At 66.7% G+C, this 113,269-nt stretch carries 99 protein-coding genes, 1 pseudogene, 2 riboswitches and 1 other annotated feature (1 of these 103 cut by a window edge); of the genes and pseudogenes, 35 read left to right on the plus strand and 65 right to left on the minus strand.

Going from position 1 to position 113,269, the window contains the following annotated elements:
• Nucleotides 1–229, minus strand: a 229-nt coding sequence (locus BLS34_RS17230; protein ID WP_175474266.1) for a helix-turn-helix domain-containing protein, incomplete at its 3' end; no start/stop codon positions are given.
• A gap of 354 nt (nucleotides 230–583) precedes the next feature.
• On the opposite strand from BLS34_RS17230, the gene BLS34_RS17235 reads away from it, so the two are divergent.
• Nucleotides 584–1,414: a TylF/MycF/NovP-related O-methyltransferase gene (locus tag BLS34_RS17235; RefSeq protein WP_093152228.1), complete on the plus strand. Its 831-nt coding sequence runs from the start codon at nucleotides 584–586 to the stop codon at nucleotides 1,412–1,414.
• Nucleotides 1,415–1,867: 453 nt separating this feature from the next.
• Nucleotides 1,868–2,194, plus strand: a complete 327-nt coding sequence (locus BLS34_RS17240) for a YnfA family protein (protein ID WP_093152231.1) — start codon at nucleotides 1,868–1,870, stop codon at nucleotides 2,192–2,194.
• Here the strand turns inward: BLS34_RS17240 and BLS34_RS26685 are convergent.
• Together BLS34_RS26685 and BLS34_RS17250 are read right to left on the minus strand one after the other, a co-directional pair.
• Nucleotides 2,169–2,360, minus strand: a pseudogene (locus tag BLS34_RS26685) (GDCCVxC domain-containing (seleno)protein); the annotation flags it as partial. The gene BLS34_RS17240 and the pseudogene BLS34_RS26685 sit on opposite strands and share 26 nt — an antisense overlap.
• Nucleotides 2,361–2,416: 56 nt before the next feature.
• The gene (locus BLS34_RS17250) at nucleotides 2,417–3,901 is read right to left on the minus strand and encodes a SulP family inorganic anion transporter (RefSeq protein ID WP_093152236.1); all 1,485 of its coding nucleotides are present in this window, start codon (nucleotides 3,899–3,901) and stop codon (nucleotides 2,417–2,419) included.
• Nucleotides 3,902–3,966: 65 nt separating this feature from the next.
• Nucleotides 3,967–4,022: a sequence feature (sul1 is cis-regulatory element that is thought to sense ions involved in sulfur or methionine metabolism; They are found in Alphaproteobacteria), on the minus strand.
• A gap of 778 nt (nucleotides 4,023–4,800) precedes the next feature.
• Between BLS34_RS17250 and BLS34_RS17255 the strand changes: the two genes are divergently transcribed.
• Nucleotides 4,801–5,310: an antirestriction protein ArdA gene (locus BLS34_RS17255; RefSeq protein ID WP_093152238.1), complete on the plus strand. Its 510-nt coding sequence runs from the start codon at nucleotides 4,801–4,803 to the stop codon at nucleotides 5,308–5,310.
• Between the two features lie 59 nt (nucleotides 5,311–5,369).
• Nucleotides 5,370–5,999: a hypothetical protein gene (locus tag BLS34_RS17260; protein ID WP_093152241.1), complete on the plus strand. Its 630-nt coding sequence runs from the start codon at nucleotides 5,370–5,372 to the stop codon at nucleotides 5,997–5,999.
• 12 nt (nucleotides 6,000–6,011) lie between these two features.
• Here BLS34_RS17260 and BLS34_RS17265 read toward each other — a convergent pair whose 3' ends face one another.
• A complete protein-coding gene (locus tag BLS34_RS17265; RefSeq protein WP_093152244.1) occupies nucleotides 6,012–6,275 on the minus strand; it encodes a type II toxin-antitoxin system RelE/ParE family toxin in 264 nt (87 codons plus the stop codon).
• Nucleotide 6,276: 1 nt separating this feature from the next.
• Entirely contained in the window at nucleotides 6,277–6,636 is a 360-nt protein-coding gene (locus tag BLS34_RS25520) for a hypothetical protein (protein WP_139189375.1), read from the minus strand.
• A 125-nt stretch (nucleotides 6,637–6,761) separates the two neighbouring features.
• On the opposite strand from BLS34_RS25520, the gene BLS34_RS17275 reads away from it, so the two are divergent.
• Entirely contained in the window at nucleotides 6,762–7,043 is a 282-nt protein-coding gene (locus BLS34_RS17275; protein ID WP_093152249.1) for a type II toxin-antitoxin system ParD family antitoxin, read from the plus strand.
• Between the two features lie 2 nt (nucleotides 7,044–7,045).
• Nucleotides 7,046–7,477, plus strand: coding sequence for a type II toxin-antitoxin system RelE/ParE family toxin (locus BLS34_RS17280; protein ID WP_093152252.1), 432 nt, complete (start codon nucleotides 7,046–7,048; stop codon nucleotides 7,475–7,477).
• A gap of 1 nt (nucleotide 7,478) precedes the next feature.
• On the opposite strand, the gene BLS34_RS17285 is transcribed toward BLS34_RS17280, so the two are convergent.
• Genes BLS34_RS17285 through BLS34_RS17295 form a run of 3 tightly spaced genes read right to left on the minus strand, consistent with a single transcriptional unit; the run spans nucleotide 7,479 to nucleotide 9,978 of the window.
• On the minus strand, nucleotides 7,479–8,816 hold the full coding sequence (locus BLS34_RS17285; protein ID WP_093152255.1) for a relaxase/mobilization nuclease domain-containing protein: 1,338 nt from the start codon (nucleotides 8,814–8,816) through the stop codon (nucleotides 7,479–7,481).
• Entirely contained in the window at nucleotides 8,813–9,229 is a 417-nt protein-coding gene (locus BLS34_RS17290) for a hypothetical protein (protein WP_093152257.1), read from the minus strand. Before BLS34_RS17290 ends, BLS34_RS17285 begins: the two co-directional genes overlap by 4 nt.
• Entirely contained in the window at nucleotides 9,226–9,978 is a 753-nt protein-coding gene (locus tag BLS34_RS17295) for a glutathione S-transferase family protein (protein ID WP_093152260.1), read from the minus strand. The genes BLS34_RS17290 and BLS34_RS17295 overlap by 4 nt, the downstream gene beginning before the upstream one ends.
• Nucleotides 9,979–10,370: 392 nt before the next feature.
• On the opposite strand from BLS34_RS17295, the gene BLS34_RS17300 reads away from it, so the two are divergent.
• On the plus strand, nucleotides 10,371–11,378 hold the full coding sequence (locus BLS34_RS17300; protein ID WP_093152263.1) for a serine hydrolase domain-containing protein: 1,008 nt from the start codon (nucleotides 10,371–10,373) through the stop codon (nucleotides 11,376–11,378).
• Nucleotides 11,379–11,497: 119 nt separating this feature from the next.
• A complete protein-coding gene (locus BLS34_RS17305; RefSeq protein WP_093152265.1) occupies nucleotides 11,498–14,053 on the plus strand; it encodes an ATP-binding protein in 2,556 nt (851 codons plus the stop codon).
• A 259-nt stretch (nucleotides 14,054–14,312) separates the two neighbouring features.
• Here BLS34_RS17305 and BLS34_RS17310 read toward each other — a convergent pair whose 3' ends face one another.
• Nucleotides 14,313–14,540 carry a hypothetical protein gene (locus BLS34_RS17310; RefSeq protein WP_245702022.1) on the minus strand — a complete coding sequence of 76 codons (228 nt, stop codon included), beginning with the start codon at nucleotides 14,538–14,540 and terminating at the stop codon, nucleotides 14,313–14,315.
• 334 nt (nucleotides 14,541–14,874) lie between these two features.
• On the opposite strand from BLS34_RS17310, the gene BLS34_RS17315 reads away from it, so the two are divergent.
• Together BLS34_RS17315 and BLS34_RS17320 are read left to right on the plus strand one after the other, a co-directional pair.
• Nucleotides 14,875–15,426, plus strand: coding sequence for a biliverdin-producing heme oxygenase (locus BLS34_RS17315; protein WP_093152268.1), 552 nt, complete (start codon nucleotides 14,875–14,877; stop codon nucleotides 15,424–15,426).
• Entirely contained in the window at nucleotides 15,410–17,977 is a 2,568-nt protein-coding gene (locus BLS34_RS17320) for an HWE histidine kinase domain-containing protein (RefSeq protein WP_093152271.1), read from the plus strand. The genes BLS34_RS17315 and BLS34_RS17320 overlap by 17 nt, the downstream gene beginning before the upstream one ends.
• A 44-nt stretch (nucleotides 17,978–18,021) precedes the next feature.
• Here BLS34_RS17320 and BLS34_RS17325 read toward each other — a convergent pair whose 3' ends face one another.
• Together BLS34_RS17325 and BLS34_RS17330 are read right to left on the minus strand one after the other, a co-directional pair.
• Entirely contained in the window at nucleotides 18,022–18,828 is an 807-nt protein-coding gene (locus BLS34_RS17325; RefSeq protein ID WP_175474267.1) for a response regulator, read from the minus strand.
• A gap of 261 nt (nucleotides 18,829–19,089) precedes the next feature.
• Nucleotides 19,090–19,833: an ATP-binding cassette domain-containing protein gene (locus BLS34_RS17330; RefSeq protein WP_093152541.1), complete on the minus strand. Its 744-nt coding sequence runs from the start codon at nucleotides 19,831–19,833 to the stop codon at nucleotides 19,090–19,092.
• 217 nt (nucleotides 19,834–20,050) lie between these two features.
• On the opposite strand from BLS34_RS17330, the gene BLS34_RS17335 reads away from it, so the two are divergent.
• The gene (locus tag BLS34_RS17335; RefSeq protein ID WP_093152276.1) at nucleotides 20,051–21,250 is read left to right on the plus strand and encodes an ROK family protein; all 1,200 of its coding nucleotides are present in this window, start codon (nucleotides 20,051–20,053) and stop codon (nucleotides 21,248–21,250) included.
• A gap of 142 nt (nucleotides 21,251–21,392) precedes the next feature.
• Here BLS34_RS17335 and BLS34_RS17340 read toward each other — a convergent pair whose 3' ends face one another.
• From BLS34_RS17340 to BLS34_RS17355, 5 genes are all read right to left on the minus strand, one after another.
• On the minus strand, nucleotides 21,393–23,024 hold the full coding sequence (locus BLS34_RS17340; protein WP_093152279.1) for an alpha-D-glucose phosphate-specific phosphoglucomutase: 1,632 nt from the start codon (nucleotides 23,022–23,024) through the stop codon (nucleotides 21,393–21,395).
• Between the two features lie 146 nt (nucleotides 23,025–23,170).
• Nucleotides 23,171–23,911 carry a lysophospholipid acyltransferase family protein gene (locus BLS34_RS17345; protein ID WP_139189377.1) on the minus strand — a complete coding sequence of 247 codons (741 nt, stop codon included), beginning with the start codon at nucleotides 23,909–23,911 and terminating at the stop codon, nucleotides 23,171–23,173.
• Between the two features lie 12 nt (nucleotides 23,912–23,923).
• A complete protein-coding gene (locus BLS34_RS25525) occupies nucleotides 23,924–24,109 on the minus strand; it encodes a hypothetical protein (protein ID WP_139189378.1) in 186 nt (61 codons plus the stop codon).
• A 30-nt stretch (nucleotides 24,110–24,139) separates the two neighbouring features.
• Entirely contained in the window at nucleotides 24,140–25,000 is an 861-nt protein-coding gene (locus tag BLS34_RS17350; RefSeq protein ID WP_093152284.1) for a D-Ala-D-Ala carboxypeptidase family metallohydrolase, read from the minus strand.
• Between the two features lie 32 nt (nucleotides 25,001–25,032).
• The gene (locus BLS34_RS17355; protein ID WP_175474268.1) at nucleotides 25,033–26,754 is read right to left on the minus strand and encodes a L,D-transpeptidase family protein; all 1,722 of its coding nucleotides are present in this window, start codon (nucleotides 26,752–26,754) and stop codon (nucleotides 25,033–25,035) included.
• 511 nt (nucleotides 26,755–27,265) lie between these two features.
• On the opposite strand from BLS34_RS17355, the gene BLS34_RS25950 reads away from it, so the two are divergent.
• Together BLS34_RS25950 and BLS34_RS17360 are read left to right on the plus strand one after the other, a co-directional pair.
• Nucleotides 27,266–27,421 (plus strand): hypothetical protein, encoded by a 156-nt coding sequence (locus tag BLS34_RS25950; protein WP_169400806.1) that lies wholly within the window; start codon nucleotides 27,266–27,268, stop codon nucleotides 27,419–27,421.
• A 161-nt stretch (nucleotides 27,422–27,582) separates the two neighbouring features.
• Nucleotides 27,583–27,810, plus strand: coding sequence for a hypothetical protein (locus BLS34_RS17360; RefSeq protein ID WP_093152289.1), 228 nt, complete (start codon nucleotides 27,583–27,585; stop codon nucleotides 27,808–27,810).
• A 107-nt stretch (nucleotides 27,811–27,917) separates the two neighbouring features.
• On the opposite strand, the gene BLS34_RS17365 is transcribed toward BLS34_RS17360, so the two are convergent.
• Nucleotides 27,918–28,679 (minus strand): Crp/Fnr family transcriptional regulator, encoded by a 762-nt coding sequence (locus tag BLS34_RS17365; RefSeq protein ID WP_028792860.1) that lies wholly within the window; start codon nucleotides 28,677–28,679, stop codon nucleotides 27,918–27,920.
• Between the two features lie 514 nt (nucleotides 28,680–29,193).
• A complete protein-coding gene (locus BLS34_RS17370; protein WP_175474269.1) occupies nucleotides 29,194–30,129 on the minus strand; it encodes an OmpA family protein in 936 nt (311 codons plus the stop codon).
• A gap of 490 nt (nucleotides 30,130–30,619) precedes the next feature.
• On the opposite strand from BLS34_RS17370, the gene BLS34_RS17375 reads away from it, so the two are divergent.
• Complete coding sequence (locus BLS34_RS17375; RefSeq protein ID WP_028792861.1) at nucleotides 30,620–30,793, plus strand: DUF1328 domain-containing protein; 174 nt, start codon at nucleotides 30,620–30,622, stop codon at nucleotides 30,791–30,793.
• Between the two features lie 97 nt (nucleotides 30,794–30,890).
• Here the strand turns inward: BLS34_RS17375 and BLS34_RS17380 are convergent, their stop codons facing one another.
• The gene (locus BLS34_RS17380) at nucleotides 30,891–31,133 is read right to left on the minus strand and encodes a hypothetical protein (protein WP_038013070.1); all 243 of its coding nucleotides are present in this window, start codon (nucleotides 31,131–31,133) and stop codon (nucleotides 30,891–30,893) included.
• 451 nt (nucleotides 31,134–31,584) lie between these two features.
• On the opposite strand from BLS34_RS17380, the gene BLS34_RS17385 reads away from it, so the two are divergent.
• The 3 genes from BLS34_RS17385 to BLS34_RS17395 all read left to right on the plus strand — a co-directional run bounded on the left by BLS34_RS17385 (nucleotide 31,585) and on the right by BLS34_RS17395 (nucleotide 34,548).
• The gene (locus BLS34_RS17385; protein ID WP_038013286.1) at nucleotides 31,585–32,151 is read left to right on the plus strand and encodes a sigma-70 family RNA polymerase sigma factor; all 567 of its coding nucleotides are present in this window, start codon (nucleotides 31,585–31,587) and stop codon (nucleotides 32,149–32,151) included.
• A 185-nt stretch (nucleotides 32,152–32,336) separates the two neighbouring features.
• Entirely contained in the window at nucleotides 32,337–32,621 is a 285-nt protein-coding gene (locus BLS34_RS17390; protein WP_028792863.1) for a hypothetical protein, read from the plus strand.
• Between the two features lie 181 nt (nucleotides 32,622–32,802).
• Nucleotides 32,803–34,548, plus strand: a complete 1,746-nt coding sequence (locus tag BLS34_RS17395) for a phospholipase D family protein (protein ID WP_139189379.1) — start codon at nucleotides 32,803–32,805, stop codon at nucleotides 34,546–34,548.
• 124 nt (nucleotides 34,549–34,672) lie between these two features.
• Here the strand turns inward: BLS34_RS17395 and BLS34_RS17400 are convergent, their stop codons facing one another.
• The 3 genes from BLS34_RS17400 to BLS34_RS17410 form a co-directional block, all read right to left on the minus strand.
• Nucleotides 34,673–34,918 carry an anti-sigma factor family protein gene (locus BLS34_RS17400; protein ID WP_093152300.1) on the minus strand — a complete coding sequence of 82 codons (246 nt, stop codon included), beginning with the start codon at nucleotides 34,916–34,918 and terminating at the stop codon, nucleotides 34,673–34,675.
• A gap of 230 nt (nucleotides 34,919–35,148) precedes the next feature.
• The gene (locus tag BLS34_RS17405) at nucleotides 35,149–35,544 is read right to left on the minus strand and encodes a VOC family protein (protein ID WP_093152302.1); all 396 of its coding nucleotides are present in this window, start codon (nucleotides 35,542–35,544) and stop codon (nucleotides 35,149–35,151) included.
• Nucleotides 35,545–35,583: 39 nt separating this feature from the next.
• Nucleotides 35,584–36,510 carry a hydrogen peroxide-inducible genes activator gene (locus tag BLS34_RS17410; RefSeq protein WP_093152305.1) on the minus strand — a complete coding sequence of 309 codons (927 nt, stop codon included), beginning with the start codon at nucleotides 36,508–36,510 and terminating at the stop codon, nucleotides 35,584–35,586.
• A 245-nt stretch (nucleotides 36,511–36,755) separates the two neighbouring features.
• Here BLS34_RS17410 and katG point away from each other — a divergent pair, with 245 nt between their 5' ends.
• From katG to BLS34_RS17425, 3 genes are all read left to right on the plus strand, one after another.
• Complete coding sequence (katG, locus tag BLS34_RS17415) at nucleotides 36,756–38,966, plus strand: catalase/peroxidase HPI (RefSeq protein ID WP_093152308.1); 2,211 nt, start codon at nucleotides 36,756–36,758, stop codon at nucleotides 38,964–38,966.
• Between the two features lie 137 nt (nucleotides 38,967–39,103).
• A complete protein-coding gene (locus BLS34_RS17420) occupies nucleotides 39,104–39,424 on the plus strand; it encodes a hypothetical protein (RefSeq protein ID WP_093152310.1) in 321 nt (106 codons plus the stop codon).
• Between the two features lie 364 nt (nucleotides 39,425–39,788).
• A complete protein-coding gene (locus BLS34_RS17425) occupies nucleotides 39,789–40,352 on the plus strand; it encodes a TetR/AcrR family transcriptional regulator (protein ID WP_245565540.1) in 564 nt (187 codons plus the stop codon).
• Between the two features lie 31 nt (nucleotides 40,353–40,383).
• Here the strand turns inward: BLS34_RS17425 and BLS34_RS17430 are convergent, their stop codons facing one another.
• From BLS34_RS17430 to BLS34_RS17475, 10 genes are all read right to left on the minus strand, one after another.
• Nucleotides 40,384–41,124, minus strand: coding sequence for an ABC transporter ATP-binding protein (locus BLS34_RS17430; protein WP_051243647.1), 741 nt, complete (start codon nucleotides 41,122–41,124; stop codon nucleotides 40,384–40,386).
• Nucleotides 41,121–41,879 carry an ABC transporter ATP-binding protein gene (locus tag BLS34_RS17435; RefSeq protein WP_028792872.1) on the minus strand — a complete coding sequence of 253 codons (759 nt, stop codon included), beginning with the start codon at nucleotides 41,877–41,879 and terminating at the stop codon, nucleotides 41,121–41,123. Before BLS34_RS17435 ends, BLS34_RS17430 begins: the two co-directional genes overlap by 4 nt.
• A complete protein-coding gene (locus BLS34_RS17440) occupies nucleotides 41,879–42,673 on the minus strand; it encodes an SDR family NAD(P)-dependent oxidoreductase (RefSeq protein ID WP_028792873.1) in 795 nt (264 codons plus the stop codon). Before BLS34_RS17440 ends, BLS34_RS17435 begins: the two co-directional genes overlap by 1 nt.
• Nucleotides 42,670–43,686, minus strand: a complete 1,017-nt coding sequence (locus tag BLS34_RS17445) for a branched-chain amino acid ABC transporter permease (RefSeq protein WP_028792874.1) — start codon at nucleotides 43,684–43,686, stop codon at nucleotides 42,670–42,672. The genes BLS34_RS17440 and BLS34_RS17445 overlap by 4 nt, the downstream gene beginning before the upstream one ends.
• Nucleotides 43,683–44,591 carry a branched-chain amino acid ABC transporter permease gene (locus BLS34_RS17450; protein WP_245565541.1) on the minus strand — a complete coding sequence of 303 codons (909 nt, stop codon included), beginning with the start codon at nucleotides 44,589–44,591 and terminating at the stop codon, nucleotides 43,683–43,685. Before BLS34_RS17450 ends, BLS34_RS17445 begins: the two co-directional genes overlap by 4 nt.
• Nucleotides 44,592–44,691: 100 nt before the next feature.
• Complete coding sequence (locus BLS34_RS17455; protein ID WP_215906146.1) at nucleotides 44,692–45,975, minus strand: ABC transporter substrate-binding protein; 1,284 nt, start codon at nucleotides 45,973–45,975, stop codon at nucleotides 44,692–44,694.
• Between the two features lie 226 nt (nucleotides 45,976–46,201).
• Entirely contained in the window at nucleotides 46,202–46,816 is a 615-nt protein-coding gene (locus BLS34_RS17460) for a 2-hydroxychromene-2-carboxylate isomerase (protein WP_093152313.1), read from the minus strand.
• Nucleotides 46,813–48,438: an AMP-binding protein gene (locus tag BLS34_RS17465; protein ID WP_093152546.1), complete on the minus strand. Its 1,626-nt coding sequence runs from the start codon at nucleotides 48,436–48,438 to the stop codon at nucleotides 46,813–46,815. Before BLS34_RS17465 ends, BLS34_RS17460 begins: the two co-directional genes overlap by 4 nt.
• Nucleotides 48,439–48,487: 49 nt before the next feature.
• Complete coding sequence (locus BLS34_RS17470; RefSeq protein ID WP_175474270.1) at nucleotides 48,488–49,129, minus strand: TetR/AcrR family transcriptional regulator; 642 nt, start codon at nucleotides 49,127–49,129, stop codon at nucleotides 48,488–48,490.
• A 142-nt stretch (nucleotides 49,130–49,271) separates the two neighbouring features.
• A complete protein-coding gene (locus tag BLS34_RS17475; protein ID WP_093152318.1) occupies nucleotides 49,272–50,945 on the minus strand; it encodes a flavin-containing monooxygenase in 1,674 nt (557 codons plus the stop codon).
• A gap of 383 nt (nucleotides 50,946–51,328) precedes the next feature.
• Here BLS34_RS17475 and BLS34_RS17480 point away from each other — a divergent pair, with 383 nt between their 5' ends.
• Nucleotides 51,329–52,417: a helix-turn-helix domain-containing protein gene (locus tag BLS34_RS17480; RefSeq protein WP_093152321.1), complete on the plus strand. Its 1,089-nt coding sequence runs from the start codon at nucleotides 51,329–51,331 to the stop codon at nucleotides 52,415–52,417.
• Between the two features lie 6 nt (nucleotides 52,418–52,423).
• Here the strand turns inward: BLS34_RS17480 and BLS34_RS17485 are convergent, their stop codons facing one another.
• Both BLS34_RS17485 and BLS34_RS17490 read right to left on the minus strand, forming a co-directional pair.
• Nucleotides 52,424–53,029: a flavin reductase family protein gene (locus BLS34_RS17485; protein WP_093152324.1), complete on the minus strand. Its 606-nt coding sequence runs from the start codon at nucleotides 53,027–53,029 to the stop codon at nucleotides 52,424–52,426.
• Between the two features lie 13 nt (nucleotides 53,030–53,042).
• A complete protein-coding gene (locus BLS34_RS17490) occupies nucleotides 53,043–53,852 on the minus strand; it encodes an inositol monophosphatase family protein (RefSeq protein ID WP_028792883.1) in 810 nt (269 codons plus the stop codon).
• A gap of 169 nt (nucleotides 53,853–54,021) precedes the next feature.
• Here BLS34_RS17490 and BLS34_RS17495 point away from each other — a divergent pair, with 169 nt between their 5' ends.
• A complete protein-coding gene (locus tag BLS34_RS17495) occupies nucleotides 54,022–56,331 on the plus strand; it encodes a xanthine dehydrogenase family protein molybdopterin-binding subunit (RefSeq protein WP_175474271.1) in 2,310 nt (769 codons plus the stop codon).
• 166 nt (nucleotides 56,332–56,497) lie between these two features.
• On the opposite strand, the gene BLS34_RS17500 is transcribed toward BLS34_RS17495, so the two are convergent.
• Complete coding sequence (locus BLS34_RS17500) at nucleotides 56,498–57,259, minus strand: IclR family transcriptional regulator (RefSeq protein ID WP_215906147.1); 762 nt, start codon at nucleotides 57,257–57,259, stop codon at nucleotides 56,498–56,500.
• A 111-nt stretch (nucleotides 57,260–57,370) separates the two neighbouring features.
• Here BLS34_RS17500 and BLS34_RS17505 point away from each other — a divergent pair, with 111 nt between their 5' ends.
• Nucleotides 57,371–58,084: an SDR family NAD(P)-dependent oxidoreductase gene (locus tag BLS34_RS17505; protein WP_038013296.1), complete on the plus strand. Its 714-nt coding sequence runs from the start codon at nucleotides 57,371–57,373 to the stop codon at nucleotides 58,082–58,084.
• Between the two features lie 44 nt (nucleotides 58,085–58,128).
• The gene (locus BLS34_RS17510; protein WP_093152332.1) at nucleotides 58,129–58,656 is read left to right on the plus strand and encodes a 2,4'-dihydroxyacetophenone dioxygenase family protein; all 528 of its coding nucleotides are present in this window, start codon (nucleotides 58,129–58,131) and stop codon (nucleotides 58,654–58,656) included.
• A gap of 34 nt (nucleotides 58,657–58,690) precedes the next feature.
• Here BLS34_RS17510 and BLS34_RS17515 read toward each other — a convergent pair whose 3' ends face one another.
• Entirely contained in the window at nucleotides 58,691–59,554 is an 864-nt protein-coding gene (locus BLS34_RS17515) for an isocitrate lyase/PEP mutase family protein (protein WP_028792888.1), read from the minus strand.
• A gap of 164 nt (nucleotides 59,555–59,718) precedes the next feature.
• On the opposite strand from BLS34_RS17515, the gene BLS34_RS17520 reads away from it, so the two are divergent.
• The 4 genes from BLS34_RS17520 (at nucleotide 59,719) to BLS34_RS17535 (ending at nucleotide 64,496) form a co-directional block, all read left to right on the plus strand.
• Nucleotides 59,719–61,176, plus strand: a complete 1,458-nt coding sequence (locus BLS34_RS17520) for an amidase (RefSeq protein WP_093152334.1) — start codon at nucleotides 59,719–59,721, stop codon at nucleotides 61,174–61,176.
• A gap of 88 nt (nucleotides 61,177–61,264) precedes the next feature.
• The gene (locus tag BLS34_RS17525; protein WP_093152548.1) at nucleotides 61,265–62,536 is read left to right on the plus strand and encodes a flavin-containing monooxygenase; all 1,272 of its coding nucleotides are present in this window, start codon (nucleotides 61,265–61,267) and stop codon (nucleotides 62,534–62,536) included.
• An 84-nt stretch (nucleotides 62,537–62,620) separates the two neighbouring features.
• Nucleotides 62,621–63,517, plus strand: coding sequence for an NAD(P)-dependent oxidoreductase (locus BLS34_RS17530; protein ID WP_038013074.1), 897 nt, complete (start codon nucleotides 62,621–62,623; stop codon nucleotides 63,515–63,517).
• A gap of 112 nt (nucleotides 63,518–63,629) precedes the next feature.
• Nucleotides 63,630–64,496 carry an NAD(P)-dependent oxidoreductase gene (locus BLS34_RS17535; RefSeq protein ID WP_175474272.1) on the plus strand — a complete coding sequence of 289 codons (867 nt, stop codon included), beginning with the start codon at nucleotides 63,630–63,632 and terminating at the stop codon, nucleotides 64,494–64,496.
• A 131-nt stretch (nucleotides 64,497–64,627) separates the two neighbouring features.
• Here BLS34_RS17535 and BLS34_RS17540 read toward each other — a convergent pair whose 3' ends face one another.
• Nucleotides 64,628–65,725, minus strand: coding sequence for an FAD-binding oxidoreductase (locus BLS34_RS17540; protein WP_093152339.1), 1,098 nt, complete (start codon nucleotides 65,723–65,725; stop codon nucleotides 64,628–64,630).
• 2 nt (nucleotides 65,726–65,727) lie between these two features.
• Nucleotides 65,728–66,972 carry an aromatic ring-hydroxylating oxygenase subunit alpha gene (locus tag BLS34_RS17545; protein ID WP_093152342.1) on the minus strand — a complete coding sequence of 415 codons (1,245 nt, stop codon included), beginning with the start codon at nucleotides 66,970–66,972 and terminating at the stop codon, nucleotides 65,728–65,730.
• Between the two features lie 135 nt (nucleotides 66,973–67,107).
• A riboswitch (cobalamin riboswitch) is annotated at nucleotides 67,108–67,288 on the minus strand.
• Nucleotides 67,289–67,419: 131 nt separating this feature from the next.
• A riboswitch (cobalamin riboswitch) is annotated at nucleotides 67,420–67,621 on the plus strand.
• Between the two features lie 91 nt (nucleotides 67,622–67,712).
• Here BLS34_RS17545 and BLS34_RS17550 point away from each other — a divergent pair.
• Together BLS34_RS17550 and BLS34_RS17555 are read left to right on the plus strand one after the other, a co-directional pair.
• Nucleotides 67,713–69,665 carry a ribonucleoside-diphosphate reductase subunit alpha gene (locus BLS34_RS17550; RefSeq protein WP_093152344.1) on the plus strand — a complete coding sequence of 651 codons (1,953 nt, stop codon included), beginning with the start codon at nucleotides 67,713–67,715 and terminating at the stop codon, nucleotides 69,663–69,665.
• Nucleotides 69,656–70,750, plus strand: coding sequence for a ribonucleotide-diphosphate reductase subunit beta (locus tag BLS34_RS17555; RefSeq protein WP_093152346.1), 1,095 nt, complete (start codon nucleotides 69,656–69,658; stop codon nucleotides 70,748–70,750). The genes BLS34_RS17550 and BLS34_RS17555 overlap by 10 nt, the downstream gene beginning before the upstream one ends.
• A gap of 76 nt (nucleotides 70,751–70,826) precedes the next feature.
• Here BLS34_RS17555 and BLS34_RS17560 read toward each other — a convergent pair whose 3' ends face one another.
• Nucleotides 70,827–72,965: a TonB-dependent siderophore receptor gene (locus BLS34_RS17560; protein WP_093152348.1), complete on the minus strand. Its 2,139-nt coding sequence runs from the start codon at nucleotides 72,963–72,965 to the stop codon at nucleotides 70,827–70,829.
• A 116-nt stretch (nucleotides 72,966–73,081) separates the two neighbouring features.
• Nucleotides 73,082–73,912 (minus strand): helix-turn-helix domain-containing protein, encoded by an 831-nt coding sequence (locus tag BLS34_RS17565; protein WP_139189380.1) that lies wholly within the window; start codon nucleotides 73,910–73,912, stop codon nucleotides 73,082–73,084.
• 261 nt (nucleotides 73,913–74,173) lie between these two features.
• On the opposite strand from BLS34_RS17565, the gene BLS34_RS17570 reads away from it, so the two are divergent.
• Nucleotides 74,174–75,109, plus strand: a complete 936-nt coding sequence (locus BLS34_RS17570; RefSeq protein ID WP_175474273.1) for a sugar phosphate isomerase/epimerase family protein — start codon at nucleotides 74,174–74,176, stop codon at nucleotides 75,107–75,109.
• Nucleotides 75,106–75,840 carry a glycerophosphodiester phosphodiesterase gene (locus tag BLS34_RS17575; protein ID WP_093152356.1) on the plus strand — a complete coding sequence of 245 codons (735 nt, stop codon included), beginning with the start codon at nucleotides 75,106–75,108 and terminating at the stop codon, nucleotides 75,838–75,840. The genes BLS34_RS17570 and BLS34_RS17575 overlap by 4 nt, the downstream gene beginning before the upstream one ends.
• 8 nt (nucleotides 75,841–75,848) lie before the next feature.
• On the opposite strand, the gene BLS34_RS17580 is transcribed toward BLS34_RS17575, so the two are convergent.
• The 6 genes from BLS34_RS17580 to BLS34_RS17605 form a co-directional block, all read right to left on the minus strand.
• A complete protein-coding gene (locus BLS34_RS17580) occupies nucleotides 75,849–76,751 on the minus strand; it encodes an ABC transporter permease (RefSeq protein ID WP_093152357.1) in 903 nt (300 codons plus the stop codon).
• Complete coding sequence (locus BLS34_RS17585; RefSeq protein ID WP_038013078.1) at nucleotides 76,748–77,686, minus strand: ABC transporter permease; 939 nt, start codon at nucleotides 77,684–77,686, stop codon at nucleotides 76,748–76,750. The genes BLS34_RS17580 and BLS34_RS17585 overlap by 4 nt, the downstream gene beginning before the upstream one ends.
• The gene (locus tag BLS34_RS17590) at nucleotides 77,683–78,762 is read right to left on the minus strand and encodes an ABC transporter ATP-binding protein (protein ID WP_093152360.1); all 1,080 of its coding nucleotides are present in this window, start codon (nucleotides 78,760–78,762) and stop codon (nucleotides 77,683–77,685) included. Before BLS34_RS17590 ends, BLS34_RS17585 begins: the two co-directional genes overlap by 4 nt.
• Nucleotides 78,759–79,724 carry an ABC transporter ATP-binding protein gene (locus tag BLS34_RS17595; RefSeq protein WP_093152378.1) on the minus strand — a complete coding sequence of 322 codons (966 nt, stop codon included), beginning with the start codon at nucleotides 79,722–79,724 and terminating at the stop codon, nucleotides 78,759–78,761. Before BLS34_RS17595 ends, BLS34_RS17590 begins: the two co-directional genes overlap by 4 nt.
• A gap of 73 nt (nucleotides 79,725–79,797) precedes the next feature.
• The gene (locus BLS34_RS17600) at nucleotides 79,798–81,366 is read right to left on the minus strand and encodes an ABC transporter substrate-binding protein (protein ID WP_093152380.1); all 1,569 of its coding nucleotides are present in this window, start codon (nucleotides 81,364–81,366) and stop codon (nucleotides 79,798–79,800) included.
• A gap of 222 nt (nucleotides 81,367–81,588) precedes the next feature.
• Nucleotides 81,589–83,049: an alpha/beta hydrolase gene (locus tag BLS34_RS17605; protein ID WP_093152382.1), complete on the minus strand. Its 1,461-nt coding sequence runs from the start codon at nucleotides 83,047–83,049 to the stop codon at nucleotides 81,589–81,591.
• 230 nt (nucleotides 83,050–83,279) lie between these two features.
• Between BLS34_RS17605 and mtgA the strand changes: the two genes are divergently transcribed.
• Nucleotides 83,280–83,948: a monofunctional biosynthetic peptidoglycan transglycosylase gene (gene mtgA / locus BLS34_RS17610; protein WP_093152384.1), complete on the plus strand. Its 669-nt coding sequence runs from the start codon at nucleotides 83,280–83,282 to the stop codon at nucleotides 83,946–83,948.
• Between the two features lie 16 nt (nucleotides 83,949–83,964).
• On the opposite strand, the gene BLS34_RS17615 is transcribed toward mtgA, so the two are convergent.
• The gene (locus BLS34_RS17615) at nucleotides 83,965–84,987 is read right to left on the minus strand and encodes a hypothetical protein (protein WP_139189381.1); all 1,023 of its coding nucleotides are present in this window, start codon (nucleotides 84,985–84,987) and stop codon (nucleotides 83,965–83,967) included.
• 29 nt (nucleotides 84,988–85,016) lie between these two features.
• On the opposite strand from BLS34_RS17615, the gene BLS34_RS17620 reads away from it, so the two are divergent.
• Entirely contained in the window at nucleotides 85,017–88,211 is a 3,195-nt protein-coding gene (locus tag BLS34_RS17620) for a DUF4347 domain-containing protein (RefSeq protein ID WP_093152388.1), read from the plus strand.
• Nucleotides 88,212–88,358: 147 nt separating this feature from the next.
• On the opposite strand, the gene BLS34_RS17625 is transcribed toward BLS34_RS17620, so the two are convergent.
• From BLS34_RS17625 to BLS34_RS17645, 5 genes are all read right to left on the minus strand, one after another.
• Nucleotides 88,359–88,715, minus strand: coding sequence for a hypothetical protein (locus BLS34_RS17625; RefSeq protein ID WP_093152391.1), 357 nt, complete (start codon nucleotides 88,713–88,715; stop codon nucleotides 88,359–88,361).
• Nucleotides 88,716–88,901: 186 nt separating this feature from the next.
• Nucleotides 88,902–89,105: a hypothetical protein gene (locus BLS34_RS17630; protein WP_028792908.1), complete on the minus strand. Its 204-nt coding sequence runs from the start codon at nucleotides 89,103–89,105 to the stop codon at nucleotides 88,902–88,904.
• Nucleotides 89,106–89,262: 157 nt separating this feature from the next.
• Entirely contained in the window at nucleotides 89,263–91,338 is a 2,076-nt protein-coding gene (locus BLS34_RS17635; RefSeq protein ID WP_093152394.1) for a S8 family serine peptidase, read from the minus strand.
• A 42-nt stretch (nucleotides 91,339–91,380) separates the two neighbouring features.
• Complete coding sequence (locus tag BLS34_RS17640; RefSeq protein ID WP_093152397.1) at nucleotides 91,381–92,562, minus strand: phosphatase PAP2 family protein; 1,182 nt, start codon at nucleotides 92,560–92,562, stop codon at nucleotides 91,381–91,383.
• Between the two features lie 34 nt (nucleotides 92,563–92,596).
• Nucleotides 92,597–94,369, minus strand: coding sequence for a winged helix-turn-helix domain-containing tetratricopeptide repeat protein (locus BLS34_RS17645; protein WP_093152399.1), 1,773 nt, complete (start codon nucleotides 94,367–94,369; stop codon nucleotides 92,597–92,599).
• A gap of 224 nt (nucleotides 94,370–94,593) precedes the next feature.
• On the opposite strand from BLS34_RS17645, the gene BLS34_RS17650 reads away from it, so the two are divergent.
• A complete protein-coding gene (locus BLS34_RS17650) occupies nucleotides 94,594–94,980 on the plus strand; it encodes a GFA family protein (protein ID WP_028792910.1) in 387 nt (128 codons plus the stop codon).
• A gap of 21 nt (nucleotides 94,981–95,001) precedes the next feature.
• Here the strand turns inward: BLS34_RS17650 and BLS34_RS17655 are convergent, their stop codons facing one another.
• From BLS34_RS17655 to BLS34_RS17715, 13 genes are all read right to left on the minus strand, one after another.
• Nucleotides 95,002–96,807, minus strand: a complete 1,806-nt coding sequence (locus BLS34_RS17655; protein WP_093152401.1) for an FAD-binding oxidoreductase — start codon at nucleotides 96,805–96,807, stop codon at nucleotides 95,002–95,004.
• A gap of 152 nt (nucleotides 96,808–96,959) precedes the next feature.
• Nucleotides 96,960–97,490, minus strand: coding sequence for a hypothetical protein (locus tag BLS34_RS17660; RefSeq protein ID WP_139189382.1), 531 nt, complete (start codon nucleotides 97,488–97,490; stop codon nucleotides 96,960–96,962).
• A 173-nt stretch (nucleotides 97,491–97,663) separates the two neighbouring features.
• Complete coding sequence (locus tag BLS34_RS17665) at nucleotides 97,664–100,150, minus strand: tetratricopeptide repeat protein (protein WP_175474276.1); 2,487 nt, start codon at nucleotides 100,148–100,150, stop codon at nucleotides 97,664–97,666.
• A gap of 2 nt (nucleotides 100,151–100,152) precedes the next feature.
• Entirely contained in the window at nucleotides 100,153–101,556 is a 1,404-nt protein-coding gene (locus tag BLS34_RS17670; protein ID WP_093152406.1) for an alginate lyase family protein, read from the minus strand.
• On the minus strand, nucleotides 101,553–102,512 hold the full coding sequence (locus BLS34_RS17675) for a polysaccharide lyase (protein WP_093152409.1): 960 nt from the start codon (nucleotides 102,510–102,512) through the stop codon (nucleotides 101,553–101,555). Before BLS34_RS17675 ends, BLS34_RS17670 begins: the two co-directional genes overlap by 4 nt.
• A gap of 4 nt (nucleotides 102,513–102,516) precedes the next feature.
• Nucleotides 102,517–103,878, minus strand: coding sequence for a UDP-glucose dehydrogenase family protein (locus tag BLS34_RS17680; RefSeq protein ID WP_093152411.1), 1,362 nt, complete (start codon nucleotides 103,876–103,878; stop codon nucleotides 102,517–102,519).
• A gap of 56 nt (nucleotides 103,879–103,934) precedes the next feature.
• Nucleotides 103,935–105,593, minus strand: coding sequence for an alginate biosynthesis protein Alg44 (locus BLS34_RS17685; RefSeq protein ID WP_093152414.1), 1,659 nt, complete (start codon nucleotides 105,591–105,593; stop codon nucleotides 103,935–103,937).
• 92 nt (nucleotides 105,594–105,685) lie between these two features.
• Nucleotides 105,686–107,620 (minus strand): glycosyltransferase, encoded by a 1,935-nt coding sequence (locus tag BLS34_RS17690; RefSeq protein WP_093152416.1) that lies wholly within the window; start codon nucleotides 107,618–107,620, stop codon nucleotides 105,686–105,688.
• 384 nt (nucleotides 107,621–108,004) lie between these two features.
• On the minus strand, nucleotides 108,005–108,385 hold the full coding sequence (locus tag BLS34_RS17695; protein ID WP_093152419.1) for a PRC-barrel domain-containing protein: 381 nt from the start codon (nucleotides 108,383–108,385) through the stop codon (nucleotides 108,005–108,007).
• A gap of 390 nt (nucleotides 108,386–108,775) precedes the next feature.
• Entirely contained in the window at nucleotides 108,776–109,537 is a 762-nt protein-coding gene (locus BLS34_RS17700) for a FadR/GntR family transcriptional regulator (protein WP_093152421.1), read from the minus strand.
• A complete protein-coding gene (locus tag BLS34_RS17705; protein WP_093152424.1) occupies nucleotides 109,530–110,516 on the minus strand; it encodes an ABC transporter ATP-binding protein in 987 nt (328 codons plus the stop codon). The genes BLS34_RS17700 and BLS34_RS17705 overlap by 8 nt, the downstream gene beginning before the upstream one ends.
• The gene (locus BLS34_RS26525; protein ID WP_245702026.1) at nucleotides 110,513–112,450 is read right to left on the minus strand and encodes a dipeptide/oligopeptide/nickel ABC transporter permease/ATP-binding protein; all 1,938 of its coding nucleotides are present in this window, start codon (nucleotides 112,448–112,450) and stop codon (nucleotides 110,513–110,515) included. Before BLS34_RS26525 ends, BLS34_RS17705 begins: the two co-directional genes overlap by 4 nt.
• Nucleotides 112,450–113,269, minus strand: partial view of an ABC transporter permease gene (locus BLS34_RS17715; RefSeq protein ID WP_028792918.1) — the 3' portion only. 125 nt of this gene lie beyond the right edge of the window; the window shows 820 of its 945 coding nt (coding positions 126–945); the start codon falls outside the window, past its right edge — the gene reads right to left on this strand; it ends in the stop codon at nucleotides 112,450–112,452. Before BLS34_RS17715 ends, BLS34_RS26525 begins: the two co-directional genes overlap by 1 nt.

A 113,269-nucleotide genomic window follows, 5' to 3' on the forward strand; every position in this document is an offset into this window, starting at 1 on the left:
CAACAAGATCGAGAATCTCGTCGCCAACGGCCTCGATCCGACCAGATCGCCGATCACCGCCCATCGGACGTGCTGACCAGGTCCCCGTCGATCGCCATTTCTGCACCCATTTGATCGCGGTCGACACACCGACGCCAAAGCGCTCTGCCGCCGCACGGCGGGACATCCCGCCCTCGACCGCCTGGATCACACGTTCTCGAAGGTCATCGGAAAAGGCTCGCGTCATCATGGCTGGCCTCCAATCCCCAGCCATGATGGTGAATCAGATTCGTGCCAAAAACGGAATCCCCTACGATTCCCTCAGGTGCGAAAATGCTCTAGGTAGGCGTCGGCGGGTATTCGACACCGGCTTTTTCGAACTCACCGAGAGCAAGAAACCTTCCTGCAGCGGCAACTGCATGGATAGCGGATTAGGGATTGCAAGCTCAGATGTGGTCCGCTGCCTTGTACGGCGGACCGGAGATTAAACACAGAACGAGTCGTGAATAATAACCTCAAAAATGTATCGATGCCTGTTTGGCGAATTATTTCGGCAATTTAGGCAATATTATTCGAAAATTACGGCAAGAACCAAGGAGTCAGAATGATACTCGAAGTGGGCGAAGCATTTATCCACGCGGAAGTTTTTCACGTAGCTGCTGCAACGATCAGTTCAATCCTGAAACCTGTGCGGCGGCTGGCGCGTCACTGTCTCGTATTCGTCTTTATGCCGGTTCTCAACGCCTTGAGCCACCGTGCCTATGCTCAATTCCTGCCTGACCGCTATTCCGGGGCAGACGTAGAGATCAGAAGATTACGAAAGCTTTGGGATACTGGTCGACTGGGCAACAATGGCGGTGATCATGCGCGGCTGTTCTTCCTGACAGCGAGCATTCAATCGCTGGAGAGCGCCCGCCTGCCAGGTGCTTTCGCTGAACTCGGGGTTTTCAAAGGAAATTCCGCCCGAATCATGCATGAAATGGCACCAGAGCGTGATCTCTTTCTGTTCGACACGTTCGAAGGCCTTCCTGAGGAACATGTGACAGCCGATCCGGCGCAGACCCGGGTTGGAGGTTTCGCGTCGAGCCTCAGCGAGGTTCGCCGCTTTGTCGGCGAGGGACCCCGGATTCATTACTGCCAAGGAATATTTCCCGAGACCGCCGAACTCGTGCCGGAAGATGTCCGCTTCGCACTGGTGCATCTGGATTGCGACCTGTACGTCCCGACCAAAGCGGCTCTCGAGTTTTTCTACCCGCGCATGACGCCAGGTGGTCTGCTCATCGTGCATGATTATCATAGCGGATACTGGCCCGGCGTAACGGCTGCCGCCGACGAGTTCCTGGCCGACAAACCGGAGGGTCTCGTTTACATCCCGGACAAATCGGGAAGCGCCGCCCTGGTTAGGCAACACGACATGAATTCCAAACCTACCTGACCGGTATCGCCTGACGTCGGTCGTGGCTGAGCGTCAACCTGCCAAATGTCGTTATGGCCACGTAGCGCTTAATCAGCTTGCAGTCGGATGATCATTCGCCCAGCGATCCTGGTCATGCTCTATCGGAACAGGATGACCGGAATTTGCACACTCGGGTCATCTCCGATGTTGTCGAGCCGAGGACGAAGTTCCTAGTCCGCGAGTGTCCGTAAGTCCCCATCACCGAGCTTTCGTCGTCTTCCGGCTCGGCGCACTCCCGTTCGACGGTCTGCACGATCCACGCCGTATGGCTGCACTTTCTATGGGAATAGATCGAACAATCCACGAGCGCGAGAGGGTGGGTCAAGCGAACGGTATTTCTCCACGCTTCCGGTAACCAACATATCTTGCTTGCTTGCTTGATTAGGCTCGACATGGCCGCTGACCCTACTAACGAAGGGGAAGAGAGTCTGCATGTGGACGATACCGACCTACATTCTAGCCGCGTTCGCGGAGATCGGTGGGTGCTTTGCCTTTTGGGCGTGGCTGCGCCTGGACAAGTCCCCGCTCTGGCTCGTGCCCGGAATGCTCAGCCTCGCCCTGTTCGCCTGGGCGCTCGCCCGGATCGAGGCCGACTATGCCGGGCGCGCCTACGCGGCCTACGGCGGTGTCTACATCCTGGCATCGTTAATTTGGATGTGGGCAATCGAGGGCACTCGTCCCGATCGCTGGGACACTATCGGCGCTGTGATCTGCGTCGTCGGAGCTATTGTCATCATCTTTGGGCCGCGTAACGCCTGATCGGGCCGCACCGTCTCTTTCCGCCGCCCTGACCCTCAATCGGGATGGGCGGGCAAGGCGCCGATCCATAGAAGCAGAACACGCGGCAATTCCATGCCTTTGGACGGAGCAGGGTGGGGCAACCCTTGCACTCGTAGATGAACTGGCAGGCATCGGTCGGCATCCGGGTGGATTGGTGCTCAACTCAAAACCGCTTGCGGGTCCAGCCAGGCCCGATCGGCGTCAATGGCCCATGAGACGCTCGAGCGCTCCGGGCTTGTCGTGAATGGCGAGGCGATCGACAAGGGTCTCGGTCGCTTCGTTCATGCCGTCAATTTCCACTTCTGCGCCCTCGCGCCTGAACTTAAGCACGATCAAGTCGAGAGCGGCGACGCTGGAAATGTCCCAGATATGGGCGCGACTGACGTCGATTGTGACCCTTTCCAGGGCTTCTTTGAAATCAAACGACGCCGTGAAGGCATCGGCCGACGCAAAGAACACCTGCCCCTCGACATGATAGGTGCGCGCCGATCCGTCCTCGCTCAGCACCGAGGTCACACGGAAGATCTGCGCAATCTTCCAAGCGAAGAAAATGCCCGACAGAAGAACGCCTACGAGCACCCCGATTGCTAAATTGTGCGTCGCGACCACGCTGACCACGGTTGCCAGCATGACGACGCTGGAACTTCTTGGGTGGTCCTTCAGGTTCCGGATGGACGACCAACTGAAGGTGCCGATCGAGACCATGATCATGATGGCGACGAGAGCCGCCATCGGGATCTGGCGGACCCAATCCCCCAGGACCACGATCATGAACAGCAGAAACACGCCGGCGCTGAACGTGGAAAGCCGGCCACGGCCTCCCGACTTCACGTTGATGATGGACTGCCCAATCATCGCGCAACCGGCCATTCCGCCAATGAAGCCGGTTGCCGTGTTGGCAATGCCCTGGCCGATGCATTCCCGGTTCTTATCGCTCGGCGTGTCTGTGAGGTCGTCGACGATCGAAGCCGTCATGAGGGATTCCAAGAGTCCGACCGCTGCCACCGCCGCCGAGTACGGTAGAATGATCATCACGGTTTCGAAGTTCAGCGGAATGTCTGGAATCAGGAATATGGGAAGTGTCGATGGCAGCTCACCCATGTCGCCGACAGTCCTCAGGTCAAATCCGAAGCCGATTGCAACGGCGGTCAAGGCGACAATGCAGACAAGCGGTGACGGAATGGACTTCGTCACGAGCGGGAAGAGGTAGATAATGCCAAGACCAGCCGCGACCATCGCATAAGTGAGCCATGGCACCCCGACCAACTCCGGGATCTGTGCCAGGAAAATCAGGATGGCAAGCGCGTTTACGAAGCCCGTCATCACCGAGCGCGACACAAAGCGCATGACATAGCCGAGACGGGCAAATCCCGCGCCAATTTGCAGCAATCCTGCGAGCACGGTGGCAGCCAAGAGATACTGCAAGCCATGCTCGCGTACCAACGTGATCATCAACACGGCGGTGGCGGCCGTTGCCGCCGAAATCATGCCGGGTCTGCCGCCAGTGATGGCGATAATCACCGCAATGGAGAACGAGGCGTACAGTCCAACCTTTGGGTCCACCCCCGCAATGATGGAAAACGCTATGGCCTCCGGTATCAGAGCAAGGGCAACGACCAACCCTGCAAGTACATCACCTCTGATGTTGCCGAACCATTCATTTCGATAAGCAGCCAGATTTATCATTCCGATTCCTTAGCCAACAACCGTCACGCGAATCGGCTGATTTAGCTCAATATAAATTTGGAGTTGATTATCTGGCGGATCGGCGGCCAGAAGAGCCACCCGGATTTTCACCGGGTCCAAGTGCTTGCTGGTTACGTATCCCAAAACCATGCCGCACCGCAACAATTCAGTCAGGTGCCGGGTTGGTCAACGCAAGTGACCTGAACCCCGAGTTCTGTCTGGCTGTTGGCAGAGCCCAAGCATCGATGGTGTGCTCCCGAACGTGTCCCGGCATGGGCTAGAGTTTGCGAGCCATGGTCAGCATTTCGGCTGGCTGCGTGTGCTGATTTCACAAGCTCCGCGGCGATACTTGTTCCCGGGGGTATCGATTTGTGTGACCGTTGGAGCGGCGATGCGGCCAAGGGCATCCGTCAGCAGATCCTTGGCTCGACGCAGCTGAGCTTGGCGCTCTCAGTCAGGGTGTAGGGAATAGCGGAAACGAGTGGGCACCTCGTCGACTCTCTCCTACTTAGGTGATGTTCGCACTCCAGGCGTTTTGCCGCACGCCATAGCATCCATTCTTTGTCTTCTTCACATTGATGCTGGGCGCGTCCATGGGACCGGGTGCGCGTGAACCAAGCCCCGCATGAGCCGGGTCTTGGCCATTCGGCTTCGCCCCCTCGCGTATGATTCTGCCAGCCTGCGGCTGACTTCCTGTCGTTCCTAAGAGGGGCCTGCGGCCCCATCGCGCTCAAGGCCAAGCACTTGCGGGCGTAAACCGGCGGACCGTGGCTCCTCCGGCTGTGCCTCCGTGCGCCCGCACCATCCCCCGCTTTCCGGCCTTGACCGCATCCCCCCGCTCATTGGCGCGGGCCTAGTCGGTTGCATGCGCAACCCCTAAGCCAAAGGAGATAAGGGAAATGACCATCACACTTCACGCACAGCCATACGACATTTCAGCGAGTGGCTTCTATTTCGAGACCGCCGAGCAGTACGAGACCAAGGCGGCCAAGACCGTGAACGCCTTCGGCCAGCGGGTCGAAGAATTCGAAATCCAGTTCATCGACGGCGAGGACATCGATTGCGCTCTTGCCAAGGCGTGGGGGCTCAATCAGGCCAATGTCGCGGCCTATCTGGAGGCTGTCGATGCATGGGACGATGAGGAAAAGCGCCACTACATCATCGCCGTGGGAGAATGCGGCTACGCCCATGACGACGTGGCGGACGATCCCCACAGCCTTGATATCGATATCTACGCCGTGGAGACGCTGCGCGAGCTGGCCGAGCAGTTTGTGGATGACGGCCTGTTCGGCGACATCCCCGCGAGCCTGCAATTCTACATCGATTATGACGCCATCGCCCGAGATCTCGGTATGGATTACGCCGAAACCACCATCGCCGGGGAGCGGCTGATTTACCGGTGCGGCTAAGCCCGCACCGGCGGAAGGGTAGATTTTAGGACAACGATTTGAGCAAAGGAAATTCAGGCATGATCAGCGACACCGAATATCAACGACTATACGCCAGCCCGCCCCGGACCTTGCCGGGCCGGGTGAACCGCGCCGCCCTGCTGCTGCGGGGCGGGATGGGACGCAGCCGCGCCTTTGATGATTGTTTCGAGATGGGCGGCGGGGCCGACATTCTGGCCCGGCTGCTGCACCGGGCGCATACAGAAAGCCCGGAGTTGCTGGAGATGATGAAGGATCAGGGAAACTGGTCGGAGGCTTTCGCCGTCTGCCCGCCGACGCCCGCGCCGCTGGCCTTGAGCCATGAAGACCGGACCTACGCGCTTTCCCGCGCGACCGCCGGACTGCCGCGCGTAATGACAAGGCGCGGCGTATCGCTTGCCGATGGGCTGACCGATGCCCGGCTTGCCGAGGCCCTGTCTTCCGCCATGGGCGAGCATGGTGGCTGCGGCGGCCCGGACGAGCCGTCCCTTGCGTGGTGTGGGGCCGGGCTTCGCATCTGGGCGAGTTGGGAGAGCGTGAACACCGTGCAGGACACGCCCGTCTTTCAGGGCGTGGCGACCGTGAGGGCCGCGCGAGAACACTGGCGCATCCCCGATCCGGACGAAGCGCAGCTTTGCCTGTTCGATCGGGACGCTTCGGCTTCGGGTTGAAGGGTACGGCGCTCAGGCCATCGCAGTGTGCCGGACTTCCGTGATCAACGGGCCGCTTGGGGTCAGCCGGTAGTACACAATGTGCATGCGGTAGACGTAGCGGCGCTTGCCTTCCGACCACTCGCGCCCGAGTTTCGGATTTTCAGCCAGAAGCTCAAAGCTGTAGTAAAGACCGCCAAGGTATTCCTGCGTTTGATCGTCTCCGAAATACCGCTTTGTATAACGTGCAATGTCTTTGATGTTGGTCCGCGCTTGTCGGGAAAGCTTGTATTCCATTCTAGTTTTCGGCGCGAATCTCGCTCAGAATTTCATGCAGGGAGGCGCGTTCAGCAACGCCGCTGTCAAACCCGGCCTGTTCGCTTTGCTCGATCACAGCGCGGCGCTGTTCATCACTCAGACTCGCCCACAACGCCTTATCCTCATCGGTCGGAAAGACCGTTGAGGTAAAGCGAATACCCGAAACGTCAATTGTTTTTACTTCATTCATGTCTTTATTATACCACTTGCGGTTGGATGTTTCAAAGGCAAAGTCTTTCCCTTGACGTAGCCGCATCCAACCCGGCGCAGCCGCTCTCGGGCGAAGCCGAACGGCACACATAGGCATATGATACCGGATTTGCCGTGTGGCAACACCCATACCTACCGCTCCGGCGTCGGAACCGTCGCGCGCCTCATCACGGCGGAGCGGATATCCGGTAGTTGGCAATTTTTGACAATTCGCTCATTTTGATGATAGAATTTAATAAGATAAGGAGGCCGCCGATGCCGACGCGCAACATCAATTTGACGGAATACTACGACAACTATCTGGCAGAAGTGCTTGCCTCCGGGCGGTACAAGAATGCCAGCGAAGCGGTTCGCGCCGGGCTCCGGCTTCTGGAGTTTCAGGAGCGGGAAGAACAGGCGAAGCTTGAGGCTCTGCGCTCCGCGTTCCAAGAGGGCAAAGATGCTTTCGAGCGCGGCGACTACGCGACGCTTCACGGCGATGCGGACATTGATCGGTATTTCGATGAAGTGGCTCAAGAAGCCGACCAACCCGCGTAAGCATGCCGGGTGCCCGCTATACTCTTCGCCCGACAGGCCCAGCGCGGCGCGACCTGATTGATATCCGCCGCTACACGCGCGAGACATACGGCAGCCAGCAGGCGAACGCCTACGACGCGCTGATTAAACAAGCCTTCAAAGACATTGCCGCCGACCCTTTCAGGCCGGGCAGCAAGGAACGCCCCGAGATCGGCGAGGGCGTCCGCAGCTATCACATCTCTCTGAGCCGCGAGCGGGCCGGATCGGACATCAAAACGCCCCGGCATTTCGTTCTGTACTATCTCCCCACGGATGCAGAAATCGCCGTGAGCCGGGTCATTCACGACTCCCGCGACCTCGCCCGGCATGTCCCGCGCGATCACATCGACAAAGCGAGAGACTTCAAGGAAGCGAGACGGCGCGAATCCAAGGAGCGCGGGGATAGAGATCGGTAAATTACCGATCGAGGTTCGGACCATCCCGTGATCGACCGCGACGGCGAGGTCGATCCTCTGTGCGCCTGCGTTCCTTGAAGGCTTCACGGCGGGCGTTGCGCTCGGCTTCCGAATCCGTCTCCATCCGTTGGAAGACCTTCGCATCCTCGCGCAGCTCGCGCGTGATGGCGGTATTGGTTTTACGCTGCTGCGCCCGTTCTTGGAGAGCCGCACGGCGCTGGGCGAGCTGGGCGGCGGTGAGTTGCTGACGCTGCGCCTGATCACGCTCCATTGCTGCCTCCGCTTCCAGCCGGTTGCGTTCCAATGTCCGTTTCCGCTCCCCCCTTATCCGGTCCCACAGTCCAGCAAGCCCTTTGCGCAACCTTGCCTGCTGGGCGCGTTCTTCGTCTTGTGCACGGCGCTGCGCCGCTGCCTCCCGTTCCCGGCGCTCGGCTTCTTGTGTGGCCTTCAGGGCGGCGCGCCGCTCTTCAGCATCGCGCTTTTCGCGCTCCTCGCGCTGGCGCACCTCCCGCTGGAATTCCTCCATCTTGGCCTGCATGGTCCGCGCGATTTCGATCTTGGCATCGGCGAGCGACGGCAGCGCCTCCATGTCTCCCAGCCGTTCGCGCACGGCAGCGGTTTTCACATCCGCCCATTTGGCGACCGCGTAGACCTCGCCCCGATGATCGACCGCGACATAGCCGCGTTTGTCGCCACGCGCGAGCCAATAGCCTCGCTCTTGCAGAGCATGGGCGAAAGCGGCCTTGCTGTCGGAGACCGCCCACGCATCGGCAAACGCCGCCTTGATCTCACGCGGGTCTTCCTTGATCCGCTTGGCTTGCTGCCATTGCTCCAGGGAGAAGTTCCGGGGATCATGCTCGCCACTGACAGCCAGGCCGCGCGGCATGGTCCAGCCGTGTTCGAGATATAGCTCGCGCGCCACGTCTTGGAGCTTACGCTTGGAGTGCGGCAGGGGAATCGCCTTCATTTCCTCGACATCGATCCGGCTCCAGACCGCATGCGCATGGCGGCGCACCTGTCCGTCATCGCCGCGCTTTTCATGGAACACGAGCGCGCGGGGCTGGCCGGAGAGGCCGAGTTTGGCTTCCGCCCGGTCCGCAGCGCGAAAGAATGCTTCGTCTTCCACGGCGGCATCTTTCGGCGGATTAAGACTCAGCGAGAACAGATATTGCTGACAGCGGGTTCCCCGGCTGATCGCGTAGGTTTCACGGAACGCGCCGTCGAGATCACCTGCGATGAAGCCGCGCAGCTGCGCGACCTCGACCCGCTCATTCTCGGTCTTCATGAGGTGCTGCGCGAGATCGCGCCCGCCGCCGCGTGGATTGACGACGAGGATCACGCTTCACCCCGCAGGGCGAGCGCGCCCATGAGAGCGGCGCGCATATCATGGACGCCTGCGCAGGCGTCATGCAGGGCTTCCCGGTCATTCTCCGTCATGGCGATGCGCTCGCCTTCCGCCGCCGTCAGCAGCAGGAATAGGCACGATACCTGATCGGACTTCCCGAGCTTGCCGAGCAGTTGGGCCAGCAGCGCATAGTCGATGGAGGGCTTGGCCGCTGTCCGGCGGGGTTCTTGATCCTCGCCGAGCGCTATCTCTCGAACATACGCGCCGAGAGAGCGCTTGCCCGCCTTGCGCTTCAAAACTTCGCGCTCCGCATTGCTCACCCGGATCGAGATCGACGACGCCCGGCGGCGGTTCGGGCGTGGCTTGGCGGCAGCGTCCTTGAAGATATTGGCAGAGGACCAGCTCATGGCTCCGGTCCCCCGAAATCGATGGGGATATCTTCGCCGAGCGCCTTTAGCTGATCCTCCCAATCCGATAGCGTGGAGAAAATCCGGTTCGAACTGTCCTCAGACAGCTCCACCATTCCCCCTCCGTCATTCGATCGCCGCCCGCAGCCTAACGTATAGGGCTGCGTCGATGCGACCGACTCCCGCTGCTGCTGCCGCTCGCGCCACGCCGACAGCGTCGGCAGATCGGCAAGCCAGTCGCGGTCGGGAAACCGGAAACCGATGTAGTCCACCACCGTGACCGCCGCGTAGCCGGCAATATCGGGACGGTCGGCGAAGTCGCGGGGCGGCATGGCGTCGAGGCGCCTCAAACCCTCCCGCATGGTGCGGTGGCGCTTGATGCCGACGGCGTCGCTGTCGAATGTCGGGCTGGACTTGCGGCCGATGATGATCGAGGTCGCCGCCTCGATGGCACCGAGGGCGACCGCGGCAACGGTCAGGGTGCGCTCCAGATCCCGGGCCGGCCATACCGACGGCTCGGGCGCGATCGCGTCGAGATATCGCAGGATGAGAAGGGCCTCGGCGATCGGCGTGCCGTCATCGGTCACCAGCGTCGGCACCCGCGCCGCCGCGTTGGCGCGCAGGAACGGTTCCGCGTCGCCCCAGGGGTCCACGATCTCCGTCTCGACCCGCCCGGCCAGTCCCTTCTCGGCGATCGCTAGGCGAACCAGCCGCACGAAGGGCGATGTGGTGTTGATGTAGAGCTTCATGAGACCCTCCCGACCCGTTATGGCTCCGACCTTGGTGGCCGGACGCGCGCCCGCGGACGGGGACGCCCGGGGCGGAAGAGTGTCTCATGCGGGCCGCCGGCCCGCCACGGTCAGGCCGTGAAGAGAGCGACGCCCCCCACGGCGACGACGGCGATTGCAACCGAGATTGCCAGAACCACCAGGACTGGGAATCCGCGTCGGGCCTGACGGGCTTCAGTAGGGGTGAGTTTGGTCATTGTGAGCTCCTTTCCCGTCCATTGCGGACGCTATAACTCTCCCCTAGAGGTAGGCTTGTACCGCCGTCTGTCGACCCCGGCGGCCGTGGCAATCCCGGAATCCAGGCACATATTGGAACCAGCCCGACGCGTTCACCGACCCGGATCAGCACGCCGATGAGCCTCACCCGACGCCAGTTCGCGACGGCCAGCGCGGCCGCCCTCGCCGCCCCCTTCGTGATCCCGGCCGCGGCATCCCGGACCGCCGCCGCCCAGACACCGGGGCCGGCCATCGGCGAGGCCGCGCGGTCGTTTCCAAGGCTGCATTCGATCCTGGTCCAGCGCGGCGACGAGATGGTCTTCGCCGAGGCGTTGCGCGGACCGGGGCTCGACCGGACGGCGAACATCAAGTCCTGCTCGAAGAGCCTCGTGGCATTGCTGCTCGGCATCGCCATCGACCGCGGCGAGGTGCCGGGAGTCGACGCCCGGCTGGCCGAGGTGGCGCCGCGGCTCGTGCCCGACGACGCCGAGGCCGAGGTGGCACAGATCACCCTGCAGGACCTGGTGACCATGCGCGCCGGGCTGGGGGCCACCTCGGGACGGGAATACGGCGCCTGGGTCAATTCCCGCGACTGGGTCTCCTATGCCCTGCGCCGCCCCGTGGTGGGGGAGCCGGGTGGGCGGATGATCTATTCCACCGGCTCGAGCCACGTGCTCGGCGCCGCCCTCGCGGTGGCCGCCGGCGAAAGCCTGCTGGACCAGGCCCGGAACCGGCTGGGCGATCCGCTGGGGATAGAGATCCCCGCCTGGACCCGGGACCCGCAGGGCTACTACATGGGCGGCAACCAGATGGCGCTGACCCCGCGGGCGATGCTGCGCGTGGCCATGCTGATGCGCGACGGGGGCGTGTTCGACGGCCGGCAGGTCGTCTCGCGCGCCTGGGTGGACGCCTCGGCCGAGCCACGCACCCAGTCGCCCTGGTCGGGGCTCGGCTACGGCTACGGCTGGTTCGTCTCCGACAGCGGCTACCTGATCGCGCGCGGCTATGGCGGTCAGGTGATCGCCGCCCATCGCGCGCGCAACCTGGCCGTCGCCATCACTTCCGATCCGGCTCAACCGGCCCGCTCGCAGGGCTATTTCGGCGACCTGATGGCGTTCCTCGACGGACCGATCCTGGAGGCCTAGCACCGCGTCCCGGCCGCAGGGTGGGCATAGGATTCCCGGCATGTGCCAGGGGTTATTGACGAAATTTTAAGACTATTTTTTCCATTGTCCTGATCTCTGCTCGATACAGGACGAAAGCGATGTTTGCGTGGCTGCCACAGTTCATCAGTGGCCTTGGCCTCCTGGTCATGCTGTCGGTCTGCGTGGCCTATATCGAATCGCTGGCGGCCGCCGGCGTCCGGCGTGTCCTGCATAACGTCATCATCGGATCCCTGTTCGGGATCGTCATCGTGCTGGTCATGCTGAAGCCGATCGAGTTGCCGGTCGGTTCGACCTTCGACCCGCGCGCCGGCCCCGCCATTCTCGCCGCGGTCTTCGGCGGGCCGATCGGCGCGATCGTCGCCGCCGCCATTGGAGCTGCGGGCCGCTATTATCTGATCGGCGGACCGGTGGCGCTCGGCGGCGCGATCGGCTTCCTGATCTACGGCGCCTTCGGCCTGCTGGTCATGACGGTCCTGCAGCGCCGGGGGCTGCGACTCACGCCCGTCACCCTGGCCGTTATCGGCGCGCTCGGATCGGTCGCCGTGCTGCCCGCCTTCTTCGTCAGCGTCGACGCGGCGACGGCGATTCAGATCATCCGGAAGGCCGGCCTGATCTTCCTTGCGAACAACATCGCGGGAACCGTGATCATCGGGCTCGCCCTGGAGGCCTGCCGCAAATACGTGCAGCTTCGCGCCAACCTGATCAAACGGCAGCAGGAGGACGCGAAACTGTCCCTCGTCGCCCGGGAGACGACGAACTCGGTGATCATCACCGACGGGGACGGGCATATCGAATGGGTCAACGAAGGGTTCACGCGCGCCACCGGATACACGCTGGCGGAAACCGCGGGCCTGAAACCGGGCGACCTGCTCCAGGGACCGGACACAAATCCCGAGACGGTCAGGCTGATGAGCGAAGCCCTTGCCCGCGGGGCCGGCTTCGACGTGGAGATTGTCAACTACCGCAAGGACGGCACCCCGTTCTGGGTGGAGATCAGCTGCCAGGCGATCCAGGAGCCCGGCCAGCCCAAGAAGTTCATCGCGATCGAAAACGACATCACATTGCGGAAGAAGGAGTCCGAGCGGGCCGAGAAGGCGGAACAGATGCTTCTGATGGCCATCGACTCGATCGACGATGGTTTCGTGTTGTTCGACAGGGACGACCGGCTGATCCTCGCCAATCGCAAATACAAGAATTTCTTCCCGCGCGGTCACGACATCATAAAGCCCGGGGTCGATTTCGAGACGATCCTGCGGGCCTCGGCCGAGGACAACAGCTACGTCATCCCAGGCACGTCCGGTCGCACGCAGCCGGCATCGGGCGATGCCGCGTTCGAAGAGCACATCCAGAGCCGACTGGCCGCACACCGGGCCGGGGGCGAGATGAACCAGAAGCTCAGCGACGGGCGCTGGCTGAAGCTGCGGGAGCGGAGGACGCCGGAAGGCGGGGTCGTGGGCCTGCGGATCGACATCACCGAGCTGAAGGCCGCCCAGGAGGCCGCCGAGGCCGCCAACCTGACCAAGTCCGAATTCCTGGCCTCGATGAGCCACGAGATCCGTACGCCGATGACCGGGATCATGGGCATGGCAGACCTCCTCCTGGACGAGGATCTCAAGCCCGAATGGGCGGCCAGGGTCCGGCGGATCAAGGGCGCCTCGGCCGGACTGCTGCGGATCCTGAACGACATCCTGGACCTCTCCAAACTGGACGCCGGAAAGATGCTGGTGGAGGAGATCGCCTTCGAGGTCCGGCCGCTGATCGATGACGTCCTGAGCCTTACGCAGCAGATCAGCCAGACCTCGAAGATCGAGCGGATCGCCATTTCCGCGCAGATCGACAAGGCCGTCCCCCGCACGGTCAGGGGCGACCCGGCGCGCCTGCGCCAGATTCTGATCAACCTGCTCGGCAACGCCATCAAGTTCACCGAGCACGGATCCGTCACCCTGCACTGCGGCGTCGGCCAGTCAGGAGACGGTCTGTCGTTCAAGGTGATCGACACCGGCATCGGCATAAAGCCCGAGGTGCTGCCCAACCTGTTCACCGCCTTCACCCAGGCCGACGCCTCGATCAGCCGGACCTATCAGGGCACAGGGCTGGGCCTCGCCATCTGCCAGCGGCTGGTCAACCTGATGAACGGGAGCATCGGCGTGGAGAGCCGGTTCGGCGAGGGAAGCACCTTCTCCGTCCACCTGCCGTTCCAGGCGCTCGCGGAGAATGGGGCCGAGGGGGAAGGCGCGACCGCCGGACCCGCTGCGCCGGTCAGCCGGCTCAAGGTCCTGGTGGTCGAGGATGTCGAGATCAACCGGATGATCGTCGAGGCGATGCTGGCGAAGAACGGCCATACCGCGGTTCTGGCGACGAACGGGGCCGAAGCCGTAGACGCGGTCGAGGCCGAGGACTTCGACGTCATCCTGATGGATCTCCGGATGCCGGTGATGTCGGGCATCGAAGCGACCCGGCGGATCCGGCAGATGCCCGGGAGCAAGGCGCAGATCCCCATCATCGCCCTGACGGCCGACGTGGTCGAGGGCAGCAGGGAAGCCTGCAAAGCGGTCGGAATCGGCGGTTTCGTCCCGAAGCCCATCGAGGTTGACGCGCTGAACCAGGCGCTGCGGGACGCGGTCGCGGCGCGCAGGACCGATCCGGTGGGCTGACCGGCCGTGACGGCACAGTGGCCATCGTATCGGCGGCGGTGGTGAGCTGGCTCACGCCAAACCGGATGGGCCCACGGGTCGTCCAGAAGACGTGCGAGCTGGCCGGTTTCATGTCGATCCAGATCATCGCCGTCTGCGCCTGTGCCGGCATCATCGTCGGCGTGTTCCTGCTGCCGGCAGGCGTCCAGGGCTGGTCCCTGGGCGGTCGGAATGTCCTTACCAAGAGGGAACGGAGAGGCCGTCCCTCTCCGGTAGCGCCTCAGATCGCGCGGAAGTCGGTGGAGCGGACACGGTCCGTCAGGTCGATCTCGTCTTCCAGCACGGTCTCGCTCATCAGCATGCCGCGGCGGATCAATTCGCGGATGGCGGCCGCGAGGCTGGGCATGCGATGACGATAGCGCCAGTCATCGATCGAATCCAGTTCGTCCCTGTCCAGCATGATCTGCAGACGAACGGTCCGGAGGCCGGATTGGTCCGAGGCAGGCATCGTTGCATTTCTCCGAATACAGCCTCGTACCGACGCTTGGCCGAGCAGCCGTATCAACGCTACAGCGACGCCCGTTAGTCAATAGCGACAACGTGCTACAGCCTACGACGCAGGCGCTTTTCGCTACCGCCTGCTGTGAGTCACGCCTTCCACCGAACCCGATCCGCGACTAGGGTGAAATCCGCGTATTCGGGCGGGTGGCCGCCGCCCGGGTAAGTGGTTGCGAACGGACAGCGAGTCGGCATCGACGGCGATCCGGCAACCGCAGTTACCGGCCTTCGCCGCCCCCGCCCCGCACTCCGATCGATGTCTGCCCCATCAGGAGGTCTGCCCCATGAGACTGAGAGACCACCTCAGACAGCAAACCAGGCCCCTGCACCGGCGGACGGAACAGCTGCTGGACGGGCTGGATATCCGGACCCGGTCGGGCCTCGACCGCTTCCTCCTGGTGCACCATGCGGCCGTCATGCCGATCGAGCGCCGGCTTGCCGCCTCGACCATGGCGGAGCGCTGGCCGTTCCGGCTCACCGACCTGATCGCCCAGGACCTGGCGACGCGAAAACTGACGCCGACACAAGGGGTAATGGCGGAACAGTTCCAGCACGCGCATCCCCTCGGCCTATGCTATGTGCTCGGAGGTTCCAGGCTCGGCGCCCGTTTCCTGCTCAAACGCCTGAGCGGTGCGGAGCCGGCGCCGCGGTATCTGACCCGGGCGCCGGACCACGCGATCTGGCCCTGGACACTGTCCCTTCTGAACTCTCCCGAGGCGGACGCGGCGCCCTGGGATGCCGTTGTGAATGCCGCCGAGACCGCCTTCGCCAGTTTCGCCGACGCCCTGACCCTGGTCGAGACATCCAAGGAGAGCATCGATGAGCTCGCTGTCTGAAACGCCGCCGGCCATCGACCCGTCGGAATGCGAGCGCGAGCCGATCCACCAGCCCGGCCGCGTTCAGTTCTTCGGCTTCCTGATCGCGGTGTCGCCCGACTGGACCATTACCCAGGTCTCGGCCAATACCGGAACCTATATCGGGCTCGAGCCCGAGGACCTTCTCGGCTCGGACCTGAACTCCGTGCTGAACCGTGAGGCGATCCACAACATCCGCACCCGCATGCAGATGCTGCAGGACGAGGACACCGTGGAGCGGCTGTTCCGCATCCGGATCCTCGACAACCTGAACCGGGAATTCGACATCGCGCTGCATGTGACCGGCCAGACCACGATCCTGGAGTTCGAGCCGAATTCGGACGTCCAGCAGGACTACACCGCCTATGTCCAGCCGATGATCAACCGGGTCTCGAAGCCCGAGACCGTCAAGGAGGCCTGCGTATCCGCGGCCAAGGCGGTCCGGGCGCTGACCGGGTTCGACCGGGTGATGGTCTACCGGTTCCACGACGACGATTCGGGCGAGGTGATCGCCGAGGTCTGCAACCCCGACGCCGAGAGCTATCTCGGTCTGCGCTATCCGGCCTCCGACATTCCGTCCCAGGCCCGGCGGATGTACCTGCGCAGCACGCTGCGCATCGTCTCCGACATCCAGGCTCCGACCGCCGAGATCCTGCCGGAAAAGGACCCCTCGACCGGCGAGCCCCTCGACCTGTCGCTGTCCAGCCTGCGGGCGGTATCGCCGGTCCATCTGGAGTATCTGGCCAATATGGGGGTCCAGGCCTCCATGTCCGTCTCCATCGTCATGCGCGGCAAGCTCTGGGGACTGATCGCCTGTCACCACAACAGCCCGCGGGTGCTGAGCTTCCAGGCACGATCGGCCACCCAGATGTTCGGCCAGCTCTTCGCCCTGATCCTGGAGAAGAAGGACAACGAGATCAGCAGCCTCGACCGGGAACGCGCCCAGGCCCTGCACGACGGACTGATGGCGCGCCTGGCCACCGGGTCCTCGATCGCCCGACAGTTCCAGGACCTGGCCGACATGATCTCCCAGGTGATCCCCTGCGACGGGATGATCGGCTGGACCGAGGGGGTGTACAACGCGGTCGGCGAGGTGCCGAGCCAGGAGGAACTGACCGACTTGCTGCCGTTCCTGTCCTCCATGGCGTCGGGCCGGATCTACGCCACCCACGATCTGGCCAGCGTGCTGCCCGAGGGCGTGTCCGCGCCCGCCTCCGTCGCCGGTCTGCTGGCGATCCCGGTGTCGCGCTCCTCCCGCGATTTCATCGTGCTCATGCGCCGGGAGATCGGCAAGACGATCGAGTGGGCGGGCGCGCCCGACAAGGCGGTGACGAAGCGCGACGGCGCGGAGCGGCTGAGCCCGCGCACCAGTTTCGCCGCCTGGCAGGAGGTCGTCCGCGGGCAGTCGGCGCTCTGGACCGACAGCGACATCCGAACGGCCGAATCCCTGCGTGTCACGCTGACCGAGGTGATCCTGAAGATGTCGGAGACGGCGCTGGCGGAGCGCACGGCCGCCAACGAGCGCCAGGAGATCCTGATCGCCGAGCTGAACCACCGGGTCCGCAACATCTTCAACGTGATCCGGGGCATCTGGTCCCAGAGCTCGGCATCCGGCGGCGGGACCGTCACCGGGCTGACCGAAACCGTCGGCGGCCGAATCCAGGCGCTCGCCCGCGCCTATGATCAGGTGACCGAGGTCGACTGGCGTCCGGCGTCCCTGTGGCGCCTGTGCGCCACCGAGCTCGCCGCCTATTCGGGTTCCGGCCGCGACCGGCTGGAGCTGCGGGGCCAGGATGCCCTGCTGCTGCCCAACGCGGTCTCCGCCACCTCGCTGGTGATGCACGAGCTCACCACCAACTCGATCAAGTACGGCTCGCTCAGCGCGCCCTCGGGCTGGATCACGGTGACCTCGACGGGAAACACGGATGGCGGCCTGACCATCGAGTGGCGGGAGCAGGGCGGGCCTCCGGTCTCGCCGCCGGAGCGCATCGGCTTCGGCACGACGATCATCGAGCAGTCGGTGCCTCACGAGCTTGGCGGAACGACGGCCGTGCGCTTCGTCGCCGACGGGTTGGAGGTGGATATCACCATCCCGGCCCGCTTCGTCGCCGGGATGGTCAATACGCCGCCCCCCTCGGTCGGCCAGTTCCGCGAGGCGCCGCCGCCGAAGCAAACGATCAGCGGCTCGGTTCTGCTGCTGGAGGACAACCTGATCATCGCCCTGGCCTCGGAGGACATGCTGCGCAACGTCGGCGCCGACCATGTCTGGATCTGCTCGACCGTGCCCCAGGCCCTGCGGGTTATCGAGACCAGCGATATCGATTTCGGCGTGCTTGACGTCAATCTGGGCGACACGAATGCGGGCGACGTGGCGCGGGAACTCAGCCGGCGCGGCGTCCCCTTCATGTTCGTCACCGGCTACGGCGAGCGGTCGCCGATGAAGCAGGCCTACCCTAACGCACCGGTCCTGCAGAAGCCGTTCGCCGAGGAACGGCTCGCCCTGGCCCTGGCCACCCTCAGCGGCCAGGGTTAGAGCGCGATGCGGCAATCGGAGAGTTCGACGGCGGACGACCCTTGTCAGCCTATGTCGCGCTCGGCCTCGGCATCGATCACGGAGCCGAGCCGGTCGCGGGCGGCGATCGTGTAGCCCAGGGCGGCGCGGATGGCCTCCGGCTTGAAGGGCTTGGCGACGATCACCGCCGGCTCGTCGTCCAGCCCGGTGAGCACCTCGTCGGGATACGCGGTGACGTAGATGGTGGCGAACTCGCCGTCGGCCCGCAGCTTCTCGATGGCCTGCAGCCCGGTATCGCCGCCTTCGAGCATCTGGTCGGAGACGATGATCTCCGGCCAGTTCCGGCGGCAGACCTTTATGGCGTCCGCCTCGTTGGCGACGATGCCGATCACCGACAGCCCGGTCTCGCCGATGATGTCGGAGAGGTCCTGGGCGATCAGGCCGTGGTCCTCGAGTATCAGAACCGGCAGCGGCGGCAGGTTCCGGGTCAGCTTCCGGCCTTCCTCCAGCTCGACCGTACCCTGCTCCGGGGTCAGTTCCAGCAGCTTGGCGCCTTCCTCGACCGTGAAGCCGACGAAGTCGCACAACAGCAGCATCTGCTCGCAGACCGGCGGCAGGTTCGGCACGAAGGTGCGCAGCCGGTCGTCGGTGAACGGCAGCGGGTCGCCCTTCGTCGCGCCGTCGCCCTCGGTGGCGTTCTGGAACGCCCACTCGCGGAAGAAATCCTTGAAGACCTGGAATTTCGCGGAGGCCGTGGCCGTCCCGCTCAGAACCTCGTCGGTTTCGGCGCTGGCATAGGTCAGCCGCAGCCACTCTTCCGCCCAGACCGTATCGACGTTCAAAGCGCGCAGGAACCGGCGAAGCGGGCGCACACTCTGATGATTAAGCCATTTTCGCATAGACACTTTACCTGAGTCGCGCAAAGCCGCGCGGAATCCACATCCCAACAAAGAAGACCAATTTAACGCCGATTCGGCAATGCGGTTCTCCAATTTCTACCGGGTGCGGGTCGAAGTTTCGTTGAGTATGCAAGAGTTGAGCGGCAAGTTACCCAGCAATATCCCGCTATACTAGAGCTCCTTGACGGTCCTGAACCAAATAACGCGGTCTCCGGCGCGGTCCTGCGACGCCCTTCAGGCGGCCTGCTCGATGGCGCCGGTGATCAGACCGGTGACCTCTTCCGGCGAGGACTGGGAGGCCGGCTTGTCGGTCACCAGTGTGCCGCGCCGCAGAACGGCGATGCGGTCCGCCACGGCGAAGACATCGGGCATGCGGTGGCTGATCAGCACCACCGCGATCCCCTGGTCGCGCAGGCGCCGAATGAGGTCGAGTACCTCGGCCACCTGGCGCACACTGATCGCCGCGGTCGGTTCGTCCATCAGCACGATCTTCGGCTCGGACAGCCGGGTGCGGGCGATCGCCACCGCCTGGCGCTGGCCGCCCGACATGCGCCGCACCAGATCGTAAGGCCGGGTCTCGGATTTCAGTTCCTCGAACAGCACCCCGGCCCGGGCATACATCGCCCGGTTGTCGAGCACCCGGAACGGCCCGAAACCGCGCATCATCTCGCGTCCCAGGAACACGTTCGCCGCCGCGGTCAGGTTGTTGCACAGCGCCAGGTCCTGATAGACCACCTCCACCCCGGCATCGCGGGCCTCGCGGGGATTGTGGAACTCCGCCGGCGTCCCGCCCACCAGCACCTGCCCGGCGCTGGGACGGAAATTGCCGGAGATGATCTTCACCAGCGTCGATTTGCCCGCGCCGTTGTCGCCCATCAGGCCGACGATCTGCCCCGGCTCGACCGCAAGGGAAATGTCCGACAGTGCCTGGATGGCGCCGAACCGCTTGGAGACACCGCGCAACTCGAGAACCGACATGAAACCTCCCGCCGCGGCCCCGTTGATCGGGCCCTCGATATTTTTCATATCATCAACTTATTTTAGAGGAACAACGCCGGGCCGGCCACAGAAACTCACCGCATCGGCTTGACCACCCCCGATTTCAGCCGAATAATTTCACTGAAGAAGCAAAAACGATCCGCGCCGCCGGCCGGTGCCGGTGGGTCGATCCGAGGAAGCAGCTGGGCTATTCGTCTTGGAGAAAGATAACAGTCGGACACGCATCCTGCGCCTGCTGCGCCGCCATGGCGCCATGCCGCGCGTGGAGCTGGTGCGCCGTACGGGTCTGAGCGCTGCGGCGGTCTCGACCATCACCTCCGACCTGATCGGCAACGGCGTGCTGGTCGAGGCGGCCGAGGAACCGGCGCCCGGCAGCGCGCGGGGCCGTCCTCCGGTCAATCTGGCCTTCAAGCCCGACTTCGGTCGGGTCGCCGCCGCCTCGATCCGCATGGACGTGATCGACGCGGTGATCGCGGATTTCCAGGGCAATATCCTGGCCCGGGAGCTGGTCCCCTGCACCACCCGCGACCTGAAGGGCGACGAGGCGGCCCATGCCTGCGGCGACGCCATCGAGAGGGTCATGGCCACCCTGCCGGGTCCCGGGCCGAGTACGCTGGGTATCGCGTTCCAGGGCATCGTCGATCCGGTCGCCGGCCGCCAGGTCTGGAGCCCGATCCTGGCGATCCGCGACACCGACGTGGTGACCCCGCTGACCGACCGCTTCCGGGTCCCGGTGGTGATCGAGAACGATGCCGCCGCCACCGCGCTCGCAGTCACCTCGCGCGACGGCCGGCTGCAGGAAGGGCTCGTGGCGGTGCTGATGATCGGCCACGGCGTTGGCATGGGCCTGTTGAGCCATGGCGGCCCCTTCCCCGGCACCCACGGCTTCTCCTCGGAGATCGGCCATGTGCGGCGGCAGCCGTCGGGCGCCCAGTGCCGCTGCGGGCAACGCGGCTGCATCGAGGCCTATCTTGCAGATTACGCCCTGTATCGCGACGCCCGCTCGATCGCCAACCTGCCGATCGCCAACCACCAGCAGCCGAGCGAGGAGCAGATGACGGTCCTGGTCCGCCGCGCCGAGGAGGGCGACGGGGGCTTGCAGCGGCTGTTCGACGAGGCCGGGTCCAGCCTGTCCGACGCGGTGCGCACGGTGGCCTCGGTCCTCGCGCCCCACCGGATCGCCATCGCCGGGTCCGGGATGCGGGGCTATCACCTGATGAGAGCGAGCTTCGAGGCGGGATTGCGGGATTCCCTGAACCCGTCCTACGACCCGCTGTCGCGGATCGTCATCGCCGAGGGCGGCGTGGACCTGATCGTGGAGGGCATGGTGCAGCTCGCCCTCCAGCGCCTCGACGCGGAACTCGCCACCGGCGTGCCTGTGCGGGAGGCGGGATAGGCCGCCTCGCCCGACGTTCTTCGGCCCTGTGTGGAGGCTCACCCGTCCGCGCGGCAGGACGGAAGATCGCGCGAACCCGGGCGTCGCCCCGGCACAAGGCCGGGGAGTCTGGATATATAAGAGGCGGACGCTGTGGAGCCCCTTACGTCCGCACATCGGGTTCGGTGCGGCCCAGGCGGTCTCTGATACCGGCAAGCGTTTCCACCGCGGCAATTACCTGAGACAGCGCCGTCTGCGGGTCCTCGCCCTGCCCGGCCGGATCCGGCTCGAAGCGCTCCAGATAGACCCGCAGCGTCGCGCCGACCGTACCCGTCCCGGACAGGCGCAGAACCGCGCGGGCGGCATCGCCGAAGACGATACGAATGCCCTGCTTCGACGCGGTCGATCCGTCCACCGGATCGGTATAGGCGAAGTCGTCCGCCTCGGTGACGGTCAGACCCTCGACCGTCTGTCCCGGCAGGTCGGCCAGGGCCGAGCGCAGGTCGTCCATCAGCGCCTCAGCCGCAGCCTTGTCCACTTCCTCGTAGTCATGGCGCGAGTAATAGTCGCGGCCGTAGGTCGCCCAGTGCTCCGCCATGACATCGGCGACCGACATCTTCTTCGCCGCCAGCACGTTCAGCCACAGCAGCACGGCCCACAGCCCGTCCTTCTCGCGCACATGGCTGGAGCCGGTGCCGGCACTCTCCTCGCCGCAGATCGTCACCCGGCCGGCATCCAGCAGCGTGCCGAAGAACTTCCAGCCGGTCGGCGTGGCGAAGGCCTCGACGCCCAGCTTCTCGGCGACCCGGTCGGCGGCGCGCGAGGTCGGCATCGACCGGGCGACCCCCGCGATACCGTCGGCGTAGCCCGGCGCCAGATGGGCGTTGGCGGCCAGCACCGCGAGACTGTCGGACGGTGTCACATAGGTGTTGCGCCCGACGATCATGTTGCGGTCGCCGTCGCCGTCCGAGGCGGCGCCGAAATCCGGGGCGTCGGCGGAGAACATCTCCGCCATCAGCGCGGCGGCATAAACCGGGTTCGGGTCCGGATGACCGCCGCCGAAATCCGGCAGGGGCGTGCCGTTGATCACCGTCCCCGACGGCGCGCCGAGTTCGTTCTCCAGAATGGACGTGGCATACGGGCCGGTGACGGCGTGCATGGCGTCGAACCGCATTCGGAAGCGGGAGGCGAACAGCGCGCGGATGGCGTCGAAATCGAACAGCGAACGCATCAGCTCGGCATAGATCGCCACCGGGTCGATGACCTCCACGGCCATGCCGCCGAGGTCGGTCTCGCCGTCCCGGGTCAAGTCGATATCGGCGGCGTCAAGGATGCGGTACTCGGTGATCTCGGCCGTGCGGGCATGGATCGCGCCGGTGATGCTTTCCGGCGCGGGACCGCCGGCGGGAATGTTGTACTTGATGCCGAAATCGCCGGTCTCGCCGCCGGGGTTGTGGCTGGCCGACAGGATCAGGCCGCCATCGGTCTTGCGGTGGCGGATCACCGCCGAGGCCGCCGGGGTCGACAGCAGCCCGTCGCGGCCGACCACCACCCGGGCGGCGCCATTCGCCGCCGCCATCTTCAGGATGGTCTGAATCGCCTGGCTGTTGAAGAAGCGGCCGTCGCCGCCGAGGGTCAGCGTCATGCCCGTCAGCGGGCCGACCGTGTCGAACACCGACTGGACGAAGTTCTCCAGGTAGTTCGGCTGCATGAAGACGGTGGTCTTGGCCCGCAACCCGGATGTGCCCGGCTTCTGTCCGTCAAAGGGCTTGGTTGCGATCGTCTTCACGGTCATCAGGGTCTCCGTCGCTTTCCGGTATCGCCGGTCGGTGCCACACGCGAAGCCACAGAATGTCACAACCCGGCTTCGAAACCGACCGCCGCGGGCGCATTCTTATTCCCCGGCAGGCGGCCGGTCCGCGGCGCCGGCCGGGGACGCGATCAGTGGGATTGCGAGGCCGCGTCGTCCCAGGCGGACAGTCTGCTCTCGATGAATTCGACGACCTGCTCCTGGGCGCCGCGGCTGTCGGCGTCGATGGTGATGGGCGCGCCGACCGCGAAGCGGACGGGACGTTTGGGGACGATCCAGCCGATATCCTGCAGCCAGCGTCCCTCGCTCCAGGCCGATGTCTGCAGGGCGATCGGCACGATGGGCACGCCGGCGGCACGGGCCAGCCGCACCCCGATCGTGTTGAAGCCCTTGCGGTCGAAAGCCACCGTGCGGTGCGCCTGGGGAAAGACGATGACCGACATGCCCGCGGCCAGACGCTTGCCGCCCTCGCTCAGCACCTGGCGCAGATCCGCTCTGGGATCGACCCGGTCGACCACAATTGGATCGAAACCTTTCAAGACCGGACCGAAGACCGGATAGCGTAAGAGGCTGGATTTCACCACGAATGTGCAGGGGGCGACCGAACTCAGGATCGAGGGAAGGATTTGGGTCTCCAGCGCGCTCATGTGGTTCGCTGCGAAGACATAGGGCCCGCCGGTCCAGTCCGCGTCCTCCACGCCGGAGATCTCGAACCGCACGCCCACCGCTTCCAGCGATCGGCGCAGCGCGTGGCTGCCCTGGACCAGCCGGGCATTGGTCAGCCGGCCCCGCCGCGCCTGATAGGCGGCCGATCCGATATGGGCGGCGGCTTGGGCGTAAAATAGCACCGACGGAAAGAACACGCGAAACACGGCATTCCCCTATTAATGGGCAGAGAAACGATAACGTCGCCGAACCGGTAGCGACCAGCGTTTCTCACCTCTGCGCTCAACCGCGCGGGTCTTCAGGTCACGCCCGCCGAGATACAGCAGGAATGAGGCAGGAATCATGGCGACATGGACGGTCTGATACAGGCCGGCGGCGGCGGCGTCGACAGCGAAGGCGATCACCAGGCCGCCGGGCGCGGCCGCGCGTATCGGCTAGCGCCCCCAGCGGGCCTTGCTGCCCCGGCCATCGGGGTGCACGAACGGGCCGTGAACCGCGTTGGCCGAATAGGACCCGAGCCCGCCCGGCGCGACGTCCCGGCGCTTGGCGAACAGGCGTTCGGCGATGTCGTAGAGGAAGTCTGCATCCGCCTTGGTGATCCGCCCGTCGCCGTTCAGATCGTCCATCACCCCGTCGCGCGGATCCACATCGACATAGATGTCCGAAGCATCCCCGTACATATGCCGGGACAACCGCGCCGAGCCGATGGCAGCGTTGTAGTAGGGCGTGCGGAACCCGCTCATCACGAAGAACGCGGGCGCGTCGGTAAGCCCCTTGTCGCGCAAGTGGGCCAGCAGGACCTCCAGGCGATGGATGTTGGCGCCGGTCACCAGCAGGAACTTCGGGAAGTATCCGGGCTGCTGCTTGCAGATGAACTGGCCGATCTTGAAGTTCGGCGAGATCGGTAGGTCCAGATCGTCCGGTCCCAACCGGATGAACCCCGCCGGAGCGTTCCGCGGATAGCGTCCGATCCGGTAGCCTTCCAGATAGCCGCGGGAATCGATGCTGCGGGCCGGTTTCAGCACGAACAGCGTGACCGTCTGGACTAGGTCGCCGGCGCCGTCGACAACCCGCAGCCGGTGATGTCCTGGGGCTTCGGGCGCCACCCAGCGCCCGGTGACCGGCGCGTCGTCGATCGTAGCCTTATGGCCCTTCGGGATGTCCAGCCGGACGGCCTTTCCCGGCATCACCAGACGGTGCCAGACGGGATGCGGCGGCGCGTCGCCGTTCAGGCGTACGCCGCGGCTCTCCGCGAAGGACGACGGGCCGGCGACCAGGATCAGGCCGCACAGCATTGCCGTCAATAGACTACTCCAGGCAAATCGCATCAATCAGCCGGCGTCGTTCCCATGCTGTCGAGCGCGACGCTGGCCGTGGTCTGCACGTCCGGCGGGCCATGACGCTCGACGAAATGAATCTCGTCGTCGCGCTTGTAAATGTCCCTCCAGAAATTCGGAACCCCCTCTTCGTCGACCGTCACGGTGATGTAGGTAAGGTGGACCGGAATCGGGGCCCCGAAGCGGATATGCCGGTTCTCGCCGGACGCGACCGCCTCGCGGATCTGCGCGGCGCTGGCCGAGGTGTCGTGGGAGGCGAGCCAGTCGGCCAACGCCACCGGCTTCTCCAGGCGAATGCAGCCGGAACTGAAGGCGCGGTTGGCCCGCTTGAACAGGGAGACGCTGGGGGTGCCGTGCAGGTAGACCGAGTGGCGGTTGGGGAAGATGATCTTCAACTCGCCCAGGGCATTCATGGCACCCGGGTCCTGAACCAGCCGATAACGGGTCGCCGCGGTCGGATCACCCCAGTCGACCGCCGACGCCCGGACCCGAAGGCCGGTGCTGCGCTCATAGACCGCGAAACCCTTGCGGTCGGCATAGGTGCTGTCCTCGATCAGCTTTGGCAGCTTGTCCCGGCGCGCGATACTGACCGGCACGTACCATTTCGGATTGGCCACCGTGTACTCGATCTCGTCGGAGAAGTTCGGCGTCTCGCGGGACGGCTGGCCGACGATCGTCTTCATCTGGATCTCCCGGCGGCCGGCCTTCCAGCCTTCCACCGTGAAGGACGGAATGTTCGCCCAGACATACCGGTCGCCGAGCGCGCCCTGACGACGCCACTGCTCCATCGCCCGCACGATCCGCTGGATCTTGGAATCCACACTTTCGTTCAGGGCCGCCAGGGTCATCGGGCCGAGCACGCCGTCGGGTTCCAGGCCGTGGCGGGACTGAAATTCCGTCAGGATCGCGACCAGCGGCGCGTCCAGCAGGGTCGGATCGGTGAGCTGGTCGGCGGACTGATCATCGACGGTCGATGGCGGGCCCAAGGAGACTTCGACCAAGGGTTCGGTCCCGGACGTCGGTGTGGAGATCGGCGCGCGCTGCGGACCCTCCGTGCCCCAATCGATAGCATAGCCCTCCGCCCGCAGCCGGGCCCGCAGCGCCGGGATGCGCTCGTCGCGGTCGCCCTCGCGCACCAGGTCGCCCCGCGGAATGGCATACCAGCCGCCCCGGGCGCGGATGTCCCGGTATTCGAGCAGCGCCCGCTTCAGCCCGTCGTACTGGGCGTTATCGATCTCGAACGGCTCCAGAGTGCCGATGGCGTCGCCATCGCCCGCCCGGCGCAGGGCGGTCGTCAGAAGCGAGCGCGCCGGCCGGCTCGACAGGGACGCGACCGCCGCCCCCTCGTCCTCCAGTCCGCCGCTGACCGCCGCGGCGATCCGAAGCCAGGCTGCGGTGAGCTGCAGGTCCGCCTGCGCACGGTCGGCGGCCGCCGCTGCGTCGAAGCGCGTCTCGACCACTTGCTGCACCGTGTGGCCGACGACCTGCTCCACCTGCAGACCGTAGTCGAACAGACGATTGCCGAGGGTGACCAGAGAGGCGGCGCCCTCCCGCGACCAGATCGGCTGGAAAAGGTCCTGGGCATAGGCCATACGGGCGGCCTGGACCGTGCTGGCGCCAAGGTCGTCGCCGAGATCGGCCGCCAGAGCATCCTGCATCACCAGGCGTTCGATATCGTCCGTGAGGTCGCCCCGGACGGGATCTCCCAACATGTCGGCGGCCGGCACAGACGACACCTCCTCCACGGAGGGCACCGCGATCGAGGCCGGAACCGCATGCTGCGCGACCGCCGGAGACAGGCCTATGAGAAGCGAAGACCCGGCGACAAATCCGGCCAAGAGGGATCTGGAATAGAACATTCGTCGATTCTCCGTTGGCGTCGCCGCCCGCTCCGGGCGGTCCATCCGATCCCGACGCGCGACAATCAAATCTGCCTGGGTAACGGAGCCGAACGGGCGCTGGTTCCGGAGACCGTGAGTCTTTCTCTGAGCCTTTCCGGCTTTGCGCCTATCTGGCGGCGGCCGGATGCATCAGCGCTCGGAACGCCACACGCCCCGCTCTCCGGCAAGTCCCTATCGGTATAGAGGTCGGGGCGCGAAAGCCGGCACTTCCGGCCGTCGCTTGGCTGCTTCGAAATTATTTGCGGGAACCGACCCGGGTCCGGCCCGTTATCCCAGCGAACACACGAGGTCTTGCTGAAGACACTGCGAATGGAGGTTAGTCATGAAGAACATCGTTTGGGCCAGTCTGCTTGCTGGTTTTCTCTCCCTCGGTCTCTCGGCCTGCTACGACCAGGACGGCCCGATGGAGCAGGTGGGCGAGGCCGCCGATGAGGCGGTGAACGATACCCAGCGCGCCATCAAGGACGCCGCCGACTAAGCCGCATCCCCATCCCCGATCCGAGTCCCGATCAGCCGCCCTGTCCCCGCAGGGCGGCTGTCGCTTTTTGTGAGGGAGCTCTTTGAGCCAGGGGGATTACGGGAACCTCAGCGCACGATGTGCGTTTCGTACTCAGAATGTAACAGCGAGGAGATTGAGCCATGCGTAAGCTTGCTACCGCTGCCCTGGTGACCGCCGGCCTGACGCTGGGCGCCTGCTCGGGCATGAACAGTACCCAGCAGAGTACCCTGTCCGGTGGCGCCATCGGCGCCGGCGTCGGCGCGGCCGGCGCCGCGGTGACGGGCGGTTGCATGGCCTGCGGCGCTGCGATCGGCGGTGCCGTCGGCGCCGGCACCGGCTACATCATCGACGAGTCCAAGAAGGACTGATCGAAGCGGCACAGGCCGGATCCGCGGCGGGACGCCGCGACCAGGATCCGCGACACCGTAAGCGGTGCCGGAATGGCTCAGGGGGAAGGAACCGCGGTTCCTTCCCCCTATTTCGTTCTCTCATCCGGAAAATGCAGGTAGTCGTCCGAGAACTCGCAGATCTCCCGCAGGCGGTCGAGATCGAGCAGACGCACCGAATTGCGCTCCATGGCAATGAGGCCGCTGCGCACCAGGTCGCGCAGCACACGGTTGGTGTGGATCATGCTGATGCCCAGGGAGTCGGCGAGATCCTCCTGGGTCAGCGGCATCTGGAACTGCTCGCCGCTGCGCACCAGGTCGACCACCTGCAACCGGCGATGAATCTCGCAGAGCAGATGCGCGGCCCGCTGGCGCGCGCTGCGCCGGCCCAGCGACACCAGCCGCTCGGAGACCACCCCCTCCTCCTGCGCCGCCGTCCAGGCCAGGGCGACGGCGAGCTGCGGCTGGTTGTTCAGCAGGTCGGAGAACGGCCGGATCGGGATGGAGAAGGCGTCCAGGGAGGTATGCGCCTGGACATAGACCTCCGCCTTGTCGAACAACGCGGCGTTGAAGCACAGGATATCGCCCGGAACGGCGAAATTGATGATCTGGCGCGCCCCGTTGCTGGTCAGCTTGGAGCGTGTCGCCCACCCGTCGACGATGAGATAGACGGACCGGAAATCGTGGCCCGGCTGAACGATATAGTCGCCTTTGGCGAACCGGACCTTGTCCGTGCAGACCACCGAGAAGGCGGACTTCATCACCTCGGTGACCGCGATCATGCCCGACAATTTGCGGAACAGGTATTCGGTCATGATATTCAATTGCTTGCCCGCCTTGTCGGTGACCATGCCATCGCGTCCTATGGAATAAAGCCCTTCCGGAAAACGCCTATACATTAACCCATGATGAAGATCAGACACGGAAATACAGGTAGTAAGTCTGCATGGAACATCAGAATGGGACTGCGTTGATACGAACTGGCCCCCCGCCGGAAGGATCAGATATTACTATGACGGAAGGGACGCAAACTCGCGGCAAACGAACCGAACGTTTGCAGATCATGCTGAACGATGACGAATTGGGCGAAATCGAAGATTGGCGATTCATACACCGCGTCAATTCGCGGTCAAGCGCCATTCGTATGCTCATCAGGCTTGGCCTGGACGCATCGAAACAGGGTGTGAAGCCATCGGAAGAACTTCCCCTGGGTAGGCCAAAATCCTGACCCCGCGCGGGCGACAGACGAATTGTCGCCACCCGCGGCTGTCAGCGAGACGAAACGACGAAGCCCCCGCCAACCGGCGGGGGCTTCGCTTCATTTCGGCTGCCGCTTGGCTTGCCGGAAATTGATGCTGCCGGGGTTTACTTGCTGACCGCGGCGGTCTGGTCGATCACCTTGGTCACCTGCCCGTGGGCGATGATCTCCACCCGGCGGTTCCGCGGCTCGCGGACCCCGTCGGCGGTCGGCACGGCGAGATCGGTCTCGCCCTCGGCCTCGACCTCCAGATCGCTGTAGTCGCCGACATTCATGCCCTGGCGCTCAAGCTCGGCGCGCACGGACGCGGCCCGGTCCCGGGACAGGTCAACGTTATAGTCGTTCGGCCCGGTGGTGTCGGCGTGGCCGGCGATATACAGGGTGACCACCGGCTGGATCTGCTTCATCTCGGCGACAAAGCTGTCGATCTTGGCCTGCGCCTGGCCGGTGATGGTCGACTTGTCGAACTCGAAATACACCGTCTCGCGGGCGATCTCGTCCTGAACCACGGCCGTGGTCTTGACCGGCTCCGGAGCCACCGCTGCCTTCAGATCGTCCAGCGCCGCCAGATAGGCGTCACGGCAGGCTGCGATATGCGTGGGCTGATGGCCCTCTTCCTGCTGCTCGACCCAGCAATCGTATTTCGCCTGGGCGACGGCCGCCTCGCGCGGTGCGCTCATGCGGGCACCGTCGTCGAGGATGGTCACCAGCTCGGCACGGGCGAGTTCCAACTCGCGCAGCTCAGTCTGGGTCGCGATGTTCCACTCGGCCGGGATGTACGGCAGCGGCGTCTTGCCTTCGGCCGCCATGTTGCCCTTGGTCGCGTGGTTTTCCGCATCGACCCAGTCATACATCTCGTCCGCCTCGAACAGGGCGATCTTCTTGTATTCCTGGACCAGCTGGGCGTTGAACGTGTTGCCGGCCGGCGCGCGGTCACGGATCTCGGCGACGTCGTTGTAGATCAGACCGGCGGCAACTGGCGTGCTTATCAGCCCGGCGAGCACGATCGGGGTCGAACGACGGAGAAGGGTTTTGATAGTCATGCGTGTCTCCTGTTTCTGTATGGGAAACAGGACCCGCTGTAACAGCGGCACCAAGCGGTGCCGGCCGATGTTCCAAATCGGGTCCCGCATGGCACGATCGGTATGGGTTCCAACCGCCCCCATGTCCCGACAACGACGCACCCCCGAGCGGGGTTCCAGATTTTTCTTTAACATTTATCAATGTTTGCCTCTGGGTTTGCCTCCGGCCGGACCGGTGGGACCGAAGCGCCGCCGCCACAAGGCCGAGACGAACGCGAACAACGCCGCGCGCCGATCGGGTCCTCGGCTCCGTCCCGATGAATATACGGCGTACCGCCCAGGTCCCTGCCCGAACATCACAGGCGCTCGGTAGTTGCCGCCGACTTGCTGTCTTATTTTTATCGGCGCTTTTCAGGAACCGTTCTTTTGACCTCGCGTTTAACCGTCACACAACAACACAATGCGTTGGATCCGTTCGGTCGCCAGCGCTGACTGAAAGATGGAGACACAAATGCTTGGTTGGAGTCTGATGTTCCTGGTGCTGGCGATTATCGCCGGCGTGTTTGGTTTTGGCGGCGTCGCGGCGGCTTCCGCCGACATCGCTCAGATTCTCTTCGTGGTCTTCCTGGTGCTGCTCGTCATCAGCGCCGTTGCCGGAGCGATCCGTGGCCGACGGCCCATGTGACGCAGCCCGGCGCGAACCACAACGCCGAAACCAAGATGCCCAGCTCATGAAGCTGGGCATCTAGATTTATTAAAGTAAAATACATACTAGACGGGCGTCATTCCTCGATCGGAATAGCCCTATACTCAGTTGACTTCATATCCCGCTGATCCGGCATGTCGACATCGGAGTCGACCACATCTTCGTAGAGCATCCCGCGTCGGATAAGCTCCCGGATCGCAGCCGCACGGGTGGGGATACGATTGTCGAAGCGCCAATCGTCAATCCGCGTCAGTTCCTCGTCGTCCAGCATGAGCTGCAATCGCTCGGTACGACGACCAGACTTCTGTTCTTCACCCATCGGGTTCTCCAAGGTGCCAGGCTTTGCCACCCCACCCACGTCGTCGTATCTCCGGCACCACGTTGGCGCCCGCGGATCGTATTCATCCGAATTTGAGCACTAACACCATTTGGTTCCGGCAGATAGCGCCTTACGGGGCACTGGCCTGGCTATCATATACTCATAGTACGCCTCTTACTCAACTGCCGCCATCTGTGCGTATTGCCACATCGGCTACAAATGTTCATTCACCCCAATTCGCCCAACTCGCCCCTTAGGCTCATAGTGAGTTCAATAATCAATATGACAACGAGACACCTCTTCTGTCCGTTCCTCATGTTGCTGAATTTGCCTCCATTATACAAACCGCCCAAATGGAGCGACATGCTTTAGATTGGGTAGCGCTTTTTATTGAATGGATCGCCTAGAAGTACTTTATAGTTGGTCATCGCAACGAGTTCAGGTGACCAAGATGAGTCCGAACGTGGCCAAAGAAATCGAACAGCTGCTTCCCACCCTGCGCCGCTTCGCCCGGTCGCTGACCCGGGACGCCGCCCGCGCCGATGATCTGGTCCAGGACACCGTCGAGCGCGCGCTCAAGCGCATCGACAGCTTCGAGGAAGGGTCCAACCTCAAGGCGTGGATGTTCACCATCATGCGCAACCACTTCATCTCCGAGTGCCGCCGGCCGCGCCCGGTCGCCGGTTCGGAAGAGCTGGACTCCGGCAAGTACGAGCAGTCCATTCCGGGCGCCCAGCTGGACACCGTCGAGCTCAAGGAGTTCATGACCGCGTTCTCGCACCTCGATAAGGGCGATCAGGAGCTGCTGATCCTCGCCGGTCTCGAAAACGTTCCGTATCCCGACATCGCCAACATGCTCGACGTTGCCGTGGGTACGGTGAAATCCCGGGTGGCCCGGGCCCGCATGCGCCTGCGCGAGCTGCATGTCGGCGGATCCCATCGCTCCGCCGCGCCTGCCTATGCCACGTCCATGCGGTCGCGCAACGGCGTCATCGCTCACCACGCGGGCGTTGCCTGAGCAACCCCACGCAGCGTGAACGGCGAAGCGACCTAGATCAGGAGACAGACACATGAAAACGGCTATGGAGCAAACCATCACCGGCATGCCCCCGGCGCTGCAGCGTACGGTCCTCACCGTCGGGTGCGCGGCCGCCACCACGCTCTGGGCTCAGATTCTCCTCGTCTTGGCGGGAGGGTGAGACCATGCGGATCCGTTCCATCGCCATTGCCACGGGCGCTGCGCTCATAGCCCTCGTTGCCATGCCGGCCGCCCTGCTCGGCGGCGCCATGCTGGCCCAGTCCTACGCGCCCGACACCCTGAGAGGCGCGGTCCACGCCGCCACCGGTTTCGCCGAGGACGGCCTGGAAGCCCACGAGATCCAGACTGTCTGGACCGAAGTCCGGAATAGAATGGACCTGAACGTGGTCAAGACAGCGACAGCCGACGAGATCGGTTCCCAGCCGGGCGAGCCCCAACCGGCCCGCTGATCTTCAGCCTGCCGAAATTTGGCCCGCCGACATTTCAGCGCGCTGAACCTCAGAAGATGCGGCACACGCGCCGCACCTCCCCGACGGAAACACCGCTCAGGCGAGCCTGTCGCACGTAAGGCCGCCGTCCGCCTTTCAAGTTTCACAGAAACGGTCCTCGATGACGTTCCCGGCGGCCTCGATGCAGCCCCGCACTCCGCAGCTCAACCACACCACCACCTCGACCGCGATGGATGCAACACAGGAGTTTGGGGTGATCCACGACCAGGAGCCTGACGGCGGCGCCGACTCCGCGCCCGAAGAAACGATCACCCCGCTCATCGAGGCCAGCGAAGCCTATCCGGTCCTCGAAGAACGGATCTTCGAGGCGCGCGACGAGGTGCTGCTCGGCTTCCGGATTCTGGATCCCGCCACAAGGCTACGGTCCCCGCGAGTCACCGAGGCGGGCCTGGAGACCTGGGGCGACCTGATCGCCGCGGTCTCGGCGCGCGGCGTCGATGTCCGCATCCTGCTGACCGATTTCGAACCCACCGTCGCCACGGACCTGCACAAGCTCACCTGGGCCTCGGTGCGCGGCTTTCACAATGCCCGCGCCGCCGTCGACGCCCGCCCGGATGCGACCCGGTCGCTGCAGATCGTCGCCGCCCTGCACGAGGCCAAGGTCGGAAAGATGCTGCGCTGGGTCTTCTGGCCCCTGGTCTGGTTCAGGGTCCGCGGCATGGCCCGTGCCCAGGGCATGCAGACCGGAGCCCTGCTGGCCGACGCGCCCGGCCTCGCCCCCCTGCTCGGCACGCGCGACGCCAGTACCCTGTTGCCCCGGCTCGGCCCGCCGCCGCGCCTGCGCCCGGCGACCTACCACCAGAAGCTGGCGGTCATCGACGGCTCCTTCGTAGTGATCGGCGGCCTCGACATCAACGAACGGCGCTACGACTCCGCGGCCCACGACCGGCCGTCGGACGAGACCTGGCACGACGTCAGTCTGGCCGTCACGGGACCGATCTGCGCCGACGCCCGCGCCCATTTCATCGACTGCTGGAACCGCGAGGTGAAACCGTTCAACCAGCGGGTCCGGCGCCTGCGCCGGTTCGTGCGGAACATGCCGGCCCTGGTCGAGCGGATGGATCCGACCCATTCCGAGCCCCGGCCCGCCGGCGCGGAGGTCGGCGCACTCAGATTCATCAAGACGGTATCGCGCCAGCGGCGCACGCTAACGGAGTTCGGCCCCCGTCCCGCCTTCATGGAGATCGAACAGGCGCATATCGACGCCATCCGCCAGGCGGAGGGGCTGATCTATATCGAGACCCAGTTCCTGCGCTCGCGCAGCGTCGTCCAGGCTCTGGTCGACGCCGCCCGGCGCCAGCCGGAGCTGCGGCTGATCTTGCTGCTGCCGGCGGCGCCGCAGGAGGTGCTGTTCGAGGATGCGACCGATCCGCCCCATCGCCACGGCGAGTGGCTCCAGATGCGCTGCGTGGACGCGGTGAAGGAGGCGTTCGGCGAGCGGGCAGCGTTCTTTTCGCTGGTGAACCGGTATCGGCAGTCGACGACCGAGGACCGGCGCTCCATCGACGGTCATCCCATTGTCTATATCCACTCCAAGGTGTTCATCGTCGATCACCGCCTGGCGATCGTGAGTTCCGCCAATCTCAACGGCCGCAGCCTGAGGTGGGACACCGAAGCCGGGGTGGTGTGGGAAGATATCAAGGGCGTACGGGCATTCGAGCGGCGGATCTGGGACGCCCACCTGGGATCCCTCCTCGCCGGCCGAGAGATCGACGGGAACAATGCCGAACTGTTCGATCTGTGGCGGGAGGCGGCTCAAGGCGGACCCGCAGACGCCGAAAGGCGGCCGTATGTCGCCGCCTTCCCGGAAGATCAGGGCCGGGACTTCGCCAGGAAATCCTGGTTCGTGCCGGACGATCTCGTTTGAAGATGTTTATCGGAATGGCGCGGATGTACGGCGGTCTTCGCAACCGGGTCGTCAGAATCCAGGCACTTAGACTCTAGCGCCTGCGAACCCGGAAAGCGCCTGCCGCGCCGCGCGAACGCGGCGTTCAGGCCGCGCCGTCGGTATGCGACCGTATCAGGTCCAGAAGCCGTTTCGGGGTCGGCTCGTCCTTCATGGGATCCAGCGCTCGGTGCAACAGGGCGTTCTGGGCCATGAACGCGCCGAGCGTCTCGGCGCAGCGGTCGTCCTGCAGCTCGAGTTCCTCGATCGCTTCGGACAGATCGCCATCCGCCTGCCCGTCCACGAACGCAGAGAGATCTTCGATCGTGATGACGTCCAGCAGGGTTGGCATCTCATGATCTCCGTATCGCGACAATGACATACTCCGCCTCGCTTTGTTGCTCGCATACAGAACGTACGGATCGCAGGCTGGTTCCTTAAAATACGACAGAACCCAATATATTCCAGGGCGAACAAGAAAATTAAGACTTAACCCTAAACGCTGGTGGGAGATCGTTTTAGTTTCCTTCGCGGCGGGAGTCTTCCTGTACTCGAAGGTGCCTTTGACGCCCGCCATACGCTTTACGGATAGACGGCGACCTCGATGAGATTGTGGTCCGGATCGTAGAAATAAACCGAGGTCATCGGGCCGAGCGCGCCGATCTGGGCGACCGGCCCCTTGGCGATCTCCACACCGCAGGCCTTCAGATGGCCCACGACCGCCTCGATCGGGTCGGTGGAGATCAGGCAGATGTCGAGCGTGCCCGGCGTATCGTTGTCGACGCTCCACCAATGCGCGGTACCGGTCGGGCGCACATTGAACTTCTGCCGGCCGTATTTGAGCGCCACATGGGTGTGCTCCCCATAGGCGAACTCCTCACGCTCCAGGCCCAATACCCGCTGGTACCAGGCGACCGTGGCGTCGAGGTCGCTGCAGTTGATTACGATGTGGTCGACCCGGTCGATCGTGAATCCCATGGCGTTCGTCCTTCGCATACTTTGGCCGGTTCCGGCGCGTCAGGCCGCCAGGGTCGCTTGGCTGTGCTTTTCGCGCAAGGCGGCGGCCGACCGGCGGACCACTTCCGCCACCTCGGCGAGCTGCGGAGCCAGCGGGCTCGTCTTGCGCCAGATCATGCCGACCGTGCGCGACGGCTGCGGTTCGCCGAACCGGGCGACCGCGACGGCGGCGGAGCGGGTTTCCACGTCGGCGGCCATTTCCGGAATCAGCGTCACGCCGATCCCCGCCCCCACCATCTGCACCAAGGTCGACAGGGAGCTGCCGTCCAGGGTCTCGCGCGGCAGAGCGGAGTGGATGTGACAGAACGACAGGGCCTGGTCGCGGAAGCAGTGCCCCTCCTCCAGCAGCAGCAACCGCATCTCGCGCAGACTCGCCGGGCTCGGCACCGGCTCGTCCCGCGCCCCGATTTGACGCACCAGCAGGAAATTCTCGGTGAACAGCGCCACCTCGGTGAAGGCCGGCTCTGAGATCGGCAGGGCGACGATGGCGGCGTCGATCCGGCCGTCGGACAGTTCCTGCAGCAGGCGCGGCGTCAGGCTCTCGCGCACATGGATGTCGAGGCCGGCATGCCGCTCGGTCAGATCGCCGATCAGCGAGGGCAGCAGATACGGTGCGATGGTCGGGATGATGCCCAGACGCAGCCGCCCCATGAGACCGTCCCGCGCCGCGCGCGCCATGTCGCCGAGTTCGTCCGTCGCGCGCAGGAGTTCTCGCACCCGCACCGAAAACGCCTCGCCGAAGGTGGTCAGCCGGACCTTGCGGGCGCTGCGGTCGAACAGCGAGACGCCGAGGGTTTGCTCCAGTTCCTTGATCTGCATCGACATGGCCGGCTGCGAGATCGCACAGCTCTCCGCCGCCCGGCCGAAATGGCCGGCGCGGGTGACGGCATCGAAATAGCGAAGCTGCTTCAGGGTGATGTTTATCATAAGCCGATCTTATCGAACTGATCAGTAAATGAAAATTCCTTGGATCGTTCAGTTTTGATAGATTCTAAATTAGCGATGACGCGGGGCCCGTCGGGTTCTACGATGCGATCGGGAAGACGGACGAACCGTCGACCTCTTTCGGGCTCCGGGCCGTCGCGAACGCTTTTGACGCTTTCTGTCCGGCGCGCGCGAACGGCGGTGCCCCGCGGAGAGACCAATCCGAATTGCCATGCTGGGAGGTAGTAATGGACGGCAGTAACAAGTCAGGCGGATGCCCATTTATGCACGGGCACACGCTGGCATCTGCGGTGACCAACCGTGACTGGTGGCCGAACCAGATCAATCTGAAGATCCTGCATCAGAATCCGCCGATGTCCGACCCGCTGGGCGAGGACTTCAACTACGCGGAGGCCTTCAACGCGCTCAACTACGACGCGCTGAAGAAGGACCTCACGGCGCTGATGACGGAATCCCAGGACTGGTGGCCGGCCGACTACGGTCACTACGGCGGATTGTTCATCCGCATGGCCTGGCACAGCGCCGGCACCTACCGCACGGGCGACGGCCGCGGCGGTGCCTCCTCGGGCACCCAGCGCTTCGCCCCGCTGAACAGCTGGCCCGACAACGGCAACCTGGACAAGGCGCGCCGCCTGCTGTGGCCGATCAAGCAGAAATACGGCAACGGCCTCTCCTGGGCCGACCTGATGATCCTGGCCGGCAACGTCGCGCTCGAGTCGATGGGCTTCAAGACCTTCGGCTTCGGCGGCGGCCGCGAGGACATCTGGGAGCCGGAGGAGGACATCTACTGGGGTCGCGAGACCGAGTGGCTGGCGACCTCCGACAAGGAGAACAGCCGCTATTCCGGCGACCGTATGCTGGAGAACCCGCTCGCCGCGGTGCAGATGGGTCTGATCTACGTCAACCCGGAAGGCCCGGACGGCAACCCCGATCCCCTCGCCTCGGCCAAGGACATCCGCGAGACCTTCGCGCGCATGGCCATGAACGACGAGGAGACCGTCGCCCTGGTGGCCGGCGGCCACACATTCGGCAAGTGCCACGGTGCCGGCGATGCATCGCTGGTCGGTGCCGAGCCGGAGGGCGGCGACATCGTCGATCAGGGTCTCGGCTGGAAGAACAGCTTCGAGTCCGGCATGGGCGCCCACACCACCACCTCGGGTCTGGAGGGCGCCTGGACGCCCAACCCGACCCAGTGGGACATGGGCTATTTCGACATGCTGTTCGGCTACGAGTGGGAGCTGACCAAGAGCCCCGCCGGCGCCAACCAGTGGGCCCCGAAGAACGTCGCCGAGAAGGACATGGCGCCGGACGCCCATGATCCCTCGAAGAAGGTCCCGACCATGATGTCCACCGCCGACATGGCGATGCGCATGGACCCGACCTACGAGAAGATCTCGCGGCGCTTCCATGCCAATCCGGACGAGTTCGCCGATGCCTTCGCCCGCGCGTGGTTCAAGCTGACCCACCGCGACATGGGTCCGCGCGTCCGCTATCTCGGCCCGGAGGTCCCGAGCGAGGAGCTGATCTGGCAGGATCCGGTCCCGGACGTCGACCATCCGCTGGTGGACGACAAGGACGTGGCCGACCTGAAGGCTAAGATCCTGTCTTCCGGCATCCCGGCGGCGGACCTGATCGCCACCACCTGGAACGCGGCAGCCAGCTTCCGCGGGTCCGACAAGCGGGGCGGCGCCAACGGTGCCCGCATCCGTCTGGCCCCGCAGAAGGACTGGGAGGCCAACGAGCCGGTCAAGCTCTCCGCCACCCTGGAGAAGCTCGAGGGTATCCAGAAGGCGTTCAACGACGGCCAGTCCGGCGGCAAGAAGATCTCGCTCGCCGACCTAATCGTGCTGGCCGGTTCGGCAGCGGTGGAAGATGCGGCCAAGAAAGCCGGCCATGACGTGAAGGTCCCCTTCGCGCCGGGCCGCACCGACGCCAGCCAGGAGCAGACCGACGCCGAGGCCTTCGAGCCGCTCGAGCCGACTGCCGATGGCTTCCGCAATTACCATCCACGGAAGTACAGCGTCGCCGACGAGGAGCTTCTGGTCGACCGGGCCCAGCTCCTGGGCCTGAGCGCCCCGGAAATGACCGTCCTGGTTGGCGGCATGCGGGCGCTGAACGCCAATTACGGCGGGTCGGACCTGGGTGTTCTCACGGACAAGCCGGGCACGCTCACGAACGACTTCTTCGTCAACCTGCTGAACATGCGCACCGTGTGGACGGCGGCGAATGAGGACGAGACGGAGTTCGAGGGCCGTGACCGGACCAGCGGCGCGCTGAAGTGGAAGGCGTCCCGCGCCGACCTGGTCTTCGGCTCCAACTCGCAGCTTCGCGCCGTCGCCGAGGTCTATGCCCAGGAGGATGCCAAGGCGAAGTTCGCCAAGGACTTCGTGAAGGCCTGGACCAAGGTGATGAACGCCGACCGGTTCGACCTCGCCTGATCGCGGTCGATCCATACCGATCCGAACCGGGGGGCGGCGTCTCGACAGAGGCGCCGCCCCCTCTGCTTTTGGAACCGGTGCTGCGACCGTCCGTTTCCTAACGTGAGACTTTGACGCCACACGACCAGGAGGACCCTATGACCGATCGGATCGTCTGGAAATTCAGCCCCGTCGCCCATGCCGAGGATCCGCGCTGGCTCGACCGGGAAATCGCGCAGACCCTGTTCGTCGAGGCGCCGACCTCGGGCGAGGCGATCGTCGCCGCCACAGCCTGGGACAGCCGCAACGTGACCGGCCATGTGGGCAACGAAAGCGCCCATGACCACAGCGCCTTCGCCGACGAGAAGCTCTACCGGGTCGATCGCGCGACACCGCAGGAGATCGATACGCTCGAGTCCGCAGCGGGGCCGATCTGGCCGGGCCACGACACCAAGGTGCTGAACAACCTGACCAACTGAGTGTCGGTTGCCGGGCTCAGCTAACGCCTCCCGCCCCACAATTTCCCCACCTCCACCGTCGTCCCGGACGAGACCGGACCTGATCCGGGCTCGGGCCGGGACCCAGAGGGCACGGGCAAGGTCCCGGTCCGCCCCCGGGTCGAAGCCCGGGGTCGTCCGGGATGACGAAGGACGGGAAAGAGAGACGATATCGCCCTCGCCGGGCTACAAATTTAGCCCAACTTCCGGCGCTCTTCTGTTAATATACGAATGAAATAACAGTGCATTAGGAAGCGCCGACATATCGATGGCGGACTCTCTTTCCCTTCGCCCCACCCAACCGCGTCGCATGTCGCGCGAGGAGAAGGCACGCGAGACCTACAGATTGCTTCTCGAAGCCGCGGCTCAGGTGGTCGGCACCGACGGTTATGCCGATGCCTCGATCTCGAAGATTACCCAGCTCGCCGGCGTCGCCCAGGGAACCTTCTACAACTATTTCGAATCCCGGCAGGATGTCTTGAACCGGCTGCTGCCGTATATGGGCCGGCAGATGCTGGACCACATCGCCTCCTCCATGCCCCGCGACCTCACCGGTCCGGCGCGCGAGGAGGCCCGGCTGCGGGCGTTCTTCGGCTATCTCGACACCCACCCGACCTTCTATCGGATTCTCTACGAGGCCGAGGTCTTCGCACCCGAGGCGCACGCGGAGCATTTCCGCATCCTGGTGGAGGGCTACAAGGCCGCTCTCGGCCGGGCGGTGCAGCGCGGCGAGATCCAGGGTTTCGACGAGAACGAGCTGGAGGCGATCATCTATATGCTGCTGGCCTCGCGCGCCTATATCGCCATGCGCTACGCCCGCGACAGGAACGGCCACACCGGTCCGGTGCCCGAGCATGTGATCCAGGCCTATATGAAGATGCTGCGCCGGGGCCTGTTCTCGGAAGCCTGAGCCGAACGGCCCGGCTTCCGAGATAGAAGGGTCAGATCGCCAGGTACCGCTTGGTGACCTCTTCGTTGGCCCGCAGGCCGGCGATGGTGTCGCGGTAGACGATATGTCCCTTGTCGATCACCGCCGCATCCTCGGAGATGCCGAGGCAGAAATGCATGTTCTGCTCGGCCAGGACGATGGTGACGCCGGTCTCCCGTAGGGTGCGGATCAGGTCGCCGATCGCCTGCACGATGATCGGGGCCAGGCCTTCCGACGGCTCGTCCAGCAGAAGCACGTCCGGGTTGCCCATCAGGGTGCGGGCGATGGTCAGCATCTGCTGCTCGCCGCCGGACATCAGCCCGGCCCTGCGGTCCTTCATGCGGGCCAGGATCGGGAAGGTGTCGTAGACCCGCTCCAGGGTCCAGTCCTCCTGCCCCCGTATACCCTTCTTCATGCCAATGAGAAGGTTGTCCTCGACGCTGTGCATGGTGAAGACTTGGCGGTCCTCGGGCACATAGCCGATGCCGGCCCGCGCGATGATGTCGGGTCGTTCGCCGGCCAGGTTCTGGCCTTCCATGGTGATCGAGCCCTTGCGCGGCCTGGCGATGCCGGCGATGGCCTTCATGGTCGTGCTCTTGCCCGCACCGTTGCGTCCGAGCAGGGCCAGGGTGCGCCCGCGCCCGACCTCCAGGTCGACGCCGAACAGGATCTTGGAGGCGCCGTAGAAGACGTCGATACCCTCGACCTTGAGGATCACGTCGCCGGCCGTGCTGCCGTTCGTCCCGCCGGTCATTGCGAGGCCTCCGCCGTCGTCTCCGTTCCGAGATAGGCCTCGACGACCTCCGGATGATTGCGAATCTCGTCCGCCGTGCCCTGGGCCAGAACGGCGCCGTAGCTCAGCACGGTGATGCCCTGGGCGACCTCGAAGACGATGTCCATGTCGTGCTCGATAAAGATCAGGGTCATGCCCCCCTGCTCCCACAGGCGACGCACGGTGCCGATCATCTGCCAGCGTTCCTCCGGGCCCATGCCGGCGGTCGGCTCGTCGAGCATCAGCACCTTCGGCTCCAGCGCCAGGGCCAGGCCGATATCCAGCAGCTTCTGGTCGCCGTGGGAAATGTTGGCGCTGAGCAGCTTGGCCACCGAGCCCATGCCCAGCAGCTCGATCAGCTCCTCGGTCCGCCGCCGCACATTGGTCGGCGGGAACACCGACAGCAGCGCTTCGGACTCCCGGAAATGCGAGGCGACGGCGCACATCAGCGACTGCTCGACCGTCATGCTCGGGAAGATGCTGGCGATCTGGAAGGCGCGGCCGATGCCCTTGCGCACGATATCCACCGGCGCCTTGCCGACGATATCCTCTTCCTCCAGCAGGATGCGCCCGCTATCCGGCACCAGATGGCCGGTGACCAGGTTGAACAGCGTCGTCTTGCCGGCACCGTTCGGACCAATCACCGCGCTGAGCGAACCCGCGGGAAAGTTCAGGGAGACGTCGTTGGTGGCGACCACGCCGCCGAACGACTTGACCACATTCTCAAGGCGCAGCATCAGCGGTTCCCCTGTCGGCGCACGCCGCCATACGGATGCCAGGAGCCGGCGCTGAAGAAGCCGACATCCACCGGAAGCGCGATGCCGGTGACGGCGGACGCTTCGTCGGAGGCGAGGAAGGCGACCGCCTTGGCGATCTCCTCCGGCTCGACCATGCGGCCCAGCGTGGAGTTCTCCTCCAGCAGGGTGACGTCGCGATGGCCCCGGTCGATCTGATCCTGCAGCGCCGGGGTGCGGGTATAGCCCGGCTCCACCGTGTTGACCCGGATGCCCGCCCGGCCCCATTCGGCGGCCAGGTTCATGGTCATGTTGGTCACCGCCGCCTTGCTCGGCGCGTAGGCGTGCAGCGGCACCGAGCGCTCGGCCGTGACCGAGCTGATGGTGACGATCGAGCCGCTGCGCCGGGCCACCATGCGCAGCCCGTAGGCCTTGGCGCACAGATAGGTGCCGCGCAGGTTCACCGCGATCACGTTGTCGTAAAGCTCCAGCGACAGCTCCTCCGGCGGCAGCGGCGGCTGCACGATGCCGGCCGAGGTCACCAGGATGTCGGTCGGGCCGACCTCGCGCTCGCTCTTCTCGGCAAGGGCCTCGATGGCGTCGGCATCGCGTACGTCGACGCCATAGCCGACGCCACCGATCTCGCCCGCGACCTTGGCCGCCGCCTCTTCATTCACGTCGGCGACGACAACGCGCGCCCCGCGCGCCGCCATCACCCGGGCACAGGCGGCGCCGATGCCGCTGGCTCCGCCGGTGACGACCGCGATGCGGTCCTTCAGGGATCCCACGTCACTCATCCTTCACGTCCATTCCGGTTTTCCGCCGCCAGACGCGCCTGCTGCTTCTCGACCCACCAGTCCTTGACGAAGTCGAGAATGCCGCGGCGCAGACCGAGCACGACGAACATGATCACCAGGCCGATCACGATCTCGGTGTGCGAGGTGTACATCTGAACGACGTCGTTCAGGATGCGCAGCGCCACCGCGCCGAGGATCGGGCCGAGGAAGACGTTGAGCCCGCCGAGCATGATCATGAAGATCGCCTCGCCCGACTGCGCCCAGAACGCCCATTCCGGATAGGCGCCGGAGGTGAACAGGGCGAGGATCACGCCGCCGACCGCCGCGATCGAGGACGACACCACGAAGCAGATCAGCTTCACCCGGGTCACGTTGACGCCCAGGAAGGCCGCCCGGGTGGCGTTGTCTCGGATCATCCGCAGGGTGTAGCCGAAGGGGCTCTCGGTCATGATCCGCATGATCATCACGCAGACCACGAACAGCACCGCGCAGAAGACGTATCGGTGATACTGGTCGCCCAGGTCGATGCCCAGGAACTCGGGGCGCGGGATGCCGCCCATCAGCCCCTGGTCGCCGCCGGTCAGGTCGACCCAGCTCAGGATCACGCTGTACAGGAACATCTGGAAGGCCAACGTCAGGAAGGCAAAGTAGATCTCCGTCAGCCGCACGCAGATCGCGCCGATCACCACGGCATACAGGCCGGTGCCGACCACCGCCGCGACCAGGGCCAGCGGCACCGAGGCGGCTCCCATCGCGCCGGTGAAGGCCTGGGACTGCAGCAGCAGGCCGAAGATGTAGCCGCCGAGCGCGAAGAACGCCGCATGGCCGAAGGACACCAGACCGGTGTAGCCGATCAGCATGTTCAGCGACATGGCCAGCAGGCCGGCGGCGAAGATCGCCGTCAGGAAGTCGCGCGGCCACGCATGCTCGATGCCGAGGCCGATGGCGACCAGCACGACAAGGGCGGCGGCGGCGATCAGCAGATCGCGCCGGAACTGGACAATGAGATTCATCGCACCGCTCCCTGGCCCAGCAGTCCGGTCGGCCGGAAGATCAGCACCAGCGCCATGATCATGAACATCGCCCCGTCAACGAAGAGCGGGAAGCCGACGCTGCCGATGGAGCGGGTCAGACCGAGGATGATGGCCGCCAGGAAGGCGCCGGGGATCGACCCCATGCCGCCGATGACCGTGACGATGAAGCTCTCCACCAGAATGCCGAGACCCATGCCCGGGGTCAGCGAGCGCACGGGTGCGGCCAAGGCGCCGGCGACACCCGCCAGGGCGCAGCCGAAGCCGAACAGCAGCGCGAAATAGACGTTCACCCGGATGCCCAGCGCCGAGACCATGGGCGCGTTCAGCGCCGCCGCCCGCACGATCTTGCCGAAACGCGTCTTGGTGACCAGAAGCACCGAGCCGACGCCGATGAACACGGCGATGCCGACCAGGAACAGATAGAACGGCGGCACGAACCCGCCGGCGAAGCGCAGCGGCGGCAGGCGGAACTCGGCCGGGATGCCCATGGCCAGGTATTCCGCGCCCCAGATGATCTTCACCAGGTCGTCGACGATCAGGATGAAGGCGTAGCAGACCAGGAGCTGCATCAGCAGGTTCTGGCCGTAGACACGGCTGATGATCAGCCGTTCGAACAGGATGCCGCAAATACCGGCGCCCACCGCACCGACCAGGGCCGCGAGGAAGTAGTTCCCCGTCAGCACATAGGTCGTATACGCGAAATACGCCCCGATCATATAGAAGCTGCCATGGGCGAAATTGATGACGTGGAGCACGCCGAAGATCAGCGTGACGCCAGACGCCACCAGGAAAAGCAGCATGCCGATGATCAGTCCGCTCGTCGCCTGGTTCACCAGGCAGGCCGAGGTCGACAGACAGGCGGCAAGCGCGTCAAAATCGATCATAAGGGTCAATCCGCAGAAACGAACAGAGACGGGCGCCGGCCTGTGACCGACGCCCGGGAGAGATCCGGGCGGAGGTCAGTCCCTCCGCCCGAACGGCGCATCAGGCGTAGCCGTTGCGCTTCTTCCAGTCCGCCTCGTGCTTGTAGATCTCCGACCAGGCGGTCTGGTCGAAGCCCACCACATAGGGCTCGTCCACGATGGTCTTGGAATAGCCGACCATATAGTTGACCAGCGTGTGGTCCTCCTCGCGGATGGTCAGCGTGCCGTCGACGCCGAACGGCGAGTCGATGGTCAGGCCGGCGGTGGCCTCCGCCATCTTCATCGTGTCGGCGTCGCCACCGGTCTTCTTCAGCGCCTCGGCGACGAAGTTCACCGCCGCCGCGTTCTGCCAGGCCCAGTTGGTCGGCAGCACGTCGGAATTGGCCATGTAGCTCTCGTACCAGGCCTCGTTCTCCGGGGTATCCGGAATGTCCTTGTGGTAGCGGCTACCGGAATACACACCGGCCGGACGGCTCTTGATCGCCGTAAGCACCGGATAGTCGCCCAGGTTGACCGCGAAGGCGGTGAACTGGTCGAACAGGCCGTAGAGGCTGGCCTGGTCGAAGAACGCGACGAGGTCGCCGCCCCACAGGCAGGAGTACAGCACCTCCGGCTGGGCGTTCAGCAGCGCGGTCACGTTCTCGGTGTAGTCCGGCTGGAACAGCTTCGGCCAGGTCTCGGTGATCACCTCGGTCTCGGGCGCGAAGAGCTTCACGTATTCCATGAACTCTTCGGTGTTGGCGCGGCCGTAGGCATAGTCCGGAGAGATGGTGGCCCACTTCTTCAGGCCCTTCTCCTTCACCACCTTGGCGGCGACCAGACCGCCGCCGACGGCGTCGTGGATGCCCTGGCGGCAGGAGCGGAAGACCCAGTCGACCTGGTTCTTCGGATCGGCGGTCAGCGACGAGGTTTCGGAGTTGGTGTGGATGCAGAACTGCTGCATGTCCCGCACCACCTCGTTGACGGCGAAGGACGCGCCCGAGGCCTCGGCGTCGAGAATGATCTCGCAGCCCTCGTTGTTCACGAGGTCACGGGTCATGCGTGCCGCCTCGTCGGGCTTGCCGCGCGAATCACGGAACACCGCCTCCAGCGTGCGCCCTTCGATGCCACCCGCTTCGTTGATCTTGCGGATCTCGTTATTGATGGCGGAGACGGAGGACTCGCCGAGAATGGCGACGCGGCCCGACAGGATGGTCGGAACGCCGATCTTGATCGGCGTGTTCGCAGCCTTCAGATAGGCAGGAAAGCCGGTGATGCCGGTACCGACGGCGGCAGCCGCGGCGGCACCTTTCAGGACGGTGCGCCGATCGAGGCCCCGGCGCGGGCTGGAATACGACTTCTTCATTGCGATCCTCACTTGATGACGACCCTCTTGCATCACGGTACGTGGCGAGGGTTCGGTTTTTTTGTGGTCTTATTGACCGGAGCATGGTGATCCAACGCTCCGGCTGTCAAGGTCAATGAATAATGACTCATGGGTCATTTCATTGGCGTCCTCCGTCCCCGCTTCGATCGGGGTTGCGGCCGGTCAGCGCGGCCCAATTACCCATCCCGATTGATCGCGCACCGCCCTAAGCCGGAGCGCGTTCGGCCACCCCGTGCTCCCGCAGGCGCTCGCAGAGCAGGTCGATGCGGTCGCCGCCCCAGAACAACTCACCGTCGAACACGAACATCGGCACACCGAAGACTCCCAGAGCCTCGGCCTCGGCGATGACCGCGTCCATCTCGGCCCGCCCTGGACCTTCCACATAGGCCTCGTAGGCCCTCGCATCGCCCCCGAGATCGGCGACCAGCGCCGACATCTCGGCCAGCACGTCGAGATCCAGGTCCCGCTTCCAGAACCGCTCGAACACGGTGTCGTTATAGGCCCGGAAGAAACCCTCGCGCTGGGCGAAGAGCATCCCGGCATTGGCGTAGTAGCCGTTATAGACCCGCGTCGGCCCCTTCAGGGTGAGCCCCTGCTTGTTGGCGTAGCGCCGGGCATCCATGTAGGAATAGCGCACCCGCCGCCAGGAATGCTCGGTGCGGGTTTCAACCGCTCCAAGATATTCCTCGATCCGCAGGGTGTAGGGCCGCCACTCCAGGGCGACGTCGAACCGGTCCTCCAGGGCGTAGGTCGGCGCCACCGCGACGAAGGCGTAGGGGCTCTTGTAATCGGTGTAGACCCGGATGACGGGCTTGGTCATGGAGACGATCCTTCAATTTTCGGCCGACGGGATGCGTCGCGCCCGGTGCCCCGATCCCAGCAATCCGGGGTCAGTCCGGCGGCGCGGAGGACGTGTTTTTCGACCTTGGCGGTCGGCGTTTTCGGCAGGGCGTCGACGATGCGGATGTAGCGCGGGATCATGAAGCCCGGCAGGCGCGATTCCAGAAAGGCGATGACGGCCGCCGGATCGATGCTCCGGCCCTCGACCGGGGCTAGCACGGCCAGCACTTCGTCCTCGGTGACGTCGCTCGGCACCGCCACCACGGCGGCCTCGCGCACGTCGGGATGGGCCAGGATCTCGACCTCCACCTCATAGGAGGAGATGTTCTCGCCACGCCGGCGGATCGCGTCCTTCAGGCGGTCGACGAACTGGTAGTCGCCGTCGGTGTCGCGCACGAACATGTCGCCGGTATGGAACCAGCCGTTGCGCCAGGCGGCCGCCGTCGCCTCCGGCCGGCCGTGATAGCCGTGGGTCATGGTCCAGGGCGCATCGGAGCGGATGATCAACTCGCCCGGCATGCCGTCGGCCACCGGGATGTCGTTGGCGTCGACCAGCCGCACCTCCACGCCATCGCGCGGCCGCCCGCAGATGTTCGGCTTGCCCGGGTTGGCGCCCGAGATCAGCGGGGTGCTGATCTCGGTCATGTTGAACAGGGTGTAGACATCGACGCCGAACCGCTCCCGGAACGGCGGACCGGCCTGCCCCAGCGGCACGATCATCACCGCCCGCAGCGGGTGGTCGCGGTCGTCCTCGCGCGGCGGCTGCTTCAGCAAGAAGGTGGCCATCGCGCCGAGCAGGAACACGCAGGTCACCTCCAGCCGGCGCACCACCGGCCAGAAGTCGTCGGTGCGGAACCGCTCGACCACCGCGATGGACGCGCCGACGCACAGCGCCATCGACGCGATGAAGGCGCCGCCGATATGGAAAATCGGCATGTGCAGCAGATGCCGGTCGTCGGCCCGGGTGCACGTCCAGGTGTCCGGGTTCATCGCCGTGTAGCAGTGGAGGTAGGAGGACAGGACGCCCTTCGACCGTCCGGTGGTGCCGGAGGTGAAGATGATCGACTGGGTGTCCCAGGGCGCGATCGGCGCGTCCAGCGGTTCGGGCTCGCGTCCCTCCTCCAGCAGCACGGCCTCGCCATACAGGGCCAGGCCGTCGGGCGCTTCCCGCCCCGGTTCCGGCGCCGCCACCACGATGCGGGTCAGCGCGGCGGTGGACACTTCCAGCAGCCGGTCGAGGCAGTCGGGATGGACGACCGCGACGGTCGCTCCGGAATCCGCTACCACATGCTCCAGAATGGCGCCGCGATAGGCCGGGTTCACCGGCACCGAGACCGCGCCGATATAGTTGGCACCGAACATCGCCCGCAGCCCGAACGCTCCGTTCGGCATTACCACCAGCACCGCGTCGCCCCGCCCGACACCGAGCCGCTGGAGCCCGGCCGCGGTCGCGCGCACCCGGGCCAGCGTCTCGGCGAAGGTCCAGCCTCCGCCCTCCTCGAACACCGCGTAGACGTCGTTGCCGCGTGTCGCGGCATGCCGCTCCAGGGCATAGCGCAGGACGCAGGTCTCGGCGGACGGCGCGGCGCTCGTCACGGACATTTCCTCCTCCAAGCGGCCCAGGATGTCGTGGCGCATCCCTTTGGCCGGGTCATTCCTCGGCAGGCAGCAGCATCGCCTTCACATTGGCGCGCAGAGTGGCGCGGAACCGGTCGACCGCCTCGTCCCGGCTCTCCAACGCCAGCATCTGCTGGATGGTGACGGTGGAGGCCCGGAAATGGGTGATCGCGCCGGTGAGGTAGAACGCGACCATCTCCGGATCGCACGGCCCGAACCGGCCCTTCGCCTGGCCTTCCCGGATCGCCGCCGCATAGGCTTCAATGAGCGGCAGCAGATACCAGCGCCGCGCCTTGGTCGCCCGCGACGGGTTCTCCATCAGCTCGCGCAGCAGCAGCGCCGCGTAGTCTCCGTGGTCCAGCGACCAGTCGAGGAACCGTTCGACCATCGCCACCACGCCGTCGAGATCAGGCTCGAACCCGTCCGGCTCCGGCATGTAGGGCGTGATGCTGTCGGCGATCCGTCCCAGCACCTTGCCGTACAGCTTTTCCTTGGAGCCGAAATGGTAGATCAGCGTGGCGATGGAGACGCCGGCCACCGCGCCGATCTGGCGCAGGCCGGTGGCGGCGAAGCCCTGGGTCGCGAACAGCCGCTCCGCCGCCTCAAGGCAGGCCTCGCGAGTGTCCGGCGCGCCGAGAGGGCGTCCTGCCTTACGCGCCTGGGCTGTCGCCGCCAAACTCGTCTCCATAATTAATCGATCGATAGATTAAATAACTCAAAAAAGAGGGTCAACGGCGGAAATCTCCTCCGTTGACCCAGGACAGGGGCCTGGCATTGGGGGGACCAGGCCTCAGGGATTTGGATGGTCTGGCCTCGGCTCAGGCGTTGACCGCCTCGGCCTGGCTGTCGGCTTTGTCGCGGGACAGCACGAAGCCCTCATAGCCCTTCTCCGCAACCTCGTCGCAGATGCCGCGGAACCGCGCCATGCCGCCGGCATAGGGCATGAAGACCCGGGGCTTGCCCGGAACGTTGGCCCCCAGGTACCAGGAATGACCGGCCTGCGGCAGCAGAGTGGCGTTGGCGACCTCGTTGACATGGTCGACCCAGCCGGTCACCGCTTCCTCGGTCGGCTCGATCCGGTCGATGCCGTCCTTCTCCATCGTCTCGATGCAGTCGGCGACCCATTCCACATGCTGCTCGATGGCGACCGGCATGTTGCAGAGCACCGACGGGCTTCCCGGTCCGGTGATCGTGAACATGTTCGGGAAGCCGGCCGCCTGGATGCCCAGATAGGTGCGCGGCCCCGCCTCCCAGGCCTTGTTCAGGGTCACGCCGTCGCGGCCGACGATGCCGAGCTTCAGCAGCGAGCCGGTCATGGCGTCGAAGCCGGTTGCGAAGACGATGATGTCGAGCTCGTATTCCCCGTCGGTGGTCTTCACGCCGTTCTCGGTGATCTCGACGATCGGCGTGTCGCGCAGGTTCACCAGGCTGACATTGTCCCGGTTATAGGCTTCGAAATAGCCGGTATCGATCGGCGGCCGCTTCGTGGCGAAGGGGTGATCGATCGCCGCCAGATTCTTGGCCGTCTCCGGATCCTTCACGATCTCGCCGATCTTGCTTTTCAGGAAGTCGGCCGCCGTGTCGTTGGCCGCCTTGTCGAGCAGGAGGTCATTGAACGACGCGCGGAACCGCAGGCCGCCGACCTCCCACGCCTTCTCGTAGATCTTGCGGCGCTCCTCGGCGGAGACGTCGAACACCTTGCGCTCGTTGATCAGGAACGGGTGACCGTTGGTCGAGGCCCGCATGGTCTGGCGGATCTCGTCGATATTCTCCTTCGCCCAGGCCTTGAACTCGGCCGACAGCGGGTGATTCTGCGCCGGGATCGAGTAGTTCGCGGTGCGCTGGAACACGGTGAGGTGCTTGGCGGTCTCGGCGATCACCGGCACCGCCTGGATGCCGGTCGAGCCGGTGCCGATCTGGCCGACCCGCTTGCCGGTGAAGTCCACGCCCTCATGCGGCCACTGGCCGGTGTGGTACCACTTGCCCTTGAACGTATCGCGCCCGGGAATATCCGGCACGTTGGCCGAGGACAGGCAGCCCACCGCGGTGATCAGGTACTTGGCCGAGACCGTCTCGCCGTCGTCGGTGGACACCCGCCACAGATTGGCCTTCTCGTCGTAGACCGCGCCGGTGACCGTGGTGTCGAACTGGATGTCGCGCTTCAGGTCGAGCTTGTCGGCCACGAAGTTCAGGTACCGCACGATCTCCGGCTGCTGCGGATAGCGCTCCGACCACTCCCACTCCTTCAGCAGCTCGTCGGAGAAGTAGTAGCTGTAGGAATGGCTCTCGGAATCGCAGCGCGCGCCGGGATAGCGGTTCCAGTACCAGGTCCCGCCGACCCCGTCCCCGCGCTCGATCACCCGGGCGTTCAGGCCGAGGCGGTCGCGCAGCAGATGGAGCTGGTACATCCCGGAAAACCCGGCGCCGATGATGACGGCGTCATACTGGGCCGCGCCATCGCGCTTGGCGGCAGAAGTCGATCCGATGGTCATGAGTCTTGGTATCCTCCTGATGCTCGGGGTGAATAATGAACCATCGTTCATATTCTAGCAAGCGGTCATCTGTACCACCGCGCACGGTTTCGGGACGCAGAATGCCGTGCCGGGAGCCGCCCTTCTGCGCTTAAGGATATTGACCTTTCGCGCAATTATCGAGGATGCTCGCGTATGCAGCGTTTGGGTTGAGTCACCGCCTTGATCCGCAGCATTGGACCGACATCGAGGGAATGTCGGTCGGCGGGCCAGCCTTGGGCCGTGAAGACAGCCCGACCAGTGCCCAGGTACCCGGCAACGGGTGCCACGAATAGCCGAAGAGTGGGGGCTCTAAGGCAGCGCATGGATATTCCGGCCTGCCCGTCGTTTTGGGGGAAGACGAAATGGCGCTGGATTCAGCCCTGCCGTCGGTGTCGCTTATTCCGGGTACTTTATCGAACGAGGAGCTGTTCTGGCGCTGGCGGACGGGGATCTCGCATTATTTCCGTTCGGTGCCGCTGGTCGATCCGCGTCGGCCGACCCGGGCGCCCAAGGTTCACTTCTACAACGCCGGCGGCTTCCATTTTTACCACACCGACCTGTCGGAGCAGCAATACGTGCGCGATCCGGCATGGCTGCGACGCAACGACGACTCCGATCCGGTGGCGATCCAACTCTTCCTGCAGGGTACCAACCACGTGGAGAACGCCGGACGGACCTACGTCATGGCGCCCGGCATGATCAATTCCGTCAATCTGGGTTACGAGGTCCGTTCCTCCTGCACGGACGCGGAGGCGCTGACCCTCGCGCTGCCTCGGCTGATGGTGGCGGAACACCTGCCGAGCCTGCATGAGACGCATGGGCCTCTGTTCGCACTGGACAGCACCGCGGGACGGCTGCTGGGCGATTTCATGCATTCCCTGCGCGAGACGCTGCCGGCGGCATCAGCTGCCGACGCGCCGATCCTCTGCCAGGCCCTGTTCGGTCTGCTGCAGGTCCTGATCGCGAATGGGGATCCGCATTCCGTCGATGCGCGCGACGGCACCTTCATTGCCGTGCAACGCCATATCGATCGGAACCTGGGCGATCCGAACCTGGGGGTGGCCAGCATCTGCGCCAAGTACCGGATGTCGCGGGCGACCCTGTACCGGCTGTTCCAGGACGAGGGCGGCGTGCGGGGCTACATCCTGCGCCGCCGGCTGCTGGCCTGTTTCACGGCGCTGAGCAGCGAGACCCAGATGAAGCGCGGGATCTTCGACATCGCCCTGGATTACGGCTTTACCAGTCCGAGCCATTTCGCCACCCGCTTCCGCGACGAGTTCGGCATGACGCCCAGCGAGGTCCGCGAGGCCGCCCAGGCCCAACACGCCCGGGGTCAGTCACCCATATTCACCGCCGCCTCGGCCGACCTGCCGGACGTTGAACTGATGCAGCGGTGGTCGCTGGAACTGGGCAGCCAGGACAGGCGGAATCCGGCCAACGACCCGTTCTGAGGTCCGTCACTCCGCCGCGTCGGGCCGGCGCAGCGCAAAGACCTCGGTGACCGCCGCGTAATCCATGTAGCCGCAGCGCGCCAGCGCCTGGGCGGCAGCCGTGTCGAACAGCCCGTCCTTCAGATAGACCTCGTCGATATGGACGCCGACCACCTCGCCCAGAACCATGTAGCGGGACGTCGGCTCGCCCTGGAGGTTCTTGAGCTGGATGAAATCGGTGACCTTGCATTCCAGCGCAGCCGGCGACGCGGCGACCCGCAGCGGACGGACCAGCCGGCACGGCGCGGTCTCGAGCCCGGCCAGCTCGAACTCGTCGACCTCGGCCCCCACCGGGCCGGACGACGCGTTCATCTCCTGCGCCAGCCCCAGGGTGGAGAGGTTGCAGACGAACTCGCCGGTGTCCCGGGCATTGACCGGACTGTCCTTCAGCCCTTCGCTGGTGAAGCTCACCATCGGTGGGTTGGTGTTGATGGCGCTGAAAAAGCTATAGGGCGCCAGGTTGTTCCGCCCGTCCCTGTCGACGGTAGAGATCCAGCCGATCGGCCGCGGGGCGACGATGGCCTTGAACGGATCGTGCGGCAGGCCGTGCCCGCTGCGGGGTTCGTAGAACATGTCGGTCCCTTGTTCAGTCGTCGAACATCCGGGTCCGGCGCCGGCACTCCGCCAGCACCCCCGACGTCCCCGCGATCAGCGTGTCGGCATGCGGCCCCTTGCGTCCAGGCCGGAACGGCACGCCGTCGCCGCCGGCCTCGCGCACGATCAGCATGCCGGCGGCCACGTCCCAGTCCAGCAGATACGGGTCCCAGGTCGCATCGAGCCGGCCGTCGGCCACATAGGCGAGCTGGATCGCCGCACAGCAGTAGTTGCGGGTCTGCGCACCGGCGTCGATCAGCGCGGTGATGGTGCGGTTGAAGACGTCGGGCTCGTGGCGCGGCGAGTGGCCGACGCCGATCACGGCCGCCTCCAGCCGGGTCGCCTGTGTCACCCGGATCGGCGCGCCGTCGCGGAAGGCGCCACCCCCGGCCGTGGCCCAGAAGGTCTCGCCGGCATTGGGATCGTGGATTACCCCGACCCTGGCCTCGCCGTCGCGGCGATAGGCGATGGAGACGACGAACTGGGGAATGCCGCGCAGGAAGTTCTGGGTGCCGTCGATCGGATCGACCACCCATCCCGTGGCGCTATCGCCGTCCGACCCGCCGGCACCGAACTCCTCGCCCAGCACCCGGTCGTCGGGGAAGTCGCGGGCGATCTCCCGACGGATCAGCTCCTCCACCTCCCGGTCGGCCGCACTGACCAGGTCCTGCGGCCCCTTGGCCTCGATCAGCAGGGTCTCGCGGTCCTCGAAGAACCGTCGGGCCAAACGCCCGGCCTCTTCGGCGGCCCGGCGGGCGGTCTCAAGCCGCTTGTCGTCGGAGGTCTGGGATGCGGCGCTCATGGGAACTCCAGCGGGTAATGACGCCAGCGGTTTAGAGCGACCGGGCCCTCTGTGCAACGGCCGCAGAGAATGGCCGAGGCCGGTCCGGCGCCCCCCCCCCTTATCCGCCGGGACTTTCCTGCTATGGTGCTCCCCCTCACCCGCGCGATCTCCAATTCGGGAAACGACCGTGACGACCTCAGCCGCCGCCAAGCCCTCCCTGCGCCTTGAAGACCAGCGTTTCCTGACCGGCAACGGGCGGTATGTCGACGACCAGCAGCGCCCGGGCCAGCTTCACGTCCGCTTCCTGCGCGCCGACCTCGCCCATGCGGAGATCGCCGGCATCGACGTATCGGCGGCGGAAATGCCCGGCGTGATCGGCGTGTGGACCGGCGCGGATCTGGTGGCCGACGGCATCGGCCCGATGCCCTGCAGCGTGGTCGCGGCGACGCAGGAGCCGATCATCATCCCGCCGCACCACGCACTGGCGGTCGACCGGGTGCGCTATGTGGGCGAGCCGGTGGTGCTCATCGTCGCCGACAGCGCGGAGGCCGCCGCCGATGCGGCCGAAGCCGTGACCATCGACTACGGCGAGCTGGCGACCGTCGCGGACCCTGCCGCCGCCGAGGCCGAGGGCGCGCCGCTGATCTGGCCGCAGGCGACCGGCAACTGCGCCTACCGCTTCGCCAAGGGCGATGCCGAGGCGGTGGCGGCGGCGATGGAGAGGGCCGCCCATGTGGTCGAACTCGACCTGGACAACCACCGGGTCTCCGCCTTCCCGTTGGAGCCCAGGGCGGCAGTCGCCGACTACGACGCTGACACCGGATGCTTCGCCATGGATCTCACAGGCCAGGGGCTGCACGGCATCCGCGCCGACGTCGCCGGGCCGGTTTTCGGGCTGCCGGCCGAGCAGTTTCATCTGCGCGCCGACGACGTGGGCGGCGGGTTCGGGCTGAAGAACTTCCTGTTCGCCGAATGGGTCTGCCTGCTCTGGGCCGCGCGCAGGACCGGACGGCCGGTGCGCTGGCTCGCGACCACCGGCGAGGAACTGGCCGGCTCGATCCACGGTCGCGCGGTGACCTCCCAAGCCCGCCTGGCCCTCGATGCCGAAGGCGACTTCCTGGCGCTGGACGTGGACATGGTCGCCGATATGGGCGCGTATCTCTCCAGCGGCGGGCCGAACGCCTCCACCAACGCGGCATCGACGGCCATGGGCGGCGTCTACCGGATCCCGGCGATCCACATGCGCAGCCGCGGCGTTTTCACCAACACCGCCCCGGTCGACGCCTATCGCGGCGCCGGCAAGCCGGAGGCGAACTTCGTCATCGAACGGCTGATCGACGCCGCCGCCCGGCGCTGCGGCTTCGACCCGGTGGACCTGCGCCGCCGCAACATCGTCGATACCTTCCCCTACCCCAAGGCGCTCGGCGCGGTGCTCGACTGCGGCCGGTTCCGGGGCAATCTCGACGACGCGGTCGCCCTGGCCGACCGGGACGGCTTCGAGGCGCGGCGCCAGGAGGCCACCCGGTCCGGAAAGCTGCTCGGTCTCGGCATCGCCTGCTTCCTGGAAAGCTCCCGCGGGGCGCCGCAGGAGGAGGTGGAGGTGCGCTTCGCCGCCGACGGCAAGGTGGAACTGGCCACCGGTACGGAGTCCAACGGCCAGGGGCACGAGACGGTCTTCACCCGCCTCGCCGCCGAACGCCTCGGCCTGCCGATGGACGCCTTCCGCTTCGTGCAGGCCGACACCTTCGCCACCCGCACCGGCGCCGGCCATGGCGGCGCGCGCACCATGCATATGGGCGCCGGAACCCTGATGCTGGCGATGGACGCTATGCTGGAGAAGGCGGTGCCGCTGGCCGCCCGGCTGCTGCAGGCCGATCCGGAGACGGTCACCTTCGCCGACGGCCGGTTCAGCGCCGGCGCCGACGACCGGTCTGTGTCGCTCCTGGAGGTCGCCGCGGCCGCGCGCAGCAGCGACGCCTCACCCGAAACCTCCGAGAAGGGGCTCGACACGGCCGTGTTCCGCCGGGACGTGCCCTTCACCTTCCCCGGCGGCTGCCACATCGCCGAGGTCGAGATCGATCCGGACACCGGGCACGTGACCCTCGCCCGCTACATCGCGGTGGACGACTACGGCACCATCGTCGACCCGCAGCTCTCCGAGGGTCAGCTCCATGGCGGCGTGGTCCAGGGCATCGGCCAGGCGCTGGGCGAGCGGATCGCCTACGACCCGGACAGCGGCCAGCTGCTCAGCGGCTCGCTTATGGATTACGCCCTGCCGCGGGCGGTCGACCTGCCGATGTTCGACGTGACCTTCGCCGGCGAGGCGACCGGCGCCAATCCGCTTGGGGCGAAGGGTGTCGGCCAGGCCGGCTGCATCGCCGCCCCGCCGGCGGTGATCAATGCGGTGGTGGACGCGCTGTCGCCTCTGGGAGTGGACCACATCCAGATGCCGGCGACGCCGGAGCGTGTGTGGCAGGCGATCGTGGCGCGGGGGTAGAAGCGCACGCCCCACCCGATCGTCTTCCCGGCCTCGCGCCGGGACCGGGGGTGCAGCACGCAGGAGCGCTTCCGAAGCTTTCTCGACGGTTCCGTCAAGCGGATGGCTGGATCCCGGCGCAAGGCCGGGAAGACGGGGATTTTGAGGCACGGGGCACCCCTCCCGCTCACCCACCGAGTTGCCGTGAGATCGCCGCGCAGCGCTCCAGCAGCGGGCGCCAGTACGCGGCGCGATCCGCCCGGAGCCGGAAGTTCGGCACCGACACGCTGACGCTGGCTACCGGCAGGCCTGCCGCATCGCGGATCGCCGACCCGAAGCAGACGATCCCCGTCTCGTTCTCCTCCTCGTCGGCGCTGTAGCCGAGGCGGCGGGCGGTCTCGATCCGGGCGTGCAGGGTGTCCCGGTCGGTCACCGACCTGTCGGTCACCGCGGCCAGCTCCAGCCGGCCGATCAGCGCCTCGGCCTCCGCCGTCGGCAGGGCCGCCAGGAACGCCTTGCCGACCGAACTCGTATGGAACGGCACCCGCGTCCCAACGGTGGAGGCCATGCGGACCAGTTCCGGGCTCTCCACCTTGTCGATATAGACCATCTCGTCGAGCATCCGCACCGCGAGGTGCACCGTCTCTCCCGTCTCGTCCCGGAGCGCCTCCAGCCTGCCACGGGCGAGCGCGCGGATGTCCTGCTGGGCCAGCGCCCGGTGGGCGAGGCCGATCAGCCGGCTGCCGAGGACATAGCGCCTATCCCGGCCCTGCCGGATCAGCCCCTCGGCCTCCAGCGAGGCGAGGATGCGGTAGAGGGTCGGCCGGGTCAGCTCGAGCCGGCGCGCCAGCTCAGCCACGCTCGGCCCGCTTGGATCATCCGCCACGCATTGCAGCACCGCCATGCTGCGCGAGAAACTCTGCGCGCCCTGGACCGGTCCCGGCTTCATCGCCTGCTCCTGCGCACATTGCATCGACCGATCAGCGGGAATTGACAGCGCTGCGGCTCCATGCAAATTCTCATAAAGTAGATATTAATCCATAATATGGACAAACCGATCATGTCAACCGGATCCGCGCCCGCGTCTCGCTCCGTCCTCGTCACCGGAGGCACCAGCGGCATCGGCCTCGCCATCGCCCGGGGCTTCGCGGCAGCCGGCCAATCGGTCACCGGCGCCGGTCTCGGCACCCTGCCGGAGCCGGAGGCGAACCTGTCCTTCCGCACCCTCGACGTCACCGACACAGCGGCGATCGCCGATCTCGCCGCCGGCCACGACCGGCTCGACGTGCTGGTGAATGCCGCCGGGGTGATCCGGCGGGGCGAGGAGCTGGAGCCGGAGGTCTTCGCCCAGGTGATCGACATCAACCTGAACGGCACCATGCGGATGTGCGCCGCCATGCGACCGACGCTGGCGTCGGCCAAGGGCTGCATCATCAACATCGCCTCCATGCTGAGCTATTTCGGCGGCGGGCTGGTGCCGGGGTATTCCGCGTCGAAGGGCGGGGTGGCGCAGCTCACCAAGTCGCTGGCCATCGCCTATGCCGCCGACGGCATCCGGGTGAACGCGCTGGCACCGGGCTGGATCGCCACGCCGCTGACCGTCAATCTGCGGGCCGACGAGACCCGTAACGCCGCCATCACCGGCCGCACGCCGATGGGCCGCTGGGGTCAGCCGGAGGAACTGGCGGGCCCGGCCCTGTTCCTGGCGAGCGACGCCGCTTCCTTCATCACCGGCACCATCCTGAACGTGGATGGCGGCTACGCGGCCATGTGACCGACACAGACTCGACCGACAATCAAAAACACGGAGAGACAGCCATGCCTTTGGAATCCGCAGACAAGGACCCGATGGTCCCCTACCAGCTTCCCTTTCCCAAGGAAGCCCAGCAAGAGATCGTCGTCCCCGCCGCGATCCCGACGGACGACCGGCTCTGGGTCAAGCAGGCGGAGAACGTGTTCTTCCGGCCGCTCTGCCTCAACGCCTCCCAGGGCTATTGGATGAACCTGCTGAAGGTCACCAAGTCGGGCGTGCTGTCGCGCCACCGGCATCCGAACGCGGTGCACGGCTTCGTGTTGAAGGGCCGCTGGTATTACCTGGAGCATGACTGGGTCGCCGAGGAAGGCGGCTATGTCTACGAGCCGCCGGGCGAGACCCACACTCTCGTCGTGCCGGACGACGTGGACGAGATGATCACCTACTTCCAGGTCAACGGCGTGATGTCCTACTGCGACCCCTGGGGCAAGCCGATCGGCTACGAGGACGTGTTCACCAAGATCGACATGTGCCGCAAGCACTTCGAGGAAGTCGGCCTCAGCGCCGACTACGTGGACCAGTTCATCCGCTGAGGCTGTCACGCCCCAGCGGACGAACCCGCGACGGTCAGGCCGGCACGATGAACGGCTTGGCCTGGCTGTCGTACTCGCCGTAGCCCAGTGTGTCGCGGAACTCCGCCGGGGTGAGAGCGCTGGAGGTTTCAGCCTGGCCGGCGGCGAGGGCGGCCAGACCCGCCTTCATGCCGGCGATGGCCGGGGACAGCATGCCGGTCGGGTAGGTGCCGATCTTGAAGCCCAGTTCCGCCGCCTCGGTTTGGCTCGGGCAGGCGCGCGGCGCGCCCGGAGACAGCACGGAGAAGGACGGCCGCCCGTCGGCCGCCTCCACCGCGCGGCGGATCTCGTCATTGTCGGCAGGCGAGTCGAGGAACAGGATGTCGGCCCCCTCCTCCACATACATCTCGATCCGGGCGACGGCCTCGTCGATGCCCTGGGTCGGGCGGCAGTCGGTGCGGGCCAGGACCAGGATGCCGGATTCCTTCGCGGCCTCCACGGCCGCGCGGATCTTCATCCGGGCCTCGTCGCGGGACAGGCAGGGCTTGCCGGCGGCGGTGAGCGCCCTCGGGGTGATCTTGTCTTCGATCAGCACGGCGGCGGCACCGGCCCGGCCATAGGCCCGCACCGTGCGCTGCACGTTCATCGCATTGCCGTAGCCGTGGTCGCCATCGGCCAGCACCAGCGTCTCGGGGGCGGCGGCATGGACCATGTTGAACGAGTCGAACATCTCGCCGAAGGACACCAAATCCAGGTCCGGACCGCCGAGGCGGCTCGCCGCCACGCAGGAGCCGGACAGGAATGCCGTCTTGAACCCGGCCTGGGCGGCGAGCTTGGCGGAGAGACCGTCCCAGGCCGCCGGCATGACGATGAAACCCGGCTCGGCCAGGAGGGCGCGCAGTCTTTCGGGAGCGGTCACGGCTGTTTCCTCACGATTATGATTTTCGGTATCGGGCGACGATAGGAGCCTGTTCCGGCGGCCACAAGCCGGGTTCCGCGCCCGCATCCTGTCCTGCCGATTTGGCATCTTTACCCCCCGGCCTGCGCTTGCTTGAGTTTCCTCCTCACATGCAGGGGAAGACGATGGCGGCGAGTACCGAACTGACGAAGCTGACGGCGCGCGAGGCGGTGCGGCTGCTGGACCTGGGCGAGGTCACGCCGCTGGAGCTGATCGACGCCGCCGCCGCCCGCATCGCCGAGGTCGAGCCGGCGGTCAACGCCCTGCCGACCCTGTGTCTGGACCGCGCCCGCGAAGCCGCCAAGACCCTGACCGAGCGCGCCGGCAAGGGCGAGCCCGGCTGGCTCGCCGGCCTGCCGGTGGCGATCAAGGACCTGATGGACGTGAAGGGCGTGCGCACCACCTACGCCTCGCCGATCTATGCCGACCACGTGCCGGACAGCTCCCATCCCCTGGTCGAGAAGATCGAGGAACGCGGCGGACTGGTCATCGCCAAGTCGAACACCCCGGAATTCGGTGCCGGCGGCAACACCTACAACGAGGTCTTCGGCAAGACCCGCAACCCTTGGAACACCTCCCTCACCCCGGGCGGATCGTCCGGCGGGGCGGCGGTGGCGCTGGCCACGGGCGAGGTCTGGCTGGCCCACGGCTCGGACCATGGCGGCTCCCTGCGCGGCCCGGCGGCCCATACCTCCGTCGTCGGCCTGCGTCCCTCGCCCGGCCGGGTGACGCGCGGCACCGTCAACAACCTGTTCAGCCCCAGCTCGGTGGAAGGGCCGATGGCGCGCAACGTGCCGGACATCGCCCTGTTCCTGGACACCATGGCCGGCCAATGCCCGCGCGACCCGATGAGCCGCCCGGCCCCGGACCGCAGCTTCGTCGGCACGGTGGACGCGGCCCTCGCCGACAAGAAGGCGTGGTGGCCGAAGCGGGTCGCCTTCTCCGCCGATCTCGGCGGTATCGCCCCGATCTCCAAGGCGGTGCGTGGGGTGATCGGCGATGCGGTCCGCAACTTCGAAAAGCTTGGGATTCCGGTCGAGGAAGCCTGCCCGGAGATGGGCGGAATCGGCGAGGCGTTCCAGATCCTGCGGGCCATGATCTTCGTGGTGAACCACGGCGAGCGGCTGAAGACCCACCGCGACCGGATCAAACAGGACATCATCTGGAACACCGAGAAGGGTCTCGCCCTGTCGCCGGAGGAGATCGCCTGGGCCGAGCGGGAACGGGCCGCCTTCTACCGCCGCGTCGCCGACTTCTTCGAGACCTACGACCTGCTGCTGCTGCCGGTCACCGTGCTGCCGCCCTACGACGTCGACAAGACCCGGATCGACGGCGTCGACGGGGTGAAGTTCGACAACTACATCGCCGCCTCGATGACCACATCGTCGATCACCCTGACCGCCTGCCCGTCGCTCTCCCTGCCGGCCGGCTTCACCGACGACGGGCGTCCCGTCGGCATCCAGGTGGTCGGCAAGCCGCACGACGATGCCGGCCTGCTGGCGGCGGCCGCCCTGCTGGAGGACCTGACCGGCCTCGCCGGCAAGCTGCCGATCGACCCGCGTCCGGGCGAACCGATCGACTGAGCGGACCGGCGCGACAGCAAGTCTCTTTGCGCGGCCGCCCGAAGCTGCTTGAGTCGGCTGCGGATCGGGATCGCCAGGGGGCATGGGCATGACGGTTGAGAAGGTAGAGACGCTGGTCGTCGGTGCGGGCCAGGCCGGCGTCGCGATGAGTGCGCATCTGGGGTCGCTCGGCGTCCCGCATCTGGTGCTTGAACGCGGCCGCATCGCCGAGCGCTGGCGGACCGGGCGCTGGGACTCGCTGGTCGCGAACGGCCCCGCCTGGCACGACCGGTTCCCCGGGCTGGAGTTCGACGACGTGCACCCGGACGGCTTCCCGGGCAAGGAGCGGGTGGCGGCCTATTTCGCCGACTATGCCGCGAAGGTGTCGGCCCCGATCCGCTGCGGTGTGGAGGTCACGAAGGTCACCCGCCACCCCGACCGGCCGGGCTTCCACGTGGAGACCTCCGACGGGCCGATCGACGCGACATACGTGGTCGCCGCCACCGGTCCGTTCCAGCGGCCGGTCATCCCCCGCATCGTGCCGCAGAACGCCCCGGTGACGCAGATGCACTCCGCTGCCTACCGCAACCCGGATCAGCTTGCCGAGGGGGCGGTGCTGGTGGTCGGGTGCGGGTCGTCGGGCGCGCAGATCGCCGACGAACTGCTGCGTGCCGGGCGCCGGGTCTATCTCTCGGTCGGACCGCACAACCGCTATCCCCGCCGCTACCGGGAGCGCGACTACTGCTGGTGGCTCGGCGTGCTCGGACGCTGGGACGCGGAGACGCCCGACCCCGACACCCAGCATGTCACCATCGCGGTCAGCGGCGCCTATGGCGGCCATACGGTCGATTTCCGGCGGCTGGCCGAACGCGGCATGACCCTGGTCGGCATGACGGCGGGGTACGAGGACGGGACGATCCGCTTCGCCCCCGACCTGGCCGACAACCTGGCGCGCGGCGACGCGAGCCTGATGTCGGAGTTGGATCAGGCCGACGCCTATATCGCCCGCAACGGTCTCGACCTGCCGGAGGAGCCGGAGATGCGGGTGATCCCGGCTGACCCGGCCTGCCTCACCGATCCGGTCCTCGAACTCGACCTTGCGGGGGCGGGCGTGAGCACGATCCTGTGGGCCACCGGCTACGAATACGATTTCGGCTGGCTGCAGGTGGACGCCTTCGACGCCGCCGGCAAACCGCAGCACAAGCGCGGCGTGTCGGCCGAGCCGGGTCTGTATTTCGTCGGGCTGCCCTGGCTGTCGCGGCGCGGGTCGTCGTTCATCTGGGGGGTGTGGCACGACGCGCTCTACGTGGCCGACCACATCGCCACCCACCGGCAGTATTTCGCCTATGACCAGGAGGCCCGGGCGCGCGCCGGACTCTGAGGTCGCACCGGTCATTTCCCGTATGGTCAGGGGGTCCGCCCGCCCCCTACAAGGAAGGCCAACCAAATCGGGAGGACTATCTCTATGAATGTCGGTTTTATCGGGCTCGGACGCATGGGGCGGCCGATGGCGTCCAACATGGCCCGCAAGGGTTTCCGCCTCGTCGTCAACGACATCAATCCGGACGCGGTGAAGGAGCTTGAAGAGCTTCAGGCCTCCAGCGCGCCCACAGCGGCCGAGGTCGCGAAGAAGAGCGACGTCATCATCACCATGCTGCCCGACGGCCCGGTCGTGCGCGAGGTGGTCGGCGGCGCGGACGGCATCATCGCCAACGCCCCCAAGGGCGCGCTCATCATGGACATGAGCACCGTCGAGCCGGGCACCACCGACGATCTCGCCGCCCAGGCCAAGGCCAAGGGCCTGCGCTATGTGGATGCCCCGGTCGGCCGTCTCGCGGCCCATGCGGATCGCGGCGAGTCGCTGTTCATGGTCGGTGCCGAGCTGGAGGACTTCGAGCTGGTCAAGCCGATGCTCGAGGCCATGGGCACGACGATCTATCACTGCGGCGGGGTCGGCACCGGCACGCGGACCAAGCTGGTGAACAACTTCCTGGCGGTCGCCTCCTGCCAGTTCAACGCCGAGGCGCTGGCCCTGTCCCAGGGCCTGGGGCTGAACCTGGAGAGCACGCTGGACGTGATCTACGGCACCACGGCGATGAACGGTCAGCTCAAGATCAACTGGCCGGACAAGGTGCTGGCCGGCGACACCAGCCCGGGCTTCACCATCGACCTGGCCCATAAGGACCTGTCGCTGATCATGCAGGCGGCCAATACCGCCAAGGTGCCGATGCCGATGGCGGCGGCGGCCCGCGAGATGTTCAGCGCCGCCCGCGCCCGCGGTTTCGGCGCCCAGGACTTCTCCGCCATGGTCGACGCCCATTGCGACCTCGCCAACATCGAGAAGCCGCGCCTCAAGAAGTAACGGATACCGGGTCCCGCCGGCACACGCTCCGGCGGGACCTGCTGGCTTTCGGCACAAGGGAGGCACCGGTCCGACCGCGATGACCCTCCCGGCCGCCCATGGGAGGACGACAATGCGCATCGGATTTCTCGGCATCGGCAATATGGGCCGCCCCATGGCGGGCAAGCTGCTCGATGCCGGCCACGAGCTCTGGGTCCACGACATCCGTGACGAGGCGATGCAGCCGCTGCTGGACCGCCAGGCGCGTCGGGCCGGCTCGCCGGCGGAGTTGGCCGATGCCTGCGACACGGTGGTGGTCTCGCTGCCGACCCTGGCGATCTTCCGCCAAGCCCTGGACGACCTGCTCGCCGGCGGCGCGCTGAAGACCCTGGTGAACACCTGTACCGTCGGCGGGCCCTTCGTCGCCGAGGTCGAGCGGCTCTGCGCCGAGCGCGGCGTGGCGGTGATCGACGCGCCGATCAGCGGCGGACCGGCCGGTGCCGCCGCCGGCACCCTCGCCGTCATGGTGTCCGGCGATCCGGAGACGGTGGCCCGGCTCGACCCGGTGTTCCGCGCCTGGGGGCCCACGGTCGTGGTGGCGGGCGACACACCCGGCGCGGCCCAGACCATGAAGCTGACCAACAACATCCTGTTCGCGGTCGGCCTTGTCGCGACGTCCGAGGCCATGACCATGGCCGAGAAGGGCGGCATCGCGCCGGAGACCATGCTGCAGGTGCTGAACAACGGCACCGGCAAGAACTTCGCCACCACCAACGTGTTCCCCAACAACATCGTCCCGGGCAGCTTCGATTTCGGCGCGACGGTCGAGATCCTGATGAAGGACGTGAACCTTGCCATCGAGCAGGGCGAGTCGCTGGGCGTGCCCATGTGGGTGTGTCAGGCGGCCCGGCTGGTCATGCTGCACGGCAAGTTCCAGGGGCGGGCCGATCAGGATCTGTCTCGGATCGTGGAGATCGTGCGGGACGGGACGAAGCGTTAGTTCCCTCTCCCTTCTCTACACTCCCCGGATTTAGTTACTGTTCCGCGTGATCTGACGGAGGACCGTGCGGCCTCACGCGTATGCCCTGGACTAAATCCGGGGAGTGAGAGAAGAGGAGTGAGTGGCCCCCCTCAGACCTCGACTTCGATCGTTCCGATCGGCTGGGTGCAGCAGGCGAGCACATAACCCTCCTCCACCTCGTCCTCGCGGATGCCGCCGTTGTGGACCATGTGGGTCTGACCCGACCTCACATGGACCTTGCAGGTGCCGCAGACGCCGAACTGGCAGCCGCTGGGAATGTTCAGACCGGCCTCGCGCGCCACCGACAGGATGGTGTCGGTCTCGTGGCACGACGCCTCCAGATCTGAGGCCAGGAAGCGGATGCGCGCCTTCTTGCTCTCGTCCGGAATGACGTCGTCCGGCTCGTCCACTGCCGCCGGATCGGTCACCGGGGCGTGGAAGCTCTCCTCGTGATAGCGCTCCATGTCGAAGCCGGCGGCGTTCAGAACGTCGCGCACCGCCTGCATGAAGGCCGCCGGGCCGCAGCAGAAGATCTCGCGCTCGAAATAGTCCGGCGCGATCAGCTCCAGCATCAGCCCGTTCAGCCGTCCGCGATAGCCGGTCCACACGCTGTAGGGGTCCGGCTCGCTGACCACCCAGGCGAGGTTGAAGGACGGCACGCGGGCGGCCATGCGTTCCAGCTCGGCCCGGAAGATGATCTCCGAGGGGCGCCGGGCGCAGTTGATGAAGGCGATGTCGCAATGCCGGCCCTGGTCGAAGAACCAGCGGGTCATCGACATCATCGGCGTGATGCCCGACCCGGCGGAGATGAACAGGTACTTGTCCGACGGCCAGGTATGGCAGGAGAAGAACCCGGCCGGCCCGAAGGCCTTCAGCCTTCCGCCGACCTGCAGATTGTCGAACAACCAGCGGGTGCCGACGCTATCGTCCTGCAGCTTCACGGTGATGGCGATCAGCATCGGCCGCGACGGGCTGGAGGACAGGGTATAGGTCCGGTGCACCGTGCCCGACGGCAGCGGGATCTCCAGGGTGATGAACTGGCCCGGCTGATAGCGGAACCAGCTCTCCTCCGGCGTCTGAAAGCAGTAGGTGCGGGCACTGGCGGTTTCCGGCAGCACCGCCACGCATTCCAGCATCTGCGACTGGGCGTTCCAGGGAACCAACTCGTCCAGACTGCGGAAGCGCGGCAGGGCCTCGATCGACCGCATAGTCACGCGACCTCGCTGCGGCGCTCCGGGGTGCCGCCGAGACGGCGGCGCATGGTGCCGGTGTACCAGTCGACGAACTGGATCACCCCGGCCTCCTGGGTCGGAGAGTACGGCCCCGGCTCGTAGGCGGGGGAGTTCACGCCGATCTGGTTCTCCTCCACCACCTTGCGGTCCTGCTCGTTGGTGGCGAGCCAGACCTTGGTCAGCTCGTCGAGGTCGTAATCGACGCCCTCCACCGCATCGCGGTGCACCAGCCACTTCGTGGTGACGACGGTCTGGGTCGGCCCCACCGGCAGCAGGCGGAACGAGATCGCATGGTCGCCCAGCACGTGGTTCCAGGTGGTGGGATAATGGTACATCAGCAGCGCGCCGAGGCCGGAGCTGCGCACCGCGTCGCTCAGTGGCCGCTTCACGGCAGGCTTGCTGGACATGGTGTAGCTCTCCGCGTTGCGCAGCAGCGGCATGCGGGTGATGCGGTACTGGGCGTCGTCGGCCATGTCGAAGCCGCTAGGCAGGCCGAGGGCCCGACATTTCTCCCAAAGCGCCACGAGGGCCGGATCTCCCTCGCTGCCATTCGGGTCGGCATGGGTGACCGTGTCGGGGAAGGTGCGGCAGAGTTCGGGATGGCTGCCGGCGCAGTGATAGCACTCGCGGTTGTTCTCCCAGACCAGCTTCCAGTTGCCGTTCTCGATGATCGTGGTCTCGTGCGCCACCTTGGCATCGCGCAGGCGGTGCGGCGCCAGGTACGGCTCGATCATCGCGCGGACCGGAGCGAAGTCCGGCGCCCGGTCGGCGACGCAGATGAACAGATAGCCCGCCACGCCTTCGCAATGCACCGGCTTCAGGCCGTAGGAGGCGGGATCGAAGCCCGGTCCCATATCGCGGGCGAAGAGCAGCCGGCCGTCCAGTTCGTAGGTCCACTGGTGATAGGGACAGACCAGCTTGGCGACTGCGCCCTTCTCCGCCGAACACAGACGCGAGCCGCGGTGGCGGCAGGCGTTGTGGAAGGCGCGGATCTCGCCATCGGCACCGCGGATCACGATCACCGGATAGGCGCCGACCTGCACCGTGATGTAGCTGCCGGGCTTCGCCAGCTCGCAGTCATGGCCGACGAACAGCCAGTCGCGGTAGTAGATGAGCTCCAGATCCAGGGCGTAGGTCTCGGGCGAGACGTACAGCTCCCGGTCGAGGCTGAAGCCTGATTTCTGGCGAAGAAGCAGTTCCTGAGTCCGAAGCCGCGCATCCATCACATCACCCCGCGTCGAAGACACGTTTCATTGTTCGGGTCCGATGGATGAAAGCGGCGTCAGCGGCCGGGCGTCCGGAACCCAGACATGCCGACGCGCAGCCCGCCGATCGCCCACCGCGATCCCCTGGCCGTCCCGAGGCTGGTTTCCGGACTCTGGAGCGGCCCTTGCGGACCCACGCGGCGCCTTCCCGGTGATCCCAGTGGCTGTTTGCCGCGCTGCACTCCAATACCGTTGCGGGGGCAGTACCGGTATCGCACCGGCTTCCCAATTATCCACCCGCCGGCTCCTCCCAGCCAAACGGACAGCACCTCGATTATCGCCAAGGCTACGCCCGATCCGGCCTCGACGGTGCGTCCCTCTGCGACCTCCGCTTGTCCGCCACCGACATGCCCGGCGGCCCCGGAAGCGTCACAGGAAAGGATTGACGCCATGGCGCAAATCATTACTAAATGCAGCGTTCACGGTCCCTGGATAACCAATATCTAGGGCTAAGAGGGAATTCCGGTGCAAGACCGGAGCTGCCCCCGCAACTGTAAGCGGCTAGCGGCTGTCGATGAGGGGTCACTGGTGTCCATGGGACGCTGGGAAGGCCAGACAGTCGTTCGGACCCGCGAGCCAGGAGACCTGCCGTGCGCGCATATCCGTCCCGGGCGGGGTGATCCGGAAGGCGCTTGCTGGGCTGTTGCCCGTTCCCGCAGGCCCTCCCGACTCCCCCTCCACCGACACGAGGGGTGTCCATGTCTACGCAGCTGGCCTACGACTTTGACGAAACTGGCAATTTCTCGCCCGCTCCCGCCGCGCCGAGGGCGCCGGCGACCGCCCGGCCCACGGCTCCGGCGGCTGCGGTGACACCGGCCCGGCCAGAGCCGCAGCGCGCGCCCCTGCCGCGTCCGCTGGCGAAGGCGCCCACCCCCGACGATCTGGTGCTCGACCGGGGTCGTGATTCGCTGCTGACCGAGTTCGGCAAGGCCACCCTGCGCGACCGCTACCTGATGCCGGGCGAGGACTTCCAGGCAATGTTCGCCCGGGTGTCCTGCGCCTATGCCGACGACATCGACCACGCCCAGCGGCTGTACGACGCCATGTCCCGCCTGTGGTTCATGCCGGCGACCCCGATCCTGAGCAACGGCGGCACCACCCGCGGCCTGCCGATCTCCTGCTTCCTGAACACCGTGCCGGATTCCCTCGACGGTATCGTGAACACCTGGAACGAGAATGTCTGGCTGGCGGCGAACGGCGGCGGCATCGGCACCTATTGGGGCAAGGTGCGCTCGATCGGCGAAGCGGTGAAGGGCACCGGCGAGACCTCGGGCATCATCCCCTTCATCCATGTCATGGACGGCCTGACCCTGGCGATCAGCCAGGGCTCCCTGAGGCGCGGCTCGGCGGCTGTGTATCTCGACATCCACCACCCGGAGATCGAGGAGTTCCTGGAGATCCGCAAGGCCAGCGGAGACTTCAACCGCAAGGGCCTCAACCTGCATCACGGCATCAACGTCACCGACGCCTTCATGGAGGCGGTGCGCGACGGCGCGATGTTCGACCTGAAGAGCCCGAAGGACGGCGCGGTCATGCGCCAGGTGGACGCCCGCCAGCTTTGGCAGCGCATCCTGGAGACCCGCCTGCAGACCGGCGAGCCGTACCTGCTCTACATCGACAGCGTGAACAACAATCTGCCCAAGCATCAGCGCGAGCTGGGGCTGAAAGTTTCGACGTCCAATCTCTGCAGCGAGATCACTCTGCCGACCGGTGCGGATCATTTGGGCGAGGAGCGCACCGCCGTGTGTTGCCTGTCCTCGCTGAACATCGAGACCTGGGAGCAGTGGAACGAGGAGCCGGGCTTCGTCGAGGACGTGCTGCGGATGCTCGACAACGTGCTGACCAGCTTCATCGAGAACGCCCCGGACGGCATGTCCCGGGCGCGCTACTCGGCCATGCGCGAGCGCTCGGTCGGTCTGGGCGTGATGGGCTTCCACTCCTTCCTGCAGGCTCAGGGCATCCCGTTCGAGAGCGCCCTGGCGAAGTCCTGGAACATGCGGATCTTCAAGAAGATCCGGCGCGAGGCCGATGCCGCCTCCGTGACCCTGGCCGAGGAGCGCGGCCCCTGCCCCGACGCCGCCGAGCGCGGCATGCAGAGCCGGTTCAGCCACAAGCTGGCGATCGCCCCGACAGCGTCGATCAGCATCATCTGCGGCGGCACCAGCGCCTGCATCGAGCCGATCCCGGCGAACATCTACACCCACAAGACCCTGTCGGGCGCCTTTACCGTCCGCAACCCGCACCTCAAGAAGCTACTGGCGGCCAAGGGCGCCGACACCTCTCAGATCTGGGAAAGCATCCTGGAGCACGAGGGCTCGGTGCAGCATCTCGACTGCTTGAGCGAGGACGAGAAGTCGATGTTCCGCACGGCCTTCGAGATCGATCCGCGCTGGCTGATCGACTTCGCCGCCGACCGCGCGCCGTTCATCTGCCAGAGCCAGTCGCTCAACCTGTTCCTGCCGGCCGACATCCACAAGTGGGACCTGCACATGCTGCACTGGACCGCCTGGGAGCGGGGCATCAAGAGCCTGTATTACTGCCGCTCCAAATCGGTCAGCCGGGCCGGGTTCGCCGGACAGCTCGAAGCCGTGGAGCGCCAGGCCTTCACCGTCGAGCCGACCGATTACGAGGAGTGCCTGTCATGTCAGTGAACCCCGCTGCGACCTCCCTGGTCCATCTCGACCCGCGCGAGCTGATCGGCACCGGCCGGGTCGGCCTGCTGGAATCGACCGGCACCTACGACGTCAGCCGCTACGGCTGGGCCTACGAGTTCTGGAAGCGCCAGCAGCAGACCCATTGGATGGGCGAGGAAGTGCCGCTGGGCGGCGACCTCAAGGACTGGGCCTCGCCGCGGGTGAGCGAGGCGGAGCGGGCCCTGCTGACCCAGATCTTCCGCTTCTTCACCCAGTCGGACGTGGAGGTCGGCGACAACTACCTCAAGCGCTACATCCCGATTTTCCAGCCCCTGGAAATCCAGATGATGATGGCGGCCTTCACCAACATGGAGACCGTCCATATCGACGCCTATGCCCTGCTGCTGACCACGCTGGGCATGCCGCAGGCGGAGTTCGAGGCGTTCCGCGACTACGACGCCATGCGCTCCAAGGCCGACTACATGCACACCTTCGGCGTCGGCACGGTCGGCGACGTCGCCCGCACTCTCGCGATGTTCGGCGCCTTCACCGAGGGTATGGCGCTGTTCGCCAGCTTTGCCATGCTGCTGAACTTCCCGCGACACAACAAGATGAACGGCATGGGCCAGATCGTCAGTTGGTCGGTGCGTGACGAGAGCCTGCACTGCGAGGGCATCGTGCGGCTGTTCCACGAGTGGAACCGCGAGACCGGCGCGCTGACCCCGGCGGTGCGCGACGACATCGTCGACGTGGCGAAGACCATGGTGAGCCTGGAGGAAGGCTTCGTGGATCTCGCCTTCGAGCTCGGCGAGATCGAGGGCATGACGGCGCAGGACATCAAGGACTACGTCCGCTACATCGCCGACTGGCGCCTGACCCAGCTTAAGCTGCCGACGGTGTTCGGCTGCTTCGAGGCGGTGGAAGGCGGCTACCGCCAGCTCAAGCCGCATCCCCTGCCCTGGCTGGTGGAGATCCTGAACGGGGTCGAGCACGCCAACTTCTTCGAGCAGCGGGCGACCGAGTATTCCAAGGCCGCCAGCCGCGGAAGCTGGGACGGCGCCGACGGCGTGTGGTCGATGTTCGAGACCCGCAAGCAGGCTTAAATCCCCTCGCAGGTTCAAAGGCATAAGAGGCGGCCCTCGGGCCGCCTCTTCGCGTGAGACGTAGGTTTCCTGAGGCTTACCAGGTCGCCTTCAGGGTCAGCATGACCTCGCGGCCGGCGCCGTAGGAGCAGACGTATTCGGTCTGGCAGCCGGTTACGTAACGCTTGTCCGCCACGTTGGTGGCCGACAGGTTCAGATCCAGGTTCTCGGACAGTTCATAGCCGGCATAGAGATCGAACAGGGTGGCGTCCGGCACGGTCAGCGTGTTGGCGTCGTTGGCGTAGCTCTCGCCGCGGTGGCGCACGCCCGCACCGATCGACACGCCGTCCAGCGGGCCCTGAAACGCGTATTCTGCCCGCAGGGTCAGCTCGTGTTCCGGGATCAGGGTCGGGGTGTTGCCGATCAGCGAGGCGTCGGTGTCCTCGGTCACCTCGGCGTCGAGCACGGTGGCGGTCCCGACGACGGTCAGGCCGAAGCCGAACTGGTAGCCGCCCTCGAACTCGAATCCGGTCGAGCGCACTGCGCCGAGCTGGTTGTAGTTCGGGAACGCCCCGGTCACGACGTTCTCCCGGTCGATCTGGAAGGCGGCAGCCATCAGGTAGAAGTTCTCGCCCTCCGGCGCCCATTTCACACCGGCCTCGACCTGCTCGCCGCTCTCCGGCTCGGTCACGCCGTTGGCCGGCGAGGTGATCAGCGGGTTGAAGAAGCTGGAGTAGCTGACATAGGGCGTGATGCCGAGAGGGAACTCGTAGCCGACCGCGGCGCGCCAGGAGCTCTCGCTGTCGCTGCGCTCGAAGCCGGCGGCCCCGTCCTGCTCGGTCTCCACGAAGTCGTGGCGCAGGTTGCCGGTCACGATCCAGCCGTCGCCGAAGCGGAGCTGATCCTGCACATACAGACCGGTCTGCGACTGGGTCGTGGTGGCGTCCTGATACGGCGCGCCCAGGGTCGGGGTGCCGGGGTTGGTCGGGTTGACCACCTGGTTCGTGCCGAAGCCGGAGGCCTGGGTCTCGTCGAGCCAGTAGTACCGGGCGTCCAGGCCGAACAGCAGATCGTGGCTGACCGGGCCGGTATGCACCGTGCCGTAGTACCGGATGTCGGTCTGGGCGGTGCGGACCAGTGTGTCGTGCTCGAAGGCGATCAGGCTGAGGGTGCCCTGGGCATCGCTCGGCGTGGTCGCATAGCCGGCATAGCCGAACGGGTAGTAGTAGCTCTCCTCCACGCTGGCGACCCCGGCACGGCCGATGCCGGTCAGGGTGAAGTCGTTGTCGAAGGTGTGCTCGGCGATGGCGGTCGCGGAGAACTGCTCGCGCTTGTAGCTGTCCCAGTCCTCGTCGGAGAAGTTCGCGTCCCGGTCGATATGGCCGAACTGCTCGGTCGCGGTGACGGTGCCGGCATAGGGCAGGAAGCTGCTGCCGTTATGCTTCTCGTCGGCGATATGGGCATTGGCCAGCAGGGTGACCTCGGTGCCGTGGCTGGTCTCGAACTTGTAGGATGGGGCCAGGGTGCCGCGCACGCCTTCGTTCAGGTCGTCATACTTGTCGCCGCCCTTGATCTTGCCGACCACGCGATAGGACTGGCCGTTCTCCAGCGGATCGCCGTAGTCGAAGGAGAGCGAGGCCGCCGGCGCATCCTCGATGCCCAGCACCAACTCACGCACCCGCTCGCCCGGGCGCTTGGAGATGTAGTTGACGATACCACCCGGATTGGAGCCGCCATACAGCGCCGAGGACGGGCCCCGCAGAACCTCGATCCGCTCCAGCGTGTAGGTGTCCATGTAGAACGACCCGAAGGCGAAGGAGAGGTTCTGGGCATTGTCCAGATAGGTGCCGGTCTGGTCCGCCTGGAAGCCGCGGATGCGCAGCCAGTCGTAATCGGTGTCGTTGCCGAAGACATCGGCGGTCACGCCCGGGGTATAGCGCAGTGCCTCGCTGACGCTGTCGGCGTTGAACCGCTCCAGGTCCTCCCTGCCCAGGATCGACAGGGACTGGGGCACTTCGGTCGCATAAACCGGCACCTTGGAGCCGGTCACGGTCGGCGGATTGTTGCTCTCCCCCACCGGACCGGTCGCGTCCTCCTGGTTGCCCAGGACCTGCACCGGCTCAAGAACCAGGACCTTGTCGGCGTCCTGCGCCAGGGCGGAGCCCGCGGTCGACACCATCAGGGCGGACAGGACAAAACGCAGGGCCAAGCCCCGCCGCGAAGCCGTTCTGCTCATCTCGCAATTCCCCCAGTAAAGCACGCCGTCAGAACCGGGCGCCGAGGGCGCGGACGGCGGTAAACGATCATCCGCCCTGCTTAGAGTCGCGCCGGAAGCCTGTCTTGAACGAACGCCTAGGCTTTTGAACAAACGTGCCGCTTGGTCCAGCGGCCCGGCGAAATGCCCGTGGCGTGGCGGAAGCAGCGGCTGAAATGCGCCTGGTCGGCGAAGCCGGTGTCATGGGCGACCTGCGACAGCAGCGCCCCCTCGCTGAGCAGACGCTGGGCCTGCTTGATCCGGGTACCCATCACCCATTGATGCGGCGACAGGCCGGCGACCTCCTTGAACCGGCGGGTGAAGCGCGAGCGCGACATGCCGGCCACCGAAGCGAGCTCGTCGACGCTCGGATGCCGGTCCAGCCGGTCCAGCACGTGGTCCATCACCTGGTCCATCCAGGCGGGGGCCGCGCGCTCCGCGCTGTGCCGGGCGCCGAGATGGAAGAACTCGTGGATCACGCCGCAGGCCAGCGCCTCGCTGTAACCGCCGGGCCGCTCCGGGCGTCGGCATTCGTCGGCCAGCAGCGCGCAGAGCCGGCGCAGCTCCATGCTGTCGGGCAGGAACAGCGCGGCGTCGAGATCGACCGACGGGCCGACGATCCGGCGCAACCGGCTCTCGTCCACATGGATATCGATATGTTCCAGATCGCCGACGGTCGCCAGCCGGCCGCAGAGCGGCACGCCGGCCGGCACGAAAAAGGCGGAGCACAGGGACGGGTCGGCCGCACCCGTCGGACCCAGGGCGATCTGCGCACCGTCGAAGAACACGACGAAGCGCGGGTCCGGCGATACATACCGGCCGCCCGCACCCTGCCGCGCCTCGACCCGCCACAGGTCAATGGCCATCCACTCGAACTTGAGGCAGCTGACCGCGTCGATCGGCACGATCCGATCGACGGTCGATGTCATCCTTGGCCTGAACTGCAACGCCCGCTCCGCCGATGAATGTCGAAATCCGAAGGCACCATACCCGACAATTTTGCGAATGAGAACGATTCGCATTACATGCCATCTGCTTCCAGGCGAGAAGCCCTGTCTCCGGCCGACAGGCGCGTGGCCGGCGCGCCCCGAAATGCCGGTGAAACCAAGGAATCCCAGTGGTTTCACTCAATGGTCATCAAGACGTGGCAAGGTCACCCGCATCAACCGTTCCAGATGGGGTCACAAGCCGTGCCAAATCCGCTCCGCATCGCCGGCATCGGCGCGAATCTCGGCGGCGTCGCCGGGGATCTCGACGCCGTGCGCGCGCAGATGAACGAACTGATCGCCCTGGGCGCGGAGGTGGTGGAGTGCTACGCCTCCGATCTCGGCGTGGTGGCCGATGCCGGGCTGATCCCCGGCCGGGTCGCCGAGCTGCGCGAGATCTGCGCCGAGCGCCCCCTGGCCGTCACCCTTCACGCCCCGATCCCGATCGACTTTATGGACCGCGAGAACATAGAACGGCATCGCGCCGCCGCCCGGGTGTCGGTGGAGCTGGCCGCCGAGATCGGCGCCGGCATCGTGGTGATCCATGCCGGCCGCGCCAGCCCCGAGGCCTGGGCCCGCGATGCCGACGGACTGCTCGCCTTCGAGCGCGACGAGCTTTCGGCGCTGGGCGACATCGCCCGGGATGCCGGCCTGCGGATCGCACTGGAGAACATCAGCCCGAACCCGGCGGTGATCGCCGGACGCCTGACCAGCTACTCGCTCGATCCGGCAGCACTGGCCCGCCAGCTTGCCCTGGTCGATCATCCGGGCGTGACCGGCTGCCTCGACTACAGCCACGCCAACCAGGGCGCGGGGCTGCTCGACCTGGATCCGGTCGCCGGCGCCCGGGCGATGGCGCCGGTGACCGGCCATATCCATATCAGCGAGGCCAGCGGTCGGCCGGCCATCCCGTCGATCGCCGCCCAGCATGACTGGATGTATTTCGGCATCGGCGACATGCACGCGCCGCTCGGCAGCGGCTGCATGGACCTGGACGCCCTGGCCGATGTCTCCGACGTGCTGCCCGGCACCTATGCCATCCTGGAACTGCAGCGCCATGCGCGGGCGATGCTGGGCGACAGCCTGACCCGGCTGCGCGCCTTCGCCGGCCACGTCAACGCCCTGGACCGGGCCGCATGACCCGACTGCCGGCCCATATCATCGCCCATCGCGGCGACAGCGCCCACGCACCGGAAAACAGCCTGGCCGCGTTGGACAGCGCCATCGCCGCCGGGGCCGACCGGGTCGAGTGCGACGTGCGGATCGCCGGCGACGGCACCCTGGTTGTCTCCCACGATGCCGACCTGTCCCGGATCGCCGGCCGTTCGGTGCTGATCGACGACACGCCGGCCGAAGAGCTGGCCAGGACCGCCGCCGCGGCCGGGGCGTCGGTGCTGCCGCTGGCGACCCTGTTCGAGGCGGCGCACGGACGCATTCCGCTGATGCTGGACGTTAAGTCGCTGATCCCTGCCGTGATCGAGAAGATCGCCGCCGACCTCGCCGCGGCGGCGTTCGACCCGCGCCGGATCGCGCTCGGCCTGCGCGATCCTGCCCTGGTCGGTCCGGCGCGGGCGCATCTGCCGGCGGCGCGGATCCTCGCCCTGAACAGCGGGACCACCCCCGTGGACGCCTTCCTGGCCGAGAGCGTCGACCTCATCCGACTGTGGGAGCGCGATGCCGATGCCGACATCATCGCGGCGCTGCACGGCCAGGGCTGCACCGTCTGGGTGACCACCGGCGGCACCGGCACCGACCGGGAGGTCGGCGATTGCAGCACCGACGACCTGTCCCGGCTGATCGCCGCCGGCGTCGACGGGCTGCTGGTCAACGACCCCGCCCTCGGCCGCCGCGCGGTTCTCAGCGCTGCTTAGCTTAGGGCTCAGCGCTGCGTAGGATCCAGCCGGGTCCGCAGCCAGTCGCCGAACAGGCTCATCGACAGGGTCGTCAGGAAGATCACCCCGCCCGGCAGCACCGCCAGCCACCAGGCGGTCAGCAGATAGTCGCGCCCGTCTCCCAGCATCTGGCCCAGCGAGGTGAGAGGCGGCTGAATGCCGAGGCCCAGGAAGCTGAGCGAGGTCTCCAGCAGGATGGTCTGCGGGAAATTCAGGGTGAGCTGGACGATCAGCGGCCCCATGACATTGGGCAGGATGTGACGGCCGTACAGCCGCAGCGGCCGCGCGCCGAGCGCCCGCACCGCCACCGCATAGCCCTGCTCGCGGGCCGACAGCACCAGGCTGCGGGTCAGGCGGGCATAGGTCTCCCACCCGGCCAGGCCCATCAGAGCAAGAAACAGGTAGAAGTTGTTGCCGAGGAAGGCGAGCACCGCCAGCGCGATGATTAGAAACGGCATCGCCGCCTGCCAGTCGACCAGCATCATCACGACTTCGTCGACCCAGCCGCCGCGATGGGCCGCGAGGATGCCGAGAAACGTGCCGAGCACCGCACCGATCAGGGTACCGAGCAGCGCCAGCGCGAGCGATACCTGGGTGGCGATCAGCAGTCGCGACAGCAGGTCCCGTCCGAGCTTGTCCGTGCCCAGCAGATGCCCCTCGATCGACAGGGACGACCAGAACGGCGGCTTCAGCCGATACAGCAGGTCGGTTTCCTCGTAGCCGTACGGGGTCAGCAGCGGCGCCAGTAGGGCGACCAATGAGACCAGCACCAGAATCGCGGCGGCGATCCGCACCAGCAGCGGCATGCGCCACGCGCCCACCGGCCTGCCCGCCCGCGCGGCCGCGGGCTTCGGGGCGGGAGCGGCGTTGTCGGCGGTCTCGGCGCTCATCGCGAGCGCTCCTGGCCGCCGACGCGGACCCTTGGATCGAGCCACCCATAGGCGAGGTCGACCAGCAGGTTGGCGGAGACCATGGTGATCGCCACCAGCACGACGATGCCCTGGACGATGGACAGGTCGCGGTCGGCGACCGAGCTGGTGAGCAGCCGGCCCACGCCCGGCCAGGCGAAGACGTTCTCGGTCACCACCGCGCCGCCGATCATGCCGCCCAGGCTGAAGCCGACGATTGTCACCACCGGAATCGCCGCGTTGGGAAAGGCGTGCCACCAGACCTGCCGGAAGCGCGAGGCCCCTTCCGCCTCGGCCGTGCGCATGTAGTCGCGCGACAGCACCTCCAGCATGGCCGAGCGGGTGAAGCGGGCGATGGCCCCGGCGAAGGCGGTGGCCAGGGTGAAGACAGGCATCACCATGTGCTGCCACGTCCCGTAGCCGGAGCTCGGCAGCACCCGCAGGTTCAGGGCGAAGAGCAGAATCAGCAGGATACCGAGGAAGAAGTTCGGCATGGAGAAGCCGAAGACCGCGAAGGACATGGTCAGCCGGTCGACCCAGCTGTCCCGCCACACCGCCGCCAGCACGCCCAGGGGGATGCCGAGCGCCAGCGAACAGAAGAACGTCGCCAGCCCCAGCTCCAGGGTCTTGGGCACCCGCTGCCAGATCAGGTCGATGGCCGGTTGGCTGTTGCGGAAGGAGATCCCGAAATCGCCGCGCAGCGCCGCCTCGAAATAACGCAGGTACTGCTCCCACAGCGGCCGGTCGAGGCCCCAGGCGGCGCGGTAATAGTCGCGGATCTCCGGGCCGATATCGTCCGGCAGCAGCTGCTGGGTCGGATCGCCGGTGAGGCGCAGCACGACGAAGACGAAGGTCACCACCAGCCAGAGGGTGATCATCGCCCGCAGCAGCTTGATCGCGGCATAGCGCAGGTTCATGGGAAGACCTTCAGGGGTTGGGACGCGTCGCTGCCGCCCTGCGCCTCCAGGCCGTCGGCCTGGCTGGCTTCGGCGTGATGGCAGGCGACCGAGCGGCCGTCGGCCCGGGGGCGCAGAGCGGGAAGCTCGGTCCGGCAGAGGTCGGTGGCGAAGGGGCAGCGTGGATGCAGTGGGCAGCCGCTGGGCGGGTTCATCGGGCTCGGCGGCTCGCCCTCCAGGCGCAGCGGCCGCACCAGACGGCCGCGGCGGGACCGCGCCGCCGGCACCGCGCCGATCAACGCCCTCGCATAGGGGTGCGCGGGCGCGGCGAACAGATCACGGCACTCCGCCACCTCCACGAAGCGGCCGAGATACATCACCGCCACCCGGTCGGCCACATGGCGCACCAGGCTGAGGTCGTGCGAGATGAACAGATAGGCGAGCCCCAGATTGCGCTGCAGGTCGCGCAGCAGGTTGACCACCTGGGCCTGGACCGAGACGTCCAGGGCGGCCACCGGCTCATCGCAAACCACCAGTTTCGGCTCCAGCACCAGGGCGCGGGCGATCACCGCGCGCTGCTGCTGGCCGCCCGACAGCTCGTGCGGATAGCGCCTGGCCAGATCGCCGCCGAGCCCGACCGCCTCAAGCATGGCCGCGACCATGATCTTCCGGTCGGCGGCAGTGGCGACCTTGTGGATCTCCAGTCCCTCGGCCACCTGAGCCTCGACGGTGAGGCGCGGATCCAGGGCGCTGCGGCTGTCCTGAAAGATCAGCTGCAGGTCCCGCCGCCGGTCGCGCCAGCGGGTATCGTCCGCCGACGCCAGATCCTCGCCGTCGAACCGGATCGACCCGGCACTGGGGCTGAGCAGATTGAGCACCAGATTGCCCACCGTCGATTTGCCGCAGCCGCTCTCGCCCACGACGGCAAGGGTCTCGCCCGCCGCCAGGTCGAAGGAGACATCCGCCACCGCCGTCAGTTCCGGACGCGGTCCGAACAGGCTGGTGCGCGGCAGGCTGAAGCGCCGTGCCAGGCCTGCCACCCGCAGCAGCGGCCTGGGCTCATCCGGCTCTGTGGCCTCGGCGAGAACCGCGCTCATGCCGCCTCCGTCCGTACGGCCAGCGGATGATGGCAGGCCACCGCGCCGGACAGATCGGGCACTGCCGTGCGGCAGATCTCCGACGCATGGGGACACCGCGGCGCGAAGGCGCAGCCCCGAGGCATGGCGCGCAGGGACGGCACGGTGCCGTCGATGGGACTGAGCCGCTCCACCTCGTCGTCCAGGAACGGCAGAGAGGTGAGCAGACCTTGCGTGTAGGGGTGGCGCGGCCGGGCGAACAGCTCGGCGGCCGGCGCCATCTCGACCACGCGCCCGGCATACATCACCGCCACCCGGTCGGCGACCTCGGCCACCAGTCCCAGGTCATGGGTGACGAACAGCATGCCCATGCCGAGATCGCGCTGAAGCCGGGACAGCAACTCGACGATCTGCGCCTGCACGGTGACGTCCAGGGCGGTGGTCGGCTCGTCGGCAACCAGCAGGGCGGGCTCGCCGGCGATGGCCATGGCGATCATCGCGCGCTGCTGCTGGCCGCCGGAGATCTGGTGGGGGTAGTCGCGGGACCGGCGGCGCGGCTCGGGAATGCCGACCAGGTCGAGCAATTCGACGGCGCGGGCGGCGGCGGCGCGGCGGCTGGAGCCGGTGCGGATGCGATAGGCCTCCGCCACCTGCCAGCCCAGGGTGCGCACCGGGTTCAGGCCGGTCATCGGATTCTGGGAGATCATGCCCATGCCGCGGGCGCGACGGGCGCGGTCGGCACGGCTCTTGGGGTCCAGCGGGGTGCCCTTGAAGGCGATCTCGCCGCTCTCCACCGACACGCGGCGGCCGAACAGTCCCATGACCGAGAGACAGGTCAGCGTCTTGCCGCAGCCGCTTTCTCCGACCAGGCCGAGCGTCTCGCCGGGGCCGATCCGCAGCGACACGTCGCGGACCGGAAAGACCGGACCGCCCGGAAGATCGATCCGGACGGTCAGGTCGCGAATTTCTAGAAGTGTACTCATCAACCGCTGATATTCGGGGCGGGATGCGCCACGGCGCGACGGTCCACCGACCGCCACGCCGCAAGCGCCATCCTCAGCCGCCGACCCCGAAGGTCAGATTGTAGGGACGGAAGTCCATGTAGTAGAGCGAGTACGGCTCCCAATTGACGGACTTCTTGTGCGCGTAGGTCTCGAGCGGATTGTAGAGCATCGTGCCCGGAACCTCGTCGGTCCAGATGTCCAGCGCCTTGCGGTAGGCGTCCTTGCGGTCCGCCGTCTCGGTGCTGGAGACCAGCCGGTCCTGCTGCTTGTTGAACTCCTCCGGCGCCTTCCAGGCACGGTCGGGGAACGCCTTGTTGTTCTGGACGTCGCTGATCCGGCCCCACTGGGAGACGAAGGATCCGCTCGGATCCGGGATGCGGTGGGTGTTGGACCACGGGCGGATGTTGGTACCCTCGGCCTTGGTCACCTGGGACCAGTTCTCCACCGGCTCGACCTTCACGTTCAGACCGACATCCTTCCACATCTGCTGCATCGCCTGAGCGGCCTCGAGGCTGTTCAGGTAGTAGTTCAGCGGCAGGCGGTAGACGATTTCCTCGCCCTTGTAGGACGACGCCTCGACCAGCGCGCGGGCCTTCTCCGGGTTGAACTCGAAATCCGGATAGTCGGCCAGATAGATCTCATAGTCGGGCAGCTGGTGACCGTTCGGCGTGAAGTTCTTGTCGTTCCACAGCGCCTTGCGCAGCAGCGCCCGGTCGATCGCCAGGGACAGGGCCTGACGGACATTCTTGTCCTTCATGAACGGGGCGTCCATGTAGAAGACCAGCATGTGGGTGTTGTCGAGCACCACCTGCTTGACCTCGATGTCGTCATAGCCTTCCAGCACCGGCACCTGGTCCGGCGGCACGTTGACGATGATATCGAACTCGCCGCTCACCAGACCGGCGACACGGGCCGAGGTCTCCGGCACCACCCTGAAGGTGATGTTGCTGGCGGTGGGCTTGCCGCCGAAATAGTCGTCATTGGCGACCAGCTTGATGTACTCGCCATCGACGAACTCGGCGATCTTGTACGGGCCGGTGCCGACCGGGCTGCGGCGCACCTGGTCGTAGCCGCGGGTCAGGTAGTCGCGGGCGTTGACGATCCAGCTCGCGTAGCCGGCCAGGCGCTGCTCCATCATGACGTCGGGCACACGGCTGACGATGCGAACCGTGTACTTGTCGACCCGCTCGGCATGGCTGATTGTGTTCATCTCCTGACGGCCGGTCGGGACGATCGGGCGATCGCCCAGCATGCGGCCGTGGGTGAAGGTGAAGACCACGTCGTCGGCGGTCACCTCGTCGCCGTTGTGGAACTTCACGCCCTCGCGGAGCTTGAACTCGATCGTCTTGTCGTCGATCCGCTTCCAGCTCTCGGCCAGGCCCGGCACCAGCTTGGAGCCGCTGCCCTTGCCGTTCGCCAGGAAGTCGCGGCGGATCAGGCTGTCGAACATCGAGTAGATGATGCGGACATGGACGTTGCCCATGCCGTCGGCCGGCTCGAGCGTATCGGGCAGGTCATTGACAGCGACGACCAGCTCCGGCCGGTCGTCGGCCAATGCCGGTCCGGCCATCAGGCCGAGCGCGACGAGCGCGCCTGCGGCCAGGCGGAAGAAGCCTCTCATGGCTCATACTCCAGTATGTGAACAGACCTGGAGTGTCGCAGGAGCCGGTGTTGTTTATGTGAGAGCTTCGCGGACTCTTTGTTGCAGTCGGCCGGTCGATTCTGTGACCCCTCGGCTGCAGTTTTGTGACGTCGACCGCCGACGACGCCCGCAAGACGCCCCCTTGGCGGAGGCGATAGTCCTAAGGCTGAAGCGGGGCCGCCCCAGGAAGACCGGCGCCATCTAAGGCGCGAACAGCGGGAAACTCACCCCCAGCGCCCAGGCGAGGACCAGCCCAAGGGCGAGGCCGGACGCCAGGGGACCGGCCCGCAGACCCGCCACCCGCCCCACCGTGCCAAAGACGAGATAGAACAGGAGCACCACCGGCGCGATCATGAGCAGGAAGAAGAGCCCCTGGAAATCGAGCGCGACCGCCAGTCCCAGGGACAGCAGGAAGGCGCCGCGCAGAGCCAGACGCTGAAGCAGGCCGGCCCGCAGGGTCAGCATCGAATCCGCCACCATGAACGGAACCGCCCCCAGCGCCATGGCCGCGATAATCCAGAAGCGGCCGGGTGTCGGCCAGAAATTCGCCACGTAGCGGTCGAGCGCCACACCGAACAGACAGCACCACCCGAGCAGCAGCACGAAGGCCGGCATTGAAATCCGGCCCACGGAAACCCGCCACCATCGGATCAGCGCAAGCTGAACCAGCCCGAACACCGCCAGATGCAGGGCCAGATAGTCGGCCACCAGCACGGGCAGAAGCTGGGGATTGAGGGGCACGGCAACCAACGGCGCCACCAGCGTCGGCAGCAGGGAGGCCGCGGCGACCTGCCGGCCGGTCAGTCGACCCGACGTCGCCTCGATGCCGCGAACCAGGGGCGCGATACTCCCGAAGATCAGCACCAGGCCGGCAAACAGACCGAGGATCGCCCAGCCGGTGGGCCAGATGGTTGTCTCGGCATGCCGGCCATAGGCCTGGTCGATCCATCGGAGCGCGGCCTGCCGGGCGGCCCGGTTGTGCAGGATGGAGACATGCTCGGCGAAGGGCGCCACTTCGGCACGGCGGGTGACCTCGTCCGCGGTCACCGTCTGTCCCTCGACCGCCTCCGGCATGACCTGCCGCGCATAGTCCAGCGCCGCAGCGCGCAGGCCCTGCTCCCATTCCCCCGCCAACAGCAGCAGCGTGCGCGGCGTGTCCGGCGTGATCGCCTGCGAGTAGGCCGACAGCAAGACGACCGGCCCGATATCGGACCGCTCGGCGGCGACACGGGCCAGCACGTCCGTCGCCATGGAATGCCCCAGCAGCGCGACCGGTGCCTGCCCGTCGGAGACGGCATCGATGACCGCCTCGGTCTGCGCGATCAGCAGGCGTGTCGTGCCCGCCACCGCGGTGACGTCCCCGGACATCGGCAGCGGATGGCGCCCGTGTCCGAGAAAATCGAAGCTGAAGACCCGGTAGCCGGCACGGGCCAGCGGCAGGGCATAACCCTGCATCATCTGCCGCGACCCGGCAAAGCCATGGGCGATGACGACCACCGGTCCCTCGGCTCCGGATCTGGCGTAGGCGGTCACCGGGGTGGCGCTGACAGTCAGGTCCCGCGTCTCCACGCGCGTGCGCGCCGCCTCAAGCACCGCCAGAGAGGCGAGGATCAGGGCGCCGGCTATGACAGCGCCGACGACGGCCGCTCTGGGTGATCGCATTACCCGAACCCCTCCCGCACGCGGCCCGACCTTGGTTGATCAGGACCGCAACAAAAGAAGTAGTACCGCCGGGACGAACGGCGACAAAGCGCGTTACCACACCGGCCCGCTCCGTGGCCGGGTCGGTTGACAGGACCGGTCGGACGACCCATCACGGACCGACTGACGCAGACGAGGACGGGCGGTCGCCAACGCCGGCACTTCGCCGTCCATCGTGGGGGATGCGCATCATGGCACGACTTATCCGGCGGATTCTCCTGGCGATGCTGGTGGTCTTCGTCGTCCTTCCCGTGCTGGTCATCCTGCTCTACCGGGTGGTGCCGCCACCGGGAACGCCGCTGATGCTGTGGCGCGAGGCCTCGGCCGTCTATCGCTGGGTCCCCATGTCCGAGATGTCGGCCAACGCGGCCCGGGCGGTCGTGGTCTCCGAGGACCAGACGTTCTGCGCGCATAACGGCATCGACTGGCGCCAGATGAACAAGGTGCTGGACGAGTTCCGCGAGACCGGCCGGCCGAGCCGGGGGGCGAGCACCATCACCATGCAGCTCGCCCGAAATCTGTATCTGCCGCCCTCGCGCTCGATCCTGCGCAAGGCGGTGGAGATCCCGCTGGCGCTCGGGCTGGAACTGCTGGTGCCGAAACGCCGGATCCTGGAACTCTATCTGAACGTGGTCGAGATGGGCGACGGCATCTACGGGGTCGAGGCGGCCGCCCAGCGGCATTTCGGCAAACCGGCAAGCGGCCTCACACGCACCGAGGCGGCCCGTCTCGCCGCCATCCTGCCGAACCCGCTGGACAGAAATCCGGCGCGCCCGTCCGGGGAGGTCGGCCGGCGTGCCCAGGAGATCGCCCGCGACATTCCTAGGCTGACCCATCTGTTCAGCTGTTTCGAGACCTGAGCACGGTCCGGGACCGTCAGCCGATCAGGTGACCGACGAGATCGTTGACGGCGGCCTGCCGCACGTCGATCAGGCCGTCCCCCGCCGTCTCGCCCAGATAGGCGCAGATGCCGGCCGCCAGGAGCGTGCGGTTCCCAACCGTCGCTCCCGCCATCTCCAGCAGCCGCTCCACCCCCGCGACCGAGGCCTCGCAATAACCCTCGAGATCGCCCTCCCCGGGCTCCGCCGCCGCAGGATCCGCTCCGCGCAGCTGGGGAAGATCGAGGGCGATGAACCGTCCGCTGACCATCCGCGTCTCGGCATCGTGAACCGGCGTCCCGCTCATCACCCCGGCAAGCGCCACGCCGGGGGGGACGGGAACGGCGAAGATCATGCTCATGACATGCTCGCCTTCCGGCTCGGTGATCGTGGCGTGCAGGCATTGGCCAAGCCGCCACACCAGTCCGCGCATCACGACATCGCCGCCCGGAAGGCGCTCGCGATACTGCATCATGACGGTCCCGCGGTCGCCTTCGCCGATGACGATCTCGCCGATCACGAACTGATCGTGGCGATAGGCCGACCAGGCCGGGCTGACGACGAGATAGCTGCCGTGGACGAAGCGTGGGATCGCCTGGACGCCGGCGTCCGGGACTCCGGACCGGCGAATGGTCTCGCTCTGAAGCGGCGCCCCTCTGTCCGGGTCCGCGTCCTGGCCGGCCCGGGTCCCGTAGCGGGCGATCATCGCGGACCGGAACCCGGCGAAATCCACCGTGCGCAGCCATTCCCCGCCCGCCGGACCGCCGTCGGCCTCAAGCCCCAGGAGCTGGGCCAGGTCGTCGAAGATCGACTGATCGCGCGGCAGAGCGCGGCCGGTCACCCATTTATAGGCCCGACTGGGCAGGAATCCGGTCTGCGGGTTGATCTCCTGCAGCAGGCTTCCGAGTTCCTTCTGGGAGCCGGTGCCGAGGGTGCGCATGATCAATCGCAATTTGAGATCGAAGTGCCGGCTGCCGAGCCCCGAGGACGGTCCCGGCCAGCCCTCATGGCGCATCGACAAGCCCGCTCCTCCCTCTTCTTTCTCTCTTCATGCTTCTTGCTCGGCGGGCGGGCACCTCAACGCATCCGAATAAGCTGAATCACAGAAATCATAATACAACTTCCCATCGCCGTCTTAATAGGAATTCCGATTTTTCCGACGGACGCTCAAATGACCAGAAGATTATCATTCTAAAAGCGAATTCTTACTTTTACCATATAAACGGACTGCAGCTGATGCAAAACCGCATGGGCAACAACCGCCTGTCGTTGCCCGACGCGCCCGTGCCGGACTCCACAGACGGGACGCTTGCCGTCATCGACCTGGCCGTACCGGCGCGCGCTGCGCTCGCCGGCGTCCTGGTCGGACGTCATCGGATCTGTCTGCTCGGGGACACAACCGACCCATTCCAGTCGCTCGCCGACGCCCTGTCCCGGCCCGACGCCCCAGCCACCTCCGTCCATGTCTTCAGCCACGGCGAACCGGGCGTCCTGCATCTCGGCGGAGAGCGGATATCCCTGGCCACGTTGCAGCGTCACCACGCCGGGATCGCCGGTCTGAGGCGTGCCCTCGCCGGGCGGTCGCTCGTCCTCTACGGCTGTTCGGTCGGGCGTGACGAGGTCGGGCGGCGCTTCGTCGAAACCCTGTCACGTGTCTTGGTCGCGCCGGTCCTCGCGTCGTCGACGCCGACCGGAGGCCGCCTCTATGGGGGCGACTGGAAACTCGATGTGGCCGCCGGCGGAGCACCGGATGCCTTCCCATGCCTGATCGATCCGCAGCGGGCCGCGCGCTGGCCGGGCCTGCTCGCTGTCAACGTCACGAGCACGCTCGGGGATGCGAGCGCAGGGACGCTTCGGGCGGCCGCCGCGGCTGTCGATCAGATCGTGCGTTTCAGCAATCTTGGCGCGACCGCGACGATCAACCTCGCTGCCTCGCCGACTTTCACGAATGGGGCGGCCACGAGTTTCGGCTTCACCGGAACAACAAATTCGCTGACGATCGGCGGTTCGGACATCGTCGCGGACTCCCATCTCTACTTCGATGTTTCCGCGGGACAGTCGCTGACGCTCAATTCCGGGGTTTCTTTCACCGGCGGCTCATTCGTCCTTCAGACGGCCGGCGGCGGAACCATCGCTCTGAACGGCTCGATCAGCGGGACGAGTAGGGTATGGGTTCTCGGCGGCACGACCGCCGAGATCGGCACGACGACCTCGGCGCCCCTGATCGATATCCTGGGCAACTCGACCGTCCGGTTCACCACCAGCGGTGCCTACACCTCGAACATCGAAGTCGAGGACACGGCGACCATCGATACCGGCGCCAACACCGTTACCATTAGCGGGACCGTGACGGACGACGGGACGAACGTGCTGGCCAAGACCGGCACGGGCACGCTCACGCTGACCGGCACCAACACCGCCTCGGGCTCGATGACCGTCAGCCAGGGCACGCTCTCGGTCGCCGGGGACGGAAACCTGAGCGCCGGCACGGTGACGATCAACGGCGGCACCCTGGCGGTGACCGGGGCGACGACGATCGACAATGCCATCGTGCTCGGGGCGTCGAACGGGACGGTGAATGTCGGCGCCAATGTGACGATGAGCGGGGTGGTCTCGGGCGCGGGCAACCTGACCAAGACCGGCGCCAGCACCCTGACGCTGAGCGGCACGAACACCTATACCGGCACCACGACCGTCACCGGCGGCACACTCTCGGTCTCGACCGACAGCAATCTCGGCACCGGCAACGTGGCCCTGAACGGCGGCGGGCTGACGGTGACCGGCGCGACCACGATCGACAATGACATCTCCGGCACCAGTGGCCTGACGAAGTCCGGCAGCGGCACCGTCACCCTCAGCGGAACCAACACCTATTCCGGCGGGACCACGATCAACGGCGGCACCCTGCAGGTCTCCGGCGGCAACGCTCTGGCCGACGCGGGTGCCGTCTCCGTCGCGTCCGGCGCGACGCTCGATCTGAGCAATACGAACGAGACCATCGGCAGCCTTACCGGCAGCGGCACGCTCAATATCGGGAGCGGCACGCTCACGCTGACCGATTCCGCCTCGACCACCTTCTCCGGCACGATCAGCGGCAGCGGCACGATCGCGGGGGGCGGCACCTACACCGTCGCCTCCGGCGCGACGCTCGGCGGAACCAGCACCTTTTCGACGGCGGTCACGGTCGCGAGCGGCGGCACCATCGCGCCCGGCAACAGCCCCGGCACGATCTCCACCGGCAACCTGACCCTCGCCAACGGTTCCACGGCGACGATGGAAGTCGACGGCACCGCCGCCGGCACCGGGTACGACCAGATCAACGTCACCGGAACGGTGACCATCAGCAACGCGACCCTCAACGTAGTGCTGGGCTACACGCCGGCCGCGGGCGACAGCTACACATTGGTCAACAACGACGGTGTCGACGCCGTCACCGGAACCTTCAGCGGCCTGGCCGAGGGCGCCACCCTGACGGCCGGCGGCCGGACGCTCCAGATCAGCTATGTCGGCGGCACCGGCAACGACGTGACCCTGACGGACGTCACGCCACAGCCCGGTGGCTCCGATGGCGGCGGCGCTTCCGTGGGCGGCGAAACGCTGAGTTCAGGCGGGACGTCAGGCGATGTCCTGCGGGGGACCACCGGCAACGACACGCTGTACGGCTTCGCCGGCAACGACACGCTGAGCGGTGGGATCGGACTGGACATTCTGTACGGCAACCTCGGCGACGACCTGCTCTATGGCAACCAGGATGCGGACTCGCTCTGTGGCGGCCAGGGCGCCGACACGGCCTATGGCGGTACGGGCGATGATCTGCTCTGGGGCAACCGGGACGACGACCACCTGTACGGCAATCAGGGGGCCGACCGGATCTACGGCAACGAGGGCGACGACCGGATCCGGGGCGACGACGGATCCGACACCCTCTATGGCGGACAGGGCGCCGACACCCTCTCGGGTGGCGCGGGCGACGACCGGCTCTTCGGTAATTCCGGCGCCGATGTCTTCCGCTTCGGCGAGGCGGACGGGGCCGACGCCCTCTACGGCTTCTCCATCGGCGAGGACAGGCTGATGGTCGCGGCCAATGCGAACGGCACCGGGATCGCCAGTGCCGACAACCTGCTTGCCCGGCTGTTCAACGACGGGGCGGGCAATACGGTGCTCGACCTCGGCGGCGGCCATTCCGTGACCCTTGTCGGGCTGTCCGCCGATCAGTTCGGGACGGACAGCTTCCTCGTCGGCTGAAAGCGAACGGGAAAGACCGGGCGCCCATCACACGCCCGGTCCCCCCCTCGTAGTCAGCCGATCTCTCCCCAATCGGCCGACCCCGCGACCTGCAGCCGGCCCCTCTCCGGCTGCGGTGCCTCGTCAGTCGTCGCTCATCAGTAGCCCCTAGTCAGCGGTGCATCCGCCACGCTCGATGTCCGGGCATGTCACGTTCTTGCCCCAGCCCAAGGCGTTCGCCGCGAGATCCTCCGGCCCGACGAACCAGAGCCTGTCGGAACCGGGAACCAGGTAGACCTCGGCGCTGTTCGTGGCGCGGACCAGGCAGGCCCCGGTCGGCAGCGGGTCGCCCTCGTCCACCGTCTCGATATCGATATCCGTGCGCAGCGGCGGCATAGTCCTGAACAGCAGCGCCAGGATCCGGGCGTCGGGAACCAGATGGCGCCGCCCGCCCAATACGAGATAGGTCGTGTCGTCTCCGCGCGCCCGCAGCAGCATTCCATTGAGATCGTCGCGCCGTGCCATCGCCGTTCTCCCCTCTCGGCAAGTCTTCGCGGGGACCGTTCGGTGAGCAGACCGGCGTCGTCCCTGACCCTGAGACGGTGCCGCAACCGCGGGGCGAAATCCTGAGATCGGCACGAAATTCAGACGAAATCGCCGGAAGTGTCGGTGGCCGGCCGGGCAGTCGGTCCGCGCCGTCGGTCCGGGCAATCAGTCGGTCGACAGCGCCCAGCGGATCGCGGTCGTCGGCTCGTCCGGGCCCGCCTGGGAGATAATCCGGGCGCCGGGAATGAAGAGCATGGTCACGCTGGAGGTCTTGGGCACACGCTGGCGCTTTCCGTTGGCGACCTGGTAGATCTCGATGCCGTCGGGCAGCTGCAGAAGCATGCCGTTCAAGTCGGGGCGAAGATTCATTGGATCCTCCGGGGTGCAGCGACGGCGCGGTCGCGTCCGTCGCGATGGCACAACCCTGCCCGAGATCGCCTCCGCAATCCTGATCGGCACCCGAAATCGCTCCGAAGACCAAAGGCCCGGCGGTCCGCAAGGCCGCCAGGCCGATCGCGTCGCGTGGTCAGTCGGTGTCGGGCGCGCCGAGATCCACCGGGATATCCACCCGGCCGGCCCCGCCACGGGCGAATTCCGGGCGGGGTTGGGGAAAGTGCTTCTTGTCGCTCTTCTCCGCATAGCCGTGCAGCCAGGCCCGGTCGGCGGCCTTCTTCCTGCTCTTCTTCTTGTCCCCGGCGATCGCCTCCACCGCCAGCCGGGCAACCCGGGGGGCGGCCACGCTGGTGCCGGACTGACGCACCAGATACCCGCTGCGCGACCCGGCGCTCAGCACCCCGCGCAGCACGGGCGACTGGTCGCCCAGGGCGGCCGCATCCGGTCCCTTGCGGCTGGGCACCGGCCCCGACGCTGAATAGTCGGAAATCAGGCCGTTGCTCCCGGTGAAGCTGGCGACCACCAGCGGTGCCTCCCCGGTGGCGAGGCCGTTCAACGTCCCGGCCCGCCGGACCGGACAATGGGTCCCCGGCGGGTCCACCGGCAGCGGCGCGCCATAGGCATCGAATTTCTGGTAGTCGGGGTTGTTGAAATGCGCCTGACGCCCGCGCGGCGGAAACCCGGGCAGGGTGTCGTCGCGTCGGATCCAGACCTCGACCGCGGCACCCTCGTGCTGGTCCCGCCGAGGCGGCTCCGCCGCGCCGTCGCGCCGGCGCCAGATCTCGATCCGCCAGTCCCCGGCCGGCGCCAGCGCGGCCGCTCCGCTGAAGCCGACCGTCCGGTTGACCGACAGGACGATCGACGCCCGGTTCACGGTGCGGGTCGCCGGGGCGTAGGACAGACGGGCGATCTCCCGTCCGTCGCCGTCGCGCAGGCGATGGACGCGACGGGACCCGACCACGATGGTCGCGCCCTTCCGGCCGCCGGGCGGGCTGACCGTGACATGCACCGGGTCCCAGCCCGGATGCTCGATTTCCGGCAGCCACATTTCCACATGGCTGTCCGTGCGATCGTCGGGCAGGACCTTGAGGTCCAGGGCGACCGACCCGGTCTCGCCGACCTCGGCATGCGCGTGGGTGCGCGACAGGTTGGTATTGCCGGCCGGCAGGACCATGCGGCGGACGGGCCCGTCCCCCTTGTCCACGATGTGCTGGATGAGCCGGGGTATCAGGCCGGAGCCGTCATGCGGCCCGTCGAGGGTGCCGTAGCTGAAGTTGAACACCATCGGCACGATCGTCCCATCCGACCGGCGGAACCGGCGCCCTTCCCGCTCCAGCCGGTGCAGAGCCAGCAGCAGGCTGGGGTACAGGTTGAAGCCGGAGGTGTCCTCGGTCACCCGCCAGGGCAGAGACGCCACCAGGAGCGGCCGATGCTTCGGCGCCTTGTGCATCTGGTGCCCAGCCGCGAGTGCCGCCACGTGGGTGCCGTGGGATTCCCGCAGGGCCAGGGGCGAAAACCCGCCGCCGGCGAAGTCGATCGCGCCGGCATCGACATAAAGCGCATCCTCGTCGGTCAGGCCGAAGGAGGTGTGCGTCTTCAGTAACCTGTCGATGGCCCGCTTGTCGAGCGAGCGGCCCTGCACCTCCCAACGCCAACCCGGCCGGTGCGGAACATCCGACGCGGAGGACATGATATAGGCCAGATGCACGCGGCTCGATGTCTCGCGATCGCGGAACAGGGCGTTGGCGAAACCGATCGCATCGTCGATGACCGCGGTCACCACCGTGTCGTCGTCGCACTTGATCGGCTTCGGCGCCGGCCGTTCCCGCTCCTGCGGCGTCAGGTGCAGCGGCAGATGCGCTTGCGGGACCATGCAGCCCAGATAGACGCCCCCGCAGCCCCATCCGTTGCCCACCGTGTTTGCGGTCCGGACCACCGGGGAGCGGGCGATCAGCGTGACGCTCTGGAGCGGCGGCCGGGCGGCGCAGTCCGCCGCGTCATACACGTCCGGGATCAGGATCTGCCCCGGATGGGCCTGTTCGGCGCGCTGCCGGAACTCGTCCAGGCTCGTTTCTTCCAGATGGAAGATCGCCGCCCACCAGATCTCGTCGAGGGGACGGGGATAGGAGCTTGGATCCCGGGTGAGCCGGTAGTCGGTGACCGGGTCTATCGCGCCCGCATCGCCATCGTCTTGCCAGTCGGCCTGCATGGGTACCTCCCGCAGCCTGAAGAGGAAAAGGGATCGTCGCCGTCAGTTCAGCGGCTTTTCCCATTCGCTGAGGGCACGGTTTCGAAGCCAGTGGAAGGCCGCCGATCCCTGCTCCTCCGACTTCAGCTTCTTCGTGCCGCTGGTCATCCAGGGTTGGCTCTTCTTCCCGGCCCAGGGCTTCTGCTCGTCGTCCTTCGGCTCGTAGAGGGCGTGCCAGTGGAAATCGTCCTCCACCGGGAACCGCCGGCCGTCGAATTCCGCGGTGGCGCGCCGCTGGATCGTCTTGTCGCACAGGTCCCAGATGAAATCGGCCAGGGTCAGGCCGAGGATGGCGCCGGCCACGCTGTCGACCGGGAAATGAACCCCCGCGACCGTCCGGTTGATGGCGATGCGCGACGCCTGGCGCATCAGCATCTCGCCCCAGGTCGCTTCCTGCCGGGAGTCCGGGTTGTGGGTCGCGTGGCGCCGCAGCTTCCAGATCAGCCGGGCGAGCAGGAAGGCTTCCGTGGCATGGCCGCTCGGCAGGGTCGGATGGGTCGGTGTCGGGATCGCCGGCTGGATCTGCGGCGAGAACTGCAGCGGCCGTGGCAGGGCCAGCCCGTACTTCACCCGCATGTAGACCATGTTGGCGCAGCTCAGCGCCGTTTGAAGGAACTCCAGCGTGTGCGGCGTGCGCCCCGGATCCATGTACAGGATCGACGCATAGAACGGGATCAGGGCCGAGGTCTGGACCAGGATCTCGCGCGCCCGGTCCTGCCGCAGATCCGCATAGGCGGACAGGAACTTGGTCTGCTCGCGCAGTTGGTCGATGGTCGGGGCGACCACCGTCACCAGCGGTTCGGCCGACATGCGATGCTTCGGCCCGCCGTGAAGGCTGGTGCTCAGGACCTCGGCGACCGGCGTCTCTCCGTCGTCCTTCACGGTGACCGCCAGCCGCGAGGCGAACTCGAACAGGAAGATGCTGGCCCTGACGGCCGGCGAGAAATGCGGCAGACCGTGCACCGGGTCGGTGGACGGCCGCGGGTCGTAGTCGAGGAACGGGATGGTCGGCCCGACGATCCCTTCCCGGTTGGTGATCAGCGCTTCCGCAGCCAGCGGCGATGCCGGCAGCCCGAAGCTGCCGAAACTCCCGAAGCTGCCAAAACTGCCGAAACTTCCGAAACTGCCAAAGCTCCCGAAACTGCCGAAGCTGCCTTCGGGTGATCCGCTCTCTGCGTTGCTCATGCTCATCTCTCCCCCCAATGTGATCAGTCAGTCGTCAGTCAGGCACCCCCGCGGCGCGCAGTGCGTCTGCGATACGCCGTCCTATCTCGAACTCGGCGCTGGGCGACGAACCGAGCCACGTGCCGATGCGCAGGCTGGGTTGCAGCCGCAGCAGTTCCTGGGCGGTCTCGCGGGCCGCCTCCTCCTGGCCGAGATTGATCAGCGCCACCGTCTTGATCCGCAGCGTCGAGGTATGGGTGCGGTTCAGACGCAGCGACATATCCGCCAGCTCCAGCGCCCGGACATAGTCGCCATTGGCCAGATGCGCGCCGGCGGCCAGCGCCAGGAAGAAGTACCGGTGCGGGTCCAGCGGGGCCAGCAGCAGGGCGCGCTCGGTGTCGCGCACGGCCGCCGCCCCCTTGCCCTCGAAGGAATACAGCGTGCCGCGCAGCAGCCGGCCCACCGCGTCGCTCGGATTGATGTCGAGCGCCGCGTTGTACCGGTCCTCCGCGTCGTCGAGCCGCTTGAGCAGGTTGGTCAGCACGAAACCCTCGCTGGTCAGCGCCAGCGAATTGTCCGGATCGATCTCCAGCGCCCGTCCGGAGCATGTCAGCGCCAGATCGGCATCCTGTGCCGGCGCGTCCGACCAGCCCTGCTGCACCCGCAGGACGTGCCACCGGGCCATCCAGGAGAGCGGCGCCGGCTGCTCCGGCCAGCGCTCGATCAGCGCGGCCAGCATGCTGCGGGATTCCTCGAAATCCGGCGGCGACAGCCGGTGCATCAGCCCCACCGCGCCGATCAGTTGGGAATAGGCCGGAAGCGAGGTGAAAGGCATGCTGCGGGCCCGCTGGCTCTCGCGCAGGAAGATCGCCTTGCGGATGCGGCCGACGATCATCTGGATCGTGTCCGGCTCGTTCAATAGGGCCGGAACCGTGCTCTCGACCCGGTCCGACCACAGAATCCGGCCGGTCTCCGACTCCGCGAATTCCAGCCCCAGGATCACCCGGTCGGCATTTCCCATCAGCGAGCCGGAGATCACGTAGTCGGCACTCAGCGTCCGGCCGATTTCCTCCAGGGAGGCCTCCCGCGAGCGGAAATAGGTCGAGGAGAGGCGGGAGACGACATAGACCTCCTGGGAGCGGGAAAGCGCGTAGATGATCTCCTCGGCGACCACCTCGCCGACGACCTCCTCGGCGACGCCGTCCTCGCCGCGGATCTGCCGCGAGCGCAACGGGATCACCGCGATGGTCGGCAGCAGGTCTTCGGTCCAGTGATGCGCCGCCACGCGCGGCAGGGTCAGCGACTGCGCCATCGGCGCCCTGGCGGTCGGCTCGACCGTGTCGCCGGCCGCGGTCTGTGCCGGTGCCAGACGCGGCACCCCGGCCGCGGGCTGCAGGATAAATCCGCGCTTCGGGATCGTGCGCAGGATCTCGCGATTGCTGTCGCCGATGGCGCGGCGGATATCGGCGATGCATTGGGTCAGGCTGTCGTCGGTGACGCTGACATCCGGCCAGACCTCCTCGATCAGCCGATCGCGGGACACCAGTTGTCCGAGGTTATCCACCAGCAGATGAAGGACACGGGCCGACTGGGCGCGCAGGAATACATCGCCCCCGGTTCGGTCCAGCAACCGCCCCGAGTCCGGGTGGTATTCCAGGAGGCCGAGAAGCAGCGGACATTGACACTGACCTGCACTGGGCACGTCGGCCTTCCCCTCGTGAACGCTTCGGCCTGGACGCAACCGCCCGGGCACCGATGCGCAACACCCGATCGGACCGACGATCCGACCGGCTCCCAGAGGCCCCACACCCCCCAGAATTGAGCGCATTCAATCGTATCAACACAAAAAGGATATTCAATCTCATCGTTTCCCGCACCGCGGGATTTTTCGCGCGATCCGGTGAATGAAACAACCGGTTGCGGAGTGACCGGGAGGCGTGCATGGGATCCTGCCGCCCAGCCCATGAAGACCGGTCAGTGACGGCTGTGCCGTGACAGCGGACCCGTTCAGTGCGACCGTGCGGCCGGGGCGCTCACGGAGGAGTTGAAGACATGGAGCGGGTTACCGGCGGCTGTCTGTGCGGCGAGGTGCGGTTCGTGGCGCTGGGCCGCCCCGACCGGGTCGGCATCTGTCACTGCCTGGACTGCCGCAAGCACCACGGCGCCCTGTTCTACGCGGCGGCGGTCTATCCGCCGGAGGCGGTGTCCATCGAGGGCGACCCCAGCGAATACCGTGGACGGTTCTTCTGCCCGCACTGCGGCGGCTCGGTCTTCGCGCGCAGCGAAGGCGAGATCGAGGTCCATCTCGGCGCCCTGGACGCCCCCGACCAGTTCGTACCGAGCTACGAACTCTGGACGGTACGCCGCGAATCCTGGCTGCCGCCCTTTCCGGTCGAGCATCTCTACGACCGGGAACGGCCGGAACCCGAGGGCTCCTAACGTCTCACCGCCCCTGGACGGTCAGCCGGAATCCCCGCCGATCCGCACGAATCCGTCCCGGCTCCAGACCTCGCTGCCAACCTGGTGATGGCCGGTGAACAGGCCATCCGGATCGTAGCGGTTCTTGATGGCCAGCAGGCGCGGATAGTTGTCGCCCCAGGCCATGCCCTGCCAGTCCTCCTCGTGGAAATTCATCTCCGCGGAATAGGAGCCGGTGTCCGGCTCGATCGCACGGAACCGCTCGTAGACGCCCTTGATCCGCGCCGCCTTCTCGCGCAGGGCGGGCTCGTCCATCTCCTGGCCGGCGACATCCTCGATCACGTTCTGCTGGGCGCCCGCGACCAGCAGCAGGGCGAAGGCGTCCAGAACCGAGGGATGGACGGGGGTGTCCCGCGCATCGGCCAGCCGTTCCTCGCTGGCGCCGGCCAACCCCTTCTGGAAGTGGAAGGCGAAGCGCACCAGCTTGGCCGCGTCGATGATGGTGTCGGCCAGCATCGCGGCCTTCGCCTCGCCCAGCAGGCCCTGGGACAACCAGGCGGACTCGTAGCCGGCCCAGAACACGTTGGTCTCGCCGTTGTCGCCGTTCCAGAAGAAGCGCGTGCCGGCTTTGCTGGACGCCTGGTCGAGGACGATGGTCTCGGGCATCTCCCGAGCGCGGAATTCCAGGTCCCACCATTTGCGGGCCGGGGTGTCGTAGAGCACCAGCTCCTCGGTGAAGCTGTAGCCCTCGCCCGCAGCCAGGTCGAGCACCGGCGCCCAGATGCGCCTCACCTCGTCGAGGGCCAGGTCGATGAAGGTCATCTTCACGAACATCTTGTGGTCCGGCGCGAAGTGGATCTGCTCGCCCCAGGCCGGATCGACCAGATTGTCCCGAGCGACGGCAATGACGGCCTCGACCAGCGCGCGATAGGCCCGCTCGTCCTGTGCCTGGACCCCGAAGCCGATGAAGCCGAAGCGCGCCGGCAGGTCCCGAGTGGCCAGGGTGAGGCGCGTGGTGATGCCCCATCCGGCCCCGCCCCCCTTCAGCGCCCAGAAGAGGTCGCTGTTCTGGTAGGCGTTGGCGATCAGGATCTCGCCGCTGGCGACGACGATCTCCGCCTCCAGCAGATTGGCGGACGTCATGCCGCCGAATTTCGAGAAGTGTCCGAACCCGCCGCTCTGGGCATGGCCGCCGACCCCGACGGACGTGCAGCCGCCGCCCTGGACATAGCGTCCCTGGCCGACCACCACCTGGCCGTAGAGGTCGATGAACTTTTCGCCGGACGCGACGCTGACCGCCGGCACGCCGGCCCCGCGGCCACCCTCGGGCACGAAACTGTCATGCAGCTCGATGCCGGTGAGGTCGCGGGTCCAGACCAGCAGGCTGTCCGGCGCGTTGGACTGGCCGTAATAGGAATGCCCGCCGCCCTTGATCACCAGGCGGAGATTGTGTGCGCGGGCGAAGCTCACCAGCTCGGACACGTCCTTCGCGGTCTTGGGAATGCCAACCTTGGCACTCTGGACGCTCTTCCAGCCGTCGAGCCAGCCCTGGGACTGGGTCGAGCCGGAAAAATCCTGAAGGTAGAACGGGTTGACCAGCTTATTCAGGCCTTCTTCGGTGACCGCGCCGCCGCTCTGCTCCATGACGGCCTCCAGCGCCGAGCGCGACTCCTCCAACGCGCCGTCGATCCGTCCGGCCAGCGCCTCCCACTCCTGCGCCGTCGGCCAGTTGGCGTCGCTCGGCCGAATCCGGTCCACGCTCCCCCGGGCGGCAAGGCTCGCAGAGCCGGCCCACAGGGACGCCAGTCCGGTCGACGCGAGAAGTTGAAGGACGGTTCTACGGAGCATCGCCACCTCCAGGCCAAGCAGTCGTATCGTATTGCCTCGATACGACTTTGTCCCGAATAGCGGCGAGCGAAAAGGCCGAAAGGCTCCCTCGGAAGCCTTCCTGTTTGCCGATCAGAAGATCCTGGCCGAGTCGACGGAAGTCCGGTCGGCCGTTACGAGGCCACCGGCGACTCCTCCTCCGGCGCTTCCACCCGAACCGGTGAAACGTCGGCCTCGCAGGAGGCGCCCTTCCAGTAACCGAAGAGAGTCGACTCGCGATCCGGGTAGATCGGCCCCTCCATTTCCATCGGATACCAGTGGCCGTCGTTGCTCAGACGCTCTCCCGCCAGATTGAGCATGCGGCCATCGGCGTCCGACTCCGTGACATCTCCGCTCAGGCGGGTCCACTCGTTGATCGCATAGGCGCGGCCCTTATCGATCTGAATGCCCGGAAGCTGCCACTCCGTCGGCAGCGTGTCCCAAACGCAGGTCCACTGGACGGCATAGGACACATCAGCGCGGATCGGCGGCCGCATGGCGGTGGAATCCGTGACCGGGACATTTTCCGGCGACAGCACGTCGAGCCTCGGATAGTCGGTCGAGGACGTATCGACGCATCCGGCCAAACCAATAAAGGCTATTGCGGCGAGGGTTCCATGTCTCATTTCTTCTCTCCGTTTTCGTTTACGCAATGCATTGAACATGCATAACAAAGAACTCACACAAATTGCTGAGCCAACATTTGATATATTTTGCGATATTAATTGCAGGACAATGACCGTTTGTCTTTAACATGGAGCAAGAAACACGGGATCCGCCTCCATGGAGGAGGCGAACCCGATGTTTTTACCGGTACCCGACGGTCCAGCCCTCGGCGCTAACCCTGGGCAAGCAACCGCCGCGCCTCGACGGCTTCCGCCAGGGCGTTGCCGAGACTGTTGATGGTGGCGGTGTTATCGGTACGCAGGACTCGGTCGAGCCACAGGATCGCCGCGTCCTCGTTCGACTCCACGCCGGCGACCTCGAGATAGGCCTTCGCGATGGTCAGCAGGGCGCCGCGATGTCCGCTGCGCGCGGCCTCCAGCAGGTATTCCGCGCCCTTCTGATAGTCCTGCTCCACCACCTTACCGTCCAGATAGAGCCGGCCGAGCACCACCTTGGCGTAGGCATGATCCTGCGCCGCACTGCGCCGCAGCAGCGCCAGGGCGCGATCGGGGCGCTTCTCGCCGCCAATACCCTCCAGCAGTGCATTGGCCAGAGCGGTGCGGGCATAGACGTGGCCGCGATCCGCCGCCCGGCGCAGCAGCGCCACGCCCTCGCGCTCGTCCTTCTCCAGCCGCTTGCCGGAGATCCGCTCGCTGCCCAGGGTCACCATGGCCGGCACGTCACCATTGTCCACAGCCCGCTGCAGCCAGCGCTCGCCATCCTGCTCGTCGGCGGCGAGGCCTTGCCCGCCGAGCAGCGCTTCACCGAGCACCCGCATGGCGATCGGGTTCCCGGTCCGCGCCGCTTCGCGCAGCAGGCGTGCCCCGCGTTCCGGTCTCGCGGCGACCGCTTCGCCTTCAAGGTAGAGCCGGCCCAGATCGGCCTTGGCGGCCATGTCGCCCTGGGATGCCGCGCGCTCCAGCAGGTCGACCGCCCGGGCCGGATCGCGCCCGACCCCGTCGCCGGTCAGATAGAGGCCGGCAAGACGGCGCATCGCATCGGCGCGACCGTTGTCGATCGCCTGATCGTACCAGCGCAGTGCCGATTGCGGGTCGGCGGACGGGATCGTGCCATCGCGATGGGCGTCGCCGAGCAGGACCATCGCATAGGGATCGCCGCTCGCCGCCGCCTTGGCCAGGATACGGGCACCCTTGGCCGGCTGACGCTCGACGCCCCGGCCCTCCAGATAGGCCCGGCCGACCTGGGTGAGCGCGCTGGCGTCACCGGCGGCGGTCGCCTTCTCCAGCCACCGCATCGCCTCGGCGGGACGGGGGGGCTGGCCGTCGATCCCGTCAAGATACAGCCGGCCGATCTCGCCATAGACGTTCTCGTCCCCGGCCTCCGCCGCCATCCGATAGAATCGCAGGGCCTTGCGTTCGTCACGGGACACCTGCTCGCCCTTGTCGTAGAGCCGACCGAGGGCCGCGGCGCTGGACGCATCGCCGGCTTTCGCCGCCTTGGTGAGAAGATCGACGCCCTGGCGCAGGTCGTTCGGGCCGGTCGGCTGGGCGATCATCATCCGACCGAGGTCACGATCGGCGGAGTCGTGCCCGAGGTCGCGCGCCGTCTCGAACAGGCGCCGCGCCTCGACCGGGTCCGGCTGCACGCCGTTGCCGTCGCGATAGGCGCGCGCGAGATAGAGCGTGGAGCCGACCTGTCCGTTGGCCGCGGCCCGCTCGTGCCAGGCGAAGGCCTGGGTCGGGTCGGCGGCGACGCCCCTGCCCTCGGCATAGTACCGGCCGAGCAGAGACTGGGCGTAGGCATGGCCGGCTTCCGCACTTTTCCGGATCATCGCCACGCCGCGCCCCGGGTCCTGGGCGACGCCCTCGCCTTCGACCAGACGGCGGCCGAAATCGGTGCGCGACTGCAGATGCCCGGCCTCGGCGGCCTGGCGCCGCCACGTCAGGGCCCTGTCCGGCGAAGCCGGCACGATCTCGCCATCCTCGTACAGCCGGGCGAGCTTGGTCATGGCCCAGGTCTCGCCCTGTGCCGCCTTCATCTCCAGAAGCCTGACCGCCTCGCGGGCGTGATTCTCGGCATCGGAGGAAAGACCTTCCTGCGCGCCGGCGCCGATCTCCGCCAGACGCAGATGCGCGTCGGCATCGCCGGTTCGGGCGGCGCGACGGTAGAGCTCCCTGGCCAGCGCCTTGTCCTGCGGCACACCGTCCCCGGCCTCGTAGAGTTCGGCGAGGGGATAGGCCGCCCGGTCATAGGGAACGACCGTCTTGTTGGGGTCGAGGGCAAGCCGGAATAGCTCCGCCGCCCGCCCGGGATCGCGCGGCACACCCTCGCCCTCGGCATAGAGCTGGCCAAGCTGGAAGGCGGCATGGCCCCGGCGCCGCGACAGCTTCTGCGTCGCCCGTTCCAGATATTCCGCCGCCTTGGCCTTGTCCTGCTCCACGCCCCAGCCGTTCAGATAGGCGCGGCCGAGCTCGTAGTTGCCTTGGGGATAGCCGTCCTCGGCCAGTTGTCGGAAGGTGGGCAGGGCCGCCTCGAACTGGCCGCGATCGGTCATGGCTTCGGCCGCCCGGTAATCGTCCTTCAGGCCGCCGGGCAGTTTCCAGTAGCCGCCGGTCGCTCCGGCACAGGCCGTCAGGGTGATCAGAGCGGCGGTCGCCAGAAGATGGCGCGGCGCGCGATGGGGGATCTCGAGGGGCATGGTCAGCCTCCTTTGTCGATGAGCTTGGGATCGGGGACGCCCAGGTCGGCCTTCTTGCCCTCCTGAAGCTCGTGCAGGCGCGCCTCGCATTCAACGCGCCAGGCCGTGTCTCGCTTGTCGCGCCATTGCGGGTGCTTGGCGCAGTAGTCGTCGCGCAGCCGGAAGGAGCGGTCCGCCAGGGTGGCGATCTCCGTCTCCTGTTCCGAGGCGCTGGGTCGGTAGAAGTACAGGGTGACGAAACCGCCGGCGCTGCGGTTGTAGATCGGTCGGTGGTTCCGCACGATGCGGTCGACCCGGTCGGAGGGGAAGCGGGCGCCGTAGACCTCCATCCAGGCGAAGTACTGGGGATCGTCCATGAACCAGAGGTCCTGGGCCTCGCCGAGTTCCTCCTCGTAGGCCTCCGGATCGTCGAGCGCGTCCAGGGTGTAGTCGATGATCCGGTGCAGGGAGCGGCCGTCCACCGTGAGGTCGTAGACGGGGTACCCCTGGCGCTCGAGCAGCTCGGCGATGAACACCAGATAGAGGGCGGCGTAGTTCTGGTAGTGCATGCGCCGCGATCCGCGCAGCATCTCCCGGGGCAGGCTGCCGTTCGGGTTCATCTCCCGCAGGGCCGAGTAGATCGCGCTGACGCCGAAGCGCAGCAGATCGTCGTCATCGGTCGCGATGCCGATCACCGTGGCGTGCAGCCCGCGGCGGTAGAAGTGGTTGTTGCAGCAGGACAGCGCGATGGTGTGGAAACCCGCGTGGCGCTCGGAGGCCGCCTTCAGCCAGTCCTCCACCTTCCGCGCCGCCTCCGGCCAGGACTCCCGGATCTCCTCGCGCACGATGGAGTAGCTGAACCCGGCGGCGAACAGGGAAGACTCCACGGCGAACCAGGCCTGGGGGGTGATCGGCTTGTATTCGAAATGCAGGAAACCCTCCTCCTCGGCCCAGCGGCTGAGGAAGTCGGCGATGCATTTGGCGTAGTAGGATTCGCCCGTAACCACGTACCGGCCGGCAAGCTTGGACACCGCGTCCTCGAACTTGAAGAACGGCTCCGCCGCCAGCCGCCACGAGTCGGGCTGCGGGTAGAAGCCCGGCAGGGCGAAGCGGTCGCTCAGCACCGGAAGGTCCTTCAGGCTCTGACAGCTGCTGCCGAGGCGGAGCTTCTCGATCTCCTGGTTGATCAGGGCGGAGTCCTGCTGTTTCAGCCAGGCCCGGCGTTCGTCCACGTCGAAATAGCCGGCCGACGGATCGGTGACGGTATAGCCGGAGAGATCGAAATCCTGGCGTTCCTCCGGCGTCACCAGATCCACGCCCTCCAGGGCGGAGTCATCCGCCGCGGAGGCCGGGGTCGCGGCCATCAGGACCGCCGCCGCGGAGGCGACGGCGAGGCCCGACCAGGGTCCGGAAAGAAGCCGTCTCATCGGTTCTCTCCCGCGAACAGCTCGAAACCGTCGAACGCGATGCTCTGGTCCTTCGGGCTGGCCCATTTCGGGCTGCTGCCGCCGAAGAAGGTGCTGAACATCAGGCCGTCGATCCCGACGCCGTCGACCGTGCGGTAGACGAGGTCGCGCTGCTCGATCACCTGACGGCCGTCGACCCACAGCCGCACGATGCCGTCGGCCGCGCCCGGCTCGTTCAGGATGACCTCCTCCTGGATCTCGACCCAGCGGCCCGGCTCAAACGTCCAGTTGCCGCGGCCGATGCTGGCGCCGTAGTCGGAGTTCTTGTTGGCCACGTAGGCGTAGACCTCGCCCTCCCCGTCGCGGCGCCACATCAGCCGCATGCTGAAGCCCTTGGTGCCGTCGACCTCCTCACCGCCGGACGGAGCTTCGCCGCCGTAGAGACCGGGCAGCTTGCCGCCGCGCACGAACTCGAAGCCGTCCTCGAAGCGCAGCCGGTAACGCAGGCAGGCCTTCGAGGTGTCCTCGGGCAGCAGCCGGGCGACGAAACCGGCGCCGCCGAGGGGGCGTTCGTCCTTGCTCGACGGATTGATCGAGCCCTTGGGATAGCGGACCGTCATCCGGCCGCCCCGCTCGCCCCTGTCGATGGCGATGTTCTCCTCAACGCCCCAGACCCGGTCGATCTTCCGAGCGCGGCCGCTGAGGAAATCCTCCATCTCCTTCTTGCCGACGGTCTCGTCGGGCAGGTCCATGGACCAGGCACGGCCGTAGCGGGTGGCGCAGGGCGCCGTCATCTCGGTCGGCTCCGAGGCCTTCTTGTCGATCTTCGGCAGGCCGCCGGAACTGGCCGGTCCGGACAGTCCGAAGACGGCTCCGGCAGCGACACCCGCGGCGGCGGCGATGGCGATCGCGGGAAGGGCCGCGTTCGGCCCTCTCCCGGTCAGCGCCGAGCGTAGATTTTCAAAGCGCTGTCCCATGGCCTCACTCCGCCGCCTGGCCGAGGCCCGACGTCTCGTGTGCCACCGGGGCATCGACCGGCTCCCGGCGTCCGATCCCCACGACGGAAACGCCGTGCGCCTCCAACGTGTCGGCATCCATCATGTTGCGCAGGTCGACGATCACGTTGCGGCGCATGGTTCCGGCCAGCATTTTCGGATCGAGCTCGCGGTATTCCGGCCAGTCGGTGAGGATGACGGCGACGTCCGCGCCGTCGAGACACTCGTCGACCGTCTCGCCGTAGTGCACGCCTGTGAAGGTGTCGCGCGCCACCGGCATCGCGACCGGGTCATGCGCCCGCACCTCGTCGGCGAGACGCACCAGTTCGGGCACCATGAAGAGGCTGGGAGATTCCCGAAGGTCGTCGGTGCCGGCCTTGAAGGCGAGACCCAGCACGGCCACCCGGGCGTTCGACAGGTCGCCGTCGCAGGCGTCCGCCACCCGCTGGACCAGGTGCAGCTTGCGGGCTTCGTTGGCATGGACGGCCGCCGAAACGACGCGCTGACGGATCCCCAGGCGCTCCGAGGAGGACACGAAGGCCCGGGTGTCCTTCGGAAAGCAGGAGCCGCCGAAGCCGGGTCCCGCCTTCAGAAACTGGTTGCCGATGCGGGTGTCGAGGCCGATGGCGTCGGCAACGGAGCGCACATCCCCGCCGGCCTGCTCGCACAGATCGGCCACCTCGTTGATGAAGGCGATCTTCGTGGCGAGGAAACTGTTCGCCGCGTATTTCGAGATTTCCGCCGTGGCCCGGTCGACCACGAGGACGGGAATGCCGCGATCCTCGATCGGGCGATAGAGCGCCCGCATCGTGGAAGCCGCCCAGTCGGCCTCGGCGCCGATCACCACCCGGTCCGGTTCGACGAAATCCCGTACCGCGCTGCCTTCGCGCAGGAACTCCGGATTGGAGACGATGGCCACATCGGCGTCCGGCGCGGCGGAACGGAACAGCGCGTCCAGACGCTGGCCGGTGCCGATCGGCACGGTGGACTTGGTCGCGATCACCGTGCAGCCGCGCAGCAGCGGGGCCAGCTCCTCGGACGCCGCGATCACCGCCGAGATGTCGGCGCTGCCGCCTTCGTCCTTGGTCGGCGTCCCGACGGCGATGAAGATCACGTCGGCATTCGGGATCGCGTCCTGATAGGCGCTGACGAAATGCAGGTTCCCGTTGGTCTGCGTCCGGCCGACGATCTCCGTCAGGCCCGGCTCATAGATCGGCACGGTACCGGCCCGTAATGCCGCCACCTTGCTTTCGTCCTTGTCGATGCAGGTCACGTCGAAGCCGAAATCCGCGAAGCATGCGCCTGCGACGAGTCCGACATAGCCGGTTCCGATAACGGTCACTTTCATGGGTCGTTCTCCTGAAAATCCTTGGATTCCGCCCCCCAGCGGTGCGGGTCCCGCGTTTAGGAACCCGCCGGTGTCTCGGGTGGCCGGGCCAGGGAGATCGCGTTCTCCTCCGTGGACCCGGGGTTGGTTGCCGGGTCGCCCGACGTCTCGTCGGTCCAGGGCAACATGGCTCGGATGTCGACGCCGGAGACGTCCGACAGGGTGGTCACGCTCTCGTCCCAGAACTCGGACGCCTCGGCCTGCCAGGTATCGACCTTGGAGGAGATGTCCGAGAAGGAGACCTCCACCGGCGTGCCCACGCCGATACCGCGCAGCGGATCTTCCGGCGCGATCAGCAGTGTCGCCTTCGACAGGTCCTGACGGACCCAGCGCGGGAAGCCGGCCCGGGGACGTCGGCTGCCTTCGACGCTGAGGTCGACGATGCGGCCCCAGACGTTCTGGCCGGTGTTCGGCGAGTAGATGTTGGCGCGCTGGCTCCGGGTCAGCCGGGGCACGGCATCCATCGGGATCTGCGCTTCGACCAGCAGTTCGCCGGCGCCGCGCGGTACCAGCGAATAGACCTTGTCTCCAGGCTCGACCCAGGCCTCGCCGGCGCCGCCATGGGCCCAGTGCACAATGCAGTCGCACGGGCTGTAGAGCACGTTCTCGCTCTGTCGGGTCTCCAGCGCCGAGACCTTGGCGCGCTGCAGGTTGGTCTGGGCGTCGAGCTGCTCCAGGCGTTTCTCGATACTCAGAAGATCGACCACGTTCATGCCGCCATCCTGCGAGGATCGCGACAGGGCGGCGTCGATCGTGCTGCCGGCATCGACCCGGCCCTCGTCCACGGCCGTGTTCAGGGTGCTGAGCAGCTGTTCGTTGTAGCGCAGGGTCGCCTGGGCCAGGGAGAGATCCGCCTTCAGGTCGGCATTGCTGACCCGGCCGATCTCCTGATCGCGCTCGACCCTGTCGCCGGGCCGCAGCTCGACCCCGGTGAAGCGCCCCTTGCCCGGGGCGTTCACGTCGATCCGCGCCGCCGTGGTCGCGGCGAACGGGGATTCGATCACGAAGACCGAGTCATAGATCGCGGCGGCGGCCACGGCGGTGGCGCCCAGCATCAGCAGCCCGATGCCGAACAGCCGGCCGAACCGGCGTCCGCCTTTGTGGCTGCCGTCCGACGCACCGCCGGCGGTGGTCTTGCTCTTTCGGGCCATCTGGCCGTCAGCCGGGCTGAGCAGCCCGTCGAAGGACATCAGGCGCCCGGACAGTTGGGCCGTGATCAGGCGGCTGAGCAGCGCCCGTTCCCGGTCGTCCATGGTGACGATCTCCAGCCCCGTCACCTGCTCGCCGTCCACTGTGGAGCGGTGATGGATCGTGGCCGTGAAGGGAAGCTGCAGCCGGAACCCCTTGAAGGGCACGGTCGCTTCGACGGCCAGCGGTTCCGCGGCATCCTGCGGGAACCAGCCCGAGACTGCGCAGCCATTCACCGACAGGTCCCGGCCCTCGAAGGTGCCGTGCTCGGTCGACACTTCGAACGGCAGACGCACGCGGACCTGCCGCCGCTCGTCACGGCGTTCGCCGGTGATGTTGCCCTTCCAGTCCTGCGCCTCCGGTTGACCCGCATCCCGCCGGCGGGCGCCGGAGGGATTGACCGGTTGGCGTCCAGCCGGGCCCGGGTCGCGCGAATGGGGGCGGTTTCCGCGGTCTAACAACCGTGGCTCCGTCTTCTCGAGATCCATGATGAGTTCCTTCTCACGTTTGCAGATGGCGGGCGTGCGATTGGCGCGGGTGCGAATTGCGGGGCGAAGGCCGGGCGGTTATGACCGCGCGCCTACGGCAGGATCGTCGCCGCCGTGGCGTCCGACGGTCCGCCGGCGCCCGGCCGAACGATCAGGTTCCGCAATTCGACGGGCTTCGGAGCGCCCACCAGACATTCGACCGGCAGGGAACCGTCCTTCGGACAGAAGGTCGTTCTTCCTGACCCGCCGGTTGCCGCGACCAGTTGCGCCGCGCCGACGTCCACGCGGGTCTGCGACCCGGCACCGACCAGAACCCGGCCCGGCCGTTCCGATCGGGTGAACCGGGTCAGCCGGTACTCCCCTTCCGTCAGGGGAAGCGCGCGGTCGGTCGGCAGCCGCTCAAGCGCGACGTCCAGCCAGCTTGAGTCATCCTGCCCCGGAGCGGCTCGGCTTTCCGGAAACGAGACCCTCAGCGTCGCGGCATTCGGCCATCCGACCGTTCCCGAATACAGCACCAGCAGGGAGGCGAAGCAGGCGAGCGCCAGGCCGTGCAGGGTGGCGCTACTGAGCCCTCCGGCGCTGCCATCGGCGGTGGCGATCTCCTGCCGGGTCCATTTCTGACGGTCCATGCGGAAGAACACGAAGGTCTTCACCACGCCGCCGAGGATCTGGTTCATGAACAGCATCCACGGCCAGTGCGGGGCCCACCGGCCGCGCACCACCAGGCACAGGACCGACCCGATGAAGGTCCGGGTGCCGAGGATCCACAGCCCGTAGACCAGCAGGAAGGCCGGGTCGTAGGTGATCGCCAGGATGATCGCGACCACGGGGCCGACCAGGGAGGTCCACATGGACAGCCGCTGATCGACCAGGCACCACCACGGAAACAGACCGATTCGGTGCGGGCCGAGCGCGATCGCCCGGTCGCTGGTGCGCAGCATGTTGCCGTACCAGCGCTTCAGCAGGGACACCGCGCCGACGACCAGATTGGAGGCGGGAAGTTCCTCGAAACTGTCGGCCCGGACATCGGGCAGATAGATCATTCCCCAGCCGCGCCGGAGCAGCCAGAACCAGGTCGATTTGTCGTCGCCGCTCAGGAAGTTGATGCGGCCGAGCCGCCAGTGGTCGATGGCGTCGTGCTCGATCTGCCGGATGAAGTCCGGGTCGGTGGCCAGATGGGCGCGGATCACGCTGAACCGGCCGGTCAGCACCAGGAGCTTGCCGGACAGGCTCATGGAAGACATCAGCAGGTGCCGCTGGGCGAAGCGCAGGTCGTACCATTCCCGGGTCCAGCCATCGCCCTCGGTCATGCCGCGGTTGTCGGCGGTCGCCGCGCCGATCTGCGGGTTCGCCTGCAGCACCGGCACGACCTTGGACAGGGCGCCGGGGCGCACGACCACGTCGCCGTCCATGAAGATGCAGATGGCGTTCTCCGTGGGCATCCGCCGCGAGATGGCGCGCAGCGCCTCGGCCATCGCAGGCCGTTTGCCCGTGCCCTCCTGAAACATGCTGACCAGTTCGACGTGGTCCGGGAGGCCGACCGCCTCGCAGACGCGTTCCAGCAGGTCGATATCGCTCTGATGGCTGACGGCGGCGACGATGGTCGCAGGCCGGCCGTAGGATGCCACCTCGTGGAACAGGGCCTCGTAGACCGGCCAGCTGACCTGCGGGTCGATCGCATAGGAGGTGACCAGGCAGTAGACATGGTCCACCGGCTCGCCGCCGGCGGCCTCGCCGCCGGCGGCCTCGGCGTGGCGGCGGATGCGGGGAAAGCGGACGCGCAGGTAATAGCAGGCGCGCAGGGCGTGGAAGATCCACCAGGAATAGCGCCACACACCGATGATCCCGATGCTGAGCAGAAACGTGTCGCTCAGCGGATCGAACACGGATTTCGGGACGGAGACCGCGAGGCCCGTCAGGGCTGCCAGCAGGACCACGGTCATCATCAGCCGCTCGCTGCCGGGAGCGGTGGTTGGCTGCCATCGGGTACCGCCGACGGCAAAGTCCGGGTCATTGGTGTCGGTCATAGGATCGACCCCTTCTTCAGAAACTGGTCAGGCTACGGGACGGCCGTCGGTAAGGCGCGGGTTTCGCCGGATGGAATGCATCCGATCAGGCGTCGGCGGTCGCGCTTCGCACGCAGGCTCGCCCGACTGGGACCGGTCCGATCGCCGTGGCGCGTCCTGTTCGGAATGCTGGCTTCGATGCGGTCCATCTCAGTCCCCTCGTCGGTGTCGCGCCCATAAGTCTGGCCGCAATAATCCATGGCAGAAAAACTCTGCTGATTTGCTCTCTCTGGGATTTCGTTAACCGTGTGACGCGGTGCGGCGTTCAAAATTCCTGAGCGATGCCGCCGTTTTTGTTGTGTCAGTGACGGCAGTTACATCGCCGGCAGGTCACTCGGATCGGGATCACCCCTCGTAGCGCGGCAGGCCCCTGACCTGATCGTCGCTGATCCGCACGCGGGCGATGCCGCGGGCGACCATCCGCAGGTCCGACAGCGGCAGGGAGACCCGGGCATCGCCCAGACCCAGCAGGCCGCCGTAGCCGATGACGGCCCTCAACGCGCCGTCCTCCACGACGATATCCTCGATCTCGCCGGAGATCCTGTTGTCGCTGCTCACCACCTTGGCGCCGACGAACTCGCGTGCCATCTCGGCGTCCAGGTCCGGACGCTCGACCGGAATCGGGGCGGTGCCGCTGCGGGGCAGCGTTTCCGCGCCAAGCGCAGGGGAAGCGGCCGCGAGGCTGAGGATGGTTGCCAGTGCGATCCGGCTGCTGCTGTGGTGCATGGTTCTCTCCTCCATCTGACGGACATGGCCGGGTCGTGCCCGACGGTCATGCCGCACTGCCGCGGCCGGGTTCCGGCCACGGATTTACCTTGAGGGGTCGGCCCGCCGTGTTTCCCCGGCGAGACTCCGCCCTCGCGAACGCCCCCACGTTTTCAGCCGATCAGCTGATCAAACGGCCCGGCTTCTGCCGATGCCGCGAAAAAGGCCGGACACCCGGTCGGCGTCCTTCAGCCGGCGGTACTGCACCGCCCCGTTAAACATCTCTTAACCAACAACCCGAGCCGCGCCGCCGGGTTCCGAAGAGATCCATCCAAAGACTGACGTAAGACTCACAAGTGCCACACCTTCGCGGCGGCGCCCGTTCGAAGGCGGCCGATCAATGGCACGCGGTCACAGGAACCGGCCGACGATGTCCGCTTCCATGCGCACCATGTAGTCGCGCGCCGCAGCCATGTGCTCGCTCATGATCTCGCGGGCGGACTGGGCGTCTCCGGCCCTCAGGGCCCGCATCAGGCGGATCTGATAGTGCAGGCCGGTGTCGCGCAGGTCGGGATGCGGCGCATCGTAGATCCGCCGGCACACCACCGTTTCGCGCAGCAGGGTCTGCAGGAAGCCGCAGAACAATCCCAGCACCGGGTTCGGACAGAGCCCGGCCAGCACGCTGTGGAAGTCGAGCTCGGCCATGCGCTGGTCGTATTCCTCCTCCGCGGTCTTCGGCTCGGCGTCGTAGAGCCGCATGGTCCGCTCCAGACTGGCGAAATCCTCGGCCGACAGCCGGCCGGCGACGGAGGCGGCCAGCTCCGGCTCGAGCTCGCAGCGCACCGCGTAGATGTCGTTCACGGTCGGGGAACGGAACAGGAAGTAGCTCGACAGCAGCGCCATCGCCCGCTGCGGGTCCATATCGGCCAGGAAGACCCCGCCCTTGGGACCTGTGCGGGTGCGGATCAGACCCTCCGAGCGCAGCGCGCTCAGTGCCTCGCGCACCGACCCCTTGGAGGCCTGGAAGCGGGTCATCAGCTCCTTCTCGGCCGGTAGGCGGTCGCCCGGGCGCAGGTGCTGCTCGATGATCAGCTCCTTGACCTGCTCGCTGATGCTGTCCTTGCGCCGGGCCCGGGCGAGGCGCGGCGTCGGAGGGGGGCCGTCGTCAGTCATCGCCATCCAGCGGATGCCAGCACGCCGCGGCGTGGCCGCCGTCACCGGCGAGTTCGGGGCGGCGCTCGCGGCAGCGTACGCTCGCACGCGGGCAGCGCGACGCGAAGGCGCAGCCCGGCGGCGGGTTCAGCGGATCGGGCAGTTCCGCCGGCGTCTCCTCGGCCTCGATGCGCCGCACGCCGGGCGCCGGCGCGGAGCGCATCAGCAGGGCGGTGTAGGGATGCCGGGGCGCGGCGTAGAGATCCCGGGCGCGGCCGATTTCGACAATACGTCCGAAATACATCACGGCCACCCGCTCGCACACGCTCTCAATCACGCTCAGGTCGTGACTGATGAAAACATAAGTGAGTCCCAGCTCGCGCTTCAAGCGATCCAGCAGGTTGAGCACCTGGGCCTGGACCGAGACGTCGAGGGCGGAGACCGGCTCATCCAGCACGATCACCCGGGCACCGGCCGCCAGCGCCCGGGCGATGCCGATGCGCTGGGCCTGCCCGCCGGAAAACTCGTGCGGGTAGCGATCCAGGAACTCCTCGCGCAGGGAGACCACCTGCATCAGTTCCGTCAGCCGGGCCGCGCGCTCCGCCTCGGCCATTCCATGCAGCCGACGCATCGGCGCCTCCAGGATCTGGCGGATCGTCTTGCGCGGGTTCAGCGAGGCGACCGGGTCCTGGAACACGTACTGCACCCGTCGGGCCAAGGAGTTGGAGTCGCGCCGGGCCATCGCCGCCACATCCGCTCCCTCCAGGCGGATGCTGCCGCCGGTCGGCCGGTCGAGCCCGACCAGCATCCGCGCCAGGGTCGACTTCCCGCAGCCGGACTCCCCGACCACGCCGAGGGTCTCGCCCGCCTCCACCGTCAGGCTGACGCTCTGTACCGCATGCACGCCGGGCAGCCTGCCGCCGAACAAGGTTCGCCCGCCACCGAAGGTGCGGGTGACCTCGACCGCCTCCACCGCCGGCGATGCCGTTTCGGCGCTCATGAGACCTCCTGTAGCGGGTGGAGGCAGCGCACGGCGCGGCCGGGGCCGAAGGGATCCAGCGGGATGTCGCCATGGCGGCAGTCTTCCTGCACCCGGTCGCAGCGGTCGGCGAAGGCGCAGCCCGCCGGCAGCCGGTCGACCGAAGGCGGCAGGCCGTCGATCGCCTCCATGCGCCGCTCGGGCCGGCCCAGCACCGGGACGCAGTCGATCAGCTTGCCGGTATAGGGGTGGCCCGGCGCGTCGAGGACATCGCCGCTCGGCCCGATCTCGACGATGCGTCCGGCATACATCACCGCCACCCGGTCGCAGAGTTCGGAGACAACGCCGAAATCATGGGTGATGAACAGCACCGCCGAGCCGCGCTCGCGCGACAGGTCGCGCAGCAGCTTCAGCACCTGGGCCTGCACCGTGACGTCCAGGGCGGTGGTCGGCTCGTCGGCGACGATCAGGTCCGGGTCGTTGGCCAACGCCATGGCGATGCAGACCCGCTGGCGCATGCCGCCGGACAGCTCGTGCGGATAGGCGGAGAACCGCGCCTTGGCCGACGGAATCCGCACCTTCTCCAGCAGGGTCAGCGCCTGCGCCTCCGCCTCGGCGCGGGAGATCGGCTGGTGCGCCCGGATCGCCTCGACGATCTGATCGCCCACGGTGAACAGCGGATGCAAGGTGGTCAGGGGATCCTGGAACACATAGGCGACCCGCCCGCCACGCAGCCGGCGCAGCGCCTCGGGTGTGGCCGCGAGCTGGTCCGCGCCTTCGATCGTCACCCGGCCGCCGGCGATCACCCCCGGCGGGGTCGGCACCAGGCGCAGGAGCGACAGCGCCGTCACCGACTTGCCCGACCCGGACTCGCCCACGAGGCCCAGACACTCGCCGGGCGCCAGATCCAGGTCGACGCCTCCGACCGCCTTGTAGACCCGCGACCCCACATGGAACTCGGTGCGCAGTCCCTCCACCGACAGCACCGCGTCGGTCGACGGTGCCGGCGGAACCGTCTCGCGTGCGACACGGGTCGCCGCGCCGGGCGCGGCCAGCGCGCCGGACTTCAGGCGGGGGTCGAGAACGTCGCGCACCCCGTCGCCCACCAGGTTGATGCACATGACCAGGGCGAAGATCATCAAACCCGGGACCACCGAGACATGGGGGGCGGTGAACAGCAGCTTGCGCCCCTCCCCCAGCATCGAGCCGAGATCGGCCTGGGGCGGCTGAGCACCGAGACCGAGGAAGGACAGGCCCGCGGTCTCCAGGATCATCCAGCCGACCGTGGTCGACATGGTGACCACGATGGTCGGCAGCACGTTGGGCAGCACCTCCAGGAACAGGATCTCGGCATGGGAGGCGCCGGACAGCCGGGCGGCATCGACGAACTCGCGCCGCGACAGGCCCAGCGTGATGCCGCGGATGTTGCGGGCGAAGAACGGGATATTGACCACCGCGATGGCGTAGAGCGCGTTCAGCAGCCCCGGCCCGAGCACGGCGACGATCGCCAGGGCGAGGAGGATGTAGGGGAAGGCCATGACCAGGTCGATGCCGCGCATCAGCAGGCTGTCGGTGCGCCCACCCGCATAGCCGGCGACGAGGCCGATCAGCGAGCCGATGGTGGCGGCGATCAGGGTCGCCGACAGCCCGACAAGGATCGACACCCGCGTGCCCCACAGCATGCGCGACAGCAGGTCCCGGCCGAGATGGTCGGTGCCCAGAAGATGACCGTCGGTCCCCGGGCGCAGCAGCCGGTTCGCCGGGTCGGTGATGTCCGGGTCCGGCACCGGCAGAAAAGGCGTGGCGATCACCAGCACGACGATCACGGTCAGCAGCGCCAGACCGAAGGCCGAGAGCGGGTTGGCCACCAGCAGGGCGAAGGGCGACGGCCGCCCGCCCCGGTCCCGCGCGAACAGGCGCGTCAGCGTCGCGCCCACTGCCAGCATGCCCGCCATCAGCGCAGCCTCGGATCGACCAGCGTCTGGGCGACGTCGGCCAGCAGGTTGAAGAACACGTAGCTGGCGGCCACCACCAGCACGCCGCCCTGCACCAGCAGCAGGTCGCGGGTGGAGATCGCGTTGACCAGCATCCGGCCTATGCCCGGCCACTGGAACACGGTCTCGATATAGACCGCCCCGCCGAGCACGAAGCCGGTCTGGATGCCGATCACCGGGATGACGGCGACCAGGGCGGACTTGAAGGCATGGCGGTAGATCACCCGGCGCTCGGACACGCCCTTTGCCCGGGCGGTGCGCACATAGTCCTGGCGCAGCACCTCCAGCATGGCGGTGCGGGTCAACCGGGCGATCACGGCAGTCGCCACGACGGCGAGCGTGATCGCCGGCAGCGCCAGATGCGCCAGCAGATCGAGCGGCCCGCCGCCGCCATAGATCGCGAACATGCCGGAGGCCGGCAGCCACTGCAGCTCGACCGCGAACAGCATGATCAGCAGCAGGCCGAGCCAGAAGGACGGGGTGGAGATGCCGATCAGCACCAGGAAGGTGACGATCCGGTCGCGCCAGCCGAACTGGCCGACCGCCGCGATCACCCCGGCCAGCAGCCCGAACAGGGAGCACAGCAGCAGGGAGGCGCCGGCCAGGACCAGGGTCGCGCCGAACCGCTCGAACACCTCGTCGGCCACCGGGCGGTTCAGGGCATAGCTGCGCCCCATGTCACCCTGCAGCAGGTTGCCGAGCCAGGTCAGATACTGCTCCACCAGGGAGCGGTCGAGGCCGAGCTGGCGGTTCAGCCGCTCCACATTCTCCGGCGTGGCG

Origin of the sequence: Thalassobaculum litoreum DSM 18839 (assembly GCF_900102465.1) — a bacterium.
Classification (GTDB): Bacteria; Pseudomonadota; Alphaproteobacteria; order Thalassobaculales; family Thalassobaculaceae; genus Thalassobaculum; species Thalassobaculum litoreum.

What these genes read in the sequence shown, in the direction of transcription:
- BLS34_RS17235 (WP_093152228.1), top strand. Translation starts at nt 584, where the DNA reads ATGATACTCGAAGTGGGCGAAGCATTTATCCACGCGGAAGTTTTTCAC.
- BLS34_RS17240 (WP_093152231.1), top strand. Translation starts at nt 1,868, where the DNA reads ATGTGGACGATACCGACCTACATTCTAGCCGCGTTCGCGGAGATCGGT.
- BLS34_RS17250 (WP_093152236.1), bottom strand. Translation starts at nt 3,901, where the DNA reads ATGATAAATCTGGCTGCTTATCGAAATGAATGGTTCGGCAACATCAGA.
- BLS34_RS17255 (WP_093152238.1), top strand. Translation starts at nt 4,801, where the DNA reads ATGACCATCACACTTCACGCACAGCCATACGACATTTCAGCGAGTGGC.
- BLS34_RS17260 (WP_093152241.1), top strand. Translation starts at nt 5,370, where the DNA reads ATGATCAGCGACACCGAATATCAACGACTATACGCCAGCCCGCCCCGG.
- BLS34_RS17265 (WP_093152244.1), bottom strand. Translation starts at nt 6,275, where the DNA reads ATGGAATACAAGCTTTCCCGACAAGCGCGGACCAACATCAAAGACATT.
- BLS34_RS25520 (WP_139189375.1), bottom strand. Translation starts at nt 6,636, where the DNA reads ATGGGTGTTGCCACACGGCAAATCCGGTATCATATGCCTATGTGTGCC.
- BLS34_RS17275 (WP_093152249.1), top strand. Translation starts at nt 6,762, where the DNA reads ATGCCGACGCGCAACATCAATTTGACGGAATACTACGACAACTATCTG.
- BLS34_RS17280 (WP_093152252.1), top strand. Translation starts at nt 7,046, where the DNA reads ATGCCGGGTGCCCGCTATACTCTTCGCCCGACAGGCCCAGCGCGGCGC.
- BLS34_RS17290 (WP_093152257.1), bottom strand. Translation starts at nt 9,229, where the DNA reads ATGAGCTGGTCCTCTGCCAATATCTTCAAGGACGCTGCCGCCAAGCCA.
- BLS34_RS17295 (WP_093152260.1), bottom strand. Translation starts at nt 9,978, where the DNA reads ATGAAGCTCTACATCAACACCACATCGCCCTTCGTGCGGCTGGTTCGC.
- BLS34_RS17300 (WP_093152263.1), top strand. Translation starts at nt 10,371, where the DNA reads ATGAGCCTCACCCGACGCCAGTTCGCGACGGCCAGCGCGGCCGCCCTC.
- BLS34_RS17305 (WP_093152265.1), top strand. Translation starts at nt 11,498, where the DNA reads ATGTTTGCGTGGCTGCCACAGTTCATCAGTGGCCTTGGCCTCCTGGTC.
- BLS34_RS17310 (WP_245702022.1), bottom strand. Translation starts at nt 14,540, where the DNA reads ATGCCTGCCTCGGACCAATCCGGCCTCCGGACCGTTCGTCTGCAGATC.
- BLS34_RS17315 (WP_093152268.1), top strand. Translation starts at nt 14,875, where the DNA reads ATGAGACTGAGAGACCACCTCAGACAGCAAACCAGGCCCCTGCACCGG.
- BLS34_RS17320 (WP_093152271.1), top strand. Translation starts at nt 15,410, where the DNA reads ATGAGCTCGCTGTCTGAAACGCCGCCGGCCATCGACCCGTCGGAATGC.
- BLS34_RS17330 (WP_093152541.1), bottom strand. Translation starts at nt 19,833, where the DNA reads ATGTCGGTTCTCGAGTTGCGCGGTGTCTCCAAGCGGTTCGGCGCCATC.
- BLS34_RS17340 (WP_093152279.1), bottom strand. Translation starts at nt 23,024, where the DNA reads ATGACCGTGAAGACGATCGCAACCAAGCCCTTTGACGGACAGAAGCCG.
- BLS34_RS17350 (WP_093152284.1), bottom strand. Translation starts at nt 25,000, where the DNA reads ATGCTGTGCGGCCTGATCCTGGTCGCCGGCCCGTCGTCCTTCGCGGAG.
- BLS34_RS17355 (WP_175474268.1), bottom strand. Translation starts at nt 26,754, where the DNA reads ATGTTGGGAGATCCCGTCCGGGGCGACCTCACGGACGATATCGAACGC.
- BLS34_RS25950 (WP_169400806.1), top strand. Translation starts at nt 27,266, where the DNA reads ATGAAGAACATCGTTTGGGCCAGTCTGCTTGCTGGTTTTCTCTCCCTC.
- BLS34_RS17360 (WP_093152289.1), top strand. Translation starts at nt 27,583, where the DNA reads ATGCGTAAGCTTGCTACCGCTGCCCTGGTGACCGCCGGCCTGACGCTG.
- BLS34_RS17365 (WP_028792860.1), bottom strand. Translation starts at nt 28,679, where the DNA reads ATGGTCACCGACAAGGCGGGCAAGCAATTGAATATCATGACCGAATAC.
- BLS34_RS17370 (WP_175474269.1), bottom strand. Translation starts at nt 30,129, where the DNA reads ATGACTATCAAAACCCTTCTCCGTCGTTCGACCCCGATCGTGCTCGCC.
- BLS34_RS17375 (WP_028792861.1), top strand. Translation starts at nt 30,620, where the DNA reads ATGCTTGGTTGGAGTCTGATGTTCCTGGTGCTGGCGATTATCGCCGGC.
- BLS34_RS17380 (WP_038013070.1), bottom strand. Translation starts at nt 31,133, where the DNA reads ATGGGTGAAGAACAGAAGTCTGGTCGTCGTACCGAGCGATTGCAGCTC.
- BLS34_RS17385 (WP_038013286.1), top strand. Translation starts at nt 31,585, where the DNA reads ATGAGTCCGAACGTGGCCAAAGAAATCGAACAGCTGCTTCCCACCCTG.
- BLS34_RS17390 (WP_028792863.1), top strand. Translation starts at nt 32,337, where the DNA reads ATGCGGATCCGTTCCATCGCCATTGCCACGGGCGCTGCGCTCATAGCC.
- BLS34_RS17395 (WP_139189379.1), top strand. Translation starts at nt 32,803, where the DNA reads ATGCAGCCCCGCACTCCGCAGCTCAACCACACCACCACCTCGACCGCG.
- BLS34_RS17400 (WP_093152300.1), bottom strand. Translation starts at nt 34,918, where the DNA reads ATGCCAACCCTGCTGGACGTCATCACGATCGAAGATCTCTCTGCGTTC.
- BLS34_RS17405 (WP_093152302.1), bottom strand. Translation starts at nt 35,544, where the DNA reads ATGGGATTCACGATCGACCGGGTCGACCACATCGTAATCAACTGCAGC.
- BLS34_RS17410 (WP_093152305.1), bottom strand. Translation starts at nt 36,510, where the DNA reads ATGATAAACATCACCCTGAAGCAGCTTCGCTATTTCGATGCCGTCACC.
- katG (WP_093152308.1), top strand. Translation starts at nt 36,756, where the DNA reads ATGGACGGCAGTAACAAGTCAGGCGGATGCCCATTTATGCACGGGCAC.
- BLS34_RS17420 (WP_093152310.1), top strand. Translation starts at nt 39,104, where the DNA reads ATGACCGATCGGATCGTCTGGAAATTCAGCCCCGTCGCCCATGCCGAG.
- BLS34_RS17430 (WP_051243647.1), bottom strand. Translation starts at nt 41,124, where the DNA reads ATGACCGGCGGGACGAACGGCAGCACGGCCGGCGACGTGATCCTCAAG.
- BLS34_RS17435 (WP_028792872.1), bottom strand. Translation starts at nt 41,879, where the DNA reads ATGCTGCGCCTTGAGAATGTGGTCAAGTCGTTCGGCGGCGTGGTCGCC.
- BLS34_RS17440 (WP_028792873.1), bottom strand. Translation starts at nt 42,673, where the DNA reads ATGAGTGACGTGGGATCCCTGAAGGACCGCATCGCGGTCGTCACCGGC.
- BLS34_RS17445 (WP_028792874.1), bottom strand. Translation starts at nt 43,686, where the DNA reads ATGAATCTCATTGTCCAGTTCCGGCGCGATCTGCTGATCGCCGCCGCC.
- BLS34_RS17450 (WP_245565541.1), bottom strand. Translation starts at nt 44,591, where the DNA reads ATGATCGATTTTGACGCGCTTGCCGCCTGTCTGTCGACCTCGGCCTGC.
- BLS34_RS17455 (WP_215906146.1), bottom strand. Translation starts at nt 45,975, where the DNA reads ATGAAGAAGTCGTATTCCAGCCCGCGCCGGGGCCTCGATCGGCGCACC.
- BLS34_RS17460 (WP_093152313.1), bottom strand. Translation starts at nt 46,816, where the DNA reads ATGACCAAGCCCGTCATCCGGGTCTACACCGATTACAAGAGCCCCTAC.
- BLS34_RS17465 (WP_093152546.1), bottom strand. Translation starts at nt 48,438, where the DNA reads ATGTCCGTGACGAGCGCCGCGCCGTCCGCCGAGACCTGCGTCCTGCGC.
- BLS34_RS17475 (WP_093152318.1), bottom strand. Translation starts at nt 50,945, where the DNA reads ATGACCATCGGATCGACTTCTGCCGCCAAGCGCGATGGCGCGGCCCAG.
- BLS34_RS17480 (WP_093152321.1), top strand. Translation starts at nt 51,329, where the DNA reads ATGGCGCTGGATTCAGCCCTGCCGTCGGTGTCGCTTATTCCGGGTACT.
- BLS34_RS17485 (WP_093152324.1), bottom strand. Translation starts at nt 53,029, where the DNA reads ATGTTCTACGAACCCCGCAGCGGGCACGGCCTGCCGCACGATCCGTTC.
- BLS34_RS17490 (WP_028792883.1), bottom strand. Translation starts at nt 53,852, where the DNA reads ATGAGCGCCGCATCCCAGACCTCCGACGACAAGCGGCTTGAGACCGCC.
- BLS34_RS17500 (WP_215906147.1), bottom strand. Translation starts at nt 57,259, where the DNA reads ATGAAGCCGGGACCGGTCCAGGGCGCGCAGAGTTTCTCGCGCAGCATG.
- BLS34_RS17505 (WP_038013296.1), top strand. Translation starts at nt 57,371, where the DNA reads ATGTCAACCGGATCCGCGCCCGCGTCTCGCTCCGTCCTCGTCACCGGA.
- BLS34_RS17510 (WP_093152332.1), top strand. Translation starts at nt 58,129, where the DNA reads ATGCCTTTGGAATCCGCAGACAAGGACCCGATGGTCCCCTACCAGCTT.
- BLS34_RS17520 (WP_093152334.1), top strand. Translation starts at nt 59,719, where the DNA reads ATGGCGGCGAGTACCGAACTGACGAAGCTGACGGCGCGCGAGGCGGTG.
- BLS34_RS17525 (WP_093152548.1), top strand. Translation starts at nt 61,265, where the DNA reads ATGACGGTTGAGAAGGTAGAGACGCTGGTCGTCGGTGCGGGCCAGGCC.
- BLS34_RS17530 (WP_038013074.1), top strand. Translation starts at nt 62,621, where the DNA reads ATGAATGTCGGTTTTATCGGGCTCGGACGCATGGGGCGGCCGATGGCG.
- BLS34_RS17535 (WP_175474272.1), top strand. Translation starts at nt 63,630, where the DNA reads ATGCGCATCGGATTTCTCGGCATCGGCAATATGGGCCGCCCCATGGCG.
- BLS34_RS17540 (WP_093152339.1), bottom strand. Translation starts at nt 65,725, where the DNA reads ATGCGGTCGATCGAGGCCCTGCCGCGCTTCCGCAGTCTGGACGAGTTG.
- BLS34_RS17545 (WP_093152342.1), bottom strand. Translation starts at nt 66,972, where the DNA reads ATGGATGCGCGGCTTCGGACTCAGGAACTGCTTCTTCGCCAGAAATCA.
- BLS34_RS17550 (WP_093152344.1), top strand. Translation starts at nt 67,713, where the DNA reads ATGTCTACGCAGCTGGCCTACGACTTTGACGAAACTGGCAATTTCTCG.
- BLS34_RS17555 (WP_093152346.1), top strand. Translation starts at nt 69,656, where the DNA reads ATGTCAGTGAACCCCGCTGCGACCTCCCTGGTCCATCTCGACCCGCGC.
- BLS34_RS17560 (WP_093152348.1), bottom strand. Translation starts at nt 72,965, where the DNA reads ATGAGCAGAACGGCTTCGCGGCGGGGCTTGGCCCTGCGTTTTGTCCTG.
- BLS34_RS17565 (WP_139189380.1), bottom strand. Translation starts at nt 73,912, where the DNA reads ATGACATCGACCGTCGATCGGATCGTGCCGATCGACGCGGTCAGCTGC.
- BLS34_RS17575 (WP_093152356.1), top strand. Translation starts at nt 75,106, where the DNA reads ATGACCCGACTGCCGGCCCATATCATCGCCCATCGCGGCGACAGCGCC.
- BLS34_RS17580 (WP_093152357.1), bottom strand. Translation starts at nt 76,751, where the DNA reads ATGAGCGCCGAGACCGCCGACAACGCCGCTCCCGCCCCGAAGCCCGCG.
- BLS34_RS17585 (WP_038013078.1), bottom strand. Translation starts at nt 77,686, where the DNA reads ATGAACCTGCGCTATGCCGCGATCAAGCTGCTGCGGGCGATGATCACC.
- BLS34_RS17590 (WP_093152360.1), bottom strand. Translation starts at nt 78,762, where the DNA reads ATGAGCGCGGTTCTCGCCGAGGCCACAGAGCCGGATGAGCCCAGGCCG.
- BLS34_RS17595 (WP_093152378.1), bottom strand. Translation starts at nt 79,724, where the DNA reads ATGAGTACACTTCTAGAAATTCGCGACCTGACCGTCCGGATCGATCTT.
- BLS34_RS17600 (WP_093152380.1), bottom strand. Translation starts at nt 81,366, where the DNA reads ATGAGAGGCTTCTTCCGCCTGGCCGCAGGCGCGCTCGTCGCGCTCGGC.
- BLS34_RS17605 (WP_093152382.1), bottom strand. Translation starts at nt 83,049, where the DNA reads ATGCGATCACCCAGAGCGGCCGTCGTCGGCGCTGTCATAGCCGGCGCC.
- mtgA (WP_093152384.1), top strand. Translation starts at nt 83,280, where the DNA reads ATGGCACGACTTATCCGGCGGATTCTCCTGGCGATGCTGGTGGTCTTC.
- BLS34_RS17620 (WP_093152388.1), top strand. Translation starts at nt 85,017, where the DNA reads ATGCTTCTTGCTCGGCGGGCGGGCACCTCAACGCATCCGAATAAGCTG.
- BLS34_RS17625 (WP_093152391.1), bottom strand. Translation starts at nt 88,715, where the DNA reads ATGGCACGGCGCGACGATCTCAATGGAATGCTGCTGCGGGCGCGCGGA.
- BLS34_RS17630 (WP_028792908.1), bottom strand. Translation starts at nt 89,105, where the DNA reads ATGAATCTTCGCCCCGACTTGAACGGCATGCTTCTGCAGCTGCCCGAC.
- BLS34_RS17635 (WP_093152394.1), bottom strand. Translation starts at nt 91,338, where the DNA reads ATGCAGGCCGACTGGCAAGACGATGGCGATGCGGGCGCGATAGACCCG.
- BLS34_RS17640 (WP_093152397.1), bottom strand. Translation starts at nt 92,562, where the DNA reads ATGAGCAACGCAGAGAGCGGATCACCCGAAGGCAGCTTCGGCAGTTTC.
- BLS34_RS17645 (WP_093152399.1), bottom strand. Translation starts at nt 94,369, where the DNA reads ATGCGCTCAATTCTGGGGGGTGTGGGGCCTCTGGGAGCCGGTCGGATC.
- BLS34_RS17650 (WP_028792910.1), top strand. Translation starts at nt 94,594, where the DNA reads ATGGAGCGGGTTACCGGCGGCTGTCTGTGCGGCGAGGTGCGGTTCGTG.
- BLS34_RS17655 (WP_093152401.1), bottom strand. Translation starts at nt 96,807, where the DNA reads ATGCTCCGTAGAACCGTCCTTCAACTTCTCGCGTCGACCGGACTGGCG.
- BLS34_RS17660 (WP_139189382.1), bottom strand. Translation starts at nt 97,490, where the DNA reads ATGTTCAATGCATTGCGTAAACGAAAACGGAGAGAAGAAATGAGACAT.
- BLS34_RS17665 (WP_175474276.1), bottom strand. Translation starts at nt 100,150, where the DNA reads ATGCCCCTCGAGATCCCCCATCGCGCGCCGCGCCATCTTCTGGCGACC.
- BLS34_RS17670 (WP_093152406.1), bottom strand. Translation starts at nt 101,556, where the DNA reads ATGAGACGGCTTCTTTCCGGACCCTGGTCGGGCCTCGCCGTCGCCTCC.
- BLS34_RS17675 (WP_093152409.1), bottom strand. Translation starts at nt 102,512, where the DNA reads ATGGGACAGCGCTTTGAAAATCTACGCTCGGCGCTGACCGGGAGAGGG.
- BLS34_RS17680 (WP_093152411.1), bottom strand. Translation starts at nt 103,878, where the DNA reads ATGAAAGTGACCGTTATCGGAACCGGCTATGTCGGACTCGTCGCAGGC.
- BLS34_RS17685 (WP_093152414.1), bottom strand. Translation starts at nt 105,593, where the DNA reads ATGGATCTCGAGAAGACGGAGCCACGGTTGTTAGACCGCGGAAACCGC.
- BLS34_RS17690 (WP_093152416.1), bottom strand. Translation starts at nt 107,620, where the DNA reads ATGACCGACACCAATGACCCGGACTTTGCCGTCGGCGGTACCCGATGG.
- BLS34_RS17695 (WP_093152419.1), bottom strand. Translation starts at nt 108,385, where the DNA reads ATGCACCACAGCAGCAGCCGGATCGCACTGGCAACCATCCTCAGCCTC.
- BLS34_RS17700 (WP_093152421.1), bottom strand. Translation starts at nt 109,537, where the DNA reads ATGACTGACGACGGCCCCCCTCCGACGCCGCGCCTCGCCCGGGCCCGG.
- BLS34_RS17705 (WP_093152424.1), bottom strand. Translation starts at nt 110,516, where the DNA reads ATGAGCGCCGAAACGGCATCGCCGGCGGTGGAGGCGGTCGAGGTCACC.
- BLS34_RS26525 (WP_245702026.1), bottom strand. Translation starts at nt 112,450, where the DNA reads ATGGCGGGCATGCTGGCAGTGGGCGCGACGCTGACGCGCCTGTTCGCG.